This window comes from Xanthomonas sp. A1809 (genome assembly GCF_017746015.1).
GTDB lineage: Bacteria > Pseudomonadota > Gammaproteobacteria > Xanthomonadales > Xanthomonadaceae > Xanthomonas > Xanthomonas euvesicatoria.
Map to the genome: position 1 here is coordinate 453,290 of NZ_JAGHWZ010000004.1, position 115,343 is coordinate 568,632.

A 115,343-nucleotide genomic window follows, 5' to 3' on the forward strand; every position below is an offset into this window, starting at 1 on the left:
TGCATGGCGATACACCGCATGCACGCGGACCAGGCAGCTGGGAAGAGCACGATCTCAGCGGCCAGAGCGCACCGCGTGCGCTGGCACAGACCGACGGCAGCACGTTGCATGGCGAGGTCGCTGCACCGGCCGCGCCGCTCGACGACGAGCAGTTGGCGCATTCGCTGGACGAGGCCATCGCGCGTCGCGTCGCGTTCCTGACCGACTACCAGGATGCGGCCTACGCGCAGCGTTATCGCAGCCTGGTCGAGCGCGTACGCACGCACGAGCTGCAGCGCGTGCCCGGCAGCAGCGCACTGACCGAGGCGGTGGCCCGGTACGCCTTCAAGCTGATGGCCTACAAGGACGAATACGAGGTGGCGCGGCTGTATACGCGTGGCGATTTCCAGCGCCGGTTGCAACAACAGTTCGAGGGCGACTACACGCTGCGCTTCCATCTGGCGCCGCCGTTGCTGGCAAAGAAAGACGCACACGGCAACCTGATCAAACGCGAGTACGGGCCGTGGATGTTCACCGCCTTCAAGCTGCTGGCGCGGTTGAAGTTCCTGCGTGGCGGCAAGTTCGACGTCTTCGGCTACAGCGAAGAACGGCGTGGCGAGCGTCGGCTGATTGCCGATTACAGCGCAACCGTGGACATGCTGCTGGAACGGCTGGATGCCGATAACGTGGGCTTGGCCGCGCAGATCGCCAGCATTCCGGAACACATTCGCGGCTATGGCCACGTCAAGCATGCGCATCTGCAGGAAGCCAGGGCGCGCGAAGCCGCGCTGCTGGCGCAGTGGCGTAATCCCAAGGCGTTGCACGTGGTGCAGGCGGCCTGATGTCACCGAACGATTACATCCTTTTGATGTAGTCGCTCGGCGACATTCGGTTTAATCCCGCTACATACGGCAGCTGGCGCATCCACTCAATGGGGCTTCAGTCGAAATGCGGCCCACGCATCAGTCGAATCGGTCCGCGTGCGGTGGCAGGGTCCACAGTTCGACCCTGCTGGGTGATCCGTACCAGGCCTCTGCCTGCGGCAGCTGCGGCCACCGCACGCACCTGGGGCATCAGGCTTCGCCACACCGCCGCATCATCGCTCAAGGCACGCGCGACTTCCGAGGGACAGATCGATTGCTCGGGCCGACGTTGCGCAAGCAGGTGCCGGATCAACGCGGCAACCTGCGCATCATCGGGCGACTGCACGCCTGCCCCGCAGGATCACAATGGGCGCAGCAGGCGCAGGCCGAACCAATCCTTGGCATCGTTCCAGCCGTGGGTGACCTTGAGCCCGGCTGCGGCAGCCAGTTCGGCAAAGCGCGCATCGGTGTATTTGCAGCTGTATTCGACCTGCATTGCTTCGCCTTCGGCAAACGCGATGTCCTTGCCGCCAACCTGCACGCGCTGCGCGCGTTGGCTGATCAGGAAGGTTTCGATGCGGCCGCGCTCACGGACATACACCGCGTGGTGACGGAAACCGTCCAGATCGAAATCGCTCCCGATCTCGCGATTGAGCCGCGCCAGCAGGTTGAGGGTGAACTCGGCGGTGATACCGGCTGCGTCATTGTAGGCCGCTTCGATCAGCCCGGCGTCCTTGTCCAGATCGATGCCGATCAGGGCGCAACCGTCGCTGCCCATGGTCTGGCGCATCGCGTCCAGCAGTTCGATCGCGGCCGCGTCGGCGAAATTGCCGAGCGTGGAGCCGGGGAAGAACACCACGTGCCGCCGCGCCGGGCGCTGCGCATCGGGCAGGCGCAGCGGCTTGGTGAAGTCGGTGCACACCGGCAACATCTGGATCTGCGGAAATTGCTGGGCCAGCCGCGCAGTGCTTTCCAGCAGCGCGGTGCGCGAGATTTCCAGCGGCGTGTAGGCCACCACATCGCGCAGGCCCTGCAGCAGCAATTCGGTCTTGCGGCCGCTGCCGCTGCCGTATTCGACCACATGCACGCCGGCGCCGATCGCCTGTGCGATCGAGCCCATGCTGGCTTCCAGCAAACCCAGCTCGGTCCTGGTGAGGTAATACTCCGGCTGCTGCGTAATGGCTTCGAACAGTTGCGAGCCGCGCGCATCGTAGAAATATTTCGACGGCAGCGTCTTGGGCGTTTGCGACAACCCCGCCAGTGCATCGGCGGTGATGTCGTCCGGCTGCGGGCGCAGGTCGGTCAGCGCGGCGTGCGCGCGTTGCAGGGCATGGGCGGCGGCGTTCAAGGCAGATCCTTGGCAAGGCGCACGCCGGCAAACTGCCAACGCGCATCGGAGGGGAAAAAGTTGCGGTAACTGGCACGCAGATGGCTGGCCGGGCTGGCGCAACTGCCACCACGCAAGACCCATTGCGCATTCATGAATTTGCCGTTGTATTCGCCCAGCGACCCGGGCCACGGGGTAAAGCCTGGATACGGCAGGTACGCACTACCGGTCCACTCCCAGACATCGCCGAACAGCTGCTGGATACCGGTGTCCACTGCTTCGGCGCCACGCGGATGCAACGCATCGGTGTCGACGAAATTGCCCTGTACCGGCACGCCGGTTGCGGCCTGCTCCCACTCGGCTTCGGTGGGAAGGCGCGCACCGGCCCAGCGCGCGAACGCATCGGCTTCGAACAGGCTCAGATGACAGACTGGCGCGTGTGGATCGCGCGTGCGCCAGCCGTCCAGCGTGAACTCGCGGCCATCGGCATCCCAATACAAGGGATGTTGCCAACCCTGCGCCTGCACCATCGCCCAGCCATCGCTGAGCCAGGCACCGGCACTGCGGTAGCCGCCGTCATCGATGAATTGCTGGAACTCGGCGTTGGTGACCACACGGCTGGCCAGCGCATGCGCACCGACCAGCACGCGATGGCGTGGCGATTCGTTGTCGTAGGCGAAGCTGTCGGCCTGTGGCCATGCAGCGGCGCCGATCTGGACGATCTGCTCGTCGCGCGCATGCCAGCGCAGCGGGCTGGCAACGGCCGCAGGCGGTGTGGGCAGGTCACGGTAGGCCGGCTGCAACGGGTTGCTCCACAGCGCATGCTTGATATCGGTCAGCAGCAACTCCTGGTGTTGCTGCTCGTGCTGGATGCCGAGCTGCACGACGGTGCAGGCCTGTGCATCGAGCAGGCCTTCGCGCAAGCGCTGCTGCATCTGCCTATCGACCGCAGCACGGTAGTCGCGTACCTGCTGCAACGAGGGGCGCGAAAGCACGCCGCGGCGGGCCCGCGCATGCATCGGCCCCACGCTCTGGTAGTAGCTGTTGAACAGGAAGTCCCAGGCCGGGTCGAACACGCGGTACGCCGGATCGGCCTGCAGCACGAAGCGTTCGAAAAACCAGGTGGTGTGGGCCAGATGCCATTTGCTCGGGCTCGCGTCCGGCATGCTCTGCACCATCGCGTCTTCGGCGCTCAAGGGTGCGGCGAGACGGTCGCTCAGCGCGCGGGTCTGCGCGTAGCGTTCCAGCAGCGTCAACTGCTGTTGCTGGAGGTGGCCCAGCAGAGGTGAGAGTGCAGACATCGCCCTATGCTTGGGGAGCGCCCGTGAACGTGCCGTGTGGGCAGCGTGGCAGCCAGCGGTAAGCTGTCGGCATGTCATCGCCATCTCTGTCCAGTACGCTTGCTGCGCCCCTCGCGTGGGCCCAGCGTCAGCAGGCGTTCGCGCTGCCTTCCGGGGTCATCCATCTGGATGCGGCGTCGCGTGGTCCGTTGTTGCGCGCCATGCAGACCGTTGCGCACCAGGCGGTCGATGCAATGGCCACACCATGGCGGTTGCCATTCGATACCTGGTTACAGCAGATCGAGCAGGTGCGCGGACTTGCGGCCGCGCTATTGGACGGCGATGCCGATGCGGTGGCCATGGTGCCCTCGGCCGCGCACGGCCTGGCCACGGCCGCGCGCAATCTGCCTGTGCAAGCCGGCGACGCAGTGCTGGTGCTGGAAGGGCAATTTCCGTCCAATCTGTTGATCTGGCAGCGCCGCTGCGCAGAGGCCGGCGCGCATCTGGTGGCGGTGCTCACCACCGCTGGCGGCAGCTTGACCGATGCAGTGCTGCAGGCCATTGCCGACACGCCTGCGCTGCGGATTGCCAGCTTGCCGCATGCGTACTGGCTGGACGGGCGAATGCTGGATCTGGACCGCATCAGTGCCGCCGTGCAGGCACGCGGCGCTGCCCTGGTGCTGGACCTGAGCCAGAGCCTGGGGGTGTTGCCACCGGATCTGCCGCGCTGGCAACCGGATTTCGTGGTCAGCGTCGGGCACAAATGGTTGCTCGGGCCGATGGGATTGGCGTGGCTGTGGGTCGCGCCGCAGTGGCGCACGGACGGGCTGCCGATCGAAGAACACTGGATCGGCCGCGATGCGGGCAGCAGTTGGGAATTTCCGGTGGCCAGCGCGCCGCGGTATCGCAGCGGTGCACGCCGATTCGATGCGGGCGGGGTTGCCGACCCGTTGCGGGTCGCAATGGCCACGGTGGCCCTGCAACAACTCACCGCGTGGCAGCCGGCGCGCATCGCAGCGGCGTTGGGCGAGTTGACTGCGCATTGGGACGCCGCCCTGCAGGCGCGCGGCGTGGGCAGCTGGTGCACGCCCGGACATGCGCCGCATCTCACCGCACTGCAGCCGCCGGCAGCGGCATTGGATGCGGTGGCAACGGCGCTCGGCGCGAGTGGCGTGATCTGCACGCGTCGGCATGGACGTCTGCGCATCGCGCCACATTTGAGCGTGACCGACCACGCGTTGTCACAGGTCATTGCAGCGCTGCCGGATGGGTGAGGCGGTGCGCAGGCATCGCGGGCCAGGCATCTGCAGCGGTACTGGTTGCAATACATGTACGCAGGCCAACGCGTCGTCAGGCAGCACCGGCAAGGCTCCATCGCAGGCCAGCGCGCTCTACGAACGACAATTGGCGCAAGGATCAGCGGCAGCGAAGCGGCGCGCTCGGTTTTCAGCGATTGAACGCCGCGTCACTGCCGCTGGCTGATCCGCAACCCACGCGGCGTTACCCATCGCTCGGCGCCTTCGAACACCGCCTGCACCAGCAGCGCAAGCACGGCAGCGGGAATGGCGCCTTCCAAAATCAGGCCGATATCGTCCAGGCGGATGCCGGTGAGAATCGGTTGGCCATAGCCGCCCGCACCGATCAGCGCACCCAGCGTGGCGGTGCCCACATTGATCACCGCCGCGGTCTGGATGCCGGCCACGATCGTGCGGCGGGCCAGCGGCAGTTCCACCCGCCACAGGCGTGTCCACGCGGGCAATCCGATGGCGTGCGCAGTCTGGCGCAGTTCGCGTGGGATCGAGGTCAGCCCTGCATGGGTGTTGCGCACGATCGGCAGCAGGCTATACAAGAACAGCGCGGCAATCGCCGGCTTGGCGCCGATGCCGAACAACGGAATCATGAAGACGAATACCGCCAACGACGGCAGCGTCTGCAGCACACCGGTCAACGACAACACCACCTGCCCCAGACGTGGACGCCGCGCCGCCAGCACGCCCAACGGCAGCGCAAGCAGCAACGCCAGACCCAAGGAAATACCCACCAACGCCAGATGCTCGCGCGTATGCCGCAGCAGCCGCGTCAAACGCGAGTCCGTTTCAGAGGCCGGCGTGACGCCCAGCCAACGCGCGGCAACCGCCGCTTCGGACTGCCGCTCCAGTTTGACCTGTGCATTGAGCCGTTGCATGGTCGCTTCATCGATGCGTCCTTGCACCCCCCGCAAGGCCTGCAGCATCGCCGGCGAGCGGTGCGCCAGATCCTTGCGATACACAAAAATCGCCTGGTAGTCCGGGAAATAATGGCGGTCGTCGCGTAGCACCTGCAGCTGGTAATACGGAATTTCCGCATCGGTGCTGTACAGATCGGTGACCTCGATGGCGCCGCTCTGCAACGCGCGATAGGCCAGGTCGTGATCCAGCCCGGTCGCGGCCTGCGGCAGCGCGTACGCCGCGCGCACGCCCGGCCAGCCATCGGCGCGCTGCATGAACTCATTGCTCAGACCGATCTTGAGGGTGGGATGTCGTGCAAGATCCGACAACGAGGCGATACCCAATGCCTGCGCACGTTCGCGCTTCATACCGAAGGCATAGGTGTTCTGGAAACCCAGCGAATCGGTCATCGCCAGCCCGCGTGCGTCGAGTGCGGCACGCAGCTCGGCCTGGCTGGCGTTGGGCAGTTGCAGCAGCTCCTGTGCCAGCGTGCCGGTGTATTCGGCATACGCGTCTATCTGCCCGGTCTCCAGCGCCCGCCACAGGATGCGCGTGCCACCGAGTTGTGCGCGGTGCTGCACGTCTACACCATCACGTTTGCCGGCGGCGGTGGCGATTTCGCCAAGAATCACCGCTTCGGTGAAATTCTTCGAACCAATGGTGACCTGCGCGGCCTGCGCGCTAACACTGCAGATCAGCCACACCACGGCGATGAGCGCACGCGCCATCATGCGGCATCGCCAATGCTGCGCTGGGCGGTGAGAAAGCGCTGCACGAACGCATCGGCCGGCTGCTCCAGCAGATCGCGCGCACGGCCTTGCTGCACGATGCGGCCGGCGCGCATCAGCACCAGGTTGTCGGCCAGATAGGCGGCTTCGGCCACGTCATGCGTCACCAGCACCACGGTCTTGCCCAGCTGCGCGAACAGTTCGCGCAGCTGCGCCTGCAGGTCGTAGCGCACGATGGGATCGAGCGCGCCGAGTGGTTCGTCCAGCAACAAGGCCGGCGGGTCCAGCATCAGTGCACGAATCAGCCCCACGCGCTGGCGTTGACCACCGGAGAGTTCGGCCGGGTAGCGCGCCAGTAACTGCGTTGGCAATTGGCACAGGGCGCACAAGACATCCAGACGCGCCTCGATGCGTTCCCGCGTCCAGCCCAGCGTCTGTGCCAGCAAGGTCACGTTGCTGCGTGCATCCAGATGCGGAAACAGGCCGCCTTCCTGGATGACGTAGCCGATGCGTTGCCGTTGCGCCTGCAGGTTGGCGCGCTGCAACGGGGTGCCGTCGAAAGCGACCGTGCCGCTGTCCGGCCACTCCAGCCCGACCAGCATGCGCAGCACGGTGGATTTGCCGGCGCCGCTCGGGCCGATCAATGCGGTCGTGATGCCGCTGGCAAACGTCAGCGAGACAGCATCGAGTGCGATGGCCTGGCCGTAGCGGCGGCTGACCCGGTCGAGAGTGAACATGCGGCCGAGCTTGCCGAACGCAGCGTCAGCCACGCGCGAAGGTGCGCATCAGCGGGGCGGCGCCAGCAGTTCGCGTGCACTCAGGTAGCCGTCGCCATCGGCATCCTGCCGCGCGAAGCGCGCGATCAAGGTGGCACGATGCGCCGCACGGGTGATCGGCTTGCCGCGACGGCCCGGCAGTTCATCGCCTTGCAGCACGCCATCGTGATCGGTATCGCGTTGATCGAAGGCGTAGCTCATCCAGGCCAGATATTCGTCCAGGCTCACCCGCCCATCGCCATCGGTATCCATGCGCTGCAGATATTGCTGGCTGTCCTGGACCTGGGCCTGCGCGGCAATCGCCGGCACACAGGCACACCACACGACCAGCAAGGCACGCACGATCACGCCACGCGCCCGGTGTACACGCACCACAGCGCGCCTGCCGCCCGGGTTACGCACCACTCAGCGCATACCCCTTGAGCCGCGCCGCATACGCCTGCAACGCGGCATTGCCGCTGGCCTCGGCCTCATGGCACCACTGCTGCAATTGCCGGAGCCGTTCGGACGCATCGTGGCTGCGCGCTTCCAGTACCGCGGTCAGCCGCGCACGGTACTCGACCAGCGTGCGCATGCGCGGACGCTGCGCCACCCATGCCTGCAACTGTGCACGCGCGTCCGGCTTGAGCCAGCGCCCGTCGTCGACCAGGCCCTTGCGCAGGCGACGCGGCAGCAACTCGCGCAGCTTGGCGCCGGTGACGGCCGCCTCTTCGCGCAACGCCGGCTTGAGCACATTGCGCTGGTAGTCGGTCATGGCCTGGAACCGGTGCGAGAGCAGCGCCTTGAGCGTGTCGGCATCGGGCACGGCGATATTGGGGCGGATATCCAGCGACGGCGCCACCCGCAACACCTTGGCAAGGCCCAGTGCCTGCAAGCCGCGAATGGCGACCCAACCGATATCCAGCTCCCAACGCCGCATCGAAAACCGCGCCGAGCTCGGGAAGGCATGATGGTTGTTATGCAATTCTTCGCCACCGATCCACAGCGCCCAGGGCGTGAGGTTGGTGGAGGTGTCGGCCGATTCGAAATTGCGATAGCCCCACCAGTGGCCCAGGCCGTTGACCACACCGGCGGCCCAGAACGGAATCCACGCCATCTGGATTGCCCACAACGCAATTCCCGGCAATCCGAACAACACCGAGTTGATCACCAGCAACGCCATCGGGCCGGCGTTGGCATGCGGCGTGTACAGATGCCGTTCGATCCAGTCGCTGGGCGCGCCCTTGCCGTATTGCTCGATGTCGGCACGCTCGGCACGCGCCTGCCGATACAGCTCCACACCGCGCCAGAACACCTGGCCGATGCCCTTGGTCTGCGGGCTGTGCGGGTCTTCCTCGGTCTCGACCTTGGCGTGGTGCTTGCGATGGATCGCGACCCAATCGCGGGTGATCATCGAGGTAGTCAACCAGGTCCAGAAGCGGAAGAAATGCGCGATGGCCGGATGGAAATCCACACCGCGATGCGCCTGGCTGCGATGCAGGTACAAGGTCACTGCAAAGATGGTGAGCTGGGTGAAGACCAGCAGCACCGCCAGCATGCCCCACGCGCCCAGCCCTGCCACGCCGGAAGTCAGAACGTCGATGATCGGATCGGACAACATCGGCATCTCCACAGCAGCGCTCTCCATTTGATGCAGACATGATGGGGGCGATCGCGGCAAACTTCACCCTTCGGATGCGTAGGGTTGCACCTACATTTCTAAAGCGGTTCAGACCTCCTTCCCCACTTCCGTCTGCTGTCACCCGTATGACTGTTGCCACCGAACATGCTGCCGATTCCACTGTCGTTACCAACGCCGCCCCGCTGATCGAACTCGACCAGGCCAGCGTGATGCGCGGCCAGGTCCGGGTCCTGCATGCGCTGAGCCTGCGCATCGCGCTGGGGCAGCACACCGCGATCCTGGGGCCCAATGGCTGCGGCAAATCGTCCTTCATCAAATTGATCACGCGCGAGTTGTACCCGCTGGCGCGCGCCGACGGCCAGCCCGCAGTGAAGGTGATGGGACAAACGCGCTGGCAGGTGGATCGCCTGCGCTCGCAATTGGGCATCGTCACCGGCGATCTGAGCGTCAATCTGGCCGACATGCCCGGGCTGGATGTGGAAAGCGCGGTGCTCTCCGGATTCTTCGCCAGCTACGTGGTGCCGCCGCATCGCGAGATCAGCGACGACATGCGTGCACGCGCGCGCGAAGCGCTGGCGCTGGCGCGCGCATTGCCGTTGGTAGACCGGCAATTTGCGCAATTGTCGGCCGGCGAAACGCGCCGTGTGCTGATTGCGCGTGCGCTGGTCAATCGCCCGCAGGCGTTGCTGCTGGACGAGCCGTCCACCGGGCTGGATCTGGTGGCACGCCAGCACCTGCTCGAGACGATGCGGCACCTCGCCCGGCAAGGCATCACGCTGGTGCTGGTGACCCATCACATCGAAGAAATCGTGCCGGAGATCGAACGGGTGATCCTGCTGCGCGCCGGCAAGGTGGTGGCCGACGGCACGCGTGAGGCGCTGCTCACCGATGCCAGCCTGTCGGCCGTGTTCGATGGCCCGGTGCGGGTGCAGCGCAATGGCGCGCGCTGTTGGGCAACGGTGGGCGAGTAAGGGCCACCCACCCGCAGCTCGCGCAGGCCGTGTCCTTGCACGAGCTGCCGGCGATGCTCCGCATCGCGATGGCGAAGCGCTCCGGACGGGCGCACAACCGCGTCACAACCACGCTCTGCAGACATGACCTTGGACACGGGACGCCGCCGCGGCGCTTGCGCTTAGACTCGCCGCACACACAGACAGGAGTCGTCCGATGGCCCAGTGGTATTTCCATAACCCCGGACAGGCCGACCGTCTCGGCCCGCTCGACGATGCCAGCGCCCGCGCGCATGCGCAGCGCCAACCCGATGCGCTGGCCTGGCGCGACGGGCTCGATGGCTGGACGCCGGCCCGCCAGCTGGCCGAGCTGCAGGGCAGCGGTAGCGCGCCGCCGCCGTTGACCGGCATGAGCGGGCGCGCAGATGAGATCGACTACCGCATCGTCGGCAACGACATGCAGTTCGTCGAAGTCGAGCTGGACCCCGGCGAAAGCGCCATCGCCGAGGCCGGTGCGCTGATGTACAAGGACGCGGCGGTGCAGATGGACACCGTGTTCGGCGACGGCTCGCATGCCGGTCAAAGTGGCGGCGGGCTGATGGGCAAGCTGCTGTCGGCCGGCAAACGCGTGGTCACCGGCGAAAGCATGTTCACCACCGTGTTCACCCACGCCGGCAGCGGCAAGGCCAAGGTCGCTTTCGCCGCGCCCTACCCGGGCACGGTGCTGGCGCTGCGCCTGTCCGAGCATGGCGGCCAGCTGATCTGCCAGAAGGACAGCTTTTTGGCCGGCGCGCGCGGGGTGTCGCTGGGCATCGCCTTCCAGCGCAAGATCCTCACCGGCCTGTTCGGCGGCGAGGGCTTCATCATGCAGAAGCTCGAAGGCGACGGCTGGGTGTTCGTACATGCCGGCGGTACGGTCGTCGAACGCGAGCTGGGCCCGGGCGAGCGTATCGACGTGGACACCGGCTGCGTGGTGGCCTACCACGCCGGCGTGGACATGGACGTGCGCCGCGTTGCGGGCCTGAAGAGCATGTTCTTCGGCGGCGAAGGCGTGTTCCTGGCCACCCTCACCGGCCCGGGCAAGGTCTGGCTGCAATCGCTGCCGTTCTCGCGCATGGCCGGCCGCATGCTGCAGGCCGCCCCGCAAGCCGGCGGCCAACAGCGCGGCGAAGGCTCGGTGCTGGGCGGCCTGGGGCGGTTGCTGGATGGCGATAACCGCTTCTGACCTACATCCCGGCGCGGCCGCGCCCATCTCAGGAGGGCGGCGGCATCACGTTCATCACCGCCAGTGTCATCGCTTCCACGCCGGTCCGGATGCTTGGCTGCGGCACCGGCGCGAAGTCCGGCGAATGGTTCACCGGAATCCGCTCGCCCGTTTGCCGGGCCTGCTGCAGCCACTGCGGATCGAGTCCACCGATGCCGAAGTAGAACGACGGCACGCCGGCAGCGACGAAGGCCGAATAGTCTTCGCTGGCGGCACTCGGTTCGCGCTGGCGCTCGGCATCGACCCCGAACGCCTGCGCGAAAACCGCCCCGGTACGCTCGGCCAGCGCTGCATCGTTGATCACCGCCCTGGACCCGCGCTCGCCCAGGGCGATCTGCGGTACCGGCGCGCCGGCCATCTGCGCACTGGCCAGCGCGGTACGTCGCACGCCGTCGAGCAGCTTGTCGCGCACCTGAGGGTCGTGGCTGCGGATGGTGCCGCGCAGCTGCGCGCGGTCGGGGATGACGTTGCCAGCCGTGCCGGCGTTGAACGCTCCAATGCTGACCACGCCAAACGCAGCCGGGTCTTTTTCGCGACTGATCACGCTCTGCACATCGACAACGAAGCGCGCCGCGATCAGGATCGGATCGATCGTCGCGGCGGGCATCGCCCCATGCCCGCCCTTGCCTTGGAACACCACCTCCAGCGCATCGGAGTTGGAGGTCACCGCCCCGGCCTTGTAGAACACATGGCCGTAGGCATCCGGGCCGACATGCAGGGCAAAGCCGTAGTCCGGCTTGCCGAACCGGGCAAACAGGCCATCGTCAAGCATCGCCTGCGCACCGCGACCCTTTTCCTCCGCTGGTTGGGCGATGAACATCAGCGTGCCGCGCCATTGGGCGCGCAGCTGCACCAAGGTTGCGGCCGTGCCGACCCAGGCCGCCATGTGAATGTCGTGACCGCAGGTATGCGCCACATAGGTATCGCGGTCGCTGGACTGCAGATGGACGTCGCTGGCGTACGCCAGCCCCGTGGTTTCCCGCATCGGCAACGCATCCAGTTCAGTGCGCACCATGATCGTGGGGCCGGGGCCATTGTGATACATCGCCACCAGCCCGGTCCGGCCAATGCCCGCGCTGACCCGAAACCCCAGCGCGCGCATTTCCTTGGCCAGCCGTTGCGCAGTCGCGGTTTCCTCGAAGCCCAGTTCGGGGTGCTGGTGCACGGTCCGGTATAGCGCCTCCCAACGTGGATAGTCCCGATCCAGAATGCCATCGACCTGCCGCTTGACCGCTACCGCGTCCAGCGCATGACAGGGCGATGCGGCTAGCAGCAGTGACAGTGCCAGTCCACGCAGCGGACACCGCGCAGACGCGTGATCGAAGATGCTGCTGCTGCAGACTGTGCGTTTGGCCGAGTCCATGCCCTACGGTACCAACGCAAGGACGCCCGATACCATCAGGGCAGGCGAGGTGTGCGCGCAGCGCGCAATATCTGCGCATGACGCCCTGCCGCCCGCCAATGCAGACCGGCGGCCAGGGCTGCGGCGTGTATGCTGCGCCGCTGTCCACATCGCGCCCAGTGCACGCTCGCCATGACCGCCTTTCCTAGCAAGTGCCTCCTGTTGTCCCTGTCCCTGTCACTGGCCGGGCTTCTCAGCGCCTGCGGGGGCGAGCCACGCCCGGCGACACCGGCGCCGGTGGTGCAGGCACCTTCGGCCGCAGCCTCCAAGCCCATCAAGATCGGCGTCGCGCTCGGTGGCGGTGCGGCCAAGGGCTTTGCGCATATCGGGGTGATCAAGATGCTCGAGGCCAACGGTTTCGCACCGGTGGTGGTGTCCGGCACCAGCGCCGGCAGCGTGGTGGGCGCGTTGTATGCCAGCGGCATGGATGCGTTCCAAATGCAGGAAAAGGCCGTCGCGCTCGACCAGACCAGCATCCGCGATGTGCGGCTGTTTTCCGGTGGGCTGGTGCAGGGCCAGAAACTGCAGGACTACGTCAACGAACAGCTCGGCGGCAAGCCGATCGAAAAACTGCGCAAGCCGTTCGCGGCGGTCGCCACGCGACTGGAAGATGGCGAACGCACCGTGTTCGTGCGCGGTAATGCCGGCCAGGCGGTGCGCGCGTCCAGCAGCATCCCGGGCGTGTTCGAGCCGGTGACCATCGGTCAATATCACTTCGTCGATGGCGGCGTGGTCAGCCCGGTGCCGGTGGATGCAGCGCGCCAGTTGGGTGCCGAATTCGTGGTGGCGGTGGATATCTCCAGCAAGGCCAGCGGCAAGAATCCGGGTGACCTGCTGGGCACGGTGAACCAGTCGATTTCGATCATGGGCCAGCGCCTGGGCGAGGCCGAACTCAAACGTGCCGACGTGGTCATTCGCCCGAAGGTCAACGAGATCGGCTCGGCCGATTTCAACCAACGTGCTGCGGCGATCCTCGAAGGCGAGCGCGCCGCAATGGCGGTGATGCCGCAGATTCGCGCCAAGATTGCGCAACTGCAGGCCGCGCGCAGCAGCGCAGTCCGGACCGCCGCCGACCAGGCCAAAGCGGCCAAGCAACAGGCGTACGAGGGCTGCCTGGAACAACGCTCGCGTTGGGAAAAACTGCGTGGCAAGGACCAGGCCTGCGTGGCACCGTGATGCGGCTGCGGTGCGAGGCGATCCGCAGTTGATGCCGGTGCCGCGCGAGCTCATGCGGAACTGAGCGGGCGTGGGCGCCTGGTTCGAGACGCGCGCATTTAGACCAGATGCGTGGGGCGACTGCGTTATTGATGCCTTGTGCTGATGTCCTGAGGGTGGCCGGACAAGGTCGCGGCCTGAGCCGCTTCGACGACGGCGTGGCGGTTCTTTCGGGTGCGCTGAGACGTGTCGGATGGGCGCGCGGCCGGGGCCGCTCCGACCGGGGCGGGGGTCTTTGGGTGTATCGGCGACGTCGGCACGGCCGGCACCGCGCTTGTAGGAGCGGCCCTGGCCGCGAGGCCTTATCGGTAGCAACGCCTGGACTTGATGGGCAATGTCTCAAGCCCAGACGTCATCGGCAATGTCTCAATACCGCCAACGCAGCGACACGCTGACAAAGCGCGGTTCGCCGTAGTTCTGATAATCCAGATTCGCCCAATAGGTCTTGTCGAACGCATTGCGCACCGCCAGCGTGGCGGTCCATTGGTCGCTGATGCGGTAGTTGGCGTTGAAATGCACCAGCGCGTACGGGTTCTGCACCACGGTGACGGGGGTGGTGGCGCCAGTGCCGTCGCCGGTGGGGCGTGCGATATTGAAGCCGCGCACCGCGCTCTGCCAGCTCACGCCGCCGCCGATGCTCAAGCGGTCCCACGTCCCCGGCAGGCGCCACTGGGTGGAGAGCTGCAGATAATCTTCGGGCAGGTTGGCGTAGATCGCATCGGTCGGCGCGCGCGTCACCTTGACGTGGGTATAGCCAGCGTTGATGGTCCAACCGGGTAGCACTTCGCCATTGAAGTCCACTTCCCATCCGCGGCTCTTGGTGCCGTCCACGCCGATGTACGCAGAGCTGCCATCCGGCAGCGAGGCTTCCGGCTGGGTCATGTCGCGCACCGCGTAGTTGTCCTGCTTGGCCTCGAAGACGGCAGCAGTGGCCATCGCATGACCATCGAACAACTGCGCCTTGATCCCGGCCTCCAGGTTGGAGCCTTCCACCGGTGCGAGCAGGTTGTTGTCCTTGTCGCGGTAGTTCTGCGGATTGAAGATTTCGGTGTAGCTGGCGTACACCGACACATCCGGCACGATGTCGTAGACCAGACCCACGTACGGGGTGACTTCGTCGCTGACGTCATAACGGCCGCTGGTGCCGGTGTAGCTGCCGCTGGCATTGAACGCCTGGGTGCGGGTCTCCCACGAACTCAATCGCGCGCCGGCAATCAACGACAGCGGGTCGGCCAGCCGCAAGCGCGTGGAGGCATACACGCCGCGCTGGGTGGTGCGTGCCTGGCGACGCGCACCGGTGCGCGTATAGGTCACTTCCGAAGCGTCGCCATTCCAATGGCGGATGTTGGGAATGAAATAGCAACGTTCGCTGCCGCAGGTGGCCCAGTCGTCGGGATAGGTCTGCGCCAGGGTATAGGTGGTCGATTGCAGGTCCTGCCAGCTGCCGCCGATCACCACATCGTGCTGGCGGCCGAACAGGGCGAATCCGCCGGACAGATACACGTCCACGCTATCGCGCGTGTCCTGCGTTTCGCCAGCGTTGGCGCGCAGAAACACGCCGCTGCCATCGGCGGCCGGGTAACCGGTGCCGTAGACGCGCAGGCTCTGCACGGCGCCCTTGGTGTGGGCGGCGTTGACGCGCAGCAACCAGTCCTGCCCGAAGCGTTGTTCCAGGTTGGCAAACGCGGTGCTGGTTTCGCGCTGCCAGCGGGTCCATTCCGGCGCCATGTTGGTCGAGCGCGACAGGTTGGCGAAGGAGCCGTCGGCCGCGAAGAACGGCACCGTGCCCCAGGTCGAGCCGACGGGGGTGTTGTCCTGGCGCTGATAGCCGACGGTGAGCGTGGTGCTGTCGGTCAGATCGCCTTCCAGCACTGCCATGCCCGACATCTTGTTGTCGTGGTACCGGTCGTAGTAGTAATCGCGGTCTTGCCAGGCCGCGACCACTCGGCTGCGCCAGCGCCCGTCTTCGGTCAGCGGCGCATTGACGTCGGCCTGCATGCGGCGGAAATCCCAGGTGCCGGCACTGACTGCAAACGAGGCATCGAAGTCCTTGCCCGGGCGCTTGCGCAGCAGGTTGACCGTGGCCGAGGGAATGCCGGCGCCGGTGAGCAGGCCGTTGGCGCCGCGGATCACCTCGATGCGGTCGTAGAAGACCGTGTCGTATTCCTGGTTGGTCGCACCGCTGTAGGTGGGCAGGCCATCGACCTGGAAGTCGGTGATCTGGAAACCGCGCGCGAAATACAGCGGGCGCTGGGTGTCGTAGAACGACACGTTGACGCCGGTGACGTTGCGCATCACATCGTCGATGCTGAACAGCGATTGCTCTTCCAGCCGCTGCAGCCCGATCACGCTCACCGATTGCGGCGTTTCCTGCAAGGTCAGCGGCAGGCGTGTGGTGGTGGCCGGCTGCGCGCGGCTCACCGTGCCGTTGACGCTGACCTGGTCGAGCGTCGTGGCGTTGGTCGCGTCGGCGGATTCGGCGGCATGGGCGGCGGGAGCCAAGGTCGACAGCGCGCACAGCAGCGCGGCAGGCAACAAGCCAAGGGGAGCGATGGCAGCAGACATGGGGCGTTCTCGTCGATCGCTGCGGACGCAGCGCGTCACGCAACAGGGAAAGGCACAGGCACACGCAGGCGTCCACTCGAACCGGCTGGCTGACCCTGCGTGGGCTGGCGATGCGACACGAACGACATGGCCGGACGCGGCCAGGATGTGAGGTAAATGTAAATCGTTATCGTTTATGTGGCAAGCAGCACGTTTCTTGCGTCCGCCTGGAAACCGGCGCAACGCCGGTGCGTCTTGCCGGCTGCGGCATGCGGGCGGTGCCCTGCCCTACTGGCACGCGGCTGGTTTGCACCTCAGGCCAGATGCGACAGCGGCAGACCTTCCGGCGCCTTCACCGTGCGCAGCACGAAGCTGGAATTCACATCCGACACGCCGGTGGCATTGAGCAGGCGATCGAGCAGAAACCGCGAGAAGTGTTCCAGGTCGCGGACCTGTACCTGCAGCAGGTAATCCATGTCGCCGGTCAGCGCCCAGCACGCCACCACCTCGTCCCAGCCGCGCACGCCCTCGGCGAAATGTTCGATGTCGGCCTGCCCGTGCTGCTCCAGCTGCACGCGCACAAACGCCTGCAAGCCCAGTCCCAGCGCGCGCGCGTCCAGGCGCGCGCCATAGCCGGCGATGATGCCGGCCGCCTCCAGCCGCTGGGTGCGGCGCAGGCACGCCGACGCCGACAGATTGACCTGCACGGCCAGCTCCGCATTACTGCTGCGCCCCTGCGTCTGCAGCAGGGCGAGCAGACGCAAATCGGTGCGGTCCAGGGCGATGGGTTGATCCATATGTTGCGCAGCAGCAGACGATGACGCACGAATCTTGCGCCAATCCGCTTGCACCGCGCAAGATTCGCAATCCCGTTGCGCGCACATCCGGCTAAGGTGACGGCTGATCACCGGGAAGAGCCGCTGCATGAATACCGCCCCGCAACGCGTCGAAAACCAGCTCACCGACAAAGGCTATGTGCCGGTCTACACCACCGCGGTGGTGGAGCAGCCGTGGGACAGCTACAGCGCCGACGATCACGCCACCTGGGGCACCTTGTATCGGCGCCAGCGCGAGCTGCTGGTGGGCCGCGCCTGCGACGAGTTCCTGCAGGCGCAGGACGCGATGGGCATGGGCGAAACGCACATCCCGCGCTTCGATGCGCTCAATCGCGTGCTGCAGGCGGCCACCGGCTGGACCCTGGTCGGCGTGCAGGGCCTGCTGCCGGAACTGGACTTTTTCGAACATCTGGCCAACAAACGCTTTCCGGTGACGTGGTGGATCCGCCGGCCCGATCAGATCGATTACATCGCCGAACCCGATCTGTTCCATGACCTGTTCGGCCACGTGCCGTTGTTGATGAACCCGCTGTTTGCCGACTTCATGCAGGCCTATGGCCGCGGCGGGGTCAAGGCGCACGGCATCGGCCCGGACGCGCTGCAGAACCTCACCCGGCTGTACTGGTACACGGTGGAATTCGGTCTGATCGACACGCCACAGGGCCTGCGCATCTACGGTGCCGGCATCGTGTCGTCCAAGGGCGAATCGCTGTATTCGCTGGAATCGCCGGCACCCAACCGCATCGGGTTCGACCTGCAACGCATCATGCGCACGCGCTACCGCATCGACAGCTTCCAGAAGACCTATTTCGTCATCGACAGCTTTGCGCAGCTGATGGAGGCCACCGCGCCGGACTTCACCCCGATCTATGCCGAGCTTGCGCAGCAACCGCAGGTGCCGGCGGGTGACGTGCTGCCGGGCGATCGGGTGATCCAACGCGGCAGCGGTGAGGGTTGGAGCCGCGACGGCGACGTGTGAGGTCGCTGCCGAGGTCACGCCGACCAACCGCTGCGCGGCGGTGCGGCGCGGTCACGATGCCGCGATGTGACCTGCATCGACTCGACACCACCGCCGACGCGCACTAAGGTCAAACCTCCCTACATCGCCTTCGCTCAATGGACCTGACGCATCTGCGCATCCGGCGCTTGGAGCTGGACGACACCCGCCTGCTGTTCACCCTGGCCAACGGCATCCGCATCGACGAGCCCATCCAGGCGCATCGGCTCCTGCTCAAGGCATCGCCGCCGCAACGCACGCAATGGCAGATCACCGAGGACGGCTTCGGGGTGAACTGGCCCGCGGTGGCGCCTCCCACCGCGGAGGGCCTGCTCAACATGCCCGAGTTGCTGTGGCGCCGCCGCGCTGCCCGCGCCCAGGCCAAGCTCACCCAGTTGCGCGGGCGCATGGATGCGCTGTCGCCGGGCGAACGCGAACTGATCGCGCTGGCGCGGCTGGATGCGGACATGAACGAGAGCGGCTACGCCCGCTATTTCGACCGCTGGGATGCGGCGACCCGCAGCGATGCTTTGCGGGGTCTGGCCGCCATGGGCGCGGCGCAAGCGCGTCAAGCCATCGAGGGCCTGGGCGCGGTGTTCGAGCGCCTGGAAGAAGATCCGAATCTGCTCAGCATCGAAGACATTCTCGATGCCATGAGCGACACCGACCGCCAACGCGTGGATGGGTGGGAAGAGGTCTACTACCGCCGCTCGGCCGAACTGGCGCGCCTGGGGCTGACGCACTACGGGGTGGATAAGGCCTGACGGTGCTGGAAGGCTTGCATCGCTGGATGTCGGCCGCGACCACCCCTGACATGGTTTGTGCGCCGGCGTGATCGGCTGTCTGCCGTCGCTGGCTCCTGCCGCTGATCCACTGCAGCCATCTGCACGTGGAAGCAAGCGACTCGCACGCTGGCCGTGCCTGATGACAACTCAGCCCATTTGAAAAACGCGGCGCTTCGTTGCAGCTGCGCTGTCTGGGGCGCGAGGGCTACTTGGATGCGGTGTACGCCAGCAACAGCACCAGCGGTTCTTCGCCGGTTTGCTGCAAGGCGTGCGTGCTGCCCGGTCGCGTCAACAACGCATCGCCAGCGGCGACATCGTATTGCTTTCCGTCCAGCGCATATAAACCGCGCCCACTGACGATGTAATAAATCTCGTCCTTGTCGTGCAGATGCAGGCCGATGCCGGCGCCCTTGTGCAGCACGCGTTTGCGCAGCACGAATTTCAGCGCCGGTGCATCTGCGAAGAACGGATACGCCGTGGTCGGGCCGGCGCCGCCATGCGGGCCGGGCTGTTCGCGGGCGAGATCGCGCTCGTGCACCACCAGCGAGGGATGCGCCTGCGCGGCGCGTTGCGCGCTGGTGTCGGGCGCAGCACCGCAATCGGCGTCGCGCTGCAGCTGCGCCTTGAGCGCCGGCTGCAGCTGCAACCAACCGTGCACCACCAGGCAGGCGATGGCGGTCGCGCCGGCGCGGCTGAAGTGGGTACCGTCGGCCTTGCCCTGTTCGGGCACGAACAGGAAATACGGTTTGGCCGCCTGCTCGCCGAGTGCGCGAATCCAGTCGCTGGAACTGGCGTTGAGATCGATCAAGCCAACGTGTTCCTGCGCGGCGAGTTGCTGCATCGCCAAGGTGTAGCGACCGTGGGTGTCGAGCAACGCGCCGAAGTCGTACAACAGCCGGGCGGCCGGCGTAATCAGGATGGGCGTCGCGCCTTTGTCGCGCGCAGTGGCGACATAGCGGCGCAGGAACTGCACGTAGTCGGTCGTGGGGTCGGTATAGCGCGTGGGGTCTTCGCGTTTGGCGTCGTTGTGGCCGAACTGGATCAGCAAGACATCGCCGCGTTGCAATTCTTTTGCGATGGCATCCAGCCGCCCTTCGGCGATGAAACTGCGCGTGCTGCGGCCGCCCTTGGCGTGATTGCGCACCTGCCATTGCGCCGGGTCGAACCAGTCCTGCAGCAGTTGGCCCCAACCGGCTTGCGGCGCGCGCTCGGCGCCGTATTCGGCAGCAGTGGAATCGCCCGCGATGAAGATGCGCTGAGGTTCGGCGCGGGCGCTATTTGCGCAGAGCAGCAGCAATGCGAACAACAGCAGACGCATGATGGGCTCCAGGAACAATGCTAAGGACGCGACGCTGTTTCCTTCTCCCATCGGGAGAAGGTGCCCGAAGGGCGGATGAGGGTGCGGCGGCAAGGAAATGTTGGACGGCCGTCCTGTCTTCTCAAGCCTTTCAAGCCTCCCCGTTCAGGCCAGCTGTCTTCGCCTTACCCTCACCCCAACCCCCCTCCCGGCGGGAGAGGGGCTAAAACGCACTGACTAATTACGCAGCTGCAGCAGCAGCTTCGGTCTTGCCCAGCAGGCCGGCAACGAAGTTGCGGATTTCAGCATCCTGGGCGTTGTCGAAGAAGCACTGCTGGAAGCGCTCGCCGCCGATGGCCTGCTTGATCAGTTCCGGGTCGATGGCGCGCAGGCCGTCCAGGTACGACTTGGCGGTGGCCTGCTTGAGCTGGGTCAGGATGCCGGCGTTGGCCTGCTGCGATTCGCGACGCTCGGCCGGATAACCCATGCCACGCTCGCCGCTGAAGGCCTTTTCGAAGATGTAGCGCACGTTGATTTCCGCACCCCAGCCGTAGCCCTTGGCAAACGCCAGCGACAGCGCGTTGCCGTTGTTGACCTGGGCAAACAGGTAGGCGTCGGTCGGCTCGATGCAGTAGCCGCAAAACACGCCCGGATGGGCGTTGAGCGACATCATCGCGCCCTGGCCGGTGCCGCAACCGGCAACCACGAAGTCCACCGCCTTGGAGTTCAGCAGCAGGCTGGCGACGATGCCCAGGTGGATGTAGGTCAGGCGGTGGTCGTTGTCGCCGTCCATGCCGACGTTGAACACGCTGTGGCCCTGCTCGCTGGCGACCTCGTTGAGCTGCTGCAGGATCACCGGGTTCTTGGCGGCCTGGCTAAACTCATTCATGAGTGCGATTTTCATGGGGATGCTCCGATTGGTTTGGGGAAGTTGTGTCGACTGTGGAGTCGGTTGGTGTGCGCGCCTGGGTGCGGTCTTGATTCGCTTTTCAGGTGCGTTGTCGGTGAGCGATCAGGTTCTGAAGAACGTGTCGGAGCTGCGGGACGCGTCTGGTCATGTGCATGCACCCCGACCCTCATCCGCCCTTCGGGCACCTTCTCCCAATGGGAGAAGGAGAGCCGTACAGAGGCGAGCGCTTAGCGCGCCAGCCAACCACCGTCGACCGGAATGATGGCGCCGTTGACGTAGTCCGACGCGCTGCTGGCCAGGAACACCGCGGTGCCGCCCAGGTCGGCCGGCACGCCCCAGCGCGCGGCCGGAATGCGGTCCAGGATGGCCTTGTTGCGGTCTTCGTCGGCACGCAGCTGCGCGGTGTTGTCGGTGGCCATATAGCCCGGTGCGATGGCATTGGTGGTCACGCCCTTGCTGGCCCATTCGTTGGCAAGCAGGCGGGTGATGCCGGCGATGCCGGACTTGCTGGCAGTGTAGGACGGCACGCGGATACCGCCCTGGAACGACAGCATCGAGGCGATGTTGATGATCTTGCCGCGGCCTTGCGCGATGAAGTGACGGCCTGCGGCCTGCGCCATGAAGAAGGCCGATTTCAGGTTGACGTTGAGCACGTCGTCCCAGTCCTGCTCGCTGAAATCCACCGCATCGGTGCGACGGATCAGGCCGGCGTTGTTGACCAGAATATCCAGCCCGCCGAGGCCGGCGATGGTCTCCTCGATGATGCGCTGCACCGGCTCGATGCTGATCAGGTTGGCTTCGATGGCGATGAAGCGGCGGCCCAACGCCTTGACCTTGGCTTCGGTCTCGGTGGGCGCCTGGATGCCGGCGGCAGCGATGTCGGCACCTGCCTCGGCCAAGGCCAATGCGATGCCCTGGCCCAGGCCGGTATTGGCACCGGTGACCAGTGCGACCTTGCCTTCGAGACTGAACGGATTGCTCATTACCTTATCGCTCCTGCTGGATGTGCCGTGGTGTGATGAGTAAGCCGCGTAGCGCGCGGCCGGGTTGTACGAACTGCTGCAACGCCGGCGCCCAACTGGGTCGCGCCAGCGTTGTTGGCGCCGGCCTCGCACCAGGCGGCGTCATGTCTGGCCTGGTGGGTGCCGGCACGTCGATGCAGGCCTTACTTGAGCTGGCAGATGTCCAGCACGTGCATGTCGGTGTAATCCAGGTTTTCGCCGCCCATTGCCCAGATGAAGGCGTAATTGCTGGTGCCGGCGCCCATGTGGATGGACCACGGCGGCGACACCACCGCTTCGTTGTTCTGGATCACGATGTGGCGCTGCGCATCGGGTTCGCCCATGAAGTGGTAGACGCGGTCGTTGGCGCCCAGGTCGAAATAGAAATACACCTCGCTGCGGCGGTCGTGCAGATGCGGCGGCATGGTGTTCCAGACGCTGCCGGGCTTGAGCACGGTCAGGCCGAGCAACAGCTGCGAGGACTGGCAGGTGGCCGGCACGATGTACTGGTAGATGGTGCGCTCGTTGCTGGTTTCCAGCGCACCGCGCTCCAGTGCCACAGCATCCTTGATCGAGAGCTGCTTGGTCTCAAAGCGCGCATGCGCCGGCGTGGAGGCGAGATAGAACTTGGCCGGGTTGGCCGCGTCTGCGGAGGCAAAACTGACATCGGTGCTGCCCATCGCCACGTACAGGCCGTCCTTGGGCCCCAGCGTGTAGGCGGTGCCGTCCACGGTCACCGTGCCGGTGCCTGCGCCGACATTGAGAACGCCCAGCTCGCGACGCTCCAGGAACGGATGCCCCGCGGCCGAGGCGGGCTCGGTCTGCCTGGGCAGTTCCAGCGTCTTGCCCAGCGGCGCGGCGCCACCGAGCACGAAGCGCTCGTAGTGGGTGTACTTGAGCGTCACCGCGTCGTCCACGAACAGCCCATCAAGCAGATACAGCTCGCGCAGCGCGTCGTTGCTGGCGCCCTTGATGGCGTCGGGATGGGTGGCGTAGTGCGTTTTGCAGTACAGGGACATGGCACTTCTCCAAGGCAAGCAAGGGGGAACGTGGGCTTGCACGGGGCTAGTCTACCGACTCTGGTTAACCGGTGTCATTGCGCAGTGCACGAAAGACGGTGTCGGTGGACGCACGGACTACCAACTCCCTTCTCCCATCGTGAGAAGGTGCCCCGCAGGGGCGGATGAGGGTACGAGGCTGCGCGCTGTGTTGAAGAGCACAGCTTGCTTTGTGGGTGGTGGCCTATTGCCTCCCGGCGCAAGCCTGAGCTTTCTAAATTGGCTGCCTGCCGCCTTACCCTCACCCCAACCCCCGCTCCGCGCCCCGGCCCGCGCCAGCGGCGCGGGCGCTCCAAGGCACGCGCGGCGATGCCGCGCAAGCTGTGCCTTCTCGCCCCGGCGGGAGAGGGGCTTTGTTCCTCTTCCGCCAGGACCAAGTAGCTCAATCTTCCGGCGGCTGGCAGGAGTCGCGCACGATCAGGTGCGGCCGCACGCTGGCGGTGGGCAGCTGCGGCGCGTTGTCGGGCTGGATCAGCATCGCCGCGGCGGTGCGGCCGGTGTCGCGGGTGTGGCGGCGCACCGAGGTCAACGGCGGCCACAGCCGCGAGGCCAGCGAGCTGTCGTCGTAGCCGATCACCGAGAGCTGGCGCGGGATACTGATGCCGGCGCGCAGGGCGACCTTGTAGATACCGGCGGCCATTTCGTCGTTACCGGTGAAGATGGCGGTGGGGCGCTTCTTGCCCAGCAGCAGCTTTTCGGCCGCCGCCACGCCCGATTCGAAGGTGTAACCGGCTTCGACGATGCGCTCGGGCGGCAGTTCGATGCCGCGCCGGGTCAGCGCGTCGGCAAAGCCGGAGGTGCGCTCGATCGAGGAGCGGTAGGCGCTGGGGCCGGTGACCAGGGCGATGTCGCGGTGGCCCAGCGAAAGCAGGTAATCGGCCGCCTCCGCTGCCCCGTCGCGGTCGTGGGTGATCACCGTCTGCGAGGTGGTGTCCAGCGCGATCGAGGCGATGCGGGTGTAGCGGCAACCGATCTCGGCCAGCATGTCGGCCAGCGCCTGGTCTTCGGAGGCGCGTGGCACCAGGATCACGCCGTGCAGCTTCTGCGCCTGCGCAAAGCGGCGCACGCCTTCGATATAGCCGGGACTGCGGCTGTCGCAGGGGTGCACCACCAGTTCGAAGCTGGAACCGCGCAGCGCGTCCAGCGCGCCGTACTGCATGTCCACGATGTATTGCGCGGTGGGGTTGTCGTAGACCATGCCGATCAGGAACGAACGGCGGAACGCCAGCCCGCGCGCGAGCGGATCCGGCGCATAGCCGACCTCGCGCATCAGCGCCTCGACCTTCTCGCGCGTGTCCTGCCGCACCAGCGGCGAATTGTTGATGATCCGCGAGACGGTCTTCTTGGACACGCCCGACATCCGCGCGATGTCGTTGATCGTTGCGACCCGACCCTTCGGCAGGCCAGGCATTCCCTCTTCAGGCATCTTGCGGGCGGGCATAGCGGTCAACCAGTAAAGTTGATTGGATTCTACCGGCCCGACGGCCGGCAGACCTGAGCGAAGCCTGCCGCTGCACCGGGTCCGCCGTGACGGGCCCGCCACAGCAGGCAGCGCCACGACATGCCCGCCGATGCAGAACGGTCAGTCCAGGGCGCGGTAGCGGAAATTGCGGAATTCCACCTGGCCGGGGCCTGCGGCATACAGCGCCGGCTTCAGGGCCAGGAACTTGCCGGCCACGTTGTGGTGGTAACCGGACACTTCCATCTGCACCGGGTACTTGGTCCAGGCCTTGCCATCGGTGCTGCTGTGAATGGTGACGATGTGGCGGTTGTTGGTGACGCGCAGCCATAGCGTGCCGCCGTTGGTGCTGGGCGCCAGCGTGGCCGGGCGTTCCTCGCCGTAGCGATGCATGACGAACTGTTGCCCATTGCTGCCGACGCCGGCATAGAGCTTGTCGCTGTAGAACAGCAACGCCCCGCCCTGTCCGCCCGGTGACACGGTCATCTGCACTTCGAACTGGTAGGCCGGGTCGGTGGCGATCACCGTCAGCGGCGAAGCGTCGCGCGGCGCGCTGCCCTTGCCCTGCAGCCGCAACACGCCATTGCCCACCTGCAGGCGCTTGGCCTCGTCGGCAGCCGGATTGAAGAACGCCCACTGCGGGCCGAGCGTGCTGGCGCGGAAATCGTCCGACAACGCCAACCCGTGCGGCAGGGCCTGCCCACTGGGCTTTTTCAGCGGCGTGCCCAGGTCCCCACCCTTGGCGACGAACCAGCCATCGGGCGTCCATTCGATCGGGTCCAGCAGCGCCTGCCGGCCTAGCGTCCAGTAGCCGTTTTCGTAGCCGTGGTAGAGCATCCACCAGCGCTTGTCGGTGCCCTCCACCAGGGTGGCGTGGCCGCGCGACCACCACGGCTCCTGCGCGCTCCTGGTGCGGGTGATCGGGTTGTTGGGCGCGTTCTGCCAGGGGCCGTGGATCGAGCGCGAACGCGCAGTGATCACCATGTGCCCGGTCGGCGGGCCGGCGGTTCCGCCCACGGCGGTGGTCATGTAGTACCAGCCGTTGTGGCGGGTGATCTTGGGGCCTTCCTGGGCGTAGCCTTCCACGTCCCAGCTTTCCGGATATTTCCAGCCGTCGTAGACGTGCTTGGGGGTGCCGACCACCTTCAGGCCGTCATCGGACAGCTGCACGTAATCGCCGCCGCTCAGGAACAGGTAACGCTTGCCGTCCTCGCCCACTGCATGGCCGGGGTCGATGTATTTGCCCAGGCCGATGTCGATCGGCGCGCTCCACGGGCCTTTGATGTCGTCGGCCCAGACCACAAAATTGCTGCGCTCGCCCTGGTCGCCGCGCCGCGCCGGGAAGTAGATGTAGTAGCGCTTGCCGTGCTTGATCAGGTCCGGTGCCCAGATCGCGCCCACGTTCTGGGTGATGGCGTGGCCCAGCGGCTGCCAGTTGACCAGATCGCGCGAGTGCCAGATCGGCAGGCCCGGGTAGGCATCGAACGAAGACAGCGTGAGGTAGTAATCATCGCCATCCTTGAGCACCGACGGGTCGGGATGGTCGCCGGCCAGCACCGGATTGAGAAAGCTGCCATCGCCCTGGTCGGCGATGCGCTGGTGCTCGATACCGCGCTTCCAGTCCGCCGCAGCGCTCAGGCCGGCGCACAGCAGCAAGCCGCCGGCCATCAGCCAACGCCATCGGGATGAAATGGGACGCACACGCATGCTCTCTCCTAGTCCCGGATGCCGGGCTTTACCACGATGGCGCGCAATGCCACCGGTTAACCAGATGCGACAGAGCCTCCCGCCGGCAGCGACGCCTGACGCGCCTGCGTGTGGATGGCAGGCGCTCGTTACCACGCGAACAAGCCGTACCGACCGCCCGTTTGCCGTTACGCAATCACGCAATCGCCCCAGCTCAGGCGCGCAGGGCGCGCGGCAGCCACAGCGACAACTCAGGGAAAAAGGCAACGATCAACAGCACGCACAACGCCGCCAGCCAGAACGGCCAGATGGTGCGCATGCTTTGCGCGATGGTGATCTGCCCGATGGAAGTACCGATGAACAACACCGAGCCGATCGGCGGCGTGATCAGGCCGATACCGCCGGCCAGCACCATCACCAGGCCGAAGTGGATCGGGTCGATGCCGTAGGCCTTCACCACCGGCAGGAAGATCGGCGTGCAGATCAGGATCTTCGGCGCCAGGTCCATGAACATGCCCAGCAACAGCAGCATCACCACGATCATCAACAGCACCATGTTCTTGCTGTCGGCAATGGCCTGCAGGAACTTCACCGCTGCCGCAGGCACCTGCAAATAGGCCAGCAACCAGCCGAACACCGCAGCGGTGGCGATCACGAACAGGATCACGCCGGTGGTGCGCGCCGCATGCGTCACCGCCGCGAAGAACTCGGCCCAACGCAATTGGCGATACAGCAATGCGGTGACGATCAATGCGTACACCACGGCAATGGCGGCGCTTTCCACCGCGGTGAAGATGCCGGCGCGAATCCCGATGAAGATCAATCCGACCAACCCCAGGCCGGGCAGCGCACCGATCAGGCGCAGGGCCACCGCACGCCAACCGGGAAAGGCTTCGGTGCCGTAGCCGCGATGACGCGCCACTGCATAGCCGGTCACCATCATCGCGGCGGTCATCAACAACGCCGGAAAGATGCCGGCCGCGAACAGATCGGCAATCGACAAGCCGCCGCCGGCTGCGGCCGAGAACAGGATCAGGTTATGCGAAGGCGGCACCAGCAAGGCCACCAGCGCAGCGGTCATGCTCACGTTCACCGCGTAATCGCGGTCGTAACCGCGTTTGATCATCTGCGGAATCATGGTGCCGCCCACCGCCGAGACATCGGCAATCGCCGAGCCGGAGACGCCGCCGAAGAACAGCGACGACAGCACGCTGACCTGGCCCAGACCGCCGCGCACACGCCCGACCAACGACGAGGCCAAGGCGATCAGGCGTTCGGAAATGCCACCGCGCAACATCAACTCGCCAGCGAAGATAAACAGCGGGATCGCAATCAACGACGCCGAGCCGCTACCGGCAGAAATCTGCTGCACCAGCACTACCGTGGGCAGGTCCAGATACAGCAGCGTGGCCAGTGCCGCCGCGCCCAGGGCGTAGGCCACCGGCACGCCGATCAACAGCAGCACCACGAAGGTGCCCAACAACATGGCGATGCCCATCAGCGCACTCCTCCAGCATGGACCGGGCGCAGCACACGCCACAACTTGAACACGGCAAACAGCACCATCAGCGCACCGCCGATCGACAGCGGCAGGTAGTTGATGCTCTGCGGCATCTGCGCACCGGCCATCTTGATATCCAGCCCGTCCAACAGCAGCGCCGCGCTCCACCACGCCAGCACCGCGCCAATGGACATGATCATCAGCGGGCGGATCACTTCGAACATCTTGCGCACCAGCGGCGGCACGTGTTCGCCCAGCAGGTAGAAGCCGAAGTGGCGGTTGGTATGCACGCCGGCCGCCGCGCCCAGGCTCAGGGCGGTGCTCAGCAGCAACAGGGTTACCGGCTCGGTCCAGCTGGGCGAGTCGTTGAGCACGTAGCGGGTAAACACCTGCCAGCCCTGCACGACCACCAGGCCCAGCAGCGCCAAGGAGGCCACGCCCACGGCGATATCGGAAACGCGGTCCAGCGCGCGCTGCAACGGCGCGACCGGGACGGCAACAGTCTCGGGTTCGGTCATCGGGTCACCTCTATGCGAAATCGCGGATGCGGCGGTACAGCGCTTCGATCTCCGGCTGCTTGCGGTATTCGGCCAGCAGCGGGGCAGCGGCGGCGCGGAACGCCGGCATGTCGACCTGGTTGAGCTTCACGCCGTAGTCGATGACCTGCTTGCGCGCCACCGTCTCGGAGGCATCCCACAAGTTGCGCATCACCGGCACCGAGGCACGCGCCAGTTCCACCACCAGGCCGCGGTCGGCCGCGCTCAGCGATTGGAAACTCTGGCGCGACATCACCAGGATGTCCGGCGCGTAGGAGTGTTCGCTCTGCGACCAGTAATGCGCGGCTTCGAAATGCCGGCTGGACTGGAAGCTGCGCATGTTGTTTTCCGCACCGTCGATCATGTGCGTTTCCATCGCCGAGAACGTCTCGCCCAGCGACATCGGCGTGGGGTTGGCGCCCAGCATGCGCATCAGCTTGAGGAAGATGTCCGACGACGCCACCCGCAATTTCAGGCCCTTGAGATCTTCCGGGCGATGCAGCGGATGCTTGGTGTTGTAGAAGCAGCGCGCGCCCGAATCGTAGATGGCAAGACCGACCAGATCGCGCTGCTCGAAGCTGCGCAGCACGCTGTCGCCGACATGCCCGTCGATGGCCCGGCGCAGATGCGGTACCGAATCGAACACATACGGCAGGCATAGCGCCTGCGTGAGCGGGAAGGTGTTGTTCAACGCGCCCGAATACACACGGGTGATGTCGATGGCGCCAAAGCGCGCCATGTCGATCGCCTCCGACTCGCGGCCCAGTTGGCCGGAGTGGTACTGGCGCAGCTTGAGCCGGCCATGGGTGCGTTCTTCCAGCTGCTTGCCGAACCAGCGCACCGCTTCCACGGTGGGGTAATCGCCGACGTGCACATCGGTGGCGGTGAGCAACTGCCCGCCGGGAATCGGCGTGGTGGCGCCGGCACCCAACCAGGGGGCGGCAGCCGCGGCGCCGAGCCCGGCACCAAGAAAATGTCTGCGTGTGATCATTGGCGCCCTCCCAAGCGTCTGGTCACGGGGCCGCCGTCAACTGGCGGACACAGCCGTACAGGAAATATCGCCGATGCCGGCGAAGCGAATCAGGGCACGCTGCCCCACTTCGATGTCGTGGATACCGGTGGCATTGCCGGTGGCAATCAGATCACCGCGCTTGAGCGGACGCCCGCGCTGTGCCGAACGGCTGAGCGCGAATGCGTAGGCCGCGCGCAGGCCGCCGGGCAAGGTGGTGGCGCCGCCGGTGCCGACCACCTGGTCGTCGATCAGCGTCTGCGCAGTGAGCGCAGCCTCGTCGCGCGCCAGCCAATCGGTCACTTCCGGGCCCAGAATCAGGCCGTTGTTGTTGCCGAAGTCCGAAATCACCACCCGCGGGCCCAACTGGTTGATGGTGGCCAGCGGGCTGCTGGCGATTTCCACCCCGATGAACAAGGTGGCCGGCACCTGCGCGGCCTGCTCCGGGGTAAAGTGGGTCTGCTCGGCCGGGGCATCGGCGCCGAGCACGAGCACATATTCGGCTTCCACCGCGCCGAAGCCGCCGACAAAGATCGGGAACTCGGTTGTTCCACCGGTAGCATTCCAGACCTTCTGCGAGAAGATCGGGCCAAGCAGGCGCTCGTCGCCGGATGCATCGCGGCGCTCGGCGGCGATATACCCCACCTTCCAGCCCACGACATGGTCGTGCCATTGGCTGATGGCGATGTCCTGCACCTGGTAGGCGGTGACCAGATCGTCGGGGATTTGCCCGGGAAAGTCAGGCAGCGATGCCCCTGCACGGCGTGCTTCCACAAAGCGCTGGGCGATGGCGGACAGCGTGGATGTGGACGGTGGCGGAGTGGCGGCGTCGTTGCTCAAGGGTGTCTCCCCGATAGGTGTCTTGTTGCACTGCCAATCGACAGCGGCACGGTGTGCTGTATATGGTAAACCGGTGTCATTGGCAATGTGCACTGCGGCATTGTGGTCGCGGTGACGAAGTGGCCCTGGGAGGGGTGAATGGAACAGACACGCCAAACGCGGGCTTTGACCGCGCTTTCGCGCGCCACGCGGCATGGCCTGGCGCTCGTTGTGCTGGGCGTGCTGCTGGCGCGCCCCGCGCCGGCGGCCGAGCGACCGAGCGCCGACACTGCCGCCGAACAGGCCAGCCGGATCGCGCTGTGGCCAACGCCGCTGGCACCGGGGGATACGGCGCTGCCGCAACCGCAGCGCATCGTCGAGCGCAGCAGCGACCCGGCGCAGCCGGATCGCTACATCCAGCAGGTCAGTAGGCCGTACCTGGTGGTCTACCGGCCCAAACAGCCCAATGGCACCGCCCTGCTGGTTGCGCCTGGCGGCGGCTATCAACGCATCGTGCTGGACAACGAGGGCAGCGCGCTGGTGCCCGGTTTCGTCGACACCGCCGGCATCACCCTGTTCGTGCTGCGCTACCGGCTGCCGGGCGAAGGCCACCCGAACGGCGCCGACGTGCCGCTGGCCGATGCGCAACGTGCCTTGCGGCTGATCCGCGCCAATGCGGCGCGCTATGGCATCGAGGCGCAACGCGTGGGCGTGATGGGCTTTTCGGCCGGCGGCCATGTCGCCGCCAGCCTGGGCACGCGTTACGCCGCGCGGGTGTATCCGCCCATCGACGCGGCCGATGCACTGAGCGCACGACCGGACTTCCAGTTGCTGATCTACCCGGTGATCGACATGGATAGCGCCAACGCGCACAAAGGCTCACGCGAACGCCTGATCGGCAGCGCCCCGAGCCAGGCGCAGGTGCAGGCCTATTCGCCGCAGCTGCACGTGGACGCGCACACGCCACCCACTTTTTTGCTGCATGCGCAGGACGACAGCGTGGTGCCGGTGCGCAACAGCCTGCTGATGCACGCTGCGCTGCTGCGCGCCGGGGTGCCCAGCGAGCTGCACGTATTCCCGCAGGGCGACCATGGTTTCGGTGCTGCCAGCGGCAGCGGTCTTACCGTGTCCGCATGGCCGCAGCTGGCGCAAGCCTGGATCGCGCATGTCACCAAGCCGCAGCCGCCTGTAGCCAAGCCTGCACCACCTTCACCGGCGAAGGAGATGGGGCGATGACGACCCAAGCCACCCCCGACACGCGACGCCGCACGCTGCTGCGTGGTGGCCTGCTCGCGACTGCGGCAGCAACGCTTCCCGGCTTCGCTGCCGCGGCCGTACTTGCGCCGCCACGCGACGATGGCGCGCCGCTGGCACGCGTGCGTGGCGGCGCGCTGCGCGGCTACCGCGACCAGGGCGTCTGCGTGTTCAAGGGCATTCCGTATGGCGGCGACACTGCCCCGCGGCGCTTCCAGGCGCCGCTGCCGGAAACGCCGTGGCACCACGTGCGCGATGCCAGCGGATTCGGTGCAGCGGCGCCGCAGCTCAAGGCCAACGAGCCCACCAGTGAGGACTGCCTGTTCCTCAATGTGTGGACACCTGGCCTGCGCGATGGCGGCAAGCGGCCGGTGTTGTTCTATATCCACGGCGGCGGCTACACCACCGGCTCCGGCAGCGACCCGCTCTACGACGGCGTGCGCCTGTGCAAGCGCGGCGATGTGGTGGTGGTCACCGTCAATCACCGGCTCAATCTGTTTGGCTACCTGTCGCTGGCGCAGCTGGGCGATGCCGGTTTTGCCGACTCCGGCAATGCCGGGCAGCTGGACCTGATCCAGGCCCTGCAATGGGTGCGCCAGCATGCGGCCGAATTCGGCGGCGACGCCAACAATGTCACGGTGTTTGGGCAATCGGGCGGTGGCGCCAAGATCGCCACGCTGATGGCGATGCCGGCCGCGCGCGGGCTCTTTCATCGCGCCTGGACCATGAGCGGGCAACAGGTCACCGTGGCCGGGCCGCGTGCGGCCACCCGGCGCGCGCAACTGTTGCTGGATGCGTTAAAGATTGCGCCAGGCGAGATCGCGCGCATGCGCACGCTACCTGTGGCCCAGCTGCTGGCCGCCGCGCACGTGCGCGACCCGTCGCGGGTGGAAAACACCGCGCTGTATTTCGGCCCGGTGCTGGACGCGCGCAACGTGCCGGTGCATCCGTTCTGGCCAACCGCGCCGGTGCAGTCGGCCCGCATCCCGATGGTGATCGGCAATACGCGCGATGAAACACGCGGCTTTCTCGGTAACGATGCGAAGAATTTCGCGCTGAGCTGGGACGAGCTGCCGGCCAGGCTGGAGGCGCAGCAATACGTGGACCTGTTGCCGCAGGTGGTCATTGCCGAATATCGGCGGCTCTATCCGCAGTACACGCCGTCGCAGGTGTTCTTCGCAGCCACCACCGCCGGCCGCTCGTGGCGCGGCGCTGTCGAAGAAGCCGAGGCGCGTGCCCGTCAGGGCGCGCCCACCTGGGTCTATCAACTGGATTGGGGTTCGCCGCTGGATGGCGGCAAGTTCGGCGCCTTCCATACCCTGGATATTCCGCTGGTGTTCGACAACGTGCGCCAGCCGGGCTCGCGCACCGGCGATGGTGCCGATGCGCAGCGCATGGCCGAGCAAATGAGCGAAGCGCTGATTGCGTTTGCCCGGCATGGCGACCCCAACCGCCGCGGTGCGCCGCACTGGCAACCCTATTCCTTGAAACGGCGCGAAACGCTGGTGTTCGATACGCCAAGCCGGTTGGAACCGGATCCACGTGGTGGCGAGCGCGTGTTGTATCAACAAGCGCCGTTCATTCAACGCGGGACGTTTTGATTGCCACGCAGCGCAAACACCATGCGCTGCGCGCGAGCCCGGCCCTTAACGCGCCGCGGGCACTGGCGCGTCTGCCTCGATCACGCCTTCGCGCTTGAGCGCTTCCCACAGGGCCGGCGGAATCGCCACCTGCATCGAGGTCGCATTGGCGCGGGCCTGCTCGGCCGTGCGCGCACCGGGAATCACCGCCGACACCACCTGCGGAGCTGCAGCAAATTGCAGCGCAACGGTGCGTAGATCCACGCCGTGCCGGTCGCAGATGGCCAGCGCTTTCTGCCGCTTGGCAGGCGCCCATGGCGGAATGGTGCCGTCGTAGAGATACCGCTCGCGCCCGGCCAGATAGCCAGCCAACAATGGCGCACCGACCACCACCGAGGCGCCATGCTTTGCGATCTTCGGGAAGGTGTCATGCAAGGCCTGCGCATGGTCGAGCAGCGAATACTGGCAGGCGAGCAGGAAGATGTCGGGGTCGGCTTCTTCGATTGCGCGCAAGGCCGGCTCAGGACGATTGACGCCAAAGCCCCAGGCCTTGATCAAGCCCTCCTTGCGCATCTTGGTCAGCTCCGGCATCGCGCCCTTCACCGCCTCGGCGAACCGCTGCTCCCATGGCATGCCCAGGTCTTTTTCGTTCTCCGGCGAGAGATCGTGGATATACGCGATGTCGATCTGCGACCCCCCCAGACGCTGCAGGCTGTCTTCGATCGAGCGCCGTACACCGGACGCGCTGTAGTCGTAGCGATAGTCGAACGGCGAAGGTTGCTGCCACATCGTCTTGGGCGGCGTGTCGGTCGCGGTGAGCAGGCGCCCGACCTTGGTCGACACCACGTAATCGTCGGCCGGATGGTTGTGCAGATGATGGCCGGTACGTCGCTCCGACAAGCCCAGCCCGTACCAAGGCGAGGTATCGAAATACCGCACGCCCGATTCCCATACCGCTGCCAGCGTTTGCTCGCTCTGGGCGTCGGTGGCAGGCGCAAAGCCATTGCCGATGGCCACGCCACCGAAGCCGAGACGACTGCGAGGCCGGTAGCGTTCGCCCTGGACGCGCGGATTGGTCGGCAATGCGCCCGCATCGGTTTTCCCGCGCGTGGGCATCACGCTGCCGGGCGCCGATGATTGCGCCATCAACGGTGCAGCGGCCAATGCCGCAGTACCGGCCGCGGCAGCAGAAAGGAATTGGCGACGTGTATTCATGGGGAATCCCTTGCAACAACGTGGCCCACGAGCATGGCCCCGCCGGTGTGCATGCCAAGTCAGCGGACTCAGCCCAGGGCCAATGGCTGCACGTGCGCGCGCGGCGCGCCATCGCCCAGCCAGAGCATGGCCACGCTGATCGGCAGACTGAAGCGACGCGGCCCGGCGCTGCCCGGATTGAGGTACAGCACCCCATCGTGCATGTGCACCGACGGCTTGTGCGAATGGCCGCTGATGACCACATCCGCCTGCACCTGCGGTGCCAGCGTCTTCAGATCGTGCAGCACGTGGATACGCACACCAGCGATGTGCAGATCCAGCGTCTGCGGTAAGCCGTTCGCCCACGGCTTGTCGTCGATATTGCCTGCGATGGCATGCAGCGGTGCCAGTGCCCGCAACGCCTCAAGCACCTGCGGCTTGCCCACATCGCCGGCGTGGATGATCTGCGAGCAGCCCTTAAGCGCGGCAAGCGCTTCGGGCCGAAGCAGGCCATGCGTATCGGAGATCACGCCGATGCGCGTGCCGATGCCCGGCTCGCCATCACCGTGTTTGCGCGTGATCATCGGGATGACCTGCTGCTGGATGACTTGCTGCGCAAGCGTCCGCCTGCACAGACCCATGCCATCACAGTCGAGTGGGAGCGCAGCAATGCAAGCGATGCCAGCAGATGGCGCACCCTGTCGATGAAAGCTGGATGCATGACGCAGCTGCCGCCTACCGCCGGGCCGTTTGCCCGGTGGTAGGCGCAGGAAGCATCAGCCATACGGCGTCAGCACGATGGCGCCCAGCGGTGGCAACAGCAGCGGCAGCGATTGCGCGTGCCCATGCATGGATTGCTGCTCGGCCGTCACGCTGCCGCCATTGCCCAGGTTGCTGCCGCCGTAGATGCCGGCGTCGCTGTTGAACACCTCGCGCCACTGGCCGCCTTGTGGCACGCCGATGCGATAGCCGTGCTGCACGACCGGGGTGAAGTTGATCACCACCAGCACCGGTGCGTCGCCACGTTTGCCCTTGCGCAGGAACGCCACCACGCTATTGCCGGCATCGTCGCCCACCACCCAGGCGAATCCGGACGGATCGTCGTCGTGCGCATGCAGCGCCGGGTATTGCACATACAGCCGGTTCAAATCGCGCACCAACGTCTGCACACCACGATGGCGAGGGTCGTCGAGCAAATGCCACGGAAGGCCGGCGTCGTGGTTCCACTCGGTCGGTTGGCCGAATTCGCAGCCCATGAACAGCAACTTGCGCCCCGGGTGGGTGAACATGAAACCCAGGTACGCACGCAGGTTGGCGAAGCGCTGCCAATCGTCGCCCGGCATGCGGCCCAGCAACGAACCCTTGCCGTGCACCACTTCGTCGTGCGAGATCGGCAGCACGAAGCGCTCCGAATACGCATAGACCATGCTGAAAGTCAGCTCACCGTGGTGGTAGCGGCGATAGATCGGATCCAGCCCGGCGTAATGCAGGGTGTCGTGCATCCAGCCCATGTTCCACTTGTAGTGAAAGCCCAGGCCGCCGTGCGCCACGTCGGCGGTGACACCGGGAAACGCAGTGGATTCCTCGGCAATCATCACCGCGCCCGGTGTGTGCTCGCGCACCACCTCGTTGAGCCGGCGCAGGAACGCGATGGTCTCGTAGTTCTCGCGCCCGCCGTGGATGTTGGGTATCCACTCGCCGGCGTTGCGGCTGTAATCGCGGTACAGCATCGAGGCCACCGCATCCACGCGCAGGCCATCGACGTGATAGCGCTGCAGGAATTCCATCGCACTGGCAATCAGGAACCCGGATACCTCGCGGCGGCCGTGGTTGTAGATCAGCGTATTCCAGTCGCGGTGGAAGCCTTCGCGTGGGTCGGCATGCTCGTACAGCGCGGTGCCGTCGAAATGCGCCAGCCCGTGCGCATCGGTGGGAAAGTGCGCCGGCACCCAATCGACGATCACGCCGATGCCTTCGCGGTGGCAGCGGTCGACAAAGCGCGCAAATCCATCGGGTGTCCCGAAGCGCGCGGTCGGCGCGAACAGACCCAATGGCTGGTAGCCCCAGGAGCCGCCGAACGGATGCTCGCTCACCGGCATCAACTCGACATGGGTAAAGCCCATATCGGCCACGTACGGAATCAGGCGATCGGCCAGCCCGTCCCAATCCAGATCCAGCCCTGCTTCGCGCAACCACGAGCCGGCGTGGATCTCGTAGATGCTCATCGGCGCGTCGTGGGCCTGGCGGCGCGCACGCGTGGCCATCCAGCCGTCGTCGCTCCACTGATGCGGCGTGGGATCGGCCACGATGGACGCAGTGCCCGGCGCAAGCTCCGCGCGGCGTGCCACCGGGTCGGCCTTGGCCGGCAGTTCGTGCCCGTGCGGACCGCGCAGCTGGTACTTGTAATGCGCGCCGGGGCCGACGTCGGGCACGAACAACTCCCACACGCCGGCCTGGTGACGCAGCCGCATCGGATGCCGGCGCGCGTCCCAGCTGTTGAAGTCGCCCACTACCGCCACGCGCGAGGCATTCGGTGCCCAGACGGCAAAGCGCGTGCCGCGCACGCCGTCCACTTCGACCACGTTGGCGCCCAACGCGTCGGCCAATTGCAAGTGGTGGCCTTCGCTGATCAGGTGCAGGTCGAAGTCACTGAGCTGCGGGCCGAACGCGTACGGGTCGGCGGTCTCCTGCTCGCCACCGGGCCAGCCGATGCGCAGGCGATACCCACCGTGCGCCGGCAACTCGCCGGCGAACAGGCCCGGCTCCGGGCCGGCGTCCAGCGCCACCACCTGCCCATCGTCGAGCACCGCGCTGACCCGGTCGGCGCCGGGTAGATAGGTGCGCAACAAGCGCCCGTTGTCGGACGGGTGTGCGCCCAATACCGCGAACGCGTCGCCATGGCGCGCCTCTGCCAGGGCGCGTACCGCGCCGGGATCCCATCGATTGCTCACTGCTGTCATTACTCCACTCATCATGTGTCTCCTGCACCGGCGCGTGCACGTTGCAGGATGCGTCGCAAGCCTTCGATCGGCACCATCAACCAGCCAGGGCGATTGGCCGCTTCATAACGCACTTCGTAGCAAGCCTTCTCCACCAGGAACAGCAAGGTGGCTGCGTTGAACGCCGCCGGCGCAATCCACGGATGGGCGCTGGCGTCGAGCACGGCATGGTAAGCGTCCAGGAAGGCTTGTGTGGAGCGGCGGCGGAATTGCACCAGAAATTCGTCCAGGTGCGTGTCCACGCCAACACCCGCGCGGGCGGCGGTGCCTTCCTCGCCACGTGCCGACACTTCGCTGGCGTAATCGAGCGAGCGCAGGAAACCGGCCACGTCGCGCAGCGGGCTGGCCTTGGCGCGGCGTTCGGCCAGCGGCTTGGCCGGCTCGCCTTCGAAGTCGATCAGCACCACATCGTCGAAGGCCACCAGGATCTGGCCCAGGTGGAAATCGCCATGAACGCGCGTGAGCAAGGAATCGGCCAGCACGCTCGGCGCCCTGGCGAGCAAGGCATCCAGCTGCGGGCGCTCGGCGAGCACCGCCTCCAGCGCCTCGCGTTCGGCGCTGTCTTCGCTGCCGGCCAGGCGTGCGTTGACGGTGTCCCACATCTCTTCGACCTGGCGTCCCACGCCGGCCACCACATCATTGGCGGTCGGCAGGTCGATGCGTTGCGGCGCGAAGTCGGCATCGTCGGTGGCGCGCGACAGCGCTTCGTGCAACTCGGCCAGGCGCTTGCCCACCACGGCGGCGAAGGCATCGTAGCCGGCGACCGCTTCGGCGCGCGCCTCGTCGGTCTGCGCGGTGGCGTATTCGTCGAAGCTGCGCGCCAGATGGTCCAGCGTCCAGCGCCAGGCATCGCCCTGGTTGCGGATGAAGCCCTGCAACAACGCGATGGTGGTGACGGTGCCCTGCGCGTCGATGCGGCTGACGCTGCCCAGCAGCGGCGCGGCATTGGCATAGCCCATCTCGGTCAGGCGGCGGCCGATCTCGATCTCCGGGTTCGCGCCTACGGCCACATGCCGCAGCAGCTTGAACACGGCCTTGTCGGCGACCACCAGCGAGCTGTTGCTCTGTTCGGCCGACAACCAGCGGATCTCCGGATCTTGCGGGATATCCAGCGTTGCCAGTGCCGGGGTGGCTTCGAAACAGACCTGCCCCTGTTGCGAGGCATCGTCGCCGTCGCAGAAGTCCAGCGCTGCATTGCTGCGCAGCGCATCGATCACACCGCGCACCATGGGCTTGAGCGCAAACGCATCGGTGAGATAGCCCACCTCGCGGCCCTGGCGCACGCGCGCCAGCGCCAGTTGCTCGGCCAATGTGCTCGGCTGCTCGCGCTCCCACACGATGCCCACCGGCAGCATGTAGCGCTCGTGGCGGCCGTCTTCCAGCTCTACCTCCAGTTCCAGCAGCGTCATCGGCTCATCGCCCGGCAACGGCGTGCGGCGCGCGATGCGCACGCTGCGCAGCGCCTGGTCCTTGGCCGAGAACCAGCGTCGCGCCGATAGCCACGCCGGCAGGATTTCGCCTTCCAGGGTGGGCAGATGCGGCAGCAGTGCGGCGCTTTCGTCGGCATCGCTGCGCAGCACCAGCGTGCGGTAATCCGGCAGCGGCACCGGGCTGGGGACATGCCAATCGGGCAATGTGCCTTCGCTGACCAGCTGGAAGGCGTAGAAGCCGAACGGCGGCACCGTCAGCAGATAGGTCAACCGGCCGATCGGCGGGAAGCTGCCGCCACCGATGATGTCCACCGGCACCCGGCCCTCGAACTCGGACAGATCCAGCTCTACCGCCTGCAAGGTGTGCGAGAGGTTGGCCACGCACAACACGGTTTCATCCTGATAGCAGCGCAGGTACGCCAGCATGCGGCGGTTGCCCGGGTACAGGAAGCGCAAGCTGCCGCGGCCGAAGGCCTGGTAGCGCTTGCGCACGCTGAGCACGCGGCGGGTCCAGGTCAGCAGCGAATGCTGGTCGCGCATCTGCGCTTCCACATTCACCGCCTGGAAGCCGTACAGCGGGTCCATCACCGGCGGCAGCACCAGCTGCGCCGGGTCGGCGCGCGAGAAACCGCCGTTGCGGTCGATCGACCATTGCATCGGCGTGCGCACGCCGTCGCGGTCGCCCAGGTGGATGTTGTCGCCCATGCCAATCTCGTCGCCGTAATACAGCACCGGCGTGCCGGGCATGGTCAGCAGCAACGAGGTCATCAATTCGATGCGGCGGCGGTCGCGCTCCAGCAGGGGCGCCAGGCGGCGGCGAATCCCCAGGTTGATGCGGGCGCGGCGGTCGGCGGCATAGGTCTGCCACAGATAATCGCGCTCCGAATCGGTCACCATTTCCAGCGTCAACTCATCGTGGTTGCGCAGGAAGATCGCCCACTGGCAGCTTTCCGGAATCTCCGGGGTCTGGCGCATGATGTCGGTGATAGGGAAGCGGTCTTCGCGCGCGATGGCCATGTACATGCGCGGCATCAGCGGGAAGTGGAACGCCATATGGCATTCGTCGGCATTCTGGCCGAAATACTGCTGGGTATCTTCCGGCCACATGTTGGCTTCTGCCAGCAGCATGCGGTCCGGGTATTCCGCGTCCAGGGTGGCGCGGATCTTGCGCAGGATCGCGTGGGTTTCGGGCAGGTTTTCGTTGGAGGTGCCCGGGCGCTCGATCAGGTACGGCACCGCATCCAGACGCAGGCCATCCACGCCGCGATCCAGCCAGAAACGCATCACCTCCAGCACCGCTTCCAGCACCGCCGGATTGTCGAAGTTCAGATCCGGCTGGTGCGAGTAGAAGCGATGCCAGAAGTATTGCCCGGCCACCGGATCCCAGGTCCAGTTGGATTTCTCGGTATCGCAGAAGATGATCCGCGTGCCTTCGTATTCCTGGTCGGTGTCCGACCATACGTAGAAGTCGCGCTCTGGCGAGCCAGCGGGCGCATGACGTGCGCGCTGGAACCAGGGGTGCTGGTCGGAGGTGTGGTTGATCACCAGCTCGGTGACGATACGGATGCCGCGCGCATGCGCCTGCGCCACCAGCTGCTCGAAATCTTCGATGCTGCCGTAGTCCGGATGCACCGCCATGTATTCGGCGATATCGTAACCATCGTCGCGGCGCGGGCTGGGATAGAACGGCAGCAGCCAGATGGTGTCTACGCCGAGTTCGGCGATGTAGTCCAGCTTGGAAATCAGCCCCGGAAAATCGCCGATGCCGTCGTCGTTGGAGTCGAAGAACGACTTGACATGCACCTGGTAGATGATCGCGTCCTTGTACCAACGCTGGTCGGCAACCACGGCGGACTGCTCTGCGTCGGCTTGTAACGATGCCACTGCATTCATGCGACCTCTCCTGCGCGGATGCGCCATAACGCGAACGGTCGCGTTGCCTCTAGACGGATGTGTTGGTATTTGCCGTGCCACGCGAAACGATGGCCATCCCACAGATCGTCCACGGCAACGCTGGCGTGATCGGGCAGGCCCAGTTCCCACAACGGAATTTCGATATCGGCGTCCTGCCCGGCGTGCGGATCCAGATTGATCGCCACCAGCACCATGCTGCGGCTGCGCGACAGGTAGCCGGCATCCAGGAATTTGCCGTAGTACAGCACCTGGTCGTTATGCGCCTGGTAGAAGCGCGTGCCCAGGTGCGACTGCAGTTCCGGATGCATGCGGCGCAGCTGGTTGAAGCGGGTGATCTCCTCGACGATGTCGCCGGGCGCACGTTCGGGCCAGGCGCGCAGCTGGAATTTTTCCGAGTCCAGATACTCTTCCTTGCCCGGCGCCAGCGGGGTGGCTTCGCAGAGTTCGAAGCCCTGGTACATGCCCCATAAGCCTGAGAGCGTGGTGGCCAGCGCGGCGCGGATCAGATGGCCGTTGCGCCCACTGGTCTGCAGGAACAGCGGATTGATATCGGGCGTATTGACGAAGAAATGCGGGCGAAAGCATTCGCGCGGCACGCCCTCGTTCAACTCTTCCACATAGGCCTGCAGCTCGTGCTTGTGGTTGCGCCAGGTGAAGTAGGTGTAGGACTGCGAGAAACCGCATTTGGCCAGGCGGTACATCATCTTTGGCCGCGTGAAGGCTTCGGAGAGAAACACCACATCCGGGCGCCGGCCGCGCACATCGGCAATCAGCCATTCCCAGAACGGGAACGGCTTGGTGTGCGGGTTGTCGACACGGAACAGCGTGACGCCTTCGTTGACCCAGAACAGCACCGCGTCGCGCAGCGTATTCCACAGGTCCGGCACCGCGCCGCTGGCGTAGAAATCGACGTTGACGATGTCCTGGTATTTCTTGGGCGGGTTCTCCGCGTACGGAATCGAGCCATCGGCGCGCCAGGTGAACCAGTCCTTGTGCTCCTTCAACCACGGGTGATCCGGCGCGCACTGGATGGCAAAATCCAGCGCCACTTCCAAACCCTGCGCACGCGCGGCCTGGATCAGGCGTCGAAAGCCTTCCAGTCCACCGAGTTCGGCGTGAACTTCGGTATGCCCACCATCGGTCGCACCGATCGCGTATGGGCTGCCGGGCTCGCCTTCCACCGCCGTCACCGAGTTATTGCGGCCCTTGCGGTTGTTCAGGCCGATTGGATGGATCGGCGGCATGTACAGCACGTCGAAGTTCATCGCACGGATGTGCGGCAAGCGCTTGATGACGTCATCGAAGGTGCCATGCCGGCTCGCATCGCCACTTTGCGAACGCGGGAACAGTTCGTACCAACTGGCGAAGTGCGCCGCGCGGCGCTCGGATTCCACCCGGAAGGTGACCGGATACTCCGAGCGGAATGGCTTGTCGTCGGCCTGCGCCATCGCCTGCGCGGTGTCCGGCTCCAGCACGATGGCCAGCTGCTGCAGGGGTTCGCTCTGCGCACCGATGCGGGTGAGCACTGCCTGCAGGCGCTCGGCCAGCGCACCGTCGCTGCGCGCCTGTGCGGCCTGCACTGCCGCAATCGCCTCCTGCACATCGACCGGCAGCACCGTATTGGCAGCACGTTTCTTTTCCAGATCCGCATGCAAGGTGGCGAAGACGTCGCGCCAGGCTTCCACGCGAAATTCGTAGGTGCCGATGCGTTCCAATGGAAACTCGGCGCGCCAGCGGTCGTTGCCCAACGCACGCATCGGCGCGCTGGCCCAGGTCTTGGCGTCGGCCGGACGCCACAGCACCGCCACCGCGATGCGGTCATGCCCATCGCAGAACGCGTCGGCCTCCACGCAAATGCGGTCGCCCACCGTGCGCTTGACCGGAAAACGGCCGTTATCCACCGACGGCGTCACCGACTCGATGCACACGCGTGGCCAGGTACCGGCGGTCTGCGCACGCGGGCGCATGCGCGGCACAGCCAGTACATGGCGCGCCGGCACGCTGCGATACACGCGCACTTCGCCCGGCTCCAGCGCCTCCAGCGTGGCCCCGGACAAGGTGCGGCCATCTTCGGCCACCAAGGCCTCGGCATCGCCGAGCAGCCGCAACAGGTCTGAGGCCGGCACCGGCACCACATGCCGGGTGTCGCCGTTGATCAGCAACAAGGAGGGCAAGCCGCCCAGCGGCTCGATCGCCGCCGCGGTGAGCCCGGTCGCCTCACGCAGCAGCGGGCGCAACCGCATGCCTGCATTGCTGATTGGCAGGCCGTCGGTGATGCGGATCGACGATGGCAGTGCCGCCAGGTGCGCATCGTCTAGCAGCCATGCCCCGCCCAACGCCAGTGCCAGTTGCCAATGCTGCTCGGGCGCCGCGGCGCGCTTGCCATCGGGCGCGTCCAGCACGGCAACGACCTGCGCCGCCAACGCACGCAGTGCGCTGTCTTCGTCGAAGAACCAGCTGCCGCGGCCATCCCACCAGGCAAGCGACGAAAACGCCACATCGAACCCGGCACCGGCCAGCTGCTGCAAGGCCTCCAACCCCAGACCCGGCGTCCACGCCGCAAACACCACCTCCGGCGCCTGCGCGTGCACACGCGCGATCAACTCGCGCCAGCGCTGTACCGGCACCTGCTGCGGCTGCAGCAGCCGGAAGCCACCCACGCCCTGGCCCACCCACTCCAGCAGGCGCGCACTCCACCATTCCACCAGCGCCGCACCTTCCTGTGCGTAGGCAAAGCGGGCTTCGGCCACTTCCGGCGTCGCACGCGGCTGACGCGGGTCCGGAACCGCGGTGCTGCGCGCGCGGAACCACTGTGGGTTATCGCGCACCACCGCACTGGCACCGCCCACTTCGTCCAGGCGCACATCGATCAACAGCTTTACCCCCGCACGGCGCGCCGCCTGCACCGACTCGTGCAGGCGCTGCATTTGCGTCGGGGCACCGGCCGCCGGCTCGATCAAACGGCCTTCGGCATCGCGCTCGAAGGGCGCGGCCATCACCACGTAATCGCAGCCAGCCTCGCGTGCCGCCACGCAGCGCTGCTCCAGCCCGGTCGGGTCCTTCAGTGCGTCATTGAGAACACAGATGCGCATGGCGCCCCCTCAGCGAACAACGGCGCGCAGGGGCGCCATTACGAGTGAAGCCAGCGCCTGCTTGCCGTTTGGCAGTGATGCGAGCCTTTGCTCACCACACCCCGCACCATCACCTGCACGTACCGAACCTTGCCGTACTGACACATGCCGGCACGCTGCCCGACCGACCCTGCCACCCGTGACTGCACTCATGCGCGACTCCGCAACGATTCTTGACCCATGCAGTCAAGCACCCCCACTGCGAATTTCATGTGTCGGCGGAATTGACGAAAATCAAACAAGCGCGGCTGTGGTGTGTCAGTGGAGCGCCTACCATTACCGTGGCGATCGCGTGCGCTTCTTGGTGACAGGGGCCACGTAAGAAAGCCTGACCCACACACTGCAGGCCAACATCTCGACCAACTGAGGAGTACATCAGCTGGGTCGCTGCCACCAAGACAAGCGCGTCTCTCAACGCTGTTCGTCTCGCTGGCCAATGGCATCGGATCGAGCAAGTACCTTCAGGATCAGACCTTGCGCATCAGTGGGCCTGACGTCCATGTGACATAACGCTTGAGCGCTACCACGAGAACGGCATGCTCTGCTGCATTCACGCTACGTGTTCGTCCAATGACAATGGACCGCTAAAACCATTCCATTGATTATTTTTCAATTGATTTGCAGGCAACTCTCTCTGCATTCGACACCAAGCATGCTCGGCCGGTCTGCGTCGATTGCATAGATGCGCTCGCAAGACGAAGTACCCGAGCGGCCCGCTTTTCATTCGTGGCGAGCCATGTCTCGTAACCAGACCTTACGCTACACAATCACACGCAGCTCACTTTTCAATTGACAACATGTTGTCGACTTGAGAAAGAGCCTTCGTATGCAGACCGACAACGAGCATGTCCGCGCGTTGGCGCTGGCGGTGTTCGCAGCCAATGGCCGCTTGGTCAGCGCTGGCAACGAGCTGGTTGCCCATCTGGGGCTCACCAGTGCGTGGTGGCAAGTGCTGGCCGCGCTGCGTTACGCACCAGCACCGCTACCCGCGGCTTCGATCGCGCGCAACATGGGCCTCACCAGGCAGGCAGTGCAGCGCATCGTGGATGTACTTGCCGAGCAGGGGCTGGTCGAGTTCCAGCCGAATCCCCATCACCTACGCGCCAAGCTCGTTGTCCTTACCCGCGCAGGCATCAAGGCCGTCAACGGCGCTGAAAACGCCGTTGCCCCCGTCGATCAAGCAATCGCGGACAAGATCGGCATCGATCGCATCCGCGATGCCGTCCGCACGCTTGAGCAGATGAGCGCTGTCATCTCGGAGTATCTGGGTGAAGCGCCCAGCGCTTCCAGTTCCATCGTCAAACTGCAGGAGTAACGCAATCATGATTCTGGTATCAGGTGCCACGGGTGGTATCGGCGGCGAACTGTGCAGGCTCTTACAAGAAGTCGCCACGCCGTTTCGCGCGATGTGCCGCAAGCAGGAGCAGGTGGACAACCTGCAGCAGAAGGGCATGGATGCCGTGTTGGGCGACTTCGACACGCCGGACATACTACAAAGCGCGATGCAGGGCTGCCACACGCTGTTTCTCATCACCCCGCCTACTCCCGAGCAGGTCGCTCAGGAGACGGCCGCCATCGATGCAGCCAAGCGCGCCGGCATCGGTCGGATCGTGAAAGTGTCGGCATCCGATTGCAACGTGCGTTCGCCGGTGCCGTGGGCGAAATCGCATGCCCTGATCGACCACCACCTGCGCGCCTCAGGAATCGCGTGGACCATCCTCAAGCCCACCGCGTACATGCAGAATTTCCTGTGGTTCAAGGATCCGATCGCCAAGGGCGTGTTCCCGATGGCGGCAGGCCGGGGCAGCGTGTCGTGGATCGACACACGCGACATCGCACGCGTGGCCGCCACGGTATTGACCGAAGAAGGGCACGCAGGTGCAACCTATTTCCTCACTGGTCCCGAGACGCTCGACATGCAGGCAGCGACCTCGCGTCTATCGAAAACCATCGGGCGCAAGGTCCGTTATCTCGACCTGCCAACGCCGGTGTTTCGCGTATTGATGCGTGCGACCGGCAACTCGCCGTGGATGGCCAAGGGCCTGACCGTGCAATTCGCAGATGTGGTGGCAGGCCATCACGACATCGATCCCACGTTCGAGGTCGAGCGGCTCACCGGGAAGCGGCCGCGTACATTCGATGACTTTGTTCGCGATCATCGGCAGGCGTTTGTGGGTTAGTCCGCCTAGTAACGGGGTTGGGTTCACTATTCCGCGAGCCTGACCCCGTTATAGCCGTCACTTCCCAAACTGCGCTCAGGCCAACGAACGACGTTGCTGCTTTTCCCGGTAACAGCTAACCCTTCCCAAAGTAGTTCCACCAAGCCTTCTTGCTCGGCTTTGCGCCATGTTCCAGCAATGACCCACGGCCGGGGCTGACGAAATGGTACTGTCCCGACGACTTCATCAGGCTGTGTAAATGGTTGCGTCCTTCCGCACGCTTCTCGGCGACGTAGGCCAGTTCGTCAGGCTTCAAGATCTGCACAGCTGCCAGGAACACGTCTTCCGCTGGAAATTGAATCTTCTTCGGGAGCTCAGGGTGCTCAACCCCAATCATGACGCCCACCATGCCGTGTTCGTTCTGGAAGTCCTCCAAGCCGCAATCTTGAGCGAAGAGCTCCATCGTGATGACGCCGTGTCTTTCGATAAAGTCGGCCATCTGCCCGCTGCATGCGGCTTGCTGAGAGAGTGCGTAGACCAACTTGAAAAGCCATGACCCTGCAATGTCGCCAGTCAACTTCTCTTTTGTCTCCGCGATGATTTCCAACCTATAGCCATTGTTCGGCTCTTCAACATCATCGAACGGGTCTGAAAGACCATTGCTTGCCACCCTAATGCTGTTGCTTGTGCGAATGACGCTGAATGCCTGCCTCAGTGCAGGCCAACTGGGCCCGCCCATAAAGGCCGGGTTTATAGCATGCGCGATGACATCAGGATCGACCTTTCCCAGAGATCCAAACAACTCGTCACGCGCCGCGTTTGTCTTTTCGTAAATTTCCGAGCTCATGGTTTCCATTCCTTTCAAATTTTCTAACTTCTCTGATCTGCTTACCGGCAAAGCAGTCCTGCTAGCACCGACGGCTAACGGGATGTGCCGTATTGCAAAGCTCTTTGATATCTACCTTGCCGGCGAAATCCCCCGTGCAAAACACAAGACGCTCGGATCGCCAGTGAGCGACCAGCACAGCGCTACGCGTGCTGGTGCGCAGCCGGCGTCAGCATGATGCTCGTCGAGTCGGTGCCTACGGTCAATTGTTGGCTGCCTTGTCTGGCGCCTTCTCGCCATCATCCGCCACGGTGACGACCAGCTCGCCGTTGCGCATGCGGATGTGGAGTTTGCTGCCGATAGTGAAGCCGAGTTGTTCCAGCCAGCGGCCGCGCAGGCGCAGCGTGGGGATGCGTTGGTGGCTGTCGGGGTAGTAGCCGTAGCCGACGGTGCAGTGTTGCGGGGCACGCGGGTGGCCTGGGCGGCGCGGCTTGTTGGGGTCGGGGCGGGGCTCGGGGATGGGGGTGCGCTCGACGTAGGGCCGCGGCGGGATCGAGGGGTCAAGCGAGTGCCAGCCGATCTCGGTGGGCGGCGGCACGGTGACGCGCTTGCGCGCTGGCTTGGGACTGGACGTGGGTCGACGCATGGCAAAGCCCTCCTTGACGAACAGGCCCCGCCGCCGGGTGGCGACGGGATGTCGGGAGGTTAGAAACCGCACAGAGCCGGCGGGCGTATTTCCCCGAAGGGTGTTGTATTAGCCGCCCTCCCGACGCAGGCATCGCGTCGGTTGCGCCCGCAAGACGCTGCAGACACAAAAAACCCACCGGTTTGACGGAGGTGGGTACCGCTCTGTGAGGAGTTTCTACGCTCCTTATGGTAGAGATTGCTGCGGGTTTGTTGGGATGTCAACTGCTTCGAGCTAAAAATTGATAATGATTTTTTCGAGTATGGCTGCCACAAAGATTACGTACATCGCTTCCCTTCTTTGCTCACCTCGATCCATGAAAGTGGACTACCGTTTGGCCGAAGCATTGAGATTGTCCATATCCGAGAAGATCAACCACGGCTTGCCGGGCGCTCGGTGCAGCGTGAGAGTGAACTTTCCTATGCCGCCGGGCGCATCTCCGTAGCCGTAAGCACCTATGATGTAGGCGATCTTATCTTCAGCGGAAAAACCGAGTGAGCGCAGACGTAGCGGGCCTCCGCTGCTACCTTCACAGGCCGTTTGAATAGCTGCCCTGCCCCGGATTGGAGGATGATCGCTCTGCATCAAAAAGCCATCTTTCGCAAATAACGCAGCAAGCGCGCTTGCGTCGCTATTACGCCATGCACGCTCATAGTCGCGGAGTCTTCAATCATGTTCAGGCGGTAACGCTACGCCGGGAACTGCTGTTGGCGTGGTTCTTTCTGTGATGTTCTGACCATGCAATGGCTCCGACCTGGCCCCGTTTCTCCATGGAACGGTATCGGCTTGAATCACTTGTTAGAACCTACGCCGCGACCGTGGCGTATCCGAAGCCGGTGGTAAGTTTGCATCTAGTTCTTCGTGAGATGCATGCGCGACCTTAACGGATGCCGCGGCAACCTTTTTCGCCGCTCTCGCCCTACGGGCTGTGCGATGCTTTGGCTCATTTGGCTCAGGGTCCGGAATAGCATTCCGCTCCTCAAGCGCCGCATCGAGTTCTTTACTTGCCTTTCGATAACCTGACGCAGCTCTCTTTTTTCGGATTTCATCGTCCATAATATTTTCCTTGTAAGGTCTAAGAACTCGATTAATTCAAAAATGCGAAGTGGATTCGATCTTAACGAACTTTTATGCTGCACCTTAAAAAACACTGATTGCAAAGCGAGATTTATCCAGGATGCACCTCAGTGGCTTGAAGTGTATTCATATTATTCTTCGAGACGCTTTCTAATCTTCTCAACCGCTTGAGACATGCCTTTAAAATAGCTAGCTTCTAGCGTGCCTAGCTTCTGGAAAGCCTTGGCCCGGCCCTTTGGCTCCTCAGAATCAAGGTCAAATCCTTGCCTGGCCATCTCTTGAACACTTTGATCCGAATACGACTCCACGATGTCCGGCATGGCCATAGCCATACCGTCGTCATACATTTGAAGTGCAACGTTGGTGAAGTAAGATCGAACAGCCATTGCCTTGTCAGATATGCGAGTATTCCAAAGCAGCTCGGTCATCCCTGCCCCGTCATAATTTCCACCAATTACAAGTTCAATAAACTGCACTAGCCCTACGTTGCTAATCATCCCGTCTGCAACATTAGTTAATCCAATCTTTGATACGAATTCTCTAAGCTGCCTGTCCGCAGTAACGAAAAGAACACGATCGCCGCGCGCAATTTCCGACTCAATTCTTGCGATCTGAATTGCGTCATGCTCTATAAGGAGAGGTTTCTTTTTTCCGTTTGCTAGTGAATTTGCATACTCGATCTCCAGCTTTCCATACAGATCTGAATAACGAGACGTCTTGGGTGCTTCTACAACCTCAAACCCTCTTCCCTGTAACCACTTCTTCAGGTCAAGCTCACTTTGATACGGAGCGTATTTCTTTAGGTAAGCATCGAAGGAAATGGATTCATTATTATTATGCGCGTAGTTTGCATACGCGCCGATGTATACATTGGTATTTGTGGGCCCGTGATATAGGGCATCCATTCTGGCCATTTTCTCGAAGTCATTTCCATACTCTTGTCGGATTGCTTCCGCTGCGCGTCGATGGCTAATCATCTCATTGAGGTAGACCGTGCAAACTGCTAGCCGCATATCTACTGCGGCAGAAGCAGCAGCATTCTTGAGTCGATCAATAGCCTCGCTATATACGCGCGAAAAGGGGTGTCCCTCAACTAACGCCGGAAGCAAAACGCTCGCGTCAAAGAAAATTCTGTGCGGCAATATGGCGTTATGCAGCAGTGTCGATTGTGGGGCCTGAAAGGCCATTTCGAGTGCGAAACTAACACGCCCCAGCTCGCCAAGAATCCGAGCCTCCTCTTCAGTAGGATTCTGCAGCATAATTAAAAAAACGCGCAGGAGTCTCTCTCGATCAAATGCAGATAGCGGTAAGACATGTTGACCTATGGCCGACTCGACAGAAACTGGATCCGGAACTTTGCCCGCAGCGAACGATGCTCCCAAATCCCAACCTCTAGTCCGAACAAGCTGGCTAAACATTTCGGGAAGCGCATTGGACAATCGCTCTTCAAAACGCCATTTTTCTTGCAAGAACGCTCGTTGTTCAAGGCTCTTTGAGAGTTTTCCAATAGCAAATTCAAGCGAGTCTTCATCGGACTTGTCGCCTTGCCAGGAAAACTTGATCGCTTGTCCCGATTTCATTTTTCGACATAGATCAGCCTCGATAAGGGAGCGAATCGCGGAATCCACAAAAACTTCTGATTCGCTCTTCTTAAGTCCAAGGTTTGTGCGAATTTTTTCCAGAAGATCCATTCTAGAAATTGCTCCGGGCGCGGCTTCTTGAAGCATTGCGGAGACAATTCCTTCCGTTATGGCCTCCTTCAAGGCTCTGGACCTATCTCTAGTTTTAGCGCGAGCAAAACAAGCTGCCAGGAATCGTTTCGCTGGCCCGAGAGGGCGGGATGCGTGAGAGTCCGCATGTACTTTTAGATCACTTCTATTGAAATTATCTACAGCTTGCCATAATTCTTTGTGACTATCCGCTTCAGAATATTTTACGACCTCGATATTTAAGCGGTTAGCCTTCTGGAGAAATTCAACACTTGAGCTTTCTGGTAAGAGCACCATGTGACGCCCCGGCGTAGCCGGCCCAAACTGCCGATCAATTTCCTCAAAGACACTGCGAATCGCAGGGTCGTAGAACGAGAATCCTAAGAACAACACATTCCTATGAACAAAGCAGGTTCTTAGAAAATGCTGGTAGTTCTCATCAGCCAGAATCTTTGAGAAATGTGCCTCCGAAAGGATCATCGAAGCTGGAACCTCGGCGGCTCCGTGAATTCTTGCGACAAAAAGGCCATCTTCCCACTGTGCCTGCTTAAAGGAAGAGTCGCCATACTTATAGTCGATAGCGGCACGTTTTCGCTCTACGGCTATAGCATCATGAATGCTCTTATCAAAATTCGTAGTCACGCACGCTCGAAATGGCAGCCGTGCTATCGGACTTATCTTGTTGGAGTCGTATTCTTTCAACAATATACGTAGGAGAGACAATTTATCCCCATCCAACATTTTAGATGTTAGATTGAAGTAATCTACTGCCTTTGTAAATTCGCCGTCTCTCACGCACTGCAGCATGATCTGCGAGATCATTGGATCGTGGGCCTGCATAGCAGCCGCCATTTTCTCGATCAATGTTTTCCACGTCGGCAAGCCAGCTCGAACCGAGACCCCAGCCCCCGTAAAAATGATCGGATAATCAGCAGATTTGAAGAATTTTTCTAGAGAGATTGAAATCGCCGAAGCCAAAAAGTTCTCCTTGCTAGTTGGAAGCGCGAAAGGATAAGGACGGAGGCAATTAATCCCCTACTCCCAACCCTCTTGGCCAGGAGGTTCAACCTTATGCATTGCACATTACCTGCTTTGTAGTAACCGCCGTGGCTAGTGGTGTGGTGCGATCTAGCGGCCCTGACGCGCTTGCGCTGTTGGGGTAAACACACCGAGTGCGGCCACAGTCAGTGCCACGATGCTCCATGCCTTGCTCAACATTGTTTCTTTCCCCTGAAGAAATGTGTGGCTTTGAGGCTGCATTAAGTCCTGCGTGACTTGATCCTCGCCGAGTTTTTGGGTTGCGTCAATGCGGTTGCGCGACTGATCGCTGGCTTTATGGCTTTGCCCTCATCCGCCCTTCGGGCACCTTCTCCCGCGTGCGGGAGAAGGAATGGGTGAGTTTGGTTATGGGCTGTTTTTTGTCGTTGGCGCGGTGGTTGGGGTTGGCAGCGGCAGTTTATTGTTGAGGTCGGTAATCTCTGCGGCGTTGCCATCGGTGATGACGCGTAGTTGCGCGGCTTTTAGGTTTGCGGCGTTGCTCAGCGGCAGGCGCACCTGCGTGGTGATCGGGTGCAGATCGCGTGGTGCGGCAAGCGCCGGAAACGCGCCGCGTGCCAACTCCTTCCCATGCCCATCCTCCAGCACCACAAACCCGGCCGGTGCATCGGCATGGCCGAGGCTGTGCACGGTCACCTCAATGCCGTCTGCGGTCACCCGCACATCGCCATGACCAATACCCAAGTCCGGGCGCAGTTCGACCGGGGTGGTGGCTGCAATGCGTTCGAGCTGCAGGACGGTGGTGCGGCCTGCGGGGAAGTCGATGTCGATGGAAGCGCTTTTTTCGAAAGCGAGCTCTTGCGTCTTGGCGTTGCTGTCGAGCTTGCCGTCATTGGCTTTACTTACGCCCTGGGTGATGCGCCATTGGCCCGGGGCGACGTTCCAGCCGGTCATGCTGGCGCGCTGGTTTTTGTTCGATGTGTTGTAGGCGATGACGATGAAGCGGTCTTGCTGGGGTGCGGGGATGGCGATGGCCACTTGGGTGGCGGCCTCTGGGTCATTGAAGCGCCAGCTCACGGTGTGGCCGGGATAGGTTTGATTGCGCTTTAGCGCCACTCCCCCTAAGCGTGCGCGCTGCAGGTTGACTGTGGGCGATTCCACGCGGTCGCTCCACCAGTGGCCTTCGGTGTTCATGTAGAAGTTCTGCAGTTTCTCTCTTGCCTCGCTGCGGTAAATGGCGGCGAGATAATCCAGGTTGCCGGTTTGCTCCCAGGCCACATGGTGCGGGAAGTCCGGGGCGCTGCCGTCGTCTTTGTTTGCGGCGTCGATCAACTTGCTGGCCCAGTCATTGCGCTTGCCCATGACGTCGAGAAAGTTTTCGTTGAGCAGCGATAAACCGTTCGGGCCGCTGTTGGCGACGCGGTAGTTAATGGGTTTGAGATAGCGATCTTCGCCGGTGAAGCGGTAGGCGGCCCAGAAAGTGTGCAGCGTGTCGGCGCCGCCGCTGCCTTCGAACAGTTCGCCGCCGCGGGTTTTGCCGGTTTGCCAGTTGATCTCGTTGGGCAGGGCCCAGTTGCCCTTGGCGTTGGTATAGGCGTGGGCGAGATAGCCGTCGGCTAGCCCGGTGACGATACGGCGGCTGTTGGGGTCGGCGTTATAGCCGCCCAGCAGGATGGCCGGGTGCACGATGGGGAAGGAATACGGTTTTTGCCATTGCCAGTTGGGTTCGCGATAAACCTTGCGGCCGCCGAACCAGTTGCTGGCGAACAGCAGGTGGCCCTGCGGGTTGACCTGGATGATGCTGTCGAAGGCTTTGACGGTTTGCATCAGGCGCTCGACGGTGCGCGGGTCGCCCCAGTTGAGGTACAGCAGGGCGCTGTTGAGGTTGATGCCCTCCTCGTACGAGTGCAGCTCGTCGGTTTCGATGGTGGACAGGCCGTTGGTGAACATGCCGTTGCGGTAGTTGGCATCGGACAGCGCCAGCATGGAGGCGTTGAGCATGTCCGGGTCCACACCCATCAGCGCGACGCCGGGCCATTGCTGCACCAGGTCCGAGTCGTCGGAGATGCCGCCGCCGAAATCGCCGTAGGCCACCTGGCGCTGCTCGATCCACCAGCGGATGTAGCGGCGGGTGGCGCTGAGGTCCTGCAGCTGCCAGAACGCCCAGGCGGGCACGCCCTTGGGCACGGCCGGCATCTCGACCGGCAATTCGCTCTGGTTGGCGTAGCTGATGTCGTTCCAGTATTCGCGGCCAAGCGCGTTGTCCGGGTCCACGCGCAGTAGATCGGTGATGTCGGCATCTAGCCGTTTGTAGAGCAGCTGGCGCTTGGAGGTGGTGTGTTCTTCGACCAAAAAGCCCCAGTTGTCTTTGACCTGGTTGAAGCGGTCGGCAACGTGTTCTTTGATGGCCTCAGCGCGCGGTTTGAACACCAGCTGCAATTGGGTGCCGTCGAGCGCCTGGGCATCGAAGCCGGGTGCGGCGGCGGCGATGCTGAGCATGAGGCTGTCGTTGCTGAGGATTCTGTCGCGCAGATCCAGCCATAGCGTGCGCGCTTGACCAGGGACGACTGCGACCGAGACATCGATCATGTCGCGCGCGGGCCAGATGGGGTCCTTGATGCGGATGTTGAGCGGGATGCTGCCGTTGTGGGTGGCTGGCAGGTTCAGCGCCGGCAAGGTGATGGCGATGCCGTCCAGGCCGTCGTGCATGTTTTCCCAGCCGTAGGACCAGCTGCGCATCAGCGGCTGATCCGGCGGCGGGTCGCCCAGGCTGGAGGGCACCAGGATGTGCACGATGGGGTGCTGGTTCGTTGTTGCGGTCTTGTCGCTGGGGCGCTTGCGGGCCGGCGCCTTGGTGGGCAGCGCAATCACGGTCTGGCGTTCGCTTGGTGGGTAGCGGCCAGCGATGACAGCGCGCAGTTCGGCGAGGTTGTCGTAGTCGGGCTGGATGTCGCTGCGCACGGTGTAGCTGAGTTGCGCGCTGCCTTTGGGCACCTCGCCAGGCTGCACGTCATAGGCCCAGATTTCCTGGATGGGGGTTTCCTGCGCGGTGTTGGCAAAGCGCAGGGTGCCGCCGCGGCGCTCGGGGAACTGATCCACGCTGCGCACCACGCCTTGTTGACGTGCGAACAGGGGTTGCGGCTGTGCATTAGGTGCAGCGTAGGTGGCCTGGCCGTAGGCGGCGCCGCGTAGTTCGATACGGTTGAACGGCTCGTCCGGCAGGGTAAGGTCGAGCGCTTTTCCGCCTTCGACATAGGTGTTCCAGTCGGGCAGCTGGAAGTAGTCGTTGCGTCCCGGCAGCCGCGAGCGGTTGTAGACGCCGGGCCAGGTGGTTTCGGCGATGCCGTCGGTGGCCTTCCACATCCATTGCTTGAGGTCGCGCGCGTCGGTGAATTCCACCTTGCGGATGCGGGTGACCGGCGCGGTCAATGCGGGCGGTGCATGGCCGTTGTCCCAGCCGTAGCGATGCAGGAAGGCGGCGTATTGCGCGTCCGCAGCGATGGCGGGTGCGGTGGTGGGTTCCTGCAGGCGCGCGAGTGCGGCCGCGCCGCCGGCGTCGAGCATGCGGTCGTAGATGCGAATCTCGTCGAAGTCGCTGCCGCGCAGGAAGTTATAGCGGCTCTGCACCTGGTGCGGCGACATCACGCGGCCGGCGAGGCCGAACTGGTCGAGCGCGGCGTCGTAATCGAACGAACCGCCATTGGCGCAAGGCGCGCCGCAGTCCACGCGTGCGGCTTCCTTACCGTCCACGTACAGGCGCACGCCGCGGGTTTCGTCCCAGGCAAACGCAATGTGGGTCCAGTCGCTGGCGGCCGGGTTCTTGTCGAGCTTGAACGAGACGCGGGTGCGCGCGAGATTGGCATCGGTGACGAAGGCATCGAAGCCGTGGCCGTTCCAGTCGATGCGCAGCCAGGCCATGTCCCAGCTGGTGTGATCGGCGTAGCCGACGCGGAAGATCACGAACGGCGCTTCGCCGACCGGGTAACGCGAACGCCAGAAGAAGCTGAGGGTGCCGCGCTGGGTGTAGAGGTTGCCGGGCGCATTCCACGACAGTACGCCGTCGTCGGCCCACTCGATGGCGTTGCCGCGTTTGCCGGTGGGCACCAGCGCGATCTTGTCGCGGAAATTGGGCACGCCATCGCCACGGGCGACATCGGCTTGCAGGCTCTGGTCGGCCGAGACGCGGAACAACAATTCCGGTGCATCGGCGGCGGCCGCACGCATCGGCAGCGCAATCAACAACAGCACACTCGTCCACCACTTCTGCACGCTCACTGCCTGACTCCTCAAAAAGCATCGCCGCACGGGGTCACCGCGCGGCGAATATTCGAAACTGCATGGGGATGACAGCCCCACGCCGGCACGGGTCTGCCACATGTCTTGCCCGGCGCCGCGATGGCCTGCATAGACTACGCGGTGCCAGCCTGCGCGTGCATCGCACCTTGGCCGCCACTGGACGCACGCTGATGACCAGGGCGGTGCGTTGTGCGCGGCGCGGGCGGGTTGCCATCCACCACTGCATTGCGTGCAGCGGTGTGCGGCCAGCGGTGCGTCGTACAGATGCGTTGCACCGTCGATCTCGCGCCCGCTACGCGATGTACGTAGCGGGCGGAGATCTCTTGGCGCGACTTGGCTGCACTCAGAACTTGTAGCGCAGGCCCAGCAAGTACTGACGGCCGGTTTCGGTGTACTGCAGCGGCAACTCGCCGGTCTGCGGCGACCACACCCATTCGTCGGACGCTTCGTTGGTGAGGTTGATGCCCTCCAGGCTCAACTCAAGCTGCTTGCTGATCTTGTAGCGCAGCGAGGCGTCGATCATGGTGGTGCCGGTCATGCCGTGCACGCCATCCACGTTGAACCCCGCTTCCGTGCCGGGGGCCTGGGTCAGGTAATCGTCGCGATTGGTGGCCGAGATGCGGCCGGCGAAGGACTCGCCCTCGTAGAACAAGGTTGCATTCCACGACGAGCGCGACAGCCCGGTCAGGTCGTTCTTCATCACCGGTGCGCCGGTGCTGGACAGGTACTGGATCTGCGAATCCACCCAGGTGTAGTTCAGTTGCACGCCCAGGTTGGCCCACTTGCCCGGCAGGAACGTAAATGGCTGGACATAGTTCGCTTCCACGCCCTTCAACTCGCCACCGGGCGTGTTCAACGGAATGCTGAAGGTGAAGTCGTCGTTGATGCTGGCGCCGGTGCCATCCAGCAAGGAGGCCGGCAGGCCACTGCTGGAATACGGGCGCACTTCGCGTGCGGTCTGGATGAAGCTTTCGATGTCCTTGTAGAACACGCCAACGCCCAGCATCGCGCCTTCGTTGAAGTACCACTCCAGGCCAAGATCGACATTGGTGGCTTCGATCGGATCCAGATCCGGGTTGCCGCCGGACACGGTGCGTGCGCCACCGGCCACGGCCACGGTCACACCGGGCGTGAGGCTGCCCAGGCCGGGACGCGACATCACCTTGGCCGCGCCCAGACGCAGCAGCAGGTCGGGCGCGAGCTCGGCCACCAGGTTGAACGAGGGCAGCGTGTTGTTGTACTTGCGGCCCACCGTGGTCAGCGCCGGCGCGTTGTTGATCAACGCATAGCCGGTGGACTCCTGCTCGGTGCGCACATAGCGCACGCCGAAATTCCCCGACAGCGGGATGGAGCCCAGATCGGTGGAGAACTCGCCCATCAACCAGACGCCGCGGTCTTTTTCTTCGACGCTGCGGGTGTTGTTGGCACGCGGCGCCACGGCGTAGGTGCCGGTGTTGCTGTAGATGCCGAGCTGGTTGGCCACGGCATCCAGATTGGGAACGACCCAGTTGGACGGGCTGCCGTTGATGCCCTTCAGGCCTGCCTGCTCGGTCAGGTCCGTCGGCACGATGCGGGTGCCATTGGCAAAGGTCGGCACCGACACTTCGCTGGCGCGACGTAGCTCAACCGTGCTGAAGGTGTAGTCCTTGGCCAGCACGCCACCCTTGAGGCGGAAGCCGGGGCTGATGTTCCAGTTGAAGTCGATCTGCGCCGTATCGAAATCGTTGTCCACCGTCTGCGGACGCAGGCGGATTTCGGCCAGTTCCCACCCGGCAGGATTGGTCGGGTCGATGCCGTAGTTCAGCACCGGCGCGCGGTTGTTGCCACGATAGTCGTAGCTGTACCCGTCGACGTCGTACTTGTCCATGATGATGGTGGTCTGCACCGGGTTCTCGTGCGCCGAGCGCGAGGTACCGACACGGCCGGACACGGAGAAGGCATCGCTGAAGCGATGCTCCAGATCCAGGCTGACCTGCTTGAACTCGGTGTTCCACTCGTCGTGGCGGTTCTCCGAGCGGATATCGACATTGTCGAATTCGCCGTACACCAGCGCGTTGTTGCGGATCTCGCCATTGCGCACGATGGTGGCCGGCTTGCCGTCGCGGTCGGCGCGGCGCGGCGTGCCGCTGTCGCGACCGCGGCTGAAGGAGATGGCCTCGATGTAATGCTCATCGCGCGTGGCGTCGATCTTGGAGTACAGCGCGTCCAGCGAGATGGTGGTGCGGTCGGTGGGCTTCCACTGCAACGACCCGGTCACGCCCAGACGCTGCTGGTCGTGTTCCATCTGCACATAACGCGGGAAGCGCGGGTGGTACACGTCGGCCGAGCGTGCGGCCGCAAATGGCGATGCCGCACTGAAGTTGCCGTTGCTCGTCCCGTTGGCCCAGCGGCCGGTGTTGGAGCCTTCTTCCAGCACCTGCCGCTCGGTGTAGGCCACCGACAGCAACGCGCCGAAGGTGTTGTCGGCCCAGGTATTGGCGATCAACGCCGCCACACGCGGGTTGGCCTTCTCGGCCATGGCGTTGTAGGCCGCCTGGCCACTGGCGGCAAACGTAAAGCCGCTGTAGTCGAACGGGCGCGCGGTGCGCAGGTCGACGGTGGCCCCCAGCGAGCCCTCTTCCACATCGGCCGAGGCCGTCTTGCGTGCGATCAGCTGCGAGAACAGGTCCGAGGCGAAGACGTTGAAATCGAAGCCACGGCCGCGGTTGGTGCCGCCGCTCTGGTCGCCGGCGCCCACGGTGGTGAGCGCTTCCATGCCGTTGATGCGGACGCGGGTGAATTCCGGGCCCAGGCCACGCACCGTGATGGCGCGGCCTTCGCCAGCGTCGCGGGTGATCACCACGCCAGGAATGCGCTGCAGCGACTCGGCCAGGTTGAGGTCGGGGAACTTGCCGATGTCCTCGGCCACGATGGCATCGACCACGCCGGCTTCGCCGCGCTTGATGTCCAGGGCCTTCTCGACGCTGGCGCGGTAACCGGTCACCGTGACAGTGTCCAGGTCAACGGCGGGCTCGGCGGGCGATTGGGCAGCATCTTGTGCGGCAGCCTGGCCGCTCAGCGCCAAGCCGATCGACAGCGCAAGCAAGGTAACCGGTGTCTTCCGGCTGGTGGTCCGAAATTGCATGTCCTCCCCTCCCAAGGGTCCATGAACAATGTGAAATAGCGGGTTGAGAGCGGCAATGACACCGCTGGTCAAAACGACGTTACCAGCTGAATCGTCCCGTAACATCTTGCAGCGCAGCAGAAAACGCCACCAAATTTCCGAAAAACGGGTGCAAGCGGTCACTTCACGTCGCATCATGGCCGTAGCAGCCGGCATTTCGTGCCGGCTAGAATGACACCGATGGTCATCTCAGTGTGCGCCGGCGCCCCCACTCGTCACGCACCACCCAGCCGAGGTAATTGCCGCATGAGCCGTGCCCGTATCCTGTGTTTTGGTGAGTTGTTGCTGCGCCTGGGGGCGCCTGGTCATGAGTTGCTGCTGCAGCAGCCTCGGCTGGATGTGCACTGCGGCGGTGCGGAGGCCAACGTCGGCGTTTCGCTGGCGCATTTCGGCCACGAGGTGGCGATGGTCAGCACGGTGGCGGACAACCCGTTGGGCGCCGCGGTGCTGGGCGAACTGCGCCGGCACGATGTGGATACCCGCCATGTGCGGCGCGTGGACGGCCGCATGGGCCTGTATTTCTTGACCACCGGGGCGATCCATCGCCCCAGCGAAGTGATCTACGACCGCGCCGACTCGGCCTTTGCGCTGGCACCGGCCGACGCCTACGACTGGCCGCGTCTGCTGGAAGGCGCGCAGTGGCTGCACCTGTCGGGGGTGAGCCCGGCATTGGGCGCGGAGGTGGCACAGGCCACGCTGGCGGCGGCACGTGCCGCGCGTGCGGCCGGGGTCAAGGTGTCGTTCGACGGCAATTATCGGCCCAAGCTGTGGCAACGCTGGCAGGGCGATGCGCGCGGCATCCTGCATCAGCTGTTTGCCTGCGCGGATGTGGTGTTTGCCGACTACCGCGACATCGGCGTGGTGCTGGGCGGCGAGTTTGCGCAGGACACGCTGGAAGCGCGCGTGGAAGCGGCCGCGCAGCAAGCCTTCGCTGCCTTCCCGCAGCTGCAGTTGATGGCGTGCACGCAACGCGTGGCGCACAACGTGGACCACCACAGCCTGGGCGCGATGCTGGTGCCGCGCGATGGCGCGGTGGCGCGTGCGCCCAGCGAGGAACTCACCCCCATCATCGACCGCATCGGCGGTGGCGATGCGTTTGCGGCCGGCGTGCTGCATGGCCTGATCGAAGGCTGGTCGTTGGAGGACACGGCGCGCTTCGGCCTGGCCGCCGGTTGCCTGAAGCATTCGATTCCCGGCGATTTCAATCCGCTGTCGGTAGCCGATGTGCAGGCCTGCGTGGGCGATGCGCGGTTTGATGTGAAGCGCTGACGCGCTGGGAATCGGGATTGGGGAATCGGGAATCGGAAGAGCGCTGGATTTCTGCGCTTTTTCTGAAGGTGGTAATCACAGCGCGCGTTCTCTAATGACGAGCAGGCGTTGCGTGCCAGCAGGCGTGGTCTGCGGGCAGTGGGCAGATGCTCGCTAGGTGTTGTCTGCAGCGCTCACGGGTTTCAAGCCGGTCTGCGTGCGCGGCGTTTGTTGATGATCCATGCCATTGCGGTACTCACCAACACCACGCAGACCGATGCCGGAATGCTGAAGAACGACGCAATCAACAGCGCGTTTTGCCACGGCGGTGCCGAGCCGTCCTGCATCACCACGGCGCAGACCACGGTCGTGGTGATCAGCAGATTGATCAGTGCTTTGAGCGCGCCGTGCATCCTGATAAACCGCAACAGCACGGCGCAGACGCCGCTGACCAGAAAGGCCAGGACGAGATGGGCGATGAGTTTGTCCATTGGGGCGGAGATTTGGGATGAGGAAGTGGGATTCGTCACAGCAAAGGCAACCAGCATCGCGTGCCGGTTGTCCTTGCCCCAAAACGTTCGGGTCCGCCGAAGATCAGCGATGCAGCCATCCACCGCTCTTGCCAATCCCTAATCCCCAATCTCTAATCCCGGCAATCACACCAACTCGATGCAATCGAAGGTGACGTCCGTCTCCACATCGGCGTCGTAATCCACGTCGGTGCGCTCGAAGCCGAACAGCTTGAGGAACTCGTGCTTGTAGCCGGCGTAGTCGGTAAGCTCGAACAGGTTCTCGGTGGTGACCTGCGGCCACAACGCCTTGCAGGCGTCCTGCACGTCGTCGCGCAATTCCCAGTCGTCCAGGCGCAGGCGGTTTGCGTCGTCCACCTGCGCCGGCTGGCCGTCTTCGCGGTACAGGCGCTCGCGGAACAGGCGGTCGAGCTGCTCGATGGTGCCTTCGTGCAAGCCCTTTTCTTTCATGATCTTGTAGACCATGGAGATGTACAGCGGCATCACCGGAATGGCCGCGCTGGCCTGGGTGACCACCGACTTGAGCACCGCCACATTGGCGCCGCCACCGCGCTTGGCCAGGCGTGCATTCAAGCGCTGCGCGGTGTGGTCCAGATCGACCTTGGCCTTGCCGAGTGCGCCATGCCAGTAGATCGGCCAGGTGATTTCGGTGCCGATATAGCTGAAGGCCACGCTGCGCGCGCCATCGGCGAGCACACCGGCGCCTTCCAGCGCGTCGATCCACAATTCCCAATCCTGCCCGCCCATCACGGTGACGGTATCTTCGATCTCCTGCGCGCTGGCCGGCTCGATCGAGGCCTGGATGATGGTGTCCTTGTTGGTGTCGATGGCGGTGGCGGTGTAGGTCTGCCCGATCGGCTTGAGCGCCGAGCGCTTCACTTCGCCGCTGCCCGGCAGCTTGCGTACCGGCGAGGCCAGCGAATACACCACCAGGTCGACCTGGCCGCCCATCTCGGTCTTGATCAGCTCGATCACCTGCGCGCGTGCGGCATCGGAAAACGCATCGCCATTGATCGACTTGCTATACAGCCCGGCCGCCTTGGCATGTTTGTCGAATGCGGCCGAGTTGTACCAGCCGGCCGTGCCGGCCTTGCTGGCGGTGCCGGGCTTTTCGAAGAACACGCCCAGCGTGTCCGCACCGAACCCGAAGGCAGCGGTGATGCGCGAGGCCAGGCCGTAGCCGCTGGACGCGCCGATCACCAGCACTTTCCTGGGGCCGTCAGTGCGTACGCCACGCGCACGCGTTGCGGCAATCTGCTCGAGCACATTGCGCTCGCAGCCAAGCGGATGCGTGGTGGTGCAGATGAAACCGCGCACTTTGGGATGGATGATCAACGTGGACTCCTGGTCAGCAAGATGCTGGCGGCATCTTAGTGCGTGTGGCGCGCGCGAAACAGCCTGATGCGTAACACACGCCGCTGTATGGAAGCACGTGAGGCCCACCGCGGGGCAGCCTGACGCCAGCACCTGCGCGCGCGCCGTAACGAACAGCGACCGCAATCGACTTACCCGGCAGCGGGCTGTGCTACGTTTCGGCCCTGCCGTGCCGTGCCTGGCCGCGCCTGAGGGCGATTGTCGAGGCCCCTTCCAGTTGTGCGACCGGTTATTTGAGCGATGTCTCTTCGAAGCGAGCGCGTCACGCAGCTGGGCTCCGTTCCGCGGTTCCGTCTTGGGCCATTGCTGGTCGAGCCCGAGCGGCTGACGCTGATCGACGACGGCCAGACCATCACGCTGGAACCGCGCATGATGGAAGTGCTGATCGCGCTGGCCGAGCGCGCCGGCGAGGTCATCAGCGCCGAGCAGTTGTTGATCGAGGTGTGGCACGGCAGCTTCTACGGCGATAACCCGGTGCACAAGACCATCGCCCAGCTGCGCCGCAAGCTCGGCGACGACAGCCGCCAGCCGCGCTTCATCGAAACCATCCGCAAGCGTGGCTACCGGCTGCTGCCGAAGGTGGTGTTTCCCGACGATTACCGCGGTGCGGTGATCGGTCCGCAGGCGTGGGGGCACGGCAACCCGTACATGGGGCTGCAGGCATTCGACCCGGCACATGCAGACGTGTTCTTCGGCCGCAGCCATGCGATTGCGCAGGTGCTGGGCGCGTTGCGCGCGCAATTGCACAGCCAGCGTGGCCTGGTGCTGGTGAGCGGCGCCAGCGGCTGCGGCAAGACCTCGTTGCTGCGCGCCGGCGTGGTGCCGTTGCTGTGCCAGCCCGGCGGCCTGGATGGGCTGGAGGCCACCGCGGTGGCGTACTGCAACCTGGCGCAATGCCGCGGCGGCGATGTGCTGGATACGCTCGCACGCGCATTAAGCGAGTGGGCACCAGGCGGGCGCGCGGTGTTGTCGCCAGCGCAGACGGCACGCCTGCCCGAATGGCTGCAGCAACCTGCGCCGCTGCATGCGGCCATCGACGAGGCGATGCGCCAAACCGGCCCGGCGCGCGAGAACGTGCACACCCGGCGCCATCTGCTGCTGGTCATCGACCATGCCGAAGCGATGGTGGCCACGCCCGGCATCACGGCCGCCGATCGCGCTGCACTGGCGGCCGCCTTGCACGCGCTGTGCGCCAGCGCGCACGTGGCCGTGCTGATGCTCACCCGCAGCGATTTTTATCCGCGCCTGATCGATGCGCTGCCGGACATCGTCGAGCTCAAACGCGGCGATGGGCACGTGGATCTGCTGCCGCCACGCGATGGCGAGATTGGCCAGATCATCCGCGTGCCGGCAGCGATGGCCGGGCTGCGCTTCGAAGAAGACCACAGCGGCGCCGGCCGCCTGGACGATGTGCTGCGCGATGCCACCACGCGCCAGCCCGATGCGTTGCCGTTGCTGCAACATCTGCTGCATGCCCTGCATGCGCAGCGCAGCGACGACGGCTTGCTGACATTTGCCGCGTATCGCGCCCTGGGCGGCCTGGAAGGCGCGCTGGCGCATCATGCCGAGCAGACGTTTCGCGCATTGCCCTCCAATGCGCAGGCCGCGTTGGGCGAAGTGCTGACGCTGCTGAGCGTGATCCACCCCGACAGCGATGCCGTCACCGCGCGGCGTGCGCTGTGGTCGGCATTGCCGGCGAGTGGCGCAGCGCGCGTGCTGGTGGATGCGTTCGTGCATGCGCGCCTGTTCGTCAGCGAGCTGGTAGCCGGCGAACCGGGCTTTGCGGTCGCGCACGAAGCCTTGTTGCGGCAGTGGCCGCGTGCGGCCGAGTGGATCCATGAAAACCGCCGCCTGCTGCAGGCGCGCAAGCGGCTGCAACTGGCGGCACAACGCTGGGCCGCCGAAGGCCGGCGCAGCGATCACTTGCTCAACAGCGGCCGCCCGCTGAGCGAAGCACGCGAGGCTGCGCGACGCATGCCGCAGGATCTGGACGCCCTGGATCATGCCTTCCTGCGCGCCTGCGAACGCTCGCAACGCCAGCGCCGCAGCGTATACGCCGCCGCCGCCGCACTGCTGGTGGTGCTGGCCAGCGCCTCGCTGCTGCTCGGCTGGCAGGCGCGCCAGGCCCAGCAAGTGGCCGAACAACGCCGCGATCAAGCGCAGCAACTGGTGGGCTACATGCTGGGCGATCTGGCCGAGCAGTTGCGCACCGTGGGCAACCTCAAACTGCTCGATAGCGTCGGCAGCCGTGCGCTGCGGTATCTGGAGGATCTGCCCGAGTCGGGCATGGCAACCGGTGATCTGATCAACCACGCACGTGCGCTGCGTACCACCGGCGAAGTGCTGATGAATCAGGGCAAGCTGGAAGAGGCGCAGGCCGCATTCACGCGTGCCGCGTCCACTGCCGAGCAGGCGCGTACCCAGGCGCCGGACGCAGTGGAGGCGCATGCGGAAATAGGTCAGACGGCGTATTGGCTGGGCAACATGGCCTATCGCAGCAAACAGTTTCCGTTGGCGCGCACCCATTGGTCGCAGTATCTGGCCGCCAGCGAATGGTTGGTGCGCACCGCGCCGGATGATCCACACTGGCAACTGGAGTTGTCGTACGCGCTCAACAATCTTGGCACGCTGGCGCGTAGCGAAGGGCAGGCCAACACGGCGATCGGCTTGTTCGCCCGCTCGATCGCGCTCAAACGCCAAGTATTGGCGCGTACCCCAGACAACGCGTCCGTGCGCTATGAGCTTGTCGACAGCCTTTCCTGGCTGAGTCTGGCGCAGGAAACCCAGGGCCTGCTGGCACCGGCCGAACAGGGCTATCGCGAACAGATCGAAACACTGCGCCTGCTAGTGCAGCACGATCCCGATGCCAACGCCTGGCGACGGCGCATGGCCACCTCGTTGGTGCGCACCTCCAATCTGGCGCTGGCACGCGGTCACCTGGCGCAGGCGCAAGCCGACGCGCAAGCCAGCGTGGGGATGCTGGAACCACTGGTCGCGCAACAGCCGGACAACCGCACCTGGCGCCGCGATCTGGCGCATGCCTATGCGCAGGCCGGCTGGGTGGCCGCGCTGGACGGGCACGCCGCTGCTGCCACACGCCAACTCACCCAGGCGCGGCAAACGCTGGCAGGCGTGCTGGCGCACCAGCCGCTGCCGGAATGGGAATGGCTGGACGCTATCATCGCACTGCGCTTGAATCGGGTGCAGGGACTGCACGGCGACCGTCAGACGGCCAGTCTGGCGGCGATCGTGGCGCGGCTGGATGCCTTGCATCAGGCCAAACCGGCCGACCTGATCGGCGTGTCGGCGCTGGCGACTGCATTGGTCTGGTATGGCGAACAGCTGGACGCCAGCGGCGATCACGTCGGTGCACGCGCCGCCTGGCAACGTGCCGTGGCAGTGCTCGGCGCCGATATCGGCAATAGTCACGACAAGACCTTGCTCGACCCCTGGATTCGCGCACAGATTCATCTGGGTCGGCGCGCTGCCGTGACGCAACAGCTCGGATGGCTGTATCAAGCGGGCTACCGCCACCCGGGATTCGTTTCCCTCTATGCCCCGCTCTTCAAGGAATCACCAACGTCATGACCGATCCCAAGATCATCCCCATCACACTGACCGTGGCGCACGTTGAGTTCGGCGGCAATACCGGCAGGGGCGCCTACTTCTACAGCTTCTCGCCGGACCTGCTCATCTGTGGCAAAGGCGAACAGGGCGTGACCCTGCGCTACGCGTTCTGCAAATCGGTGCCCCACCGCTTCAAGATCATCAGCCTGCTGAATTCCGATTCGACGGGGCAGATCGGCCCGGCGGAAATTGCCTCCGACGGCAGTTGGGTGCAGGTGGTCAATGCCAATGAAAACCGGACACTGATCTTTTTCAGCGTGGTGGTGAAAGATACCCACACCGGCACGCATTTCAGCTGCGACCCCCAGGTCGGCAACGATCCGGAAATTTCGCCGACCGAATTCGGGCGTCACTGATCCTTGGGTCCATCTCCGTCCGACGGTTCGCCGCCGGACGGGAGCCATCGCGCGATCGAGCGATGGCTCAGTTGCACACAATAAGAGACCCGGCCGCCGCGGACCTCCTGCATGCGCGATGAGCCTGCATGCAGGTGCTCAGTTGGTGTCCCGAACGTAGGTATCGATTGCCTTGGGCGTCAGGGCAATCACGCGACCTGCAGGAAAACTGGATATCACATAGTTGTCTGGCGCATCGCTTTTGAAAGGCACGTCGAACGTGGACGCTAGAGTGCGCGCCCACCCTTCCGGGTAGGTGCTGCCGCTGACATGGACAACACTCATCGAAGGCCAATGCACTTGGCGTTTTGTCTGCGGATCCGTCAGGTCGGCCTGGCCGATCAGCACCCGACGCGATTGGAGAGGATGTGTTTTGGCACGTGCTGCTGGCTGCAGCTTGAAGCTATAGGTTCCGCTTTCAGGGTAATACAGCTCGATGATCGATGCCGGTGAGGCGACGGTGACTTGAAATTCTTTCTCGTACCCGGCCTTGGCTGACCTGGTGCCCTCAAGCAGGCGCCACTGGTGATCGGCAATCGGACGCGCCGATACGATGACCGCGCCCCCTTGTTCCAGTATCGGCGCGTCGAGGGTCACGATCAGTCGCGACGATAACGTCGGCTGCTTTGCACAGCCGGTGGCGGCCATGAGCAAACATGCGATAGCCAAAACGGCGCAGCCAATCCGATACCTGCCCATCGTGTCACTTCCTCAACGCTGCACACCAGCATGGCCGCTCCATGCGGCCTTGCGTCTTTATACGTTCCTTCGCATCGACCGTGTTGCTGCGCGTCTAGCGCGTGTCGCCCGATCCTGCAGGATGACGGCGTGCTGCTGCCAGCACGCGGCATCGATCTGGCGCCGCATGCACTGCATGGCGCCTGCTCCTTGCCGCCGCTGCGGGCGTGGTGCATCCCAGGTAACCCTAGGAGCGTGGCTAGATGTCGGCCAACCTGCGCAGACGCTCGTCGCGCTCGGTTCCGTTGCTGAAAGCCGGCTTGATCTGGCCACGGCTCGACCACGTGCCGGCCGTGCCCGTGCCGATGCCCGCGCATTCAGGGTCATCGGTTTGGCCGACCTGGCGTGGGCGACTCGCCAGACCTTGCCGGCAACCTTCTCCATCGAAGCGCCTGATCAGTCGATCACAGGCATGGGCAGCAGTTCCCTGCACTGCCGACGCGCATCCCACGACGACCCGCATGTCGCGTTCGGCGACCGTTTGGATCGGCAGGGCTGCGCGGGGCCAACTGACCGGCAATTCGGCCTGGGTCGACGCCCCCCAGGCGCTGGTGAACAGCACGACGATCAGCATGATGAGGATTCGGACCAGGCGCATGACGGACTCCGCAGCAGACCGGAGCGCGGCGCGTCCCCGGGCGGCGTCGCTGGCCGCCGGATCACCCTTCATGCGCGGCCCCGCGCCAGACCTGACGGCAACCTTACGGTTGCTGGCCGACGCTGGCGGTTGCCCATAAACCCTTATGGAACAGTCACATAGAAATGCAGGCCTGAACGAGCTCGGCACTCGGGACAGCGTGTGGGCGGGGCGAAACGGCAGCAAGTGGTATTGGCCGTACCCTCACCCCCAACCCCTCTCCCGAGGGGAGAGGGGCTTGCTTCGTATCGGGCAGCGAGCAGACTTCGGTCCCCTCTCCGTTCGGAGAAGGTGGCGCGTCGTTGCAGATGGCGATGCGCGCTGGATGCATGGCGGGATCGGCCGGTGAGGCCGACTGCAAGTTCAGGCCACGGCTGAGCTCGTTCGCGTTGGCTGTCTTCCGCCGTACCCTCACCCCAACCCCTCTCCCGGAGGGAGAGGGGCTTAGGTTCTCTTTAGCTCTAGGGCTTTCCGATCCGGTCCCCACCTGCCCGCTTTTCCGAATCCCCAATCTCGAATCCCAAATCCCGATTCCCGATTCCCCGCCCTCAAATCACCCGCAACGTGATCGCCTTCAACACCGCCCGGGTGCGGTCGCGGGTGCCCAGCTTTTCCAGGATGGTGGAGACGTAGTTCTTCACCGTGCCTTCGGCCAGGAACAGGGTGCGGGCGATTTCCTTGTTCGAATAGCCGCCGGCCAGCAGGCGCAAGATCGCCACCTCGCGTTCGTTGAAGGTCTCCCGCGGGGCCTGCTGGTCGCGGAACTGGTAGCGGGCGCGCACCGGGTCGGTGCTGACCGGCTGCAGCAGGGTGTCGCCTGCGGCAACGCGCTCGATCGCCTCGCGCAGGTCTTCCGGGGCGGCGTCCTTGAGCAGGAAGCCCTGTGCGCCGGCCTCGCTGGCGCGTAGCAGCAGGTCGCTGTCGTCGAAGGTGGTGAGCAGCAGCACGGGGGTGCGGTCGCCGCGGGCGCGCAGCTGCTCCAGTGCCTGGATGCCGTCCAGGCCGGGCATGCGGATGTCGCTGAGCACCACGTCCACCGTATGGATGGCCAGCGCATCCAGCAGGCCCTGGCCGTCGTCGGCCTCGCACACCACCTCCACGCCCTGCTGCTGCAACAACGCGCGCAAGCCGGCGCGCACCAGGATCTGGTCGTCGGCCAGGGCAATACGACGTGAACTCATACCGGTAGTCTCGCAATCAGGTGCATGCCGCCTGTGGGTGTGCGGCCAAGGTCCAGCTGGCCATGCAATGCGGCCAGGCGTTCGCGCATGCCGGTAATGCCGTTGCCTTCGCGGATGCGCTCGGCGCGGCGGCCATCGTCGCAGATGTCCACGTGCAACTGTGCGCCTTCGCAATGCAGGTGCACGGCCACTTCATCGGCGTCGGCATGCCGCACGGCATTGGTCAGCGCTTCCTGCACCAGCCGCAGCAGCAGCTCGGCCACGCGCGCATCGGTGACACGCACGTCGGCATCGATCTGCAGGCGCAGCGTCGGGCGCGGGAACGGGGCGGCCAGCGCGCGCAAGGCGGTCTGCAGGTCCAGGCCCTGGTCGTCGCGCAGCGATTGCACCACGTTGCGGATGTCCGACAGCAGTTCAGCCGATAACTGCTCCACCACCGCCACCTCGTTGCGCTGCGCCAGGGCCGGGTCGGCGCTGAGCAGGCGCAGGTTGATGCGCATGGCGGTGAGCTTGTGCCCGGCCACATCGTGCAACTCGCGCGCCAGCCGCAAACGCTCGGCATCGCGCGCACTGTCGGCCAGCAGCGCGCGGGTGGCCAGCAGATCGGCGTTGACGTAGGCCAAGGTGTCGCGCGCCCGCTCGGCACTGCGGGCGTAATGCGCGGTGAGTGCGGCAAAGGCCTGGAAGCCGGCATAGATGCTCACGATCAACAAGGCCCGATCGAAGCCGGCGTGCACTAGCACCGCGTACATGCCCGCGTTCAACACCAGCGCCAGCAGCAGCACGCGCAACGGCGGCCAGGTCATGCCCGCCTGCGCCACCAGCATCACCAGCAGGACCGGCGCGGTGCCGGCACGCGGCTCCATCCAGACCAGCAGCAAGGCCAACGCCGCCTGCAGCAGGGTGGCCACCGTGCGCAATGCATGCGTTTGCGGCAACACGGTGTGCACGACGAACAATGCGGTAAAGCCGGCCAGCGCGCCCCAGCGCCAGGCACCGTAGGCAGACGCATCGGGCATGAACGACAGCGCGACCGCGGCAATGGTGAACGCAGCGGCCAGGCGCAGGGGGTGCAACAGGTGGCGGAAGGAAGAGTTCATGCGGCGATGCTGACCGCCATGCAGGCGCTCGGCAATGGTGCGCAGGCAGAAGGTGACTTCTGGCAGGTGGGATCGATGACCTGCGGCCCCTGGTATGGGTGCAGTGCGCGCGCAGACTGGCCTCATCCACTCACCGCGTTGCCAAGGAGTCACACCATGTCCGCTTCCAGTCTGTTCATCGCGCTCAATCTGGTCTGGGGTGGCTATGAGCTGCTGCTCAGCCGCCGTCGCCGCGCCGGCGATGGTGGCGCGCACGATCAAGGCACCCTGAAATACCTGTGGCGCGTGTTGTCTGCGGCGGTGGCCGTTGCAGTGATGCTGGCCTACAGCGGCCTGGCGCACTGGCCGCTGGGTTGGGCGGGGCCGCTGCAGTGGGCCGGCTGCGCCTTGATCGGCAGCGGGCTGGCGTTGCGCGTGTGGGCCATCCAGGTGCTGGCGCGCTGGTTCACGGTGGACGTGACCATCCAGCCCGATCACCAGTTGGTGCGTCGCGGTCCGTATCGCTGGCTGCGGCACCCGTCGTACACCGGCGCGCTGCTGGCGTTTTACGGGCTGGCGCTGGGCATGGGCAATGCGTTGTCGGTGATGGCGATCGTGGTGCCGGTGACCTGGGTCTTCCTGTACCGCATTCGCATCGAAGAGGCCGCGTTGCAGCGCGCCTTCCCGGTGGCTTACCCGGCGTATGCGAAGCAGAGCCGGCGCCTGCTGCCGCTGGTGTGGTGACGGCGCAGACAGCAGCGGCGTCGCGCATGGATGCCAGGCAGTGCTTCGTCTGCTTGCACCCAGGTTCGGCCCACACGACATGCAACCTGGCGTGCTGCTGCAAGTATGGGCGACCCCTCACGGTCCGATCTGCGACGGCCGCCAGCGCAGCAAGGTGGATACGCTGCGTACGATCGGTCTCACCGCGTCGCATCCCTATCGTTGCCAGGAGAGTTGCATGCTCGCCCGTCCCTATCCCGTTGTTGCGCTCGCATGGCTGCTCGGCAGCGCCGGCGTGCACGCCGCCGACCTGAACGTGGACGTCAGCGGCTTGCGTTCGCAACAAGGCAAGCTGCGCATCGCGGTGATCGCCTCGGCCGCACAACTGGACAGTGCACAGCCGCCGGTGCAAGCGCAGACGCTGCCAATCACCAGCAGCACACCGCACATCCAGTTCAAGAATCTTCCGCCCGGCCGTTATGCCGTGATGATCAATCACGACGAAAACGCCAACGGCAAGCTGGACACCAACCTGATCGGCATGCCGGTGGAAGGATACGGCTTCAGCAACAACCCCACCGGCATGCGCAAGCCTGGCTTGGACGAGATCGTCTTCGACCTGCCGGCCAGCGGGAAGCGCATCAGCGTGCAAATGCGCTGACACCGGCACGCGATAGGAGCGCTGCCATGCACCGTCGTCGCTTTCTGCAATCCCTGTTGGCCGCCGGCGGCAGCGCTGCGCTCGGCAGCTGGATGTTACGCAGTCTGCCTGCACACGCCGCAGAAGCGGCAGCGTTTCATACACAGGTGCAGCGCACACCGTGGCTGCTGGGCTGGCGCAGCGTGACCAGCCCCACCTTCGGGCCGACCACCACGGCAGTGCAGGGCAAGCTTCCCGAAGGACTGGCAGGCAGCCTGTATCGCAATGGCCCGGCCTGGACCGAGCGCGCCGGGTTCCGCTACGAACACTGGTTCGATGGCGATGGCATGGTGCATCGCTGGCAGCTGGGCGGCACCCAGGTGCAGCACGTCGGGCGCATGGTGGCGACGCATAAATTCACCCAGGAACAGCAGGCCGGGCGTTTTCTGTATCGCGCCGCTGGCACCTCCGTGCCCGACATGCAGCCGGTCCGCAATAACGACGACGTCAACACCGCCAATACCTCGGTGGCGATGCTCAATGGCCGGTTGTTCGCATTATGGGAAGCGGGATCGGCGATCGAGCTGGATCCGGATGCGTTGCGCACGCTCGGCCCGGTGACCTGGCGCGACGATCTGGCTGCGATGCCGTTTTCCGCACACCCATTGATCGACCGCGACGGCAGCGCATGGAACTTCGGCTCAATCAATGCGGCAGGCGCCAGCGGCGTGGTGCTCTGGCACCTGGGCGCAGATGCCACGTTGCGTCACGTGCAGCTGCTGCACACCGACGCCCCCGGCTATATGCACAGCTTTGCCATGACAGATCGGCATTTGATTCTGGTCATGGCGCCGTACCGCCGGCTGGACGGCGAGGGCGCGTTCTTCGAAAGACTGCGCTTTACGCCCGAAGCGCCATCGCGGATTGCGGTGGTGCCCAAGGATGCGTTGGACCAACCACGCTGGTTTGAAGCCGACTTTGCGGTGGCATACCACTTTGCCGACGCCTATGCGCATCGCGACCGCATCGTGGTGCGCGCCATCGTGTACGACGATCCGGAGCAGGCGCGCTCGCCAATGCGTGCGGCCATGCACGGCGACCCGGCGGCCGCACCATCACAGGTGCAACTGCGCAGCCTGCATCTGGACCTGAGCAACGGCCGCGCGCACTGGCAGCCGCATCCGGTGGATAATCTGGAATTGCCGTTGTACGACCTCCGCACCCCGACCACCACCGGCGCACGCCTGTATGCGCCATGCATCGATGGGCCCGACAACTCGCCGTTCCTCAATGCCGTGGCCGGCTATGACCTGGAACGCGACCGCCGCCAGGTGCATCGCTACGGGCCGGACGTGCTGGCCGAGGAACATGTGTTCGTCCCCAGGCCCGGCAGCGACCGCCCAGACGATGGCTGGTTGGTCGGCACCGTGCTGGACACCCGCCGCGGCCGCACCGGGCTGATGGTGCTGGACGCACGACATATCGATGCCGGGCCGGTGGCCCAGGCATGGCTTCCGTACGCGCTACCGCTAGGGTTTCACGGGCATTTTGCGCCCGCCTAGGCGGGCGCACAGCAACGGGCATGGCACTGCGTCGAGCCACATCCAGACCTAGAGTGCCGACTCGCTGCCCCGGTGCCGTGCCGTCTTGGATGGATCGTCTTACACTCGGCCGCTCCCCGCCGCTGCCGTCCCCTCTTCGATGATCATTTCCGCCGCTTCCGACTACCGCGCCGCTGCGCAAGCACGCCTGCCGCCCTTCCTGTTCCATTACATCGATGGCGGCGCGTATGCCGAACACACCTTGCGGCGCAATGTCTCGGACCTGGCCGATGTAGCGCTGCGCCAGCGGGTGCTGCGCAATATGTCGGATCTGCGCCTGAGCACCGAGCTGTTCGGCGAAACCCTGGCGATGCCGGTGGCATTGGCGCCGGTCGGCCTCACTGGCATGTATGCACGCCGCGGCGAAGTGCAGGCCGCGCGTGCGGCGGCCGCGCGCGGCATTCCCTTCACCCTGTCCACGGTGTCGGTGTGCCCGATCGAAGAAGTGGCGCCGGCCATCGAACGGCCGATGTGGTTCCAGCTCTATGTGCTCAAGGACCGTGGCTTCATGCGCAATGCGCTGGAACGGGCCAAGGCCGCGGGCGTGACCACGCTGGTGTTCACCGTGGACATGCCCACGCCGGGCGCGCGCTACCGCGATGCGCACTCGGGCATGAGCGGGCCCAATGCCTCGCTGCGGCGCATGCTGCAGGCAGTGACGCACCCCGGCTGGGCGTGGGACGTGGGCTTGCTCGGCAGGCCGCACGATCTGGGCAACATCTCCGCCTACCGCGGCAGCCCCACCGGCCTGCAGGATTACATCGGCTGGCTGGGCGCCAACTTCGACCCGTCCATTGCCTGGAAAGACCTGGAATGGATCCGCGAATTCTGGACCGGGCCGATGGTGATCAAGGGCATCCTGGACCCGGAGGACGCGCGCGATGCGGTGCGCTTCGGCGCCGACGGCATCGTGGTCTCCAACCACGGCGGCCGTCAGCTCGACGGCGTGCTGTCCAGCGCACGCGCGCTGCCGGCCATTGCCGATGCGGTAAAGGGCGAACTGAAGATTCTGGCCGATTCGGGCATCCGCAGCGGGCTGGATGTGGTGCGCATGCTCGCGCTCGGTGCCGATGCGGTATTGCTGGGCCGCGCGTTCGTCTACGCGCTGGCGGCCGCCGGGCAGGCCGGCGTGGAAAACCTGCTGACCCTGATCGAAAAGGAAATGCGCGTGGCGATGACGCTGACCGGCACGCATTCCATCGCCGAGATCAGCGCCGACGCGTTGAGCCGGGTGACGCGCGAGCGGGCAGAGACGATCTCGCCTTGACGCCGCAAGACCGTCGCGCGTGATCGAGCGCTGTGAGCGGTTCGCCAGGCAGCTGACAGAAAGTGCCTCACCATTCGCGGCCAAGCGCGCGCCGACAGGCGGGCATGCCGCCCGTACCGTCCGTGCTGCGCCCCCGCCTATCCCGCCTTGCGCCTGGGCGCGGCCGTCTTGGCGGCAGTCTTCTTGGCCGCCTTGCCTGCGGTCTTCCTGACGGCTTTCTTCGGCGCTTTCTTGGTCGCCGCTTTCTTTGCAGGTGCGCTTGCCGTTTCGGCCGTGCTGGATTTCTTGGCTGGCGTGCGCGTATTGGCCTGCAGGCTCTTCTGCAGCAACGACATGAAGTCCACCACGTTGGTGGTGGCGTCTTCGTGCTGAGGGGGTTCCACGTCCACGGTGGTCGTACCGCCCTTTTCCTGGATGCGCTTGCGCAAGATCTTTTCCAGCTTGCCGCGGAATTCGTCGTGGTAATTCTCCGGCTGCCAGGTGCCGGACATCGACTCGATCAGCTGCTTTGCCATCTCCTGTTCCTTGGGCGTGATGCGGTACTCGCCCACCGCACCGGCCGGCAGCTTGAAGTCCTGCGGGTCCACCACCTCCTGCTGATAACGCAGCAGCAACAGGATCAATGCATCGCCCTGCGGCATCACCGCCGCCAGATACTCGCGGGTGCGGATCACCACCTTGGCAATGCCCACCTTGCCGGTGTCGCGCAAGGTTTCGCGCAACAGCACGTACCCCTTTTCGGCCTTCTTGCCCGGCACCAGGATGTAGGGCTTTTCGAAATAGCGTGGGTCGATGTCGGCTGCATCGACGAAGGTTTCCACCTCGACCGTTTCATGGCTTTCCGGCGCCGCAGAGCGGATATCCTGTTCTTCGACGATGACGTAGCTGCCCTTGTCGTATTCGAATGCCTTGACGATCTCCTTCCACGGCACCTCATCGCCGGTGTCGGCATTGACGCGTTCGAAGCGGATCGGTTTTTTGTCGCGCGAATCCAGCATCCGGAAATGCAGATCCACCTTGCGCTCGCCCGACATCAACGACACCGGCACGTTGAGCAAGCCGAAGGAAAGGGTGCCGGTCCAGATCGGTCGTGCCATCAGTGCGCTGCTCCATGAATTGCGGCTTCGGGAATGTGGTCCAGGGCCAGCCAGGCATCTTCGACAATGTCGCGCACATGCGGCCAGTCCAGTCGCGAGGCTCCACGCATGCTGTCCCACTGCGCAGCCAGGGCCTGCTCGCAATCGATGTCGGCCCCGCGCGGCCAATCGGCAGCGTGGGTGATCCGCGCAAACGCATAGGCCGGCGACAAATCGCGCCAGGTGGGCCCGCCACGCCGGCGGCGGCGCTGGTAATCGGCCAGGCTGTAGCAATGGAAATCCTGCGCCACGCCAGCCGTATCCGGCATGCGTGACTTGCGCGGCGCGCGCCTGGGCGGAGCGGGCTCGACATGGGCACTGAACAGGCGACGGTCGGGACGGCGATCCTGGGGGCGCATGGGCGGCTCCACGGTGCGGCATGGGGGCTGACATCAGTAACGCCGCTGCCGTGAGCCATGCGTGAGAAATTCGCTTGCATTGCGCGATTTGCGTGCCCTTCACCGCAGGCGCGGTGAACTGCTCGCCCATCTTGCTGTTAGGAGTCCACCATGTCCCGCGACCCGTTACGCGACCAACCCACCCAGCCGGGCGAACAACACGGCAAGCGCGACGCCGAACACTATGAAGACCGCGGCGCCGGCGGTGCGCCCGGGCGCCTGATTCCTGCCGATGACCAGACGCCGGCCAAGAAGCCGGGAAGCGCGCCATCGACGGGGACCGATGGCTGAAGAGGTATTCCTGGCGGGTCTCTGGCTGAAAGCGTGGGTTGAAACACAAACCAACCTGCACCAGGCCGATCCGTGATCACGGGGCAAATCTCACCGCGTCGCTCACGCCCGGCCGGCCTGCTGCAACCGTGCGAATTCATCATCGTCAAACAGCCGCGACCGCACCAGGAAGCGCACCCCCTCCCCATTTTCCAGCGAAAACATGCCACCGCGCCCCGGCACCACATCGATGATGAGCTGGGTGTGCTTCCAGTATTCGAATTGCGGCGCGCTGATGTAGAACGGCGCGCCGCCAATCTCGCCCAGCAAGACGTCGCGGTCGCCGACGATGAATTCGCCGACCGCAAAACACATTGGCGAAGACCCATCGCAGCAGCCGCCGGATTGGTGGAACAATACATCGCCATGCTGGGCACGCAGCTTGTCGATCAGCTGCAGTGCCGCCAGCGTGGCCGTTACCTGCGCCGGCAGCTCAGTGCGCGTGGTGCTGTCTTGCATCGGCTAACTCCCGCGGCCGCTCCGGCCGCCTTGTCGAGCACCATATCCTGCCGCTGTGTGCGGGCGTGCATGCACGCGGACACCGTGTGCATGCCTTTGCATCGATGGTTCAACAGAACAAGCCCAGCTGGCTTTCGTGTGCGCAAACATCGAGGCGATCAGCCACGCAGGTGCCGTTAGAAAAACCCCAGCGCCTTCGGCGAATAGCTCACCAACAGGTTCTTTGTCTGTTGATAGTGGTCGAGCATCATCTTGTGATTTTCGCGGCCGATGCCCGACTGCTTGTACCCGCCAAATGCAGCATGCGCCGGGTAGGCGTGATAGCAGTTGGTCCACACGCGGCCAGCCTGGATCGCGCGGCCCATCCGATACAGGCGCGAAGCGTCGCGACTCCAGAGGCCGGCACCCAGGCCGTATAGCGTGTCGTTGGCGATCGCCAGCGCGTCGGCTTCGTCCTTGAAGGTGGTGACCGAGACCACCGGGCCGAAGATCTCCTCCTGGAACACGCGCATCTTGTTGTGCCCCTTGAACACCGTGGGCTTGACGTAAAAACCCTCGGCCAGGTCGCCCTCGAGCGTGTTGCGCTCGCCGCCGATCAGCACTTGCGCACCTTCCTGCTTGCCGATATCGATGTAGGAGAGAATTTTTTCCAGCTGCTCACTGGACGCCTGCGCACCGACCATGGTGTTGGGATCGAGCGGATTGCCCTGCTTGATCGCCGCCACGCGCGCAAGCGCCTTTTCCATGAACCTGTCGTAGATGGATTCCTGGATCAGCGCGCGCGACGGGCAGGTACACACTTCGCCTTGATTGAAGGCGAATAGCACGAAGCCTTCCACCGCCTTGTCGAGAAAATCGTCGTCTTCGGCCATCACATCGGCGAAGAAGATGTTGGGCGATTTGCCACCCAGCTCCAGCGTCACCGGAATCAGGTTCTGGCTGGCGTACTGCATGATCAGCCGGCCGGTGGTGGTTTCGCCGGTGAACGCAATCTTGGCGATGCGCGGGTTGCTGGCCAGCGGCTTGCCGGCCTCCAGGCCGAAGCCGTTGACCACGTTCAACACGCCAGGCGGCAGCAGGTCGCCGATGAGTTCCATCAACACCAGGATCGAGGCAGGCGTCTGCTCTGCCGGCTTCATCACCACGCAGTTGCCGGCGGCAAGCGCCGGCGCCAGTTTCCAGCACGCCATCAGCAGCGGGAAATTCCACGGAATGATCTGCCCCACCACGCCCAACGGTTCGTGGAAGTGATACGCGATGGTGTCGCTGTCGATCTCGGAAATACCGCCTTCCTGCGCGCGGATGGCACCGGCGAAATAGCGGAAGTGGTCCACGCACAATGGCACGTCGGCATTGAGCGTTTCGCGCACCGGCTTGCCGTTGTCCCAGGTCTCGGCGTACGCGAGCAGTTCGAGATTCTGTTCGATGCGGTCGGCGATCTTGAGCAGTACGTTAGAGCGCTCGGTGGTGGAGGTCTTGCCCCACGCCTCCTTGGCCGCGTGCGCAGCATCCAGCGCCGCTTCGATATCCGGAGCGGTGGAGCGCGCGATCGAGGTAAAGATCTTGCCGTTGATCGGCGTGATGTTGTCGAAATACTGACCACCCTTCGGCGCGACCCACTTGCCGCCGATGAAGTTGTCGTAGCGCGGTTTGAAGATCGACTGCGGATCGGTGTTGAGCGGCTTGGTGGCAGGTTGCGCGTTCATCGTGATCTCCTGGCAAGTGGTCCGATGCGAACGTGTATACCCGCGCAAGTGCTAGCGCAATGTCATGTGCGATGCTGTTGCGCTGCGTCATCGTGGAACCGGGATTGACCCTGCCATTCCCGCGAAAAATACGCTGCAGCGCGTCATCGGCCTGACGTCGATGGCACTGCAGCAGGATGGCGTATGCCGCGCCGTTTCGTCTGGCCGCCGGCTTGCGGCATCTGTCGCAACGCAGGTTCGCCAGTGAGGCACTGACACACTGAACATCGGCGAGGAGAGCAAGGCGTGTAGCGCACGCGGCAAGCACGTCGAGTCAATCAACGCAACGCGGGCGGTGACACGACTGCCAGGCTTGTGCATTCACCGAGCTGGCGCTGCCAACCGCGCTAAGGTTTGCCAGTTACCGTCACACCGTGCTCTGCTGCCGTGCCGATGGCCATGGATTGCTCCGGTGGCACTTGGCAGTCGGTTGCCGTTTGTAGCCGGTAAGAGCGCAGCTGCCATGCGGCACTCCGACCGGACTGCTCCCAGGAATAGACCCAACGATGGCGTTGGCCGGCAGTACAGGCGTCGATCGTGATTTCGTCGCGCGGCTGGCCGCGTGCGGGCAGCGGCGCGGCGTTGCTGATGTCATCGGCGCGCGTATTCAACGGACGATCGAAGATGGCGGTGCTGATGCGCACCGCGCCCAGCGCTGCGGCATCGGCCGGCGGCGGCGTTTGCCTGGGCTGCGTCCCCAGCCTGGATTGCTGCTGCAACCACGCGTGGATTTGTGCAATGGCCGGAGTGCCGGCCGGATAGTCGCGCACGATGCGCATGTCCACGTGGTCTGCCCACGCGGCGTTGCAGACCAGCAGGCCGGCCGCCATCGCCGCCAAGTTGACCGTTCGCTTGCAGACCATCATCGTCGCGCTCCATGCCGTGAATGCGTGGCAGAGGCTAGCATGCCGATCTGACGGTGCCTGGCTCGGCGCCGACTTGCTCGGACTCGCGCAGGAGGCTGTCTACCAGAGCGCAACGCGCTGCGAGCACGCACAGGCAGCAGCGCAACCTTCAGTCTCGCCATCGGCTAGTCCCATCGGCACGGCGCAATAGCGCACTAGCCGGCCGCGGTACTTCCTCTCGCACGCCATTGCCGCACTGCCGCAAGCACGCGCTTGCCGTCGGTCGCGCTGCTGTCGCGTGCAGCGTAGTCGTGTGGCCTGGCTTGAACTTGGGCCGCCAACGTTGCGCATGCGGCATGCTGGCCTGCCAGCACGGCGGCACGCTCGGTGGCGTCCAACAGCAGCAGGATCGAAAAGCCGGCGGCCGAGATCGCGCAGTTGATATCCAGCCAAGAGCGATCACCCTCGGAGAGAAGAAACCAGTCGGCAGGGGCGTGGTCGATGACGATCATGCTGGTGCGGTATGGCGTAGGGATTGGTCTGATCGGGACAGGCTCGTCGCGCCCGGGGGCGCTCCTACGAGGCCACGGTGCGTGGTGGTGTGCGGTGCGTGGAATGTTTCTCAGCCGCCAAAATCCCACTGCAATCCCACCGTGTAGGTGCGGTCCGGGCCGGGCTCGTAGTAGCGGCCGTTGCCATCGTTGACGATGACCGAGCCCACGTACTGCCGGTCCAGCACATTGTCGATGCGTGCGAAGGCGCGCAATGCGCCCTGCGTGGTGGTCCAGCGCCGGGAGGCTTCCAGGTTCACCAAGGCGTAGCCGGGTGCACGTTCGGTGGCCAGGTCGTTGACCACGGTGGCGCCGGAGGCCACCGATTCGGCAGCCAACTGCCATTGCGCCGGCTGCCATTGCCAGCGCGCAAACAGTTGCTGGCGCGGCACGCCCGGCAGGCGCGAACCACTGGCCACCAGTGCGGTGGGCGTGGCGCAGCCGCTGCTGGCACAGGTGAGGTAGCCGTCGCGCACGGTGGCATCGACGAAGGTATAGGCCAGCTGCAGCTGCTGGGCGGCACCGATCGGCTGTTGCCAGCTGAGCTCCGCGCCCTGGCGCCGGGTGGCGCCGATGTTGCGATAGGTGCTGCGCCCGTTGGTATTGCTGGCCACCGCCAGCTCGTCGTCGGTGTCGGCGCGGAAGACCGCAAATTCCAGCGCCGCGCCGCTTTGCGCGCGCCACTTGCTGCCCACTTCGTAGTTGCGGCTGGTGGCCGCGCCCAGGTCCAGCGCCAGGCCGGCGCCGCCATCGCTGCGGTAACCCAGTTCGTTGAAGGTGGGCGTTTCGAAACCGCGCCCGACCGACGCGTAAAACCGCAGATCCTCGTCGGCGCGGAACACGATGCCGGCCACCGGCGTGGTCGCCGAATAAGCGCGCTTGCCGCTGTCGTCGGGATTGCGGCCCACGATGTAGTGGTCGTCCGATTCGAAGCGCACGTCGCTATGGCGCACGCCCAGCAGCGCCGACCAGCGCTCGCTCCACTGCCACCACAGCTGCGCGAACTGGTCCACGTTCTGGACCTCATCGCGCTGGTTGCGGCGCAATGCGCCCTTGATGCCGAGTGTGTCGCCGACGAAATTCTCGTAACCGGTGCGGTGCTGGCGCTGGCGGTCGACATTGGTGCCCACGGTCAGCTGCAGCGGCCGGCCCAGCGCTTCGCCCTGCCAGGCCCAGCGCGCATCGGCACCTTCGTAATTGCTGTCCAGATCGATCACCCCGCCCGAATGCAGCGGGTTGCGCTGCACCGCCACCGGAATGGCCAGGGACTGCTCCACGCTGCGCTGGCCGCCATAGGCCATCAGGCGCAGCGTCTGGTTATCCAATTGCTGAGTGAAAATGGCGCCTGCCTGCGACTGGCGCACCGACTTGCGGGTATCGAACTGGGTGGCCACCGACGTGGCCTGTGCCGGGTCGGCAGTGAACTGGGCGCGGGTCAGACCGAGCGGGTCCTGGGCATCGGGTGCGTCCAGATAGTTGAGCACCAGGTCCAGCCGGCGGCCCTCGGCCAGATCGAAGCCGAGCTTGGCATTGACCGAGTCGCGCCTGGCGCGGCTATGCGCACGGAAGCCATCGGTGTCGAAACGATTGGCCGCCACGTTGTAGTGCACCGCACCCTGCTGGCCGAGCAATTGCGCACCGACGTTGACGGTGGCGTTGCTGCCATAGGTGGCGCGCAGACGCCACGGGTCGTCCGGCTGGCCATCGGCGCTCCACAGCTGCAGCACGCCGCCGGAAGAGTTGCCGTACAGCGCCGAAAACGGCCCGCGCAGCACTTCCACCCGTTGCGCGCCCAGCACGTTGAAGTGCGACAGCTGGCCCTGGCCGTCGGGCATGCTGGCCGGGATGCCGTCCACCAACAGCCGCACGCCGCGCACGCCGAAGGTGGAGCGCGCGCCGAAGCCGCGGATCGACAGCTGGGTGTCCTGCGCGTAGTTCTGGCGGTCGCGCGCCACTAGGCCGGGGATGCCGTCCAGCAGCTCGGACACCTGCGCGCCACGGCGGTTGTCGTCATCGGCCGCCACCACGGTGAACGAGGCCGGCAGGTCGAAGTCGTCCACCCCGCGCACGCGCGCTGCGTCCACCTGCACGGCAGGCAGGCGCTGGATCGGCGTGGAGGCGGGCGGCACCGGATCGGCAGCCAGGACGGGCGATGTGGCGCCCGTGGCGAACAGGCCGCAGGCGGCGGCCAACAAGGTGAGTCTGGACATGCAGGTAGTGTCCCTCATCCGTACTGGCAGTGCATTGTTGCGTACGGAACGAAGCATGCTACGCCGGCCATGGGCTGCTACGATGAAGTGGTTTGGCCCAGCAGCGGTCAACGATCCGGAAGTACCCCACTCTTTCGTCCTTCAGCGAGTCATGCCGTGTCCTTCTTTGCAAACGTGGAACAGGTTCCAGGCGACCCCATCCTGGGCCTGACCGAGGCCTACAACGCCGACAGCCGCCCCAACAAGGTCAACCTGGGCGTGGGCATCTATTACGACGAAAACGGACGCATCCCGCTGTTGCGCGCCGTGCACAAGATCGAGCAGCAGCTCGCGCAGGACGCCAAACCGCGCGGTTACCTGCCCATCGACGGCCTGGCCGCGTACGACAAGGCCACCCAGGAGCTGCTGTTCGGCGCCGACTCTGCGCTGGTGACCTCCGGCCGCGTGGCGACCTCGCAGACCGTCGGCGGCAGCGGTGCATTGCGCGTGGGCGCGGACCTGCTCAAGAAGCTGCTGCCCACCGCCACCATCGCCATCAGCAACCCCAGCTGGGAAAACCATCGCGCGGTGTTCGGCGCGGCCGGCTTCGAGGTTGTCGATTACACCTATTTCGATGCCGCCAGCCATGGCCTGAACTTCGACGGCATGCTCGCCGACCTGGCCAAGCTGGAGCCGGGCACCGTGGTGCTGCTGCACGCCTGCTGCCACAACCCCACCGGCGCAGACCTGAGCCGCGAACAGTGGAAGCAGGTGGCGGGGCTGTTGAAGGAACGCAACCTGTTCCCGTTCGTCGACATCGCCTACCAGGGCTTCGACCAGGGCATCGAGGCCGATGCCTATGCGGTGCGCCTGCTGGCTGCCGAAGGCATCGACAGCTACGTGGTCGCCAGCTCCTACTCCAAGTCGTTCTCGCTGTATGGCGAGCGCGTGGGCGCGCTGTCGGTGGTCTCGGCCACTGCCGCCGAAGCCAAGGCCGTGCAGTCGCAGGTCAAGCGCATCATCCGCACGATCTACTCCAGCCCGTCCACGCACGGCGCCGCGCTGGTGGCCGGCGTGCTGACCAGCCCGGAGCTGCGCGATCTGTGGGAGCAGGAACTGACCGAAATGCGCGAGCGCATCCATTCCCTGCGCGCTGGGCTGGTGGAAAAACTCGCCACGCTGGGCGCGCCGGAGTTCGACTTCATCCAGCGCCAGGCCGGCATGTTCTCGTACTCGGGCCTGACCCGGACCCAGGTAGACCGCCTGCGCGACGAGTTCGCGATCTACGCCGTCGGCACCGGCCGCATCTGCGTGGCCGCACTGAGCCAGCGCAACCTGGACTACGTGGCCCAGGCCGTGGCCACTGTCAGCCGGGTGTAATGCAGCGCGGAGCGCCATCGGCGACAGCGGCTGAAGTCATAAGCCGGGAGCGCGCAAGCCTCCCGGCTTTTTTGTGCTTGCTGCTGCACCCTCGCCCCGACGACGCACGGCGTGCTGGATGCGGTAGCGCGGGACAACCCCCCGCTTATCACACGCCATCCGCACATATTCGATCACCGGCGATGCAAACCGCGCATCAAGTGATCGAAATCTAACGCGGCAATGGCGACAATGGCGGCCCACTTCCTACACAGGCTGCCCGTTCCCATGTCGCGTCCCTCGCTGACCCGCTTCCTGATCGAAGAGCAACACGCCGGCCGTATCGATGCGGAATTGCGCCAGCTGATCACCATCGTCTCGCGCGCCTGCAAGCGCATTTCCATCGCCGTGAGCAAGGGCGCCCTGGGCGGCGTGCTCGGCGATGCCGGCACCGGCAACGTACAGGGCGAAGCACAGAAAAAGCTCGATGTGCTCAGCAACGACATCCTGCTCGAAGCCAACGCCTGGGGCGGCCATCTGGCCGCGTGCGCGTCCGAAGAAATGGACCACAGCCAGCCGGTGCCCGACCAATACCCCAGCGGCGATTTCCTGCTGCTGTTCGATCCCTTGGACGGCAGTTCCAACATCGACGTCAATGTTTCGGTCGGCACCATCTTCTCGGTGTTGCGCGCACCCAAGGGCACCGAAAAGCCGGGCGATGAGCACTTCCTGCAGCCGGGCACCCAACAGGTCGCCGCCGGCTACTGTATCTACGGCCCCAGCACCATGCTGGTGCTCACGCTGGGCCACGGTACCCACGCCTTCACCCTGGAGCGCGAAGAAGGCAGCTTCCTGCTGACCCAGGCCAACATGCGCGTGCCCGAAGACACCGCCGAATACGCCATCAACATGTCCAACCAGCGCCACTGGGAACCGGCGATGCAGGCCTACGTGGGCGACCTGCTGGCCGGCAAGGACGGCGCACGCGGCAAGGATTTCAACATGCGCTGGATCGCCAGCATGGTGGCCGACGTGCACCGCATCCTCACCCGCGGCGGCATCTTCATCTACCCCTGGGACAAGAAGGATCCGGGCAAGCCGGGCAAGCTGCGCCTGATGTACGAAGCCAACCCGATGAGCATGCTGGTGGAACAGGCCGGCGGCGCCGCCACCACCGGACGCGAACGCATTCTGGACATCCAGCCGACACAACTGCACCAGCGCGTACCGGTGTTCCTGGGCTCGAAGAACGAAGTGGCCGAAGCGACGCGATATCACCTGGATGCCGATAAGGCGTAAGGCAGCGGGTGCAGCTTGCAAGGCACGCAAACTGGATTCCACAAGACACCCGCCTAGTGCGGGTGTCTTGGTTCATGGCGCCCGCTGATTGCAGCGCTCATTAGACGATGGCAAACGAGGGCCGCCGGCGCGACATGTCTTCATGGGTCGTCATTTGACTCCACGTGTGGCAGCAGTGAGTATCGCCCTCGGGCCGGAGCCGGAGTGGGACGGTCTACGCGAAGTCGATTCCAATCGCACTGCCTTGCACCAGTCGGCCGACTGACCGCAAGGATCACGTCTGGATCAGGGAGTTCTCATGAAGACCGCACGCGTTGCACTGGTGGCTGCCGTCCTGTTGCAGGCCACCCCCGCCTTCTCCGCATCAACCACGCCATCGCCACTGGTCGGAACCTGGCTGCTGGACACCAGCAGCCTGCCGATGCCGGAAGCTGTACGCCCCAAACGTGTCGTCCTGCAGTTCAAGCAGGTTCCGGGTAACAAATGGGCAACCACTGCCGAAATCGTCGAACACGACGACACGAAGTTGCAGGCGCAATCCACGCTACTGCTGGACGGCACACCGGGTCAGGCGTCGGGCACCTACCTGGTGGACCGTGCCGCGGTCAAAATGCCCGAGCCCGGCGTGTTGGTGATGCAGTTGATGTATCAAGGCGTCCCGGCCTCCACCCGCACCTATACGGTCAGTGCCGACGGCAAGGTCATGACCGAAATCGAAGCGTATTTCAAGGACGGCAACCCGATGATGCGCACGGCCTATTTCAAGCGCGCGGCAAGCCAGTCCAAGTAAGCACAATCGAGCCGACGCCGCATCGCGGCGCGGCTCGATTTACTTGAGGAGCAACGGCAATTTGAAGGCAGGGAGCCTGTATGCGACATCTTTTGCCGATCGATATTCCAGCCACATTACGGCGCAGCACGTCGGTCGAGCAATTTCTCGGAAAAAGCCCAGTCGATGCAGCATACGTTCGCCATGTCGAGCTACGGCCGGCAAACGATTGCATCGAGGTATGGATGTATGACGTCGAGGACATTGGCAGCGAAGACTATTCGGATCTGCATGACTTCGCATATTTCGAGCCAGACGGGCCTTGTGCCCCTGCCGCCATCTTTGCGGACGCTGCCGCTGCCGTGACGTATGCCAGCACATTCCTGGCGGCGGACCCTACTCGCTGGACTAACCTCGGGATTGCCGAGTCCGAATACCTTGACTACATTCGGGCAGGGCGGCCTTCCCGCTGGCCGGTTGCCATCTGACCCTTCATCTCGATGCCGACCAGCAAGTGATTGGGTTCAACCGCCGGCAATCGCCCCAAGTTGCCGGTGTGGCAACGCAAATCGCCCCGATACCGTGGTTGAGCCAACCAGAGCATCCATGACCGAGATCAAATTCAGCGAAGGCGAGCGGGCGGCAATCACGCGCAAGATCCAGCTGTATTTCACCGAGGAACTGAAGCAGCAGATAGGACGCTTCGATGCGGAGTTTCTGCTGGATTTCTTCGCCGAAGAGGTGGGAGCTTATTTCTACAATCGGGGTATCTGCGATGCGCAGGCCATCGTTGCCAAGAAGCTGGACGACTTGGGCGAATCGATATTCCAGCTGGAACGACCCACCGATTTCATAAGGTAGGACCCTCTCCGGTTCACGCGCATGCGCTAGCGTTTCCTCTTGAACGACAGATAGGGAAGACTGCAATGACTTTAGCGAGTGCCCGCTTCCTGCTCGTGATCGCCGGCGTGGTGCTGCCGTATGCGGCACGCCTGCCATTCGGACTGGGGTGGTTGCGCCAGTACACGGATGTCGGCCTCGGTGGTTGGCTGTTGTTGGGTGGATTCAATGCGATCGCCTGGGGTGCGCTGCTGTGCATCAGCTTTTTGTACCGGCGTCCGATTGCATTGTTGGTGCCGTGCCTGCTTGGCTTTGGTGTGCTCGCCTGGGCGCATGCAACCCTCGATTTACGCGCCGATGCACAGTCGGCATTGGCGCTGATCTTCATTCCGATTTACGCGTTGCTAACGATCACATTGGGCGGCGTACTCGGCTATGTACTGGACCGAAAGCTCCGCCGTAGCGGGACGCCCTGAGACTGCGCTGAAGTGCCGGCTTCAACATCCCGTCCGACACTGTCCGGTAGTGCGCCTGCGCCCAGATGCAGTGCAGTGCAGTGCAGTGATTCGAGGGTGTCGTCGAATTTCCCTGCGTACGATAGACAGCGCACGCCCCGCTGGAGCGCTGGTACATCCGCAGCCGAGTCAAGGTTGCGTCGTCGCGGCCCACCGCCATGCGCACGATTCACGCTTGCTCGCGTTCGCTTATGCGGGCCACGTTCGGTTTGCATTGCAGGGAACTGTTTGGATCGAACACCGCTAGCACTTGACCAAATCGGTGTACGCGGTAACGCTCGGATGCCGGTGTGCGCCTCTCGCGCTGCACGCATCGATTGGAGAGACCGCACGTGGACCGTCGTACCTTCCTCACCCTGTCCGGCATCGGCGCCGCCGGGCTGCTACTCCCCAACACGCGGCTAATCGCCGCCGAGCAGCTGCTTGCGCCAGGGGATGCAGCACGCAACCGGCGCCTTTCAGATGCCGCGCTCACCACCGCCAAGGCGGCCGGTGCCAGCTATTGCGACGTACGCGTGGGGCGCTATCTGCGTCAATTCGTGATCACCCGCGAGGCGCAGGTGGAAAACGTGGTCAATGCCGAATCCATCGGGGTGGGCGTGCGCGTGCTGGCCGATGGCGCCTGGGGGTTTGCGGCCACCAATACGTTGACCAGCGATGGCGTGGCCACCGCCACGCGGCAGGCGGTGGCCATTGCCAAGGCGAATGCGCGCTTGGGTGGCACGCCGGTGCAGCTGGCGCCGGTGACGCCGGCCGGACAGGTCAGCTGGAAGACGCCGATCAGAAAGAACGCCATGGAAGTGCCGCTGCAGGACAAGGTGGCACTGCTGATGGACGTCAATGCAGCTGCGCTCAATGCCGGGGCCACCTTCGTGGCCTCGCGCATGTTTGCGATCAATGAGCAAAAGTATTTCGCCAGCAGCGATGGCTCCTACATCGATCAGGACGTGCACCGGTTGTGGCTGCCCTTCACCGTCACTGCAGTGGACAAGGCCAGCGGCAAGTTCCGCACCCGCGATGGGCTGTCCTCGCCCATGGGCATGGGCTACGAATACCTGGATGGCGATGCCGGCCAGAAGCACAAGCTGCCAGGCGGGCTGATCGGTTACGGGCACAGCTACGATGCGCGCGAAGATGCGATCGCCGCGGCCAAGCAGGCGCGCGCCAAACTCACCGCGCCGTCGGTGAAGGCAGGCAAGTACGATCTGGTGATCGACCCGAGCAATCTGTTCCTCACCATCCATGAGTCGGTCGGGCACCCGCTGGAGCTCGATCGCGTGCTGGGTTACGAGGCCAACTACGCCGGCACCAGTTTCGCCACCCTGGACAAGCGCGATGCAGGTTACCGCTGGGGCAGCGATGCGGTGACCTTCGTCGCCGACAAGACCCAGCCGGGCAGCCTGGGTGCGGTGGGGTACGACGATGAGGGCGTCAAGACCAAACAATGGGAGCTGGTGAAGGACGGCATCCTGGTCGACTACCAATGCACGCGCGATCAGGCGCACCTGCTCGGCAAGACTGCGTCCGATGGCTGTAGCTACGCCGATTCGTGGTCGAACGTGCAATTCCAGCGCATGCCCAATGTGTCGTTGGCGCCAGGCAGGACGCCGTTGGCGGTTGCCGACATGATCAGGAACGTGGAGCACGGCTTGTACATCCATGGGCGCGGTTCGTATTCGATCGACCAGCAGCGCTACAACGCGCAGTTCGGCGGGCAGCTGTTCTACGAGATCGAAAACGGCCAGGTCACCCGCTTGGTGGAAGACGGCGCCTACCAGATCCGCACGCCGGAATTCTGGAATGCCTGTAGCGCCGTGTGCGACCAGCGCGACTTCCGCCTGGGTGGCTCGTTCTTCGATGGCAAGGGCCAGCCGAGCCAGGTCTCGGCGGTGTCGCATGGCGCGTCCACCGCGCGCTTTGATGGCATCAACGTGATCAATACCGCGCGTTCGTTGGGTTGAGGGTTGGTGGATCGACTGCGTGGTGATTGAGTTGTCTGCGTTGGCTCAGCACATTTAGGCACTGAGATTGTGTTTGTTGCGGTCGCTTAACTATCTTCAAGCTTGGTCAGTCGAGCGCGCGGTGCCCTCACCGTTTGCGGGACACGCCGTGAACCCGTCCATGGGGGCTCGATGGCGGCATCCATGCCGCCAACGGTCCCGCAATCGGCGAGGACACCGCACCAGAAAGTCCGCTGGTTGCTTGTTGAAGAACAGAGAGCACCGCGCGAGACCATTGCTGTTTGCTTGCTGAAAACTTTGCACACCGACCAACTTGACTGGTCCTTGCCTGCTCACCGTCGCGGGACCCTTGGCGGCATGGATGCCGCCACGGAGCTTACAGGGACGTACTTGCAGCGTGTCCTGCGATGGTGGGCGGGCAAGGACCCTGCAGTGAGCGCGCAGAGCATGCGCTCTGCACCTGATTTAAGGAATGGATCTGCGCATCCAACGTGCAACGATAGTCATCGCACACCGCCAGCCGCGCTCGCCATCCACTCGATGCACGCCGGTTGTGCCACGCCATCGGCCTGCGCACAACGTTTGCACACGCACCCCTGCCGAAAGTCATTTGACGCAGCATTCATCGCCCGGCAAGAATCGGCCGATACCGCGCGCAGAGCCATGTGCGTGTCACCACACCACCTGCGCGCCGCGCGGGACTATTGGGGAGTTGCCCGTGCAGCGACGTGATTTCCTGGCCCTCACCGGGCTGACCATGGGCGGGCTGATCGTGCCTGCCTACTTCGGCAAGGCCATTGCCGCCGAGCAGTTGCTCACGCCCTTCGATGTGGGCCGCAAGAAGCGTCTGGCCGATGCCGGCTTGAACGCGGCGCGCCAGGCCGGAGCGAGCTATTGCGATGTGCGCATCGGCCGCTACCTGCGCCAGTTCGTGATCACCCGCGAAGACAAGGTGCAGAACGTGGTCAACACCGAGTCCATCGGCGCCGGCATCCGCGTCATCGTGGGCGGCGCGTGGGGCTTTGCCGCCACCAACGAGCTCACCGAGCAGGGCGTGGCCAAGGCCGCCGCGCAGGCGGCGGCAATCGCCAAGGCCAATGCCAAGGTGCAGGGCACGCCGGTGCAACTGGCGCCGACGCCGGGCGTGGGCGAGGTGAGCTGGAAGACGCCGATCAAGAAAAACGCCATGGAAGTGCCGATCAAGGACAAGGTGGACCTGCTGCTCGGCGTCAATGCCGCCGCCACTGCGGCCGGGGCCAATTTCGTCAACTCGATGCTGTTCGTGGTCAACGAGCAGAAGTATTTCGCCAGCACCGACGGCTCCTACATCGACCAGGACGTGCACCGCATCTGGGCGCCGATGAGCGTGACGGCCATCGACAAGGCCAGCGGCAAGTTCCGCACCCGCGATGGGTTGTCCGCGCCGATGGGGCTGGGCTATGAATATCTCGATGGCGCCGCCTCCGGCAAGTTCGTCTCGCCCAACGGCGTGGTCAATTACGGCCTGTCCTACGACATGAAGGAAGATGCGATTGCGGCAGCCAAGCAGGCGCAGGAAAAGCTCAAGGCGCCGTCGGTCAAGCCGGGCAAGTACGACCTGGTGCTGGATCCCTCGCACACCTGGCTCACCATCCACGAGTCGATCGGTCACCCGCTGGAGCTGGACCGCGTGCTCGGCTACGAAGCCAACTACGCCGGCACCAGCTTCGCCACGCTGGACAAGCTCAAGGCCGGTTTCCAGTACGGCAGCGACAAGGTGCATATCCTCGCCGACAAGACGCAGGCAGGTAGCCTCGGCGCGGTGGGCTACGACGATGAAGGCGTCAAGACCAAGCAGTGGGACCTGATCCGCGACGGCAAGCTGGTGGACTACCAGGCCATCCGCGATCAGGCGCATATCCTGGGCAAGACCGCCTCCGATGGCTGCTGCTATGCAGACTCGTGGTCGAGCGTGCAGTTCCAGCGCATGGCCAATGTGTCGCTGGCCGCCGGCAAGACGCCGCTGAGCGTGAGCGATCTGATCAAGAACGTGGAAAACGGCATCTACATCATCGGCGACGGCTCGTTCTCCATCGACCAGCAGCGTTACAACGCGCAGTTCGGTGGCCAGCTGTTCTACGAAATCAAGAACGGCGCCATCACCCGCATGCTCGAGGACGTGGCCTACCAGATCCGCACCCCGGAGTTCTGGAATGCCTGCAGCGCCGTGGCCGATCAACGCGACTACCGCCTGGGCGGCTCGTTCTTCGACGGCAAGGGCCAGCCGAGCCAGGTCTCGGCGGTCTCGCACGGTTCGTCCACCGCCCGCTTCGATGGCATCAACGTCATCAGCACCGCCCGCTCGCTCGGCTGACAGGAGAAACCCACATGAGCATCCTTACCGAAGCGCAGGCCAAGGCCATCCTGGACAAGGTCATCAAGCTGTCCAAGGCCGACGAGTGCACCGCCACGCTCACCGGCTCGATCGACGGCAATATCCGTTTTGCGCTCAACAACGTGTCCACCAGCGGCATCGTCGACAACACCGACCTGCAGGTGCAGGTGGCGTTCGGCAAGCGCGTGGGCGTTGCCACCATCAACGCGTTCGACGACGCCTCGCTGGAGCGCGTGGTGCACCGTGCCGAAGACCTCGCACGGCTGGCGCCGGAAAACCCGGAATTCATGCCGGCGGTCGACAAGCAGACCTACAGGCCCAGCCCGACCTTCAGCGAATCCACGGCAGCGGTTGATCCGGCGTTCCGCGCGCAGGTGGCGGCCGACTCGATCGCCCCATGCAAGGGCAAGGGGCTGATCGCCGCAGGCTTCCTCGAAGACGGCCAGAGCTTTACCGCATTCGCCAACAGCAAGGGCAACTTCGGCTATCAGCGCGGTGCGCGCTTCGACTACACCTGCACCGTGCGCACCGAAGATGGTCGCGGCTCGGGCTGGGTGGGCCGCAATCTGAAGGATGCTGCCGACTTCAAGGCCGAGCAGGACATCCGCATCGCGATGCGCAAGGCCAGCGATTCGGCCGAAGCCAAGGCGCTGGAGCCGGGCAAATACACGGTGATCCTGGAGCCGGCGGCGGCCGCAGGCCTGATCTCGTTCATGATGAATTTCTTCGATGCGCGCATGGCCGATGAGGGGCGCAGCTTCCTGTCCAAGAAAGGTGGCGGCAACAAGCTCGGCGAACAGGTCTACGACCCGCGCGTGAACATCACCGCCGACCCGTGGGACCCGCGTGCGGCAGTGATGCCGTGGGACGAGGAAGGCCTGCCGCGCGAGAAGATGTCCATCGTGGAAAACGGCAAGATCGCCAACCTGCAGTATTCCCGCTTCTGGGCGCAGAAAAACGGCAAGCGTGCGGTCGGCGAGCCGGGCAACCTGCTGATGGCCGGCGGCGACAAGAACATCGCCGAGCTGGTGCGTGGTACCGAGAAGGGCATCCTGGTCACGCGCACCTGGTACATCCGCATGGTCGACCCGCAGACCGTGCTGCTGACCGGGCTCACCCGCGACGGCACGTTCTACATCGAGAACGGCCAGATCAAATACCCGGTGAAGAATTTCCGCTTCAACGAATCGCCGGTGATCATGCTCAACAACATCGACGAGCTGGGCAAGCCGGTGCGCGTGGCTGGCGATGAATCCAACTTCGTGATGATGATTCCGCCGATGCGGCTGCGGGACTTTACGTTTACTTCGTTGTCGGATGCGGTGTGAGTAGGAGCCGGGAATCGGGAGTCGGGATTCGAGAATGGGAGAGCACAGCAGGCTCTCTGCATCGTGATACTTTTCCTGCACCTCCCGTTTCCGGTCTACGTCACTTGGCGGCGCCTGCGACGCGCCGCCACTTTCTCGGCCTGTTGCTCGGTAGCGTCGCTGCGTTGGCGCTGCCGCAGCGCGTGCGGGCGGCCGGCAATTACGATTTCTGGTTCACCCGGTTGCGCTACGACTCCGGCGATTGGGATGTGGACGCGCGCATGCCGTCCAATCTGATTACCTCGTTGATCGACTACACCCAGCTGCGGGTGGACCCGCAGGAACATGTGCTGGATCTGGCCGACCCGCGCATGTTGCAGGCGCCGTTCTGCTATCTGTCCGGTCACAAGCTGGTGGAGTTCAACCCGGCCGAGCGGCGCAACTTCGAGCGCTATGTGCGCAACGGCGGCTTCGTGTTCGTGGACGATTGCAACCACGATATCGACGGTTTGTTCGCCACCTCCTTCGAAGCGCAGATGACCTCGATCTTCGGCAAGACGGCGTTGCAGAAGCTGCCCAAGAACCATCGGCTCTACAGCGCCTTCTTCAACTTCCCCGACGGCCCGCCGGCCACCGGTTTCGAACTCAATGGCTGGGGCGACGACCTGGTGCACGACTATCTCAAAGGCATCAGCATCGATGGCCGGCTCGGGGTGCTCTACAGCAACAAGGATTACGGTTGCGAATGGGATTACGACTGGCGCAACAAGCGTTTTCTGGCCGAAGACAACACCAAGTTCGGCGTCAACATCGTGATGTATGCATTGACCAATTGATCGCCGCAGGGTGCTCGCCATGTCGAACCAGGCTTGCGCAATCAAGAATTACCGCTGAGGCCTCGCGCGCAAGCGCGCCGCGCATCAGCAACCATCCAACGAGAATTCGCGCATGACCTCCCCCAACGACGACATCCTCACCGCGCAGCTCTCCCAGCTGGGCACGTTGCGCGCCGCCCTGGCCCGGGCCGTGGTGGGCCAGGACGCGGTGGTGGAGCAATTGCTGATCGGCCTGCTCGCCGGCGGCCATTGCCTGCTGGAAGGCGCGCCGGGCCTGGGCAAGACGCTGCTGGTGCGCTCGCTGGGGCAGGCGCTGGAACTGCAGTTTCGCCGCGTGCAATTCACCCCCGACCTGATGCCTAGCGACATCCTGGGGACCGAGTTGCTGGAAGAAGACCACGGCACCGGGCATCGGCATTTTCGCTTTCAGCAAGGGCCGATCTTTACCAATCTGCTGCTGGCCGACGAACTCAATCGCACCCCGCCCAAGACCCAGGCCGCATTACTGGAAGCGATGAGCGAACGCACGGTGAGTTATGCCGGCACCACCTATGCGCTGCCGGCGCCGTTCTTCGTGCTGGCCACGCAAAACCCGATCGAACAGGCCGGCACCTACCCGTTGCCCGAGGCGCAGCTGGATCGCTTCCTGCTGCATGTGCGGGTGGATTATCCCAGCGAGCAGGAAGAGCGCGAGATCCTTAGCCAGACCACCGGCAGCGCAATCGCGCAGGTACCCAAGGTGATGGACGCGGCCAGCGTGCAGGCGCTGCAACAGCATGTGCGGCAGGTGCATGTGGGCGCAGAGTTGCTGACCTGGATCAACCGTCTGGTGCGTGCCAGCCGTCCTGGCCCGCAGGCCAGCGACGAGGTGCGCCAGTGGATCAAGTGGGGCGCCGGCCCGCGCGCCGGGCAGTCGTTGGTGCTGGCGTCCAAGGCGCGCGCACTGCTGCATGGACGCTTTGCAGCCACCCGCGAAGACGTGGTGGCGCTTGCGGCGCCGGTGATGCGCCACCGCCTGTTGCTCTCGTTCGCGGCCGAGGCCGAACAACGCACAGCCGACGACGTGGTCGCCGCATTGCTGCGCGCCGTGCCATTCCCTACCTGAGGCGTCGCGCGGCGTGAGTGCGGACGTGCCGGCATTGATTCCCAGCGACGTACGCAGCCGCCTGCGTGGCCTGCAGCTGCGTGCGCGTCATGCACAGGGTGCGCACGGCATCGGCCAACATGCCAGCCGTAGCCGCGGCGCCGGGCTGGAATTCGCGCAATACCGCGCCTATGAACCGGGCGATGCGCTGCGCCAGATCGACTGGAAGCTCTACGCGCGCTCGGACCGCTTCTTCGTGCGCGAAGCCGAGCGCGAAAGCCCGCTGACGCTGTGGTTGTTGCTCGATGCCACTGCCTCCGCCGGCCAGGCCGATCACGCGCGCCCCGGCGGCACGCGCCTGCAGGCGATGGCGACGCTGGCCGCCTGCGCTGCAGAAATCGCGCTGCAGCAGGGCGATCAGGTCGGCCTGTTCGCGGTACACGGCGGCGGGCTGGTGGCAGTGCCGGCCGGCGCCGGGCCGCGGCAACGCGACCGGCTATGGCTGGCCCTGCATGGCTTGCGCGCCGGTGGGCGTTGGCCGGGCATGGCCGCCGTGCGCCCGTTGTGGGAACGCATCGCCACGCATGTGCTGGTGCTGTCGATCGGCGATGGCTTCGACGAAGACCTCAACGCTGCACTGGAAAAACTCGCCGCCGCACGCCGCCAGGTCATGCAGCTGCAGGTGCTGACCTGCGACGAACGCGATTTCAGTTTCAGCGGCGGGCACCGGTTTCGCGACCCGGAAACCGGCGAAGAATTGCTGGGCGATGGCGCGGCCATGCGCGCCGATTATCTGCACCGCTTCGGCGCGGCACAGCGCGCGCAGCAGGCGCGCTGGCAGGCCGCCGGCATCGCGCACGCAGTGCAGTATCTGGACGCAGCACCCGAGGCGGCACTACGCCAGTTGTTCGGGCAAGGCGCGCGGCGATGAGCTGGCAGGTCGGCTGCGCGCATGTCGCCAGGCGGGTACCGCGATGAACCTGCTGTTGCTTTTCCCTGCGGGACTGGCCGCGTTGGCCGCGTTGCTGCTGCCGCTGCTGATCCATCTGGCCCGGCGCAGCGAACACCGGCCGACCGACTTCGCAGCGTTGCGCTGGTTGCGTGCGCTGCCGCGCCCACGCCACCGCGTGCGTCTGGACGAATGGCCGCTGCTGCTGGCGCGCTTGTTGCTGCTGGTTGCGGTGGCGCTGCTGCTGGCCGAACCGGCCGTGCGCGATCATGACGATGCACGCCCACGCATTGCGCTCAGCCCGGGAGTCGATGTGGCCGCCGCACGCCAGCTGCGCCACGTCGCGGACGCGCGGTGGGTATGGCTGGCGCCGGGCTTCCCGCCGGTCGATGCAGATGCGGATGCCGATACCCACAAGACACTCGCTAGGCCTGCAGGCGCGACGCAGCCGGTCTCCAGCCTGTTGCGCGAGCTCGATGCCAGCCTGCCGGCGGATGCGGCGCTCAGCGTGATCGTGCCGGCCCAGTGGGGCCCGCTGGATGCGCAACGGCTGCAGTTGTCGCATCAGGTGCGCTGGCAGGTCGTGCCCGGTCAGTCGCCGCTTGCGGCGCCCGTTGCTGCCGCGCCGCTACGACTGCAGGCGATTGCCGACGACAGCACCACGCCGGCCCTGCGCTATCTGCGCGCCGTACATGCCGCCTGGGCGCTGCCGGGCAGCTTGCCGATAAGCACGCCGGCCAACGCACAGCCTTCGCGCTGGGGTCCCGGCACCGTGGTGGCGTGGCTGTCACGCAGTGCCCCGCCGGCGCCGGTGATGGCCTGGGTCGCAGCCGGTGGGCAGCTGCTGGTGGATGCGCAGACACCTCTCCCGCCCAACCTCGCCGCGCTGCTGCAGCCCGTGCAACAGACCGCCTCTGGCGCGCCATGGCTCGATGCCGCAGCGTTCGGCCGCGGACGCATGCTGCGCTGGGCCGCACCATTGCAACCGCAGCAACTGCCGGCGCTGCTGGATGCCGACTTCCCCACCCGCCTGCACGACGCCCTGCAACCAGCACCCACACCGCAGCGCGCACTGGCGCAGACCCAGCACCCGCAGCGCGGTGCCGCCGCCCGCCTGACGACCACGCCGCGACCGCTGGCGCCGTGGCTGATCGGCCTGGTGCTGCTGCTGTTCGCGCTCGAACGCTGGCTGGCCACCGCGCCGCGCCGGGCCACTCCCGCATGAGCACGCCGGCACTGCAGCGCGCGTGGCAGGCGGCACGGCGGCGACAGGCCGCAGGCGTGCTGGTGTTCGGGCTGCCGTGGGCAGCGCTGCCGGCGGCGCTGGCGTGGCGCGCCGGTGCGCAGGTCGCCATCGTGGTGCTGCTGCTTCTGGGCCTGCTGGCACTGGGCGGCGCGGCGCTGCTGGCCGCGCGGCGTCTCGACCAGGCCTGGCTGATCCGCCGGCTGGACCGCGATGCAGATCTGGAGGACAGCAGCGATTTGCTGTTCGCACCGATCGCTCAACTCGGTCCGCTGCAGGCCCTGCAACGGCAACGGCTGGAGCAGCGTCTGCGCAGCACCCCGCGCGATCTGCGCCCGGCCTGGCCGTGGCGCCGCGCCTGGCCCTGGAGCGTGCTGGGTGTGCTCGCCTGCGGTGCGCTGCTGCTGTGGCCGCAACCGGCCACCCAACGCACCCCGCCAACCGACCGCGTTGCCGCCGCGCGTGACAGCAGTGGCGCCCCCACGCTGCGGCAGGCGCAGCTACGCAGCAGCCCGCCGGCCTACACCGGTCTGCCGGCCGCGCGCCTGCCCGGCCTGGATGCGAAGGTGCCGGCCGGCACCCGGCTGGACTGGCAACTGCAGGTCAGCCCGGCGCCGCGCAGCGTGGCCCTGCGGCTTACCGACGGCCGCACCGTCGCGCTGGCGCGAGAAGGCAGCAGCGAGACGTGGCAAGGCCATTGGGTCGCCGAGCGCGCCACCCTGTACCGCATCCTCATCGACGGCGCGCCGGCCGACCGCCAGCTGCATCGGCTGGACGTGCTGCCCGACCGCCCACCGCAGGTGCGTGTGCTTGCCCCCGAACAGAGCCTGGTGCTGTGGTCCCCGGCCAACCGCAGCTGGACGCTACGTTTCGAAGCCAGCGACGACTACGCCGTGGCCGCCAGCGCCGAGCTGCGCCTCACCCTGGCCCAGGGCAGCGGCGAAAACATCACCTTCAGCACCCAGCGCCGCACGCTCACCGGCAGCGGCCCGGCCCGGCAACGCGGCTTCGCCACCACTGTGCAGCCACAGGCACTGGGCATGGCCGCGGGCGACGACCTGATTGCCCAGCTCATCGTCCACGACACCCGCCAGCCCGGCCCGCAGGAAGGCCGCAGCGCCAGTGTGATCCTGCGCTGGCCGCCGCCCGAACAGACCATGGCCTCCGGCCTGGAAGCCAGCGTCAAGCAGACCTTGCCGGCCTACTTCCGCAGCCAGCGCCAGATCATCATCGACGCGCAGGCACTGCTGAAGGAGAAACCGCGCCTGGACGCGGCCAGCTTCCTCAAGCGCTCCGATGCCATCGGCGTGGACCAGCGCCTGTTGCGGCTGCGCTATGGCCAATTCCTCGGCGAAGAGAGCGAAGGCGCGCCGCAAGGTCCGCCGACTGCCGACGCGCCACCCACCAGCGACGCCCCGGCCGATGATTTACCCACCGCCGATGCGCCAAGCGCGCCGGCCGCTGCTTCGGACACGCACGCCGCGCATGACCACGACGATCACGATCACGATCACGACGCCCACGCCAGCGAGCCCGGCGCCGCCGCACTGGACGACCACGACCATGGCGGCAGCAACGGCCGGCCCGAGCGCAGCAGCTTCGGCCAAGCAGAGAACGTGCTGGCCGAATTCGGCCATACCCACGACCACGCCGAAGCCGCCACCCTGCTCGACCCGCAAACCCGCGCCCTGCTGCGCGCGGCGCTGGACCAGATGTGGCAATCCGAAGGCGAGCTGCGCCAGGGCCACCCCGAGCGCGCGCTGCCGTACGCCAATAAGGCGCTGGGCTTCATCAAACAGGTGCAGCAAGCCGAACGCATCTACCTGGCGCGCGTGGGCACGCAGTTGCCGCCGATCGACCCCAGCCGGCGGCTGAGCGGCGATCGCACCGGCCTGGGCGACCGTGCCGCCGGGTTGGACACCCGCCCGGCCCCGGACCCGTCCGCGCTGCAGCTGTGGGACGCGTTGGGCGAGGCAGCCCCAGTGCCCGACGCCACCCTGGCCCGCTACGCGCAGTGGCTGCAGACCCAGCACGACCGCCTGCACGACCCGCTGGGCCTGGCCGCCGCCGTGGAAACCCTGCGCGCCGAACCCGATTGCGCCCGCTGCCGCACCCAGCTGCGCGCCCAGGTCTGGCGCACCCTGCTCGCCCCGCCGGCAGCACCGCATCGCCGCGCCGCGCCCGACCCGCACGGCCAGCGCTACCTGGATGCGCTGCGGCAGGAGATGCAGCCGTGAGTCCCGCCCTGATCCGCCTGCTCCCGGTGCACCGCTCGATCGGACCGAGGTGGTCTGTAGACCTGGCAGCAGGCTGTCCGCCGTCGTGGGCGCGGACCGCATCGACAAGGCTGTACGGCGGGCGCTTTCAGGATGCATCGCGCCCGGAGCACCAACCATGACACCCTCCTTGCCCTGGTTGGTCGGTGCGGCATTGCTGCTGATCGCCGTCATCGGCTGCGTGCGCCTGGTGCGGGCGCACCACCGGCAGCCCTATGCGCGCACCCGGCTCTGGCTGCTGTTCGCCGCCCAACCGTTGCTCGCGGTACTGCTCTATCCGGTGCTGCTGCCCCCGCCGCGCGCCGGTACCGGTGGGGAACTGCATGTCGCCACCGCCAGCACCGCCGCCGGGCAGATCTCCACCGGCGACCTCGCGCGCTGGGTCGCCCTGCCCGAGGCGCCCGCATTACCCGGCGTGATGCGCGTGCCGGACCTGGCCACCGCACTGCGGCGCGCACCCGGCACCACGGCGCTGGTGGTGCATGGCAGCGGCCTGCCCGCGCGCGACCGTGAGGGCCTGAACATTCCGCTGCGGCTGAAGCTCAGCCCCGCCCCACGCGGCGTGGTCGCGGTCTCGCCCCCACCGCCAGTCGCCCCGGGCGACACCATTGCGGTGTCTGCGCAGGTGCAGGGCCTTCCCGACGCGCGCGTGGAACTGCTCGATCCGGCCGGGCAGGTGGTGGACAGCGCCGTGGCCGACCGCGCCGGCCGCGTGCGCCTGCGCGGCCTGGCACGCGCGCCGGGCCAGGTGCTGTTCGCCGTGCGTGCACGCGATGCCGCCGGTGCAGCACGCAGCCGCGTGGAGGTACCGGTGCTGATCGCTGCCATGGCGCCGATGCGCGTGCTGCTCCTGGCCGGCGCGCCGCAGCCGGAGCTGAAATACCTGCGCCGCTGGGCCAGCGATGCCGGGCTGGACGTGCGTAGCCAGATCGCGGTCGGCGCCGGCGTGCAACTCGGCGAGGGTGCCGCGCTGGATGCGGCCAGCCTGGACCGGCTGGACCTGCTGATCGTCGACCCGCGCCGCCTGGCCGCACTGGGCACTGCGCAGCGCCAGACCTTACGCGCCGCGATCCAGCGCGGCCTGGGTGTATTGGTGCGCACCGACGGGCCACTGGACGCCGGCACACGCACCGCCCTGGCCGAGCTCGGCCTCGACGTCAGCGGCGGCGGCACCAGCCGCCCGGTGCCCGCACCGCAGCGACTCTCGCCGCCGGTCGCACCTGCCGACCCTGCCGGCAGCCCCGGCGACGCCCCGACGCTGGCGCTGCAACGTCGCGACCTGCAACCGCAAGCCACCGACGCCCTGGTCGCCGCCCGCGCCGACGATGGCAGCGCCCTGGGCTGGTGGCGGGCCCAGGGCCGTGGGCGCATCGGCATCGGCCTGGTGGAAGACAGCTTCGCGCTGGTGCTGGCCGGCCGCAGCGATCTGCACGCCGCGCTCTGGGCGCAGTTGTCCGGCGCCGTCGCCCGCCCAGGCGGCGCGCTGCCCACCCCGGTGCAGGAAGGCTGGTCGCAACACCGCATGCCGCTGTGCGACCTGCACGCCGACGCCTTGGTGACCGACCCTGACCGGGCTCGCCACCCATTACTGCCGGAACGCAACGGCAATGGGCCGCGTTGCGCCGGCTACTGGCCGGCAACCCCCGGCTGGCATCGCCTGGAGAGCGGCAACACCCAACGCTGGCTCCATGTCCGCGCGCCCAATGAAGCGCCGGCCCTGTACGCACAGCAAAGCCGCCTCGCCACCATCGCCCTGACGACCGGCGCTGCCTCCGCACCCGTTGCACACCCTGCTAGCCAACTCGGCGCGCGCTGGCCGTGGCTGCTGGTCTGGCTCGGCGCGGCCGCCGCGTTGTGGTGGTTTGAGCGAAAGCGACCTTCGCAACGGGTGCCGTAACAAGCGCTTGAACGACCTAGGAAAGGCGGCGTTGCAGATCGACGTTGCCAAGGGCGGAATGGCCCGCTGCACAGAGTCGCGCGTGGTCTTGAATCCCGCGGTGCGATTCGCAGCAGACGGCTCACCGGTGCGTCATTTGCGCCTCGCGACGCAGCACGCGTTGGATTCCACACGCAAATGCGCAGGCTTGTCGCTACACGGTGAGACTTCGCGCCGAACCAACAACATGCCCATCAAGTCCGCCCAGCGGTGCCGGCGATTAACTCGCCGCCGTCAGGCGCCGCCACACCCGGCAATGATTGTTCGCCGGCAAGGCCACGTCATCGATCAACTGCAACCCCACCGATGCCGCCAACGCATCCACCGCTTCGGCATCGCGAATACCCGAGGCAGGGTCGCGCTCGCGCAGCATGGTGTCGAAGGCGCGATTGCTGTCGCTGGTGAATTGCCCATCGCGGTTGAACGGCCCGTAGATCGCCAGCACCACATCGGGCGCCATCACCGCGGGCAATCCGGCGAACAAGGCCTGCACCTGCAGCCAGCCCATGATGTGCAAGGTATTGGCGCTGTAGATCGCATCGAAGCCGCGCTGGCCGCCACGCAGCACCGGCAGGCTGGGCGGCGGTGCGAGCCCGGGCGTGGGCGTGGGCACGGCCTGCAGTGCAATCGGTGGCGGCGTGTTCGGCAGCGCCGCCTCGTCCAGCCATTGCCGCATGCCGGCAAGATGATCGAGGTGATCGCTGGCCTGCCACTGCAACCATGGCATCGCCGCAGCGAAATGCACTGCGTGTTGCCCGGTGCCCGCACCGATTTCCAGCACCTGCTGCCGGTCGGCGAAATGCGTGCGCAGTACCTCGAGAATGGGGTCGCGGTTGCGCGCGGACGCTGGCGAAAACGGTTTGGGCATCATCGGCATCTGTCGTGGTTGCGGCGATTATCGCGCCCAAGCATCGCTTGGCGGCAACCGTTCGGTGAACCGGATGCCGCGGCCCTTCGCCCGCAGCGCGTTTCGTTGCGTTGCGTTGCGTTGGGCCAGCGTCACCCGTGGCTGCGACACCTACTGCACGATGACCTTGCAGTCATCTGCGACCTTCGCATGCAGCGGCACGCATCACCGCGGCGGCGGCAATGCCTCGTACGCGCGCCGCACCGCATCTTCGCCGAAGCGACGCTCCAGCCGACGCACGATGAAATGTCCGCGCGCCATCGCCTGGAAGTGGCGCATGAACACGGTATTGAGCGTGGCGCCACTGACTGCGCCGACCAGCGGCACTGCCTGCACGGCGAGCTTTTCGCCTACGTTGACCGAAAACTTCGCCGCGATGCGCGAGACCAGCGAGACCAACGCCGGTGCGCCCTTGCTGGCAAAACCGTGCGCGGCCACGTAGCTGGCCGCCGCACTCAATTGCTGCGCCATCGCCGCACGTACTGCGAAGTAGCCGGATTCGGCGCCGTCGTCGCTGGCGCTGCGCCCGCCATGCGCCAGCACTTCCAGGCACGCCAGCGCGGTGTCCGGGTCGTGCAGCGATTCACCTTCGGCACGGGCGATATCGGCGATGGAGCGCAGCATCACCGTGGTGGTCACCGGCAGCTCCACCATCAAGCCCGGCAGGCCGAAAAACCCGCCTGCACCGCCGGAAACCGCCACCGCCAGCGTATGCCGCGTCGTGGATGCCGGTTGCTGCGCATCGGCCTTGCCGCGCAGGCTCAGCAACGCCGATTTCATCGCCACCTGCAGTGCGCGACGGGTCACGCCATCGATGCTGCGGGTCACCACCTTGGGAAGCCGTTTGGTGATCAGGCTCTCGATCGGCGCGCCCAGCGCATTGGCCAGTTGCGCTGCCACGCCGGGGTTTTCCAGCAATGCGTGGGCCCTGGCCAGATCGCGCTGCGCGGCAGCGTCCATCACCGGTATCGGAAGCGTCGTCATGCCTGCTCATCATGGTTGGGACCTGACCGATGGTACCCAGCGCGATGTGAGTGCCGCACAAGCGAACCGGACCCTGTTGGGCCTGCAGCGCAATTGGCTGTTAAAATGCGGCAATCATCGGCGTCCAAGCAGCGAATGCGCACCAGATGAATTGCGAGATCCGCCACAGCATCGTCATTGCCGCCGCGCCGGAAGTGGTCTGCGCTGCGTTGTCCGAGCCCAGGCAGCTTGCGCGTTGGTGGACCCGTGAAGTGAGCCTGGCCGACGATCTGGTGCGCCTGGACTGGAGCCGGCAGGGCTGGCGTGTGGAACTGAGCATCGACGAAGGCGCCGATCACCAACTGGTGTGCTGGCGCTGCCACGACTCCAACATGCTCGACACCGACGCCTGGAAAGGCACGGTGATGCGCTTTGAGCTGCGCTCCATCAGCCAGGGCACGCAGGTGGATTTCGTGCAGTCCGGGTATCGCGATTCGCCGTGCAAGGAGGCCTGCGCGCGTGGCTGGCGTTTCTTTCTCGGCAGCAGCCTCAAACGCTATGTGGAAACCGGCGAAGGCGCGCCATCGGCCGATATGCGCATGCCCGTGTTGCCAGAGCACAACCCGTACACCGCACGCTAAAGGCAGCAGCGGCGAACTGCAGCATCGTGCAACGCGCTGCGTCGATCACGGGCAAAAGCATGTGGACCTGAAACTTGGCGAAGCGACGTTTCCACCCATCCTGTGCGTGACGAACAAGCACAGCCAACACCGCTGCTACGCAAACCGCCAAGCGGTTGCTGGCGACGGTGTGCTAGCCCGCCGACCGTCACCTTCGAAGGTTCCGGCCGTCGCCTGCCTTCACATTGGCGGCGATGCGCAGCGTCATCGCCCGCATCGCCTCTGGCGTGATCTCACCGGTTGCTGCAACAGCACCGCATGCGCCTGAAGCCACAAATGCATGCCGTGCGAATCGCCGACAACTCACGCCGTGCGCGGTTGGCCCATCGACGCTGTGGTGGTGACTGGCAATTGCGCATCCACCGTCACCGGGCTGTCGGCCTGCAGCAGGGCGCGCGCTTCGGCATCGCTGGCCACCGCCGGCGGCGAGCCGCGTAGCGGCAATCCCGCGGTTTCGCGCACGAACAGCATCGTCAGCAAGCCGATCGCCGCTGCGCCCATCAGGTAGTACGCCGGCACCAGCGGGTCGCCGGTACGCTCCACCAGCCAGGCGGTGACCAGCGGCGTGGTGCCGCCAAACAACGACACCGACACGTTGAAGGCAATCGACAACGCGCTGTAGCGCACCGGCGTGTAGAACAGCGCCGGCAAGGTGGACGGCATCGAGCTGGTGAAGCACACCAGGGCCAGGCCAAGCAGCATCAGCCCGGCGAAGATCAGCCCGTCGTTGCCGCTACCGACCAGCAACAGGCACGGGATCGCCAACGCAAACAGCGCGATGCAGGCACCGATGATCATCGGCCGCCGGCCCAGCTTGTCGCTGAATATGCCGCCGACGATGTTGAGCGGCATCATCACCAGCATCACCAGGATGATCAGCAACAAGCCCTTGCTCTCGGCGTAACCCATCGTGACGCTGAGATAGCTGGGCATGTAGGTCAGCAGCATGTAGTCGGTGACGTTGAACACCAGCACCAGGCCCACGCACTTGAGCAGTTGCGGCCAATGCAGGCGCAGCAGCGTGGTCAGGCCCTGCGCGGCGGTCTGCCGTTCGCGCTGCTCGGATTGTTCGGTATAGGCGCGAAATGCCGGGGTCTCTTCCAGCTTCATGCGCATGTACAGGCCCAGCAACCCCAACGGCCCGGCGATCAGGAAGGGCACGCGCCAGCCCCAATCGAGCATCTGCGCCGGAGTCACGCTCATGTGCAAGGCGGTCACGGTGGCGGCGCCGGCGATGTAGCCACCCAGCGTGCCGAACTCCAGCCAGCTGCCCATCAGGCCGCGATTGCGGTCGGTGGCGTATTCGGCAATGAAGGTAGCCGCGCCACCGTATTCGCCGCCGGTGGAAAATCCCTGCAGCAAACGCGCCAGCAACAGCAGTGCAGGCGCCCATAAGCCAATGCGCTCGTAAGCCGGAATCAGGCCGATACTGAAGGTGCCCAGCGCCATCAGGATCATCGTGGCGGCCAGGACTTTCTGGCGCCCGTAACGGTCGCCGAGCGGTCCGAAGACCATGCCGCCGATCGGCCGCACCAGAAAGGCCACGGTGAAGGTGGCGAAGGTCGCGATCAATTGTGCGGTGGGGTTGCTTGCCGGGAAGAACACCTGGCCCAGCGTCACCGCCAAATAGCCGTATACGCCGAAGTCGAACCACTCCATTGCATTACCGAGCGCCGCAGCGCCGACGGCCTTGCGCAGCATGCTGCGGTCCACCACGGTGACGTCATCCAGTTGCAGCTGGCGGCGGCGTTTGAACCAGCCAAAGTGCGAACGCATCGCGCGGGCATCGTGCATTTATGGTCTCCGTAAGTTGCGCCCGGGATATCTCGTCGGGCGCAGGCCGTCGCTACCCACACGCCCTGGCAACGCACAGGACACGGCACATCACGCAAGTACGGCAACGCATTGCACTTAGATGACACCGGAGGCATTCCCGGACGGCCGCGTGGATTCAACGACGCTGCGGGACAGACGACCAAGGGATGGGCATTGCCCAAGGGCTTGATCAGTGCGCTATGTTACTACAGCCGGCCGATCGATGCAGGCGCGACGGCGCCAGGCGCGCAAAACACCTTGTTTTCTGGCCGATTCATCTGCACTGGTGCGCGATGCGTACGCGCCCGTCCGCTGTGTACGCATCCGCTGCGACGATGTCGCGCACGCCCTGCGTGACGCAGCACCTGCAGCAGCACGATGCATCGCAAGCCCGCTTTTTACAGAGAATGAAAACCTGCTGCGCCTGCGTCAGACGACCGCACGCCAACGTTCGTCAGCGATGCTCAGCGCCGTGCAAGCGCATCTCAAGGCGATGCGATGTTGCGTGCAATCAGGCTGCATCCAGCAGCGACAACAGGTCTTGCAGGTCCTCACGCGTTTGCGGTCTGACTGCGCGTGCCAGTTCCTGCCCGTCGCGCAGCAGGATAATGGTGGGCCACAGTTTGACGCGAAAAGAGCGGCCCAGCGGCCGCCCTTTCCCGTCTTCGATCTTGCGGTAGTCGATCGCTTCGTATCCGCCCAACAGCTTTTGCAGCAGCGGCTGCGCGGCAATGCAGTGGCCGCACCAGTCGGTACCGAATTCCAGAACCTGCAAACCGGTCTGTGCCTCCACTGCGCTGCGTTCCGGGGCCTGGGAGGCGTACTGGCGAACGAAGCCCATCGTCTGGATGCTCCGCTTGATTACGACAAGGCGCGCTGGATATCTTCCAGCGGCAGGTTGGTCAGATCCTTGGCCAGGTCGCCCACCAGGCGCTGCTGGGTTTCCTTGTGCAGCAACGGGCGCACGCGGCCCAAGGTGGTCGGGTCGGCCACCAGCACCAGGTGCGTGTACTCGTGCTTCAAGGCGCCATCGTTCAAGGCGTGCGAGAGCTGCTTGGCGAATGTCATTTCGTCCAGGTCTGTTTCGGTGAGATCTTGCGGCGCCTTGCCGGCCGGGCCGTCGTCATCGACGTTCTGCACGTCGGTGCGCGCGTGCTGGCGCAACACCACCTTGGATTCGTTGCCGGTGTTGGTGAACCAGCGGGCTTCGCCGCCGTCGGCCACCACTACCAAGGCGCCCTGAGGAATTTGCAGACTCATCCCATTTCTCCTGGTCGATGTTGACACTGCCACTGCAGCGCCAGTCGGTCTCAACCTAGGCGAGAAGATGTAAGGATTGCGCCTAGCCGGTGTCAGCAGCGCGTTAGGGCTGCGCGTCGAACTTCGGCAACGGCAGCTGCGCTGCCTGCTGAAAAAAACGCGCGATGGCGCGTAGCGCCTGCTGGCTTTTTCCGTGGGGCGTGGGAAATGGAAGCTGTGCCGCGGCCGGCCCGCACCCGCACGGCGGCGAGCGCAGGTGTTGTTCGTTGCTGGGCATCCGCTCGGCAACGCGGCGTCATCGCGTGCGCTACGCCGGCAGTGTCCGAGCGAGGGACGTGGCGCCCTCACCTGAGCGATTGCATCGTCGTACACCGGGCACTGCATCAGCCCAGATAGGGGCGCTCGCTGGCAAACAACAGCTGCTGGGCGCCACGCCGCCATGCATCCGGGCAGCGCTGGCCCAGTAGGACCGCCGCCATCGTGTAGGCCAGGCCGCGGCCGACCAGGCTCACGCCGCCCAACGCCGCTTCGGCCTGCTGCTGGCTGCCGCCGGCCTGTACCGCGTCGAAGAACCGGGCGATGTAGGCGCCATCTTCGCCGGTCCCTTGCAGGGTTGCCGCACGCAACGCATCCGTCTGCCAGCCCTCGCGCGCGGCCAGTGCCCAGGCGCTCGGTGCAGTGATCGGGTCGAGCCCGGCGCTTTCGGGTAGCACGCGTGCCTGCTGCAGCAATGCGGCGCTGGCGCCATGGGACGCGGCCGCGAGCCGGACGATGCGCGCCTGCACGTCGGCATCGGCGGCCGCCTCTGTCACTGCCGTGTCCAGTTGCCCGTGGGCCAGGGCGTAATAGCTGTGGTACGGCGTGCCCTGGGTGCGCTCACCGCCCTCCAGTGCCACGATCGATGCCAGTGATGGCGACTGCTGCGCCATGCCTGGCAGGTCCGTCGCCAGGCCGCGGTAGCGCTGCAAACGCGCCAGCAGCGGCAGCACATCATCGGCCAGTGCCGGCGCGCGCGCTGCCTGTTCGTACAGCGCCTGGGCTTGCGGCAGATGCAGCTGACCGACCTGCACGGCCGCTGCAGCGCGCTGCAGCCACGGGTCATTCGGCCAGCGCGCCTGTGCGGCGACAAACGCCTGGTCGCGTTCGGGGGTATCGCTGCGGCAGCGGATCGCCGCGTACTGCAATGCAGGCGCATCCGGATGCGCCTGCGCAGCGGTAGTCTGCTGGCCGCACACCTGCGCCCGTTGCTCGGGCGTGGCGATGTCCTGCTGCATCCGCAGCGCCACCACGTCTTGCCGGTTGCGCTGCAGGCGCTCGGTCAAAATGGCGGGCAAGGCCTGTGGCGCTGCGCTGCGCAATTGCTCCATCCACTGCTCCAGATACGCCGAGTCCGCAGCGTCCCAGCGCGCATGCGCGGTGATCAGCGCCAGATCGCGCTCCGGTCCCAGCTCGCCCAACAGCTCGTGGGGCGAACGCCCGGACACGGCCGTGAGCACGTCGCGGTACTGGCCGCCCTTGCCGCTGACCTTCTGCGGCGGCTCGCTGAAGATGTCCTGCGCCTGGGTGCGTTCCCAGCGTGTGGTGCTCAGGCTGCGCGTGGTGTCTTCGCTGGCCGAGCCGTAGCTGGCACGCCAGTTCAGCAGCAGCGCGGCACCGGCCACGTTGTAGGCGAACTGGCCGCCGTGGCCGCCGCTGGGCGCATCGAAACGTTCGATCGCCGCGCCGTTGGCGGTGCGGGTTTCCACATGATGGGTCGAACGCTCTGACAGGCGAAACACATGGCGCTCATTGGCCGGGATGGTGGCCGACTGCCCGTCGATAGCCACCGTCACGGTCTGCTGCAAACCGTTGTAGGCGACCACTTCGGCCATGCCCACCGCGCCGCCGGCCCACAACACGCCAGCCACGATCGATGCGGCCACCGCCACCCGCGCCACCGACGGAAACACGCCGTCGGCGGCCAGAAAGCGCTGCCACAGGTTCTGCCGCAGATCGCGTTGGCGCATCTCGCCCGGCAGGCGGATCGGGTAGTCGGTCGGTGCCGCCGGAGGGGTGGCGTCGGTTGGCGAGGTGTCGCCGCTGCGCAGTCGCTCGGCCACGGCGTTTTCTGCACGCAGCAACTCTTCCAGGCTGGCATCGCGCAATGTGCCCAGGGCGTCCAGGGTGACTTGCACCCAGCTGCCGGCGGCCTTCATCCAGGCATTGATGTTGTTCTCGTCGGCCTCGACCAGACCAAATTCCGGCAGGCACTGCGACCACTGCGGCTTGCCCAGGGCCTGCGCCAGCGGCGCGTTCATCTGCACCTGGCCGGCTTGCGCATACACCTGACCCAGCGCGCGTTGCACCTGATTGCAGGCCGCCACCAGCTTGCGCAATTCCTTGGACGAGACGCGGCCATCGGCGATCACGCTCTGGAAGGTCTGCAGGTACAGCAGATTGGCGTCTTCCAGATCGGCGATGGTGTGGTCGGTGTAATGCAGCACGGCCAGATAGCCACGCAGCAGCGCCGGCCAGCCGCCGCCGATACGGTTGGCTGCCGCCAGGTGCACGCTGCGGCAACGTTGATCATGGCCGCTGACGCGCGCACGCAGCACCCGCAGCTCGTCGTCCAGCTCGGCGATCACCGCCGGCAGCTGCGTGCGCGACAACGTGGTGCCCTTCCAGGTCACCACCCCGCCGGCGGCGCGCAACCCGCCATCCATCAGGCCTTGCAAGGTGGCGCGTTGGCGCTCGCGCTCGCGCAGTTGTTCGATCGCCTGGCCATCGTCGGGCAGGTACAGGCCGTCCAGCGCCTGCAGCAGGTCGCCGGACGGCAGCGGCGTGGCATACAGCTCGTCCAGGGTGCGCGCGGTACGCGTGCACGAGCGCCCCAGGTACAGCCCTTGGTAGCGCCGCGACAACGACAACGCGGCGAAGTCGCGTTCCAACTGCTCCAGCGAAACGGCAGTGTCCACGCAGGTGGGCGCCTGGCCGTTGAACATGCCCAGCGACACGCGTTCACGCAGCGCCTGGGCATCGTGCAGCAGCTCCATCGCCGGGCGCGCATCGATGGGGCAGGCGATGTAGCGGCGCTTGAGATTCTCCTCGCGTGCGGCGCTGGGCGGATGCGTGGCCCACATCTGCGAGGGCTGTGCGATTTCGCTATGAAACAGCCGGTGCATCGGCGCTGTCTCGGTCGGTACCGCCGGCACCGCCCCATGGCCGGGGTCGTTCAACACCACGCGCATGTGTTCGATGATGCGCGACTGGATGGCGAACAGATCCTTGACCGGGCGGTCCTGGGCGAATTCGCGCGCGGCAAAGCGCAGCGCGCGCTGGAAGCCGTCATCGGCCGCTTCCAGCTTGTGCAGTGCATGCACCAGCGCATCGCTGCCGGTGAGCGATGCGGCGACCAGATCGGCCTGGTATTCCATCTCGCGCGAAAGTGCGCGCTGCGCCAGTACCACGCCGCGGAAGGCGATTTCGACCAGCGAGCGGATCGACCACACGATCAACGACAGCCCCCAGCCGATCCACGCCACGCGCAGGTCGATGCGCGACAGCGTGGCCAGTATGCGGTCCAGCGCATCGCGCTTGCCCACGATGTGCGCGGCAATCTGCTGGGCGATATACACCCAACGGCCGACCGCCATGGTGCGCTGGGCGAAATGCCCGAATTCATGGGCCAGCACCGCCTTCAATTCGCCCAGGTTGAGCACATTGACCAGGCCCAGCCCGATATCCAGATTCTTGCGCGAGGGCAGCAGCAGATTGATCAGCGACAGGTCGTAGAACACCCCGGCGTTGACCTGCGCCGACAGGTACACCTTGTGCGGGCGCGGTGCCCCGGCATCGTCGGCCAGCCGGTACAGGAAGGCGAACAGCGCCGGCTGCTCGGCGGGGGTGAGTTCCAGCGCGCGGGTGTCGCGTTCGGCGCGCTTGTTGAACACCAGCGCCTTGGCCATGAACACCGCCAGAAACGCCGCGCCGGCGGCCACCACCCATTGCCAGAATGCCTGCTCGCCACCGGAGCCCTGCAGCAAGCCGGCGACCAGCCGGTAGGCGGTCCAGCCGAACCACACCAGCAGGCCCAGGTACACGGCGATGAAACCGCCCAGGCCGAGCATGGCCAGCCAGGCGTTGCGACGATAGTTGCTGCTGGGCGCAGTGAGCTGTTCCGGCACCACGGCCGGGCCTTGCGGATAGAGCGATTCCATTCGTGTCCCCTGATGAGTGGCCGGGCGCCACGCAGTCGTTCGGCATCCCGGCCGTGCGATTCGATCCGCCGGGCGCGCTGTCCCCTCGCCCCGGCAGCGCAGAAAATAGCCGAGCGCGGCGACAAAATCCATGTGACCTGCGCGGCGGCGCACATGCCCGCCGCAGGAGAGCCGCAGCGCGGCTGTCAGGCAGTCATGCCCGGGCTGCGGCGCGCTCGGCCTGCACCTGCTGCACCGCCTGCATGGCCGAGCGGGTCAGTGGCGTGGGCAGGGCATCGAGTGCGAACCAGCCGAGTTCCAGCAGCACCTGCGGTTCGCGCAGCACCGCCTGTTCCGGGCCCTGGATGCTGGCTAGATACACCGGCGCCACCCAATGCTGCGGCGGGTCCATGTCCGGCTCGAAGTGGCTGACCACGCAGAGCACGCGTTGCGGGTGCACCTGCAGGCCGGTTTCTTCGAGCACTTCGCGCACCACCGTGGCTTCCACGGTTTCCATCCAGTCCACCTTGCCGCCGGGCAGCCCCCAATGGCCTTGCTCGGGCGCACGCCCGCGCAGCACCAGCAACAGGCGGCCATCGGCGCGCTGGATGAAGGCACCGCAGCCAACGCGCGGGCGTAACTCGGAAGACATCGGCATCAGCAACTCTCGCAGACTCTGGCCCGTCAGTGTCCTAGATGTGGTGGCTGCGGGGAATGCTGGCCGGCATGTTCGATCGCCACGCCTGGCACTGAGGAGCACCACCCAGGAAGCAACGGCGGCAGCGCGCAACTGCGGAGGGCATGCGCCTGTCGCGGTATGGCAGTGCCGGCGCGCGATTACACCGCCTTAGCACCGCATTGGCGAGGATGGCCGCCTTTCCGCGCCATGTCGGCGCGCAGCTGTTGGAGAGGTGCATGTCTCGAATTCTCGTCATCGGTGGTCACGGCAAGGTGGCGCGCCTGCTCACGCCGCTGTTGGTGCAAGGCGGGCATCAGGTCACCGCGCTGTTCCGCAACCCCGCACACGAAGACGACGTGATTGCCGATGGCGCCACGCCGGTGGTGTTCGATATCGAACACGCACAGACCGATGCCATCGCCGCGCAGCTGGCCGGTCACGATGCGGTGGTGTGGTCGGCCGGGGCGGGCGGCGGCGATGCGGCGCGCACCTACGCGGTGGATCGCGATGCGGCCATTCGCTCCATGCATGCGGCCGAGCAGGCGCGCGTGCGTCGCTATGTGATGGTGTCCTATCTCGGCGCCGGGCTGGACACGGCATCGGGCCGGACGATGCCTTCTTCGCCTATGCGCAGGCCAAGGCCGCTGCCGATGCGCACCTGCGCAGTACCACGCTGGACTGGACCGTGCTCGGCCCCGGCCGGCTCACGCTGGACCCACCCTCGGGCCGCATCACCCGCGACCCGGGCAGCGATGCCGAAGGCGGCGTCTCGCGTGCCAACGTGGCGCAGGTGATCGCCGCCGCACTGGCAACGCCGGGCAGCATCGGCAAAACGATCGGCTTCATCGACGGGCAGACCCCCATTGCGCAGGCGCTGTCGCAGCTGGAATGAACGCAACACCCCATGCGATCCGCACTGCACGCGGCCACCGGCGCCGGCTAACGAATTCCTAAAGCCGGCGCCCGCATAGTCGCTGGCGCAGCCATTGTGGAGGTCGCTTATGTCCGCGTTTGTCAGCGCGCGCCGCGCCGGGATCCTGCCGCCGTACCTGCTCGAACATGTGGCGCAGGCTGCGCCCGCACACGCGCGCCAGTGCGCGCTGCTGTCGCGGCAAATCACCGCCCAGCTACGGCAGCAGCGCGCACTGGGGCTGCTGGCACGCGCCGATGCGCCGGCGGCAGATGCCAAGGCGCAACAGACCGCCCCGGCGGTGCAGCGGCGCATCTACGATGCCCAGCGAGGCACCGCCCTGCCCGGCACCCTGGTGCGTGACGAAGGTGCCGCCGCCACCCAGGACGTGGCGGTGACCGAAGCCTACGACTACCTGGGCGCGACCCACGATTTTTTCCAGACCGTGTACGGGCGCAATTCGATCGACGCGGCGGGCATGCCGCTGATCGGCAGCGTGCATTACGAGCGTGGCTACGACAACGCGTTCTGGAACGGCGAGCAGATGGTGTTCGGCGACGGCGACGGCGAGGTGTTCAACCGCTTCACCATCGCCCTGGATGTGGTCGGGCACGAGCTCACCCACGGCGTCACCGAGCGCACCGCCAACCTGATCTATCAAGGCCAGTCCGGTGCCTTGAACGAATCGATTTCGGACGTGTTCGGCGTGCTGATCAAGCAGTACACGCTGCGCCAGAGCGCCGACCAGGCCGACTGGATCATCGGCGCCGGCTTGCTGATGCCCGGCATCAAGGGCGTGGGCCTGCGCTCGATGCAGGCGCCCGGCAGCGCGTACGATGACCCGGCCCTGGGCAAGGACCCGCAGCCGGCGACCATGGCCGGCTATGTCGACACGCAAGAGGACGATGGCGGCGTGCACTACAACTCCGGCATTCCCAATCACGCGTTCTATCGGGCCGCCGTCGCGATCGGTGGGGCGGCGTGGGAGAAGACCGGGCGCATCTGGTATCGCGCGCTCACCGGTGGCGAGCTGGCCGCCGGCGCGGACTTCGCCACCTTCGCCGCGCTGACCGTCGAGGTGGCCAGCGCCGAGTACGGCGCCAACAGCAGCGAAACCGCAGCAGTGCAGCAAGCCTGGCGCGACGTGGGCGTGCTCGCATGAGCCCACAACGGCCACCGGTGGAAACCGGCGTGACCTTGCGACTGGCGCGCGAAGGCGGGGTGGCGGCGTTTCCGGCCATGCGCCGCGAGCGCCAGTTGGCGATGGATGCGCTGGACGATGCGCAGCGGGTGCGGCTGCGTCGCGTGCTGGATCAGTGCATGGCGCACGCGCTGCCGGCGCCGCAGGCCGGCGGTGGCGATCGCCGCTATTTCAGCATCGTCTGGGATGGCGCCAGCGAGCCGCTGCGCATCCCCGAAGAACATGCACCTGCGGAAATCGTGCAGCTGTGGAAGCAGGGCACCCTGTAGCGCAGGTCGATGGCCGCAATGTGACCTGGAAGGCACCGCTCTACAGCGGCGCGTGCGATGCGCGGCATTGGCTTCCTACCCAAACGAAGACACCGCGCGGTGCGCGGTGTCTGTCGGTGAGCGAATCTGGTCCAACTGCGGATGCCTGCACCCTTTAAGCTGCCTAGATGCTCTAGGGCTGCACAGCTGGTGATGCATAGTGGCGTGCACTGCGTTAGCGCGACGTGCAGCGCAGCGGTCAGTCTGAAGACATACCCCTCATCGCTGCACTGCACCAAGCACGCGGTGCGTGGCAGCCGATCAATTCTCCGGATGCGCTTCCACCAGATGCGCCAACAGCATCAACGAATCCTGCCAACCCAGGTAGCAGGCGTGTAGCGGAATTTGCTCGGGAATGCCTTCCTGCACCACGTGCAGATCGGTACCGCACGGCAGCGTATGCAACTGCACCGTGGTGACCATGGTGCCAGGCAGCGAGGGGTCATCGAACGCATCGTCGTAGCGCAACAGCACGTTGGGTTGCAGCTCGCGGTAGGTGCCGCCGAATGCGTGGCGCTGGCCATTGGCGAAATTGGTGAACGCCATGCGGAAGGTGCCGCCGACATGCGCGTGCAAATGCTCCACGGTGCAGGTGAAGCCATTGGGCGGAAGCCACTTGGCCACCGCATCGGCTTGGAGGAGGGCGCGATAGATCCGCTCGGGGCTGGCACGTATGACGCGGTGGAGCGTGACGGTGGACATGGGCACTCGCTTGGGCAGAGAACGTCTCTGCATGCTAGCCATGAACCGGCCGTTGCACATCATCGGCAGGCCATGGCCCGCGTGCGCCACTATCACGCCCGGGCGGCGGCGGCGGCGGCTCGGCGGGGTATGAGCTGCTGCCTGCTGCACGCACTGCGTTGCCCCAGCCCGCAACGACGCGACGGTGGCCTTGCTGCATGTGCGCGCCAGCCTGGCCGACCGTCCGACGGCAATGCCCAGCGACACACGCTCGCATTGCCGCCGCGACCGGCTTCGCGGATAGTCGCCGCACTGATCAGACGATTTTTCCATGATGCTCGTAACTGTGTTGCTGCTCGCCGCCGGACTGCTAGGTGCCGTTGTGCTCGCCGGAGGTCTGTGGTGGTTGCTGGCGCGACGCCGCGACGCCAAGGCCGATGACATCGCGCCGCCGTCGGCAAGCAATGCGTCCACAGCACATGCGTCGCCCTCGCCGATTGCACCGGAGCCATCGCCCGCCGCGCCGCTGCAGCAGCCCGTGCCGCCGCCGGCTGCGCAGACCTTGCAGATCGAACCACCGCCGATGCGCCCGCTGTTGCGGCGCATGTATGCGGCGGTGATGGCCACGCCATCGCTGGCCGAGGGCACGCTGCCCGGCGACCCCGCCCAGGCCGAGGTGTTGGCCGCCGTCGCCGCCGCGCTCGAACAAGTCGACCTGCGGCCGCAATTGCTGCCGCGTCGCCCGCACCTGTTGCCGCAGCTGATGCGTGCGGTGAACGATCCCGATGCCTCCGGCCGCGGCATCGCCGCGATCATCGCGCAGGACCCCGCGTTGGCGGCCAACCTGCTGCGCATCGCCAACAGTGCGCTATACCGCCCGCAAGGCGGCCCGCTGGAAAGCCTGGAGCGCGCGGTCGTGCATATCGGCACCGAAGGCGTGCGCCAGATCGTCGCCGCCGCCGTCATGCAGCCGGTGCTGAGCCTGGATGGCGGGCTGTACTCGCGCCTGCCTGCCGCCGTGTGGGATTACGCCCTGCGCACCGCCACCGCCGCAGCCGCCTATCTGCGCGAACGCGGCGGCGACACCTTGTCCGGTCAACTCGCCGGCTTGCTGCAGGGCCTGGGCGCGATCGTGATCCTGCGCGTCCTGCGCGACACCTACGCCGAGCGCCGCGGCGTGCCCTACAACCTGGAGGTAGCCGCCGCCCTGGTCGAACGCCATACCGCCGCCGTGGCCAAGACCATTGCCACCGCCTGGGACCTGCCGCCACAGCTCGGCACCGCGCTGGACGAACAGCGCCCCGAACACGACACCAGCCTGCTCGCCACCCCGCTCGGCCTGGCATTGCGCTACGGCCGCCTCGCCGCCGCCCTGGCCATGCTCGCCCGCCACGGTGCCGAGCACGAAGACCGCGCGCTCGGCATCCTGGCCACCCTGGAGCCGGACAGCGACGCCAACGCCGTACTGTGGCAGCGGCTGGTGGCAGCGAGCGTGGAGTGAGTTGCAGTAACGCTACGGCCGTTGCTTACCGCAGCATCCCAGCGTCAATCAGCCGATGACCATGTCCACTGCATGCCTTGAAGATTCGGCTTAGCAAGGCCCTGCTAGCTGCAGCTGGCGCAAATGCACTAACGCAATTAGTGCATTCGCAACTGCGGCATCCGGATGCAAGCGCACATCATGCTCACGCCGGCGCGCACAGACTGGCCGGGTTCCCCAAACGACGAGCAACATCCATGGATAAGAATCGTATCGACGGTGCCGCCAAGCAGGTCAAGGGCTCGGTCAAGGAAGCCATCGGCCGCGTCACTGGCGACAAGAGCACCGAACTGGAAGGCGCCGCCGAAAAGAATGTTGGC

Annotated in this window: 90 protein-coding genes and 2 pseudogenes (2 of these 92 running past the window's edge); 40 read left to right on the forward strand and 52 right to left on the reverse strand. The window is 65.3% G+C overall.

Going from position 1 to position 115,343, the window contains the following annotated elements; genetic code table 11:
• Positions 1-821, forward strand: partial view of an indolepyruvate ferredoxin oxidoreductase family protein gene (locus tag J7396_RS05920; protein WP_209261135.1) — the final stretch only. It extends 2,923 nt beyond the left edge of the window; only the last 821 of its 3,744 coding nucleotides appear in the window; the start codon falls outside the window, past its left edge; its stop codon occupies positions 819-821.
• A 97-nt stretch (positions 822-918) separates the two neighbouring features.
• Here J7396_RS05920 and J7396_RS05925 read toward each other — a convergent pair whose 3' ends face one another.
• Genes J7396_RS05925 through egtB form a run of 3 tightly spaced genes read right to left on the reverse strand, consistent with a single transcriptional unit; the run spans position 919 to position 3,470 of the window.
• Positions 919-1,188 carry a DUF3253 domain-containing protein gene (locus tag J7396_RS05925; protein ID WP_031420622.1) on the reverse strand — a complete coding sequence of 90 codons (270 nt, stop codon included), beginning with the start codon at positions 1,186-1,188 and terminating at the stop codon, positions 919-921.
• Between the two features lie 15 nt (positions 1,189-1,203).
• Positions 1,204-2,190: an L-histidine N(alpha)-methyltransferase gene (egtD, locus tag J7396_RS05930; protein WP_014088986.1), complete on the reverse strand. Its 987-nt coding sequence runs from the start codon at positions 2,188-2,190 to the stop codon at positions 1,204-1,206.
• Positions 2,187-3,470 (reverse strand): ergothioneine biosynthesis protein EgtB, encoded by a 1,284-nt coding sequence (gene egtB / locus J7396_RS05935; protein ID WP_109290536.1) that lies wholly within the window; start codon positions 3,468-3,470, stop codon positions 2,187-2,189. The genes egtD and egtB overlap by 4 nt, the downstream gene beginning before the upstream one ends.
• Before the next feature lie 71 nt (positions 3,471-3,541).
• Here egtB and J7396_RS05940 point away from each other — a divergent pair, with 71 nt between their 5' ends.
• Positions 3,542-4,723 carry an aminotransferase class V-fold PLP-dependent enzyme gene (locus J7396_RS05940; protein WP_014088984.1) on the forward strand — a complete coding sequence of 394 codons (1,182 nt, stop codon included), beginning with the start codon at positions 3,542-3,544 and terminating at the stop codon, positions 4,721-4,723.
• 191 nt (positions 4,724-4,914) lie between these two features.
• Here J7396_RS05940 and J7396_RS05945 read toward each other — a convergent pair whose 3' ends face one another.
• The 4 genes from J7396_RS05945 to J7396_RS05960 are packed head-to-tail and all read right to left on the reverse strand — an operon-like array spanning position 4,915 to position 8,787.
• Positions 4,915-6,387 (reverse strand): glycine betaine ABC transporter substrate-binding protein, encoded by a 1,473-nt coding sequence (locus J7396_RS05945; protein ID WP_014088983.1) that lies wholly within the window; start codon positions 6,385-6,387, stop codon positions 4,915-4,917.
• Entirely contained in the window at positions 6,384-7,121 is a 738-nt protein-coding gene (locus tag J7396_RS05950; RefSeq protein WP_209261136.1) for an ATP-binding cassette domain-containing protein, read from the reverse strand. Before J7396_RS05950 ends, J7396_RS05945 begins: the two co-directional genes overlap by 4 nt.
• Before the next feature lie 48 nt (positions 7,122-7,169).
• Positions 7,170-7,565 (reverse strand): EF-hand domain-containing protein, encoded by a 396-nt coding sequence (locus J7396_RS05955; protein WP_011345899.1) that lies wholly within the window; start codon positions 7,563-7,565, stop codon positions 7,170-7,172.
• On the reverse strand, positions 7,555-8,787 hold the full coding sequence (locus J7396_RS05960) for a fatty acid desaturase (RefSeq protein ID WP_209261137.1): 1,233 nt from the start codon (positions 8,785-8,787) through the stop codon (positions 7,555-7,557). The genes J7396_RS05955 and J7396_RS05960 overlap by 11 nt, the downstream gene beginning before the upstream one ends.
• Positions 8,788-8,906: 119 nt before the next feature.
• Between J7396_RS05960 and J7396_RS05965 the strand changes: the two genes are divergently transcribed.
• A complete protein-coding gene (locus tag J7396_RS05965) occupies positions 8,907-9,752 on the forward strand; it encodes an ATP-binding cassette domain-containing protein (protein WP_209261138.1) in 846 nt (281 codons plus the stop codon).
• A 196-nt stretch (positions 9,753-9,948) separates the two neighbouring features.
• On the forward strand, positions 9,949-10,956 hold the full coding sequence (locus J7396_RS05970) for a TIGR00266 family protein (protein ID WP_008575022.1): 1,008 nt from the start codon (positions 9,949-9,951) through the stop codon (positions 10,954-10,956).
• Positions 10,957-10,984: 28 nt separating this feature from the next.
• Here the strand turns inward: J7396_RS05970 and J7396_RS05975 are convergent, their stop codons facing one another.
• A complete protein-coding gene (locus J7396_RS05975; RefSeq protein WP_343237461.1) occupies positions 10,985-12,160 on the reverse strand; it encodes an amidohydrolase in 1,176 nt (391 codons plus the stop codon).
• A gap of 369 nt (positions 12,161-12,529) precedes the next feature.
• Between J7396_RS05975 and J7396_RS05980 the strand changes: the two genes are divergently transcribed.
• Positions 12,530-13,573 (forward strand): patatin-like phospholipase family protein, encoded by a 1,044-nt coding sequence (locus J7396_RS05980; protein ID WP_209261140.1) that lies wholly within the window; start codon positions 12,530-12,532, stop codon positions 13,571-13,573.
• A gap of 405 nt (positions 13,574-13,978) precedes the next feature.
• On the opposite strand, the gene J7396_RS05985 is transcribed toward J7396_RS05980, so the two are convergent.
• Together J7396_RS05985 and J7396_RS05990 are read right to left on the reverse strand one after the other, a co-directional pair.
• Complete coding sequence (locus J7396_RS05985; RefSeq protein ID WP_008575025.1) at positions 13,979-16,177, reverse strand: TonB-dependent siderophore receptor; 2,199 nt, start codon at positions 16,175-16,177, stop codon at positions 13,979-13,981.
• A gap of 293 nt (positions 16,178-16,470) precedes the next feature.
• Positions 16,471-16,953 (reverse strand): Lrp/AsnC family transcriptional regulator, encoded by a 483-nt coding sequence (locus J7396_RS05990; protein ID WP_003490476.1) that lies wholly within the window; start codon positions 16,951-16,953, stop codon positions 16,471-16,473.
• 127 nt (positions 16,954-17,080) lie between these two features.
• Between J7396_RS05990 and phhA the strand changes: the two genes are divergently transcribed.
• Both phhA and J7396_RS06000 read left to right on the forward strand, forming a co-directional pair.
• Entirely contained in the window at positions 17,081-17,971 is an 891-nt protein-coding gene (phhA, locus tag J7396_RS05995; protein WP_008575026.1) for a phenylalanine 4-monooxygenase, read from the forward strand.
• A 137-nt stretch (positions 17,972-18,108) separates the two neighbouring features.
• Entirely contained in the window at positions 18,109-18,753 is a 645-nt protein-coding gene (locus J7396_RS06000) for a DUF4375 domain-containing protein (protein WP_209261141.1), read from the forward strand.
• Between the two features lie 226 nt (positions 18,754-18,979).
• Here J7396_RS06000 and J7396_RS06005 read toward each other — a convergent pair whose 3' ends face one another.
• From J7396_RS06005 to J7396_RS06050, 10 genes are all read right to left on the reverse strand, one after another.
• Positions 18,980-20,092, reverse strand: coding sequence for a GDSL-type esterase/lipase family protein (locus J7396_RS06005; RefSeq protein ID WP_209261142.1), 1,113 nt, complete (start codon positions 20,090-20,092; stop codon positions 18,980-18,982).
• 220 nt (positions 20,093-20,312) lie between these two features.
• Positions 20,313-20,975, reverse strand: a complete 663-nt coding sequence (locus J7396_RS06010) for an RpiB/LacA/LacB family sugar-phosphate isomerase (protein WP_008575029.1) — start codon at positions 20,973-20,975, stop codon at positions 20,313-20,315.
• A gap of 233 nt (positions 20,976-21,208) precedes the next feature.
• Positions 21,209-21,964: a 2-dehydro-3-deoxy-D-gluconate 5-dehydrogenase KduD gene (gene kduD / locus J7396_RS06015; protein WP_008575030.1), complete on the reverse strand. Its 756-nt coding sequence runs from the start codon at positions 21,962-21,964 to the stop codon at positions 21,209-21,211.
• A gap of 182 nt (positions 21,965-22,146) precedes the next feature.
• A complete protein-coding gene (gene kduI / locus J7396_RS06020) occupies positions 22,147-23,001 on the reverse strand; it encodes a 5-dehydro-4-deoxy-D-glucuronate isomerase (protein ID WP_011345891.1) in 855 nt (284 codons plus the stop codon).
• Positions 23,002-23,422: 421 nt separating this feature from the next.
• Positions 23,423-24,481 (reverse strand): LacI family DNA-binding transcriptional regulator, encoded by a 1,059-nt coding sequence (locus J7396_RS06025; protein WP_011345890.1) that lies wholly within the window; start codon positions 24,479-24,481, stop codon positions 23,423-23,425.
• A 141-nt stretch (positions 24,482-24,622) separates the two neighbouring features.
• Positions 24,623-26,206, reverse strand: a complete 1,584-nt coding sequence (locus tag J7396_RS06030; RefSeq protein WP_041469209.1) for a family 43 glycosylhydrolase — start codon at positions 26,204-26,206, stop codon at positions 24,623-24,625.
• A 193-nt stretch (positions 26,207-26,399) separates the two neighbouring features.
• Positions 26,400-27,683, reverse strand: coding sequence for a TRAP transporter large permease (locus J7396_RS06035; RefSeq protein WP_008574485.1), 1,284 nt, complete (start codon positions 27,681-27,683; stop codon positions 26,400-26,402).
• Positions 27,683-28,204 carry a TRAP transporter small permease gene (locus J7396_RS06040; RefSeq protein WP_008574483.1) on the reverse strand — a complete coding sequence of 174 codons (522 nt, stop codon included), beginning with the start codon at positions 28,202-28,204 and terminating at the stop codon, positions 27,683-27,685. Before J7396_RS06040 ends, J7396_RS06035 begins: the two co-directional genes overlap by 1 nt.
• A 10-nt stretch (positions 28,205-28,214) precedes the next feature.
• Positions 28,215-29,213, reverse strand: coding sequence for a TRAP transporter substrate-binding protein (locus J7396_RS06045; protein WP_008574481.1), 999 nt, complete (start codon positions 29,211-29,213; stop codon positions 28,215-28,217).
• 36 nt (positions 29,214-29,249) lie between these two features.
• Positions 29,250-30,071, reverse strand: a complete 822-nt coding sequence (locus J7396_RS06050) for a 2-keto-4-pentenoate hydratase (protein ID WP_008574478.1) — start codon at positions 30,069-30,071, stop codon at positions 29,250-29,252.
• Between the two features lie 138 nt (positions 30,072-30,209).
• Here J7396_RS06050 and J7396_RS06055 point away from each other — a divergent pair, with 138 nt between their 5' ends.
• Together J7396_RS06055 and J7396_RS06060 are read left to right on the forward strand one after the other, a co-directional pair.
• On the forward strand, positions 30,210-31,286 hold the full coding sequence (locus J7396_RS06055) for an alpha/beta hydrolase (RefSeq protein ID WP_209261143.1): 1,077 nt from the start codon (positions 30,210-30,212) through the stop codon (positions 31,284-31,286).
• The gene (locus tag J7396_RS06060) at positions 31,283-32,905 is read left to right on the forward strand and encodes a carboxylesterase/lipase family protein (protein ID WP_209261144.1); all 1,623 of its coding nucleotides are present in this window, start codon (positions 31,283-31,285) and stop codon (positions 32,903-32,905) included. Before J7396_RS06055 ends, J7396_RS06060 begins: the two co-directional genes overlap by 4 nt.
• A gap of 45 nt (positions 32,906-32,950) precedes the next feature.
• Here the strand turns inward: J7396_RS06060 and J7396_RS06065 are convergent, their stop codons facing one another.
• The 5 genes from J7396_RS06065 to J7396_RS06085 form a co-directional block, all read right to left on the reverse strand.
• Positions 32,951-34,099 (reverse strand): aldo/keto reductase, encoded by a 1,149-nt coding sequence (locus J7396_RS06065; RefSeq protein WP_209261145.1) that lies wholly within the window; start codon positions 34,097-34,099, stop codon positions 32,951-32,953.
• A gap of 68 nt (positions 34,100-34,167) precedes the next feature.
• On the reverse strand, positions 34,168-34,662 hold the full coding sequence (locus J7396_RS06070) for a metallophosphoesterase family protein (protein WP_057681357.1): 495 nt from the start codon (positions 34,660-34,662) through the stop codon (positions 34,168-34,170).
• A 192-nt stretch (positions 34,663-34,854) separates the two neighbouring features.
• Positions 34,855-37,038 carry a 1,4-alpha-glucan branching protein GlgB gene (glgB, locus tag J7396_RS06075; protein WP_046932016.1) on the reverse strand — a complete coding sequence of 728 codons (2,184 nt, stop codon included), beginning with the start codon at positions 37,036-37,038 and terminating at the stop codon, positions 34,855-34,857.
• An 11-nt stretch (positions 37,039-37,049) separates the two neighbouring features.
• Positions 37,050-40,400 carry a maltose alpha-D-glucosyltransferase gene (treS, locus tag J7396_RS06080; protein ID WP_008574468.1) on the reverse strand — a complete coding sequence of 1,117 codons (3,351 nt, stop codon included), beginning with the start codon at positions 40,398-40,400 and terminating at the stop codon, positions 37,050-37,052.
• Positions 40,397-43,513 (reverse strand): maltotransferase domain-containing protein, encoded by a 3,117-nt coding sequence (locus J7396_RS06085; protein ID WP_209261146.1) that lies wholly within the window; start codon positions 43,511-43,513, stop codon positions 40,397-40,399. The genes treS and J7396_RS06085 overlap by 4 nt, the downstream gene beginning before the upstream one ends.
• Positions 43,514-44,378: 865 nt before the next feature.
• On the opposite strand from J7396_RS06085, the gene J7396_RS06090 reads away from it, so the two are divergent.
• Both J7396_RS06090 and J7396_RS06095 read left to right on the forward strand, forming a co-directional pair.
• Complete coding sequence (locus tag J7396_RS06090; protein WP_071118685.1) at positions 44,379-44,867, forward strand: helix-turn-helix domain-containing protein; 489 nt, start codon at positions 44,379-44,381, stop codon at positions 44,865-44,867.
• Between the two features lie 7 nt (positions 44,868-44,874).
• Positions 44,875-45,732, forward strand: coding sequence for an SDR family oxidoreductase (locus J7396_RS06095; RefSeq protein WP_209261188.1), 858 nt, complete (start codon positions 44,875-44,877; stop codon positions 45,730-45,732).
• A gap of 115 nt (positions 45,733-45,847) precedes the next feature.
• Here J7396_RS06095 and J7396_RS06100 read toward each other — a convergent pair whose 3' ends face one another.
• From J7396_RS06100 to J7396_RS06125, 6 genes and pseudogenes are all read right to left on the reverse strand, one after another.
• Positions 45,848-46,558, reverse strand: coding sequence for a hypothetical protein (locus J7396_RS06100; RefSeq protein WP_244669542.1), 711 nt, complete (start codon positions 46,556-46,558; stop codon positions 45,848-45,850).
• Positions 46,559-46,799: 241 nt separating this feature from the next.
• A complete protein-coding gene (locus J7396_RS06105) occupies positions 46,800-47,183 on the reverse strand; it encodes a SymE family type I addiction module toxin (protein WP_209261148.1) in 384 nt (127 codons plus the stop codon).
• Between the two features lie 366 nt (positions 47,184-47,549).
• Positions 47,550-47,870 (reverse strand): annotated as a pseudogene (locus J7396_RS06110) (nuclear transport factor 2 family protein); the annotation flags it as partial.
• A gap of 560 nt (positions 47,871-48,430) precedes the next feature.
• On the reverse strand, positions 48,431-50,986 hold the full coding sequence (locus J7396_RS06115; protein WP_209261149.1) for an SIR2 family protein: 2,556 nt from the start codon (positions 50,984-50,986) through the stop codon (positions 48,431-48,433).
• 426 nt (positions 50,987-51,412) lie between these two features.
• Complete coding sequence (locus J7396_RS06120) at positions 51,413-55,279, reverse strand: LamG-like jellyroll fold domain-containing protein (RefSeq protein ID WP_209261150.1); 3,867 nt, start codon at positions 55,277-55,279, stop codon at positions 51,413-51,415.
• Between the two features lie 364 nt (positions 55,280-55,643).
• Complete coding sequence (locus J7396_RS06125) at positions 55,644-58,424, reverse strand: TonB-dependent receptor (protein ID WP_014088948.1); 2,781 nt, start codon at positions 58,422-58,424, stop codon at positions 55,644-55,646.
• 285 nt (positions 58,425-58,709) lie between these two features.
• On the opposite strand from J7396_RS06125, the gene J7396_RS06130 reads away from it, so the two are divergent.
• Complete coding sequence (locus tag J7396_RS06130) at positions 58,710-59,732, forward strand: sugar kinase (protein WP_065627734.1); 1,023 nt, start codon at positions 58,710-58,712, stop codon at positions 59,730-59,732.
• A gap of 182 nt (positions 59,733-59,914) precedes the next feature.
• On the opposite strand, the gene J7396_RS06135 is transcribed toward J7396_RS06130, so the two are convergent.
• Both J7396_RS06135 and fabV read right to left on the reverse strand, forming a co-directional pair.
• Positions 59,915-60,202 carry a hypothetical protein gene (locus J7396_RS06135; RefSeq protein ID WP_209261151.1) on the reverse strand — a complete coding sequence of 96 codons (288 nt, stop codon included), beginning with the start codon at positions 60,200-60,202 and terminating at the stop codon, positions 59,915-59,917.
• 165 nt (positions 60,203-60,367) lie between these two features.
• On the reverse strand, positions 60,368-61,576 hold the full coding sequence (fabV, locus tag J7396_RS06140; protein ID WP_071117713.1) for an enoyl-ACP reductase FabV: 1,209 nt from the start codon (positions 61,574-61,576) through the stop codon (positions 60,368-60,370).
• A 279-nt stretch (positions 61,577-61,855) separates the two neighbouring features.
• Between fabV and J7396_RS06145 the strand changes: the two genes are divergently transcribed.
• Together J7396_RS06145 and J7396_RS06150 are read left to right on the forward strand one after the other, a co-directional pair.
• Positions 61,856-65,203, forward strand: a complete 3,348-nt coding sequence (locus J7396_RS06145; protein ID WP_209261152.1) for a winged helix-turn-helix domain-containing protein — start codon at positions 61,856-61,858, stop codon at positions 65,201-65,203.
• The gene (locus J7396_RS06150; RefSeq protein ID WP_122272054.1) at positions 65,200-65,598 is read left to right on the forward strand and encodes a hypothetical protein; all 399 of its coding nucleotides are present in this window, start codon (positions 65,200-65,202) and stop codon (positions 65,596-65,598) included. The genes J7396_RS06145 and J7396_RS06150 overlap by 4 nt, the downstream gene beginning before the upstream one ends.
• A 138-nt stretch (positions 65,599-65,736) precedes the next feature.
• Here J7396_RS06150 and J7396_RS06155 read toward each other — a convergent pair whose 3' ends face one another.
• From J7396_RS06155 to J7396_RS06170, 4 genes are all read right to left on the reverse strand, one after another.
• Positions 65,737-66,285, reverse strand: coding sequence for a hypothetical protein (locus tag J7396_RS06155; protein WP_209261153.1), 549 nt, complete (start codon positions 66,283-66,285; stop codon positions 65,737-65,739).
• 289 nt (positions 66,286-66,574) lie between these two features.
• Positions 66,575-66,973 (reverse strand): hypothetical protein, encoded by a 399-nt coding sequence (locus J7396_RS06160; protein WP_029818176.1) that lies wholly within the window; start codon positions 66,971-66,973, stop codon positions 66,575-66,577.
• 587 nt (positions 66,974-67,560) lie between these two features.
• On the reverse strand, positions 67,561-68,193 hold the full coding sequence (locus J7396_RS06165) for a response regulator transcription factor (protein ID WP_014088941.1): 633 nt from the start codon (positions 68,191-68,193) through the stop codon (positions 67,561-67,563).
• A complete protein-coding gene (locus J7396_RS06170; RefSeq protein ID WP_209261189.1) occupies positions 68,190-69,389 on the reverse strand; it encodes a sensor histidine kinase in 1,200 nt (399 codons plus the stop codon). The genes J7396_RS06165 and J7396_RS06170 overlap by 4 nt, the downstream gene beginning before the upstream one ends.
• Positions 69,390-69,449: 60 nt before the next feature.
• Between J7396_RS06170 and J7396_RS06175 the strand changes: the two genes are divergently transcribed.
• From J7396_RS06175 to lldD, 4 genes are all read left to right on the forward strand, one after another.
• Entirely contained in the window at positions 69,450-70,016 is a 567-nt protein-coding gene (locus J7396_RS06175; RefSeq protein WP_008573922.1) for a PEMT/PEM2 methyltransferase family protein, read from the forward strand.
• Between the two features lie 217 nt (positions 70,017-70,233).
• Positions 70,234-70,656, forward strand: coding sequence for a DUF2141 domain-containing protein (locus tag J7396_RS06180; RefSeq protein ID WP_031420540.1), 423 nt, complete (start codon positions 70,234-70,236; stop codon positions 70,654-70,656).
• A gap of 26 nt (positions 70,657-70,682) precedes the next feature.
• Positions 70,683-72,197, forward strand: coding sequence for a carotenoid oxygenase family protein (locus tag J7396_RS06185; protein WP_209261154.1), 1,515 nt, complete (start codon positions 70,683-70,685; stop codon positions 72,195-72,197).
• Between the two features lie 139 nt (positions 72,198-72,336).
• Positions 72,337-73,503 carry an FMN-dependent L-lactate dehydrogenase LldD gene (gene lldD / locus J7396_RS06190; protein ID WP_209261155.1) on the forward strand — a complete coding sequence of 389 codons (1,167 nt, stop codon included), beginning with the start codon at positions 72,337-72,339 and terminating at the stop codon, positions 73,501-73,503.
• A gap of 137 nt (positions 73,504-73,640) precedes the next feature.
• On the opposite strand, the gene J7396_RS06195 is transcribed toward lldD, so the two are convergent.
• The gene (locus J7396_RS06195) at positions 73,641-74,600 is read right to left on the reverse strand and encodes a Ku protein (protein WP_209261156.1); all 960 of its coding nucleotides are present in this window, start codon (positions 74,598-74,600) and stop codon (positions 73,641-73,643) included.
• On the reverse strand, positions 74,600-74,998 hold the full coding sequence (locus tag J7396_RS06200) for a hypothetical protein (RefSeq protein ID WP_033478792.1): 399 nt from the start codon (positions 74,996-74,998) through the stop codon (positions 74,600-74,602). Before J7396_RS06200 ends, J7396_RS06195 begins: the two co-directional genes overlap by 1 nt.
• 150 nt (positions 74,999-75,148) lie before the next feature.
• On the opposite strand from J7396_RS06200, the gene J7396_RS06205 reads away from it, so the two are divergent.
• Positions 75,149-75,328, forward strand: coding sequence for a hypothetical protein (locus J7396_RS06205; protein ID WP_209261157.1), 180 nt, complete (start codon positions 75,149-75,151; stop codon positions 75,326-75,328).
• A gap of 102 nt (positions 75,329-75,430) precedes the next feature.
• On the opposite strand, the gene J7396_RS06210 is transcribed toward J7396_RS06205, so the two are convergent.
• The 5 genes from J7396_RS06210 to J7396_RS06230 form a co-directional block, all read right to left on the reverse strand.
• The gene (locus J7396_RS06210; RefSeq protein WP_011345853.1) at positions 75,431-75,826 is read right to left on the reverse strand and encodes a DUF779 domain-containing protein; all 396 of its coding nucleotides are present in this window, start codon (positions 75,824-75,826) and stop codon (positions 75,431-75,433) included.
• Positions 75,827-76,002: 176 nt separating this feature from the next.
• Positions 76,003-77,532 carry an aldehyde dehydrogenase gene (gene adh / locus J7396_RS06215; protein WP_209261158.1) on the reverse strand — a complete coding sequence of 510 codons (1,530 nt, stop codon included), beginning with the start codon at positions 77,530-77,532 and terminating at the stop codon, positions 76,003-76,005.
• Between the two features lie 386 nt (positions 77,533-77,918).
• Positions 77,919-78,437 carry a hypothetical protein gene (locus J7396_RS06220; RefSeq protein ID WP_011345852.1) on the reverse strand — a complete coding sequence of 173 codons (519 nt, stop codon included), beginning with the start codon at positions 78,435-78,437 and terminating at the stop codon, positions 77,919-77,921.
• Positions 78,438-78,631: 194 nt separating this feature from the next.
• Positions 78,632-78,928 (reverse strand): hypothetical protein, encoded by a 297-nt coding sequence (locus tag J7396_RS06225; RefSeq protein ID WP_008573961.1) that lies wholly within the window; start codon positions 78,926-78,928, stop codon positions 78,632-78,634.
• Positions 78,929-79,038: 110 nt separating this feature from the next.
• A complete protein-coding gene (locus J7396_RS06230; RefSeq protein ID WP_209261159.1) occupies positions 79,039-81,177 on the reverse strand; it encodes a TonB-dependent receptor in 2,139 nt (712 codons plus the stop codon).
• 156 nt (positions 81,178-81,333) lie between these two features.
• Between J7396_RS06230 and J7396_RS06235 the strand changes: the two genes are divergently transcribed.
• The 15 genes from J7396_RS06235 to J7396_RS06305 all read left to right on the forward strand — a co-directional run bounded on the left by J7396_RS06235 (position 81,334) and on the right by J7396_RS06305 (position 99,865).
• Positions 81,334-82,536: an amino acid aminotransferase gene (locus tag J7396_RS06235; protein WP_014088932.1), complete on the forward strand. Its 1,203-nt coding sequence runs from the start codon at positions 81,334-81,336 to the stop codon at positions 82,534-82,536.
• Positions 82,537-82,803: 267 nt separating this feature from the next.
• On the forward strand, positions 82,804-83,814 hold the full coding sequence (locus tag J7396_RS06240) for a class 1 fructose-bisphosphatase (RefSeq protein ID WP_008573980.1): 1,011 nt from the start codon (positions 82,804-82,806) through the stop codon (positions 83,812-83,814).
• 322 nt (positions 83,815-84,136) lie between these two features.
• Complete coding sequence (locus J7396_RS06245) at positions 84,137-84,604, forward strand: hypothetical protein (RefSeq protein ID WP_029818163.1); 468 nt, start codon at positions 84,137-84,139, stop codon at positions 84,602-84,604.
• Between the two features lie 80 nt (positions 84,605-84,684).
• Entirely contained in the window at positions 84,685-85,071 is a 387-nt protein-coding gene (locus tag J7396_RS06250; protein ID WP_057681995.1) for a hypothetical protein, read from the forward strand.
• A 118-nt stretch (positions 85,072-85,189) separates the two neighbouring features.
• Positions 85,190-85,444 carry a DUF2164 domain-containing protein gene (locus J7396_RS06255; RefSeq protein WP_029818161.1) on the forward strand — a complete coding sequence of 85 codons (255 nt, stop codon included), beginning with the start codon at positions 85,190-85,192 and terminating at the stop codon, positions 85,442-85,444.
• A 65-nt stretch (positions 85,445-85,509) separates the two neighbouring features.
• Positions 85,510-85,899 (forward strand): hypothetical protein, encoded by a 390-nt coding sequence (locus J7396_RS06260; protein ID WP_209261160.1) that lies wholly within the window; start codon positions 85,510-85,512, stop codon positions 85,897-85,899.
• A gap of 371 nt (positions 85,900-86,270) precedes the next feature.
• On the forward strand, positions 86,271-87,899 hold the full coding sequence (locus J7396_RS06265) for a TldD/PmbA family protein (protein ID WP_209261161.1): 1,629 nt from the start codon (positions 86,271-86,273) through the stop codon (positions 87,897-87,899).
• A gap of 718 nt (positions 87,900-88,617) precedes the next feature.
• On the forward strand, positions 88,618-90,252 hold the full coding sequence (locus J7396_RS06270) for a TldD/PmbA family protein (protein WP_042841183.1): 1,635 nt from the start codon (positions 88,618-88,620) through the stop codon (positions 90,250-90,252).
• Between the two features lie 14 nt (positions 90,253-90,266).
• Positions 90,267-91,601, forward strand: a complete 1,335-nt coding sequence (locus J7396_RS06275) for a TldD/PmbA family protein (protein WP_209261162.1) — start codon at positions 90,267-90,269, stop codon at positions 91,599-91,601.
• A complete protein-coding gene (locus J7396_RS06280; RefSeq protein ID WP_014088927.1) occupies positions 91,598-92,416 on the forward strand; it encodes a DUF4159 domain-containing protein in 819 nt (272 codons plus the stop codon). Before J7396_RS06275 ends, J7396_RS06280 begins: the two co-directional genes overlap by 4 nt.
• 112 nt (positions 92,417-92,528) lie before the next feature.
• Positions 92,529-93,521, forward strand: a complete 993-nt coding sequence (locus J7396_RS06285; protein WP_209261163.1) for a MoxR family ATPase — start codon at positions 92,529-92,531, stop codon at positions 93,519-93,521.
• A gap of 13 nt (positions 93,522-93,534) precedes the next feature.
• Entirely contained in the window at positions 93,535-94,431 is an 897-nt protein-coding gene (locus tag J7396_RS06290; protein ID WP_209261164.1) for a DUF58 domain-containing protein, read from the forward strand.
• A gap of 43 nt (positions 94,432-94,474) precedes the next feature.
• On the forward strand, positions 94,475-95,674 hold the full coding sequence (locus tag J7396_RS06295; protein ID WP_209261165.1) for a BatA domain-containing protein: 1,200 nt from the start codon (positions 94,475-94,477) through the stop codon (positions 95,672-95,674).
• Positions 95,671-97,929 (forward strand): hypothetical protein, encoded by a 2,259-nt coding sequence (locus J7396_RS06300; RefSeq protein WP_209261166.1) that lies wholly within the window; start codon positions 95,671-95,673, stop codon positions 97,927-97,929. The genes J7396_RS06295 and J7396_RS06300 overlap by 4 nt, the downstream gene beginning before the upstream one ends.
• Positions 97,930-98,086: 157 nt before the next feature.
• On the forward strand, positions 98,087-99,865 hold the full coding sequence (locus J7396_RS06305) for a carboxypeptidase regulatory-like domain-containing protein (RefSeq protein WP_209261167.1): 1,779 nt from the start codon (positions 98,087-98,089) through the stop codon (positions 99,863-99,865).
• Positions 99,866-100,124: 259 nt separating this feature from the next.
• On the opposite strand, the gene J7396_RS06310 is transcribed toward J7396_RS06305, so the two are convergent.
• Complete coding sequence (locus J7396_RS06310) at positions 100,125-100,781, reverse strand: DUF938 domain-containing protein (protein ID WP_122272045.1); 657 nt, start codon at positions 100,779-100,781, stop codon at positions 100,125-100,127.
• Positions 100,782-100,976: 195 nt separating this feature from the next.
• Positions 100,977-101,771, reverse strand: coding sequence for an EcsC family protein (locus J7396_RS06315; protein ID WP_031420517.1), 795 nt, complete (start codon positions 101,769-101,771; stop codon positions 100,977-100,979).
• 170 nt (positions 101,772-101,941) lie between these two features.
• Between J7396_RS06315 and J7396_RS06320 the strand changes: the two genes are divergently transcribed.
• Positions 101,942-102,415: an SRPBCC domain-containing protein gene (locus J7396_RS06320; protein ID WP_008577858.1), complete on the forward strand. Its 474-nt coding sequence runs from the start codon at positions 101,942-101,944 to the stop codon at positions 102,413-102,415.
• A 342-nt stretch (positions 102,416-102,757) separates the two neighbouring features.
• Here the strand turns inward: J7396_RS06320 and proP are convergent, their stop codons facing one another.
• The 5 genes from proP to J7396_RS06345 all read right to left on the reverse strand — a co-directional run bounded on the left by proP (position 102,758) and on the right by J7396_RS06345 (position 110,362).
• The gene (gene proP, locus J7396_RS06325) at positions 102,758-104,248 is read right to left on the reverse strand and encodes a glycine betaine/L-proline transporter ProP (protein WP_209261168.1); all 1,491 of its coding nucleotides are present in this window, start codon (positions 104,246-104,248) and stop codon (positions 102,758-102,760) included.
• Positions 104,249-104,780: 532 nt separating this feature from the next.
• Positions 104,781-105,110 carry a thioredoxin family protein gene (locus J7396_RS06330; RefSeq protein ID WP_008577855.1) on the reverse strand — a complete coding sequence of 110 codons (330 nt, stop codon included), beginning with the start codon at positions 105,108-105,110 and terminating at the stop codon, positions 104,781-104,783.
• 20 nt (positions 105,111-105,130) lie between these two features.
• A complete protein-coding gene (locus J7396_RS06335) occupies positions 105,131-105,529 on the reverse strand; it encodes a host attachment family protein (RefSeq protein ID WP_008577854.1) in 399 nt (132 codons plus the stop codon).
• Positions 105,530-105,912: 383 nt separating this feature from the next.
• A complete protein-coding gene (locus J7396_RS06340) occupies positions 105,913-109,635 on the reverse strand; it encodes a M48 family metallopeptidase (protein WP_209261190.1) in 3,723 nt (1,240 codons plus the stop codon).
• 283 nt (positions 109,636-109,918) lie between these two features.
• A complete protein-coding gene (locus J7396_RS06345; protein WP_057682005.1) occupies positions 109,919-110,362 on the reverse strand; it encodes an NUDIX domain-containing protein in 444 nt (147 codons plus the stop codon).
• A 257-nt stretch (positions 110,363-110,619) separates the two neighbouring features.
• Between J7396_RS06345 and J7396_RS06350 the strand changes: the two are divergent.
• The 3 genes and pseudogenes from J7396_RS06350 (at position 110,620) to J7396_RS06360 (ending at position 112,763) form a co-directional block, all read left to right on the forward strand.
• Positions 110,620-111,275, forward strand: a pseudogene (locus J7396_RS06350) (SDR family oxidoreductase).
• A 109-nt stretch (positions 111,276-111,384) separates the two neighbouring features.
• Complete coding sequence (locus J7396_RS06355) at positions 111,385-112,455, forward strand: M4 family metallopeptidase (RefSeq protein WP_029818137.1); 1,071 nt, start codon at positions 111,385-111,387, stop codon at positions 112,453-112,455.
• A complete protein-coding gene (locus J7396_RS06360) occupies positions 112,452-112,763 on the forward strand; it encodes a protealysin inhibitor emfourin (protein WP_209261169.1) in 312 nt (103 codons plus the stop codon). The genes J7396_RS06355 and J7396_RS06360 overlap by 4 nt, the downstream gene beginning before the upstream one ends.
• A 300-nt stretch (positions 112,764-113,063) precedes the next feature.
• On the opposite strand, the gene J7396_RS06365 is transcribed toward J7396_RS06360, so the two are convergent.
• On the reverse strand, positions 113,064-113,594 hold the full coding sequence (locus J7396_RS06365) for an SRPBCC family protein (RefSeq protein ID WP_029818135.1): 531 nt from the start codon (positions 113,592-113,594) through the stop codon (positions 113,064-113,066).
• Between the two features lie 220 nt (positions 113,595-113,814).
• Here J7396_RS06365 and J7396_RS06370 point away from each other — a divergent pair, with 220 nt between their 5' ends.
• Together J7396_RS06370 and J7396_RS06375 are read left to right on the forward strand one after the other, a co-directional pair.
• Positions 113,815-114,984 (forward strand): HDOD domain-containing protein, encoded by a 1,170-nt coding sequence (locus tag J7396_RS06370; protein WP_209261170.1) that lies wholly within the window; start codon positions 113,815-113,817, stop codon positions 114,982-114,984.
• Between the two features lie 236 nt (positions 114,985-115,220).
• Positions 115,221-115,343, forward strand: the 5' portion of a protein-coding gene (locus J7396_RS06375; protein ID WP_008575250.1) for a CsbD family protein. Its footprint extends 66 nt past the window's final position; 123 of the gene's 189 nt are visible here — the first part of the coding sequence; it begins with the start codon at positions 115,221-115,223; the stop codon falls past the right edge of the window.

What these genes read in the sequence shown, in the direction of transcription:
- egtB (WP_109290536.1), bottom strand. Translation starts at nt 3,470, where the DNA reads ATGTCTGCACTCTCACCTCTGCTGGGCCACCTCCAGCAACAGCAGTTG.
- J7396_RS05940 (WP_014088984.1), top strand. Translation starts at nt 3,542, where the DNA reads ATGTCATCGCCATCTCTGTCCAGTACGCTTGCTGCGCCCCTCGCGTGG.
- J7396_RS05945 (WP_014088983.1), bottom strand. Translation starts at nt 6,387, where the DNA reads ATGATGGCGCGTGCGCTCATCGCCGTGGTGTGGCTGATCTGCAGTGTT.
- J7396_RS05950 (WP_209261136.1), bottom strand. Translation starts at nt 7,121, where the DNA reads ATGTTCACTCTCGACCGGGTCAGCCGCCGCTACGGCCAGGCCATCGCA.
- J7396_RS05960 (WP_209261137.1), bottom strand. Translation starts at nt 8,787, where the DNA reads ATGGAGAGCGCTGCTGTGGAGATGCCGATGTTGTCCGATCCGATCATC.
- J7396_RS05965 (WP_209261138.1), top strand. Translation starts at nt 8,907, where the DNA reads ATGACTGTTGCCACCGAACATGCTGCCGATTCCACTGTCGTTACCAAC.
- J7396_RS05970 (WP_008575022.1), top strand. Translation starts at nt 9,949, where the DNA reads ATGGCCCAGTGGTATTTCCATAACCCCGGACAGGCCGACCGTCTCGGC.
- J7396_RS05980 (WP_209261140.1), top strand. Translation starts at nt 12,530, where the DNA reads ATGACCGCCTTTCCTAGCAAGTGCCTCCTGTTGTCCCTGTCCCTGTCA.
- J7396_RS05985 (WP_008575025.1), bottom strand. Translation starts at nt 16,177, where the DNA reads ATGTCTGCTGCCATCGCTCCCCTTGGCTTGTTGCCTGCCGCGCTGCTG.
- J7396_RS05990 (WP_003490476.1), bottom strand. Translation starts at nt 16,953, where the DNA reads ATGGATCAACCCATCGCCCTGGACCGCACCGATTTGCGTCTGCTCGCC.
- phhA (WP_008575026.1), top strand. Translation starts at nt 17,081, where the DNA reads ATGAATACCGCCCCGCAACGCGTCGAAAACCAGCTCACCGACAAAGGC.
- J7396_RS06000 (WP_209261141.1), top strand. Translation starts at nt 18,109, where the DNA reads ATGGACCTGACGCATCTGCGCATCCGGCGCTTGGAGCTGGACGACACC.
- J7396_RS06005 (WP_209261142.1), bottom strand. Translation starts at nt 20,092, where the DNA reads ATGCGTCTGCTGTTGTTCGCATTGCTGCTGCTCTGCGCAAATAGCGCC.
- J7396_RS06010 (WP_008575029.1), bottom strand. Translation starts at nt 20,975, where the DNA reads ATGAAAATCGCACTCATGAATGAGTTTAGCCAGGCCGCCAAGAACCCG.
- kduD (WP_008575030.1), bottom strand. Translation starts at nt 21,964, where the DNA reads ATGAGCAATCCGTTCAGTCTCGAAGGCAAGGTCGCACTGGTCACCGGT.
- kduI (WP_011345891.1), bottom strand. Translation starts at nt 23,001, where the DNA reads ATGTCCCTGTACTGCAAAACGCACTACGCCACCCATCCCGACGCCATC.
- J7396_RS06025 (WP_011345890.1), bottom strand. Translation starts at nt 24,481, where the DNA reads ATGCCCGCCCGCAAGATGCCTGAAGAGGGAATGCCTGGCCTGCCGAAG.
- J7396_RS06030 (WP_041469209.1), bottom strand. Translation starts at nt 26,206, where the DNA reads ATGCGTGTGCGTCCCATTTCATCCCGATGGCGTTGGCTGATGGCCGGC.
- J7396_RS06035 (WP_008574485.1), bottom strand. Translation starts at nt 27,683, where the DNA reads ATGGGCATCGCCATGTTGTTGGGCACCTTCGTGGTGCTGCTGTTGATC.
- J7396_RS06040 (WP_008574483.1), bottom strand. Translation starts at nt 28,204, where the DNA reads ATGACCGAACCCGAGACTGTTGCCGTCCCGGTCGCGCCGTTGCAGCGC.
- J7396_RS06045 (WP_008574481.1), bottom strand. Translation starts at nt 29,213, where the DNA reads ATGATCACACGCAGACATTTTCTTGGTGCCGGGCTCGGCGCCGCGGCT.
- J7396_RS06055 (WP_209261143.1), top strand. Translation starts at nt 30,210, where the DNA reads ATGGAACAGACACGCCAAACGCGGGCTTTGACCGCGCTTTCGCGCGCC.
- J7396_RS06060 (WP_209261144.1), top strand. Translation starts at nt 31,283, where the DNA reads ATGACGACCCAAGCCACCCCCGACACGCGACGCCGCACGCTGCTGCGT.
- J7396_RS06065 (WP_209261145.1), bottom strand. Translation starts at nt 34,099, where the DNA reads ATGAATACACGTCGCCAATTCCTTTCTGCTGCCGCGGCCGGTACTGCG.
- J7396_RS06070 (WP_057681357.1), bottom strand. Translation starts at nt 34,662, where the DNA reads ATGATCACGCGCAAACACGGTGATGGCGAGCCGGGCATCGGCACGCGC.
- glgB (WP_046932016.1), bottom strand. Translation starts at nt 37,038, where the DNA reads ATGACAGCAGTGAGCAATCGATGGGATCCCGGCGCGGTACGCGCCCTG.
- treS (WP_008574468.1), bottom strand. Translation starts at nt 40,400, where the DNA reads ATGAATGCAGTGGCATCGTTACAAGCCGACGCAGAGCAGTCCGCCGTG.
- J7396_RS06085 (WP_209261146.1), bottom strand. Translation starts at nt 43,513, where the DNA reads ATGCGCATCTGTGTTCTCAATGACGCACTGAAGGACCCGACCGGGCTG.
- J7396_RS06090 (WP_071118685.1), top strand. Translation starts at nt 44,379, where the DNA reads ATGCAGACCGACAACGAGCATGTCCGCGCGTTGGCGCTGGCGGTGTTC.
- J7396_RS06095 (WP_209261188.1), top strand. Translation starts at nt 44,875, where the DNA reads ATGATTCTGGTATCAGGTGCCACGGGTGGTATCGGCGGCGAACTGTGC.
- J7396_RS06100 (WP_244669542.1), bottom strand. Translation starts at nt 46,558, where the DNA reads ATGAGCTCGGAAATTTACGAAAAGACAAACGCGGCGCGTGACGAGTTG.
- J7396_RS06105 (WP_209261148.1), bottom strand. Translation starts at nt 47,183, where the DNA reads ATGCGTCGACCCACGTCCAGTCCCAAGCCAGCGCGCAAGCGCGTCACC.
- J7396_RS06125 (WP_014088948.1), bottom strand. Translation starts at nt 58,424, where the DNA reads ATGCAATTTCGGACCACCAGCCGGAAGACACCGGTTACCTTGCTTGCG.
- J7396_RS06130 (WP_065627734.1), top strand. Translation starts at nt 58,710, where the DNA reads ATGAGCCGTGCCCGTATCCTGTGTTTTGGTGAGTTGTTGCTGCGCCTG.
- J7396_RS06135 (WP_209261151.1), bottom strand. Translation starts at nt 60,202, where the DNA reads ATGGACAAACTCATCGCCCATCTCGTCCTGGCCTTTCTGGTCAGCGGC.
- J7396_RS06145 (WP_209261152.1), top strand. Translation starts at nt 61,856, where the DNA reads ATGTCTCTTCGAAGCGAGCGCGTCACGCAGCTGGGCTCCGTTCCGCGG.
- J7396_RS06150 (WP_122272054.1), top strand. Translation starts at nt 65,200, where the DNA reads ATGACCGATCCCAAGATCATCCCCATCACACTGACCGTGGCGCACGTT.
- J7396_RS06155 (WP_209261153.1), bottom strand. Translation starts at nt 66,285, where the DNA reads ATGGCCGCCACCGGCTGTGCAAAGCAGCCGACGTTATCGTCGCGACTG.
- J7396_RS06160 (WP_029818176.1), bottom strand. Translation starts at nt 66,973, where the DNA reads ATGCGCCTGGTCCGAATCCTCATCATGCTGATCGTCGTGCTGTTCACC.
- J7396_RS06165 (WP_014088941.1), bottom strand. Translation starts at nt 68,193, where the DNA reads ATGAGTTCACGTCGTATTGCCCTGGCCGACGACCAGATCCTGGTGCGC.
- J7396_RS06175 (WP_008573922.1), top strand. Translation starts at nt 69,450, where the DNA reads ATGTCCGCTTCCAGTCTGTTCATCGCGCTCAATCTGGTCTGGGGTGGC.
- J7396_RS06180 (WP_031420540.1), top strand. Translation starts at nt 70,234, where the DNA reads ATGCTCGCCCGTCCCTATCCCGTTGTTGCGCTCGCATGGCTGCTCGGC.
- J7396_RS06185 (WP_209261154.1), top strand. Translation starts at nt 70,683, where the DNA reads ATGCACCGTCGTCGCTTTCTGCAATCCCTGTTGGCCGCCGGCGGCAGC.
- lldD (WP_209261155.1), top strand. Translation starts at nt 72,337, where the DNA reads ATGATCATTTCCGCCGCTTCCGACTACCGCGCCGCTGCGCAAGCACGC.
- J7396_RS06195 (WP_209261156.1), bottom strand. Translation starts at nt 74,600, where the DNA reads ATGGCACGACCGATCTGGACCGGCACCCTTTCCTTCGGCTTGCTCAAC.
- J7396_RS06200 (WP_033478792.1), bottom strand. Translation starts at nt 74,998, where the DNA reads ATGCGCCCCCAGGATCGCCGTCCCGACCGTCGCCTGTTCAGTGCCCAT.
- J7396_RS06205 (WP_209261157.1), top strand. Translation starts at nt 75,149, where the DNA reads ATGTCCCGCGACCCGTTACGCGACCAACCCACCCAGCCGGGCGAACAA.
- J7396_RS06210 (WP_011345853.1), bottom strand. Translation starts at nt 75,826, where the DNA reads ATGCAAGACAGCACCACGCGCACTGAGCTGCCGGCGCAGGTAACGGCC.
- adh (WP_209261158.1), bottom strand. Translation starts at nt 77,532, where the DNA reads ATGAACGCGCAACCTGCCACCAAGCCGCTCAACACCGATCCGCAGTCG.
- J7396_RS06220 (WP_011345852.1), bottom strand. Translation starts at nt 78,437, where the DNA reads ATGATGGTCTGCAAGCGAACGGTCAACTTGGCGGCGATGGCGGCCGGC.
- J7396_RS06225 (WP_008573961.1), bottom strand. Translation starts at nt 78,928, where the DNA reads ATGATCGTCATCGACCACGCCCCTGCCGACTGGTTTCTTCTCTCCGAG.
- J7396_RS06230 (WP_209261159.1), bottom strand. Translation starts at nt 81,177, where the DNA reads ATGTCCAGACTCACCTTGTTGGCCGCCGCCTGCGGCCTGTTCGCCACG.
- J7396_RS06240 (WP_008573980.1), top strand. Translation starts at nt 82,804, where the DNA reads ATGTCGCGTCCCTCGCTGACCCGCTTCCTGATCGAAGAGCAACACGCC.
- J7396_RS06250 (WP_057681995.1), top strand. Translation starts at nt 84,685, where the DNA reads ATGCGACATCTTTTGCCGATCGATATTCCAGCCACATTACGGCGCAGC.
- J7396_RS06255 (WP_029818161.1), top strand. Translation starts at nt 85,190, where the DNA reads ATGACCGAGATCAAATTCAGCGAAGGCGAGCGGGCGGCAATCACGCGC.
- J7396_RS06260 (WP_209261160.1), top strand. Translation starts at nt 85,510, where the DNA reads ATGACTTTAGCGAGTGCCCGCTTCCTGCTCGTGATCGCCGGCGTGGTG.
- J7396_RS06275 (WP_209261162.1), top strand. Translation starts at nt 90,267, where the DNA reads ATGAGCATCCTTACCGAAGCGCAGGCCAAGGCCATCCTGGACAAGGTC.
- J7396_RS06285 (WP_209261163.1), top strand. Translation starts at nt 92,529, where the DNA reads ATGACCTCCCCCAACGACGACATCCTCACCGCGCAGCTCTCCCAGCTG.
- J7396_RS06295 (WP_209261165.1), top strand. Translation starts at nt 94,475, where the DNA reads ATGAACCTGCTGTTGCTTTTCCCTGCGGGACTGGCCGCGTTGGCCGCG.
- J7396_RS06300 (WP_209261166.1), top strand. Translation starts at nt 95,671, where the DNA reads ATGAGCACGCCGGCACTGCAGCGCGCGTGGCAGGCGGCACGGCGGCGA.
- J7396_RS06305 (WP_209261167.1), top strand. Translation starts at nt 98,087, where the DNA reads ATGACACCCTCCTTGCCCTGGTTGGTCGGTGCGGCATTGCTGCTGATC.
- J7396_RS06310 (WP_122272045.1), bottom strand. Translation starts at nt 100,781, where the DNA reads ATGCCGATGATGCCCAAACCGTTTTCGCCAGCGTCCGCGCGCAACCGC.
- J7396_RS06315 (WP_031420517.1), bottom strand. Translation starts at nt 101,771, where the DNA reads ATGGACGCTGCCGCGCAGCGCGATCTGGCCAGGGCCCACGCATTGCTG.
- J7396_RS06320 (WP_008577858.1), top strand. Translation starts at nt 101,942, where the DNA reads ATGAATTGCGAGATCCGCCACAGCATCGTCATTGCCGCCGCGCCGGAA.
- proP (WP_209261168.1), bottom strand. Translation starts at nt 104,248, where the DNA reads ATGCACGATGCCCGCGCGATGCGTTCGCACTTTGGCTGGTTCAAACGC.
- J7396_RS06330 (WP_008577855.1), bottom strand. Translation starts at nt 105,110, where the DNA reads ATGGGCTTCGTTCGCCAGTACGCCTCCCAGGCCCCGGAACGCAGCGCA.
- J7396_RS06335 (WP_008577854.1), bottom strand. Translation starts at nt 105,529, where the DNA reads ATGAGTCTGCAAATTCCTCAGGGCGCCTTGGTAGTGGTGGCCGACGGC.
- J7396_RS06340 (WP_209261190.1), bottom strand. Translation starts at nt 109,635, where the DNA reads ATGCTCGGCCTGGGCGGTTTCATCGCCGTGTACCTGGGCCTGCTGGTG.
- J7396_RS06345 (WP_057682005.1), bottom strand. Translation starts at nt 110,362, where the DNA reads ATGCCGATGTCTTCCGAGTTACGCCCGCGCGTTGGCTGCGGTGCCTTC.
- J7396_RS06355 (WP_029818137.1), top strand. Translation starts at nt 111,385, where the DNA reads ATGTCCGCGTTTGTCAGCGCGCGCCGCGCCGGGATCCTGCCGCCGTAC.
- J7396_RS06360 (WP_209261169.1), top strand. Translation starts at nt 112,452, where the DNA reads ATGAGCCCACAACGGCCACCGGTGGAAACCGGCGTGACCTTGCGACTG.
- J7396_RS06370 (WP_209261170.1), top strand. Translation starts at nt 113,815, where the DNA reads ATGATGCTCGTAACTGTGTTGCTGCTCGCCGCCGGACTGCTAGGTGCC.